This is a genomic window from Marinimicrobium sp. ARAG 43.8 (assembly GCF_050113635.1).
In the GTDB taxonomy this organism is placed as follows: Bacteria; Pseudomonadota; Gammaproteobacteria; order Pseudomonadales; family Cellvibrionaceae; genus Marinimicrobium.
In genome coordinates this window covers 1116698-1205655 of the sequence record NZ_JBNJLT010000001.1, presented here as the reverse complement: position 1 = coordinate 1205655, position 88958 = coordinate 1116698, and the positions used below count along the sequence as shown (strand labels likewise).

At 56.3% G+C, this 88958-nt stretch carries 92 protein-coding genes, 1 tRNA gene and 2 pseudogenes (1 of these 95 cut by a window edge); 65 read left to right on the top strand and 30 right to left on the bottom strand.

The annotated features are described in order from the left end of the window. From ACQCLF_RS05170 to ACQCLF_RS05135, 8 genes and pseudogenes are all read left to right on the top strand, one after another. A partial coding sequence (locus ACQCLF_RS05170) for a transposase (protein WP_426985213.1) occupies positions 1 to 894 on the top strand: 894 nt, incomplete at its 5' end. A 165-nt stretch (positions 895 to 1059) separates the two neighbouring features. Then, positions 1060 to 1635, top strand: coding sequence for a potassium channel family protein (locus ACQCLF_RS05165; RefSeq protein ID WP_426985212.1), 576 nt, complete (start codon positions 1060 to 1062; stop codon positions 1633 to 1635). 85 nt (positions 1636 to 1720) lie between these two features. Then, complete coding sequence (locus ACQCLF_RS05160) at positions 1721 to 2116, top strand: hypothetical protein (protein WP_426985211.1); 396 nt, start codon at positions 1721 to 1723, stop codon at positions 2114 to 2116. A 607-nt stretch (positions 2117 to 2723) separates the two neighbouring features. Further along, positions 2724 to 3367 (top strand): annotated as a pseudogene (locus ACQCLF_RS05155) (DUF5701 family protein). A gap of 143 nt (positions 3368 to 3510) precedes the next feature. Beyond that, positions 3511 to 3813, top strand: a complete 303-nt coding sequence (locus ACQCLF_RS05150) for an antibiotic biosynthesis monooxygenase (RefSeq protein WP_143925500.1) — start codon at positions 3511 to 3513, stop codon at positions 3811 to 3813. Between the two features lie 417 nt (positions 3814 to 4230). Then, positions 4231 to 4536, top strand: a complete 306-nt coding sequence (locus tag ACQCLF_RS05145) for a helix-turn-helix domain-containing protein (protein ID WP_426985210.1) — start codon at positions 4231 to 4233, stop codon at positions 4534 to 4536. A gap of 112 nt (positions 4537 to 4648) precedes the next feature. Then, entirely contained in the window at positions 4649 to 4927 is a 279-nt protein-coding gene (locus tag ACQCLF_RS05140) for a type II toxin-antitoxin system RelE/ParE family toxin (protein WP_426985209.1), read from the top strand. Beyond that, positions 4927 to 5220 carry a HigA family addiction module antitoxin gene (locus ACQCLF_RS05135; protein ID WP_426985208.1) on the top strand — a complete coding sequence of 98 codons (294 nt, stop codon included), beginning with the start codon at positions 4927 to 4929 and terminating at the stop codon, positions 5218 to 5220. The genes ACQCLF_RS05140 and ACQCLF_RS05135 overlap by 1 nt, the downstream gene beginning before the upstream one ends. A 66-nt stretch (positions 5221 to 5286) precedes the next feature. Here ACQCLF_RS05135 and ACQCLF_RS05130 read toward each other — a convergent pair whose 3' ends face one another. Beyond that, positions 5287 to 5559 carry a Txe/YoeB family addiction module toxin gene (locus ACQCLF_RS05130; protein WP_426985207.1) on the bottom strand — a complete coding sequence of 91 codons (273 nt, stop codon included), beginning with the start codon at positions 5557 to 5559 and terminating at the stop codon, positions 5287 to 5289. Next, complete coding sequence (locus tag ACQCLF_RS05125; protein WP_426985206.1) at positions 5540 to 5812, bottom strand: type II toxin-antitoxin system Phd/YefM family antitoxin; 273 nt, start codon at positions 5810 to 5812, stop codon at positions 5540 to 5542. The genes ACQCLF_RS05130 and ACQCLF_RS05125 overlap by 20 nt, the downstream gene beginning before the upstream one ends. Before the next feature lie 205 nt (positions 5813 to 6017). On the opposite strand from ACQCLF_RS05125, the gene ACQCLF_RS05120 reads away from it, so the two are divergent. The 8 genes from ACQCLF_RS05120 to ACQCLF_RS05085 all read left to right on the top strand — a co-directional run bounded on the left by ACQCLF_RS05120 (position 6018) and on the right by ACQCLF_RS05085 (position 9111). Beyond that, on the top strand, positions 6018 to 6260 hold the full coding sequence (locus tag ACQCLF_RS05120) for a type II toxin-antitoxin system Phd/YefM family antitoxin (RefSeq protein ID WP_426985205.1): 243 nt from the start codon (positions 6018 to 6020) through the stop codon (positions 6258 to 6260). Continuing rightward, on the top strand, positions 6257 to 6520 hold the full coding sequence (locus tag ACQCLF_RS05115) for a Txe/YoeB family addiction module toxin (RefSeq protein WP_426985204.1): 264 nt from the start codon (positions 6257 to 6259) through the stop codon (positions 6518 to 6520). The genes ACQCLF_RS05120 and ACQCLF_RS05115 overlap by 4 nt, the downstream gene beginning before the upstream one ends. Positions 6521 to 6674: 154 nt before the next feature. Beyond that, entirely contained in the window at positions 6675 to 6956 is a 282-nt protein-coding gene (locus tag ACQCLF_RS05110; protein ID WP_426985203.1) for a type II toxin-antitoxin system RelE/ParE family toxin, read from the top strand. A 15-nt stretch (positions 6957 to 6971) separates the two neighbouring features. Then, the gene (locus tag ACQCLF_RS05105; RefSeq protein ID WP_426985202.1) at positions 6972 to 7286 is read left to right on the top strand and encodes a HigA family addiction module antitoxin; all 315 of its coding nucleotides are present in this window, start codon (positions 6972 to 6974) and stop codon (positions 7284 to 7286) included. Between the two features lie 188 nt (positions 7287 to 7474). After that, positions 7475 to 7771 carry a BrnT family toxin gene (locus ACQCLF_RS05100; RefSeq protein WP_426985201.1) on the top strand — a complete coding sequence of 99 codons (297 nt, stop codon included), beginning with the start codon at positions 7475 to 7477 and terminating at the stop codon, positions 7769 to 7771. Then, positions 7710 to 7970 (top strand): BrnA antitoxin family protein, encoded by a 261-nt coding sequence (locus ACQCLF_RS05095; protein ID WP_426985236.1) that lies wholly within the window; start codon positions 7710 to 7712, stop codon positions 7968 to 7970. Before ACQCLF_RS05100 ends, ACQCLF_RS05095 begins: the two co-directional genes overlap by 62 nt. Next, positions 7957 to 8649, top strand: a complete 693-nt coding sequence (locus tag ACQCLF_RS05090; RefSeq protein ID WP_426985200.1) for an N-acetyltransferase family protein — start codon at positions 7957 to 7959, stop codon at positions 8647 to 8649. The genes ACQCLF_RS05095 and ACQCLF_RS05090 overlap by 14 nt, the downstream gene beginning before the upstream one ends. Before the next feature lie 63 nt (positions 8650 to 8712). Beyond that, on the top strand, positions 8713 to 9111 hold the full coding sequence (locus ACQCLF_RS05085; RefSeq protein ID WP_426985199.1) for a hypothetical protein: 399 nt from the start codon (positions 8713 to 8715) through the stop codon (positions 9109 to 9111). Positions 9112 to 9204: 93 nt separating this feature from the next. On the opposite strand, the gene ACQCLF_RS05080 is transcribed toward ACQCLF_RS05085, so the two are convergent. Next, the gene (locus ACQCLF_RS05080; RefSeq protein ID WP_426985198.1) at positions 9205 to 9342 is read right to left on the bottom strand and encodes a hypothetical protein; all 138 of its coding nucleotides are present in this window, start codon (positions 9340 to 9342) and stop codon (positions 9205 to 9207) included. Positions 9343 to 9435: 93 nt separating this feature from the next. Between ACQCLF_RS05080 and ACQCLF_RS05075 the strand changes: the two genes are divergently transcribed. Both ACQCLF_RS05075 and ACQCLF_RS05070 read left to right on the top strand, forming a co-directional pair. After that, the gene (locus tag ACQCLF_RS05075; RefSeq protein WP_426985197.1) at positions 9436 to 9822 is read left to right on the top strand and encodes a tautomerase family protein; all 387 of its coding nucleotides are present in this window, start codon (positions 9436 to 9438) and stop codon (positions 9820 to 9822) included. Between the two features lie 68 nt (positions 9823 to 9890). Then, positions 9891 to 10283: a hypothetical protein gene (locus ACQCLF_RS05070; protein WP_426985196.1), complete on the top strand. Its 393-nt coding sequence runs from the start codon at positions 9891 to 9893 to the stop codon at positions 10281 to 10283. Between the two features lie 9 nt (positions 10284 to 10292). On the opposite strand, the gene ACQCLF_RS05065 is transcribed toward ACQCLF_RS05070, so the two are convergent. Further along, the gene (locus tag ACQCLF_RS05065) at positions 10293 to 10913 is read right to left on the bottom strand and encodes a TetR/AcrR family transcriptional regulator (protein ID WP_426985195.1); all 621 of its coding nucleotides are present in this window, start codon (positions 10911 to 10913) and stop codon (positions 10293 to 10295) included. 216 nt (positions 10914 to 11129) lie between these two features. Between ACQCLF_RS05065 and ACQCLF_RS05060 the strand changes: the two genes are divergently transcribed. The 5 genes from ACQCLF_RS05060 (at position 11130) to ACQCLF_RS05040 (ending at position 15949) form a co-directional block, all read left to right on the top strand. Then, positions 11130 to 12662: an MFS transporter gene (locus tag ACQCLF_RS05060; RefSeq protein ID WP_426985194.1), complete on the top strand. Its 1533-nt coding sequence runs from the start codon at positions 11130 to 11132 to the stop codon at positions 12660 to 12662. A 4-nt stretch (positions 12663 to 12666) separates the two neighbouring features. Next, entirely contained in the window at positions 12667 to 13746 is a 1080-nt protein-coding gene (locus ACQCLF_RS05055) for an HlyD family secretion protein (RefSeq protein WP_426985193.1), read from the top strand. A gap of 86 nt (positions 13747 to 13832) precedes the next feature. Continuing rightward, positions 13833 to 14252 carry a MarR family winged helix-turn-helix transcriptional regulator gene (locus tag ACQCLF_RS05050; protein ID WP_426985192.1) on the top strand — a complete coding sequence of 140 codons (420 nt, stop codon included), beginning with the start codon at positions 13833 to 13835 and terminating at the stop codon, positions 14250 to 14252. Between the two features lie 88 nt (positions 14253 to 14340). After that, positions 14341 to 14889, top strand: coding sequence for a YdeI/OmpD-associated family protein (locus tag ACQCLF_RS05045; protein WP_426985191.1), 549 nt, complete (start codon positions 14341 to 14343; stop codon positions 14887 to 14889). Between the two features lie 25 nt (positions 14890 to 14914). Continuing rightward, on the top strand, positions 14915 to 15949 hold the full coding sequence (locus ACQCLF_RS05040; protein WP_426985190.1) for a Kelch repeat-containing protein: 1035 nt from the start codon (positions 14915 to 14917) through the stop codon (positions 15947 to 15949). A gap of 60 nt (positions 15950 to 16009) precedes the next feature. On the opposite strand, the gene ACQCLF_RS05035 is transcribed toward ACQCLF_RS05040, so the two are convergent. The 3 genes from ACQCLF_RS05035 to thpD form a co-directional block, all read right to left on the bottom strand. Further along, the gene (locus tag ACQCLF_RS05035) at positions 16010 to 16552 is read right to left on the bottom strand and encodes a cytochrome b/b6 domain-containing protein (protein WP_426985189.1); all 543 of its coding nucleotides are present in this window, start codon (positions 16550 to 16552) and stop codon (positions 16010 to 16012) included. Then, the gene (locus ACQCLF_RS05030) at positions 16552 to 16818 is read right to left on the bottom strand and encodes a PepSY domain-containing protein (protein WP_426985188.1); all 267 of its coding nucleotides are present in this window, start codon (positions 16816 to 16818) and stop codon (positions 16552 to 16554) included. Before ACQCLF_RS05030 ends, ACQCLF_RS05035 begins: the two co-directional genes overlap by 1 nt. 163 nt (positions 16819 to 16981) lie before the next feature. Next, entirely contained in the window at positions 16982 to 17908 is a 927-nt protein-coding gene (gene thpD / locus ACQCLF_RS05025; protein WP_426985187.1) for an ectoine hydroxylase, read from the bottom strand. A gap of 134 nt (positions 17909 to 18042) precedes the next feature. Here thpD and ACQCLF_RS05020 point away from each other — a divergent pair, with 134 nt between their 5' ends. Beyond that, positions 18043 to 18780, top strand: a complete 738-nt coding sequence (locus ACQCLF_RS05020; protein WP_426985186.1) for a Crp/Fnr family transcriptional regulator — start codon at positions 18043 to 18045, stop codon at positions 18778 to 18780. Between the two features lie 16 nt (positions 18781 to 18796). On the opposite strand, the gene ACQCLF_RS05015 is transcribed toward ACQCLF_RS05020, so the two are convergent. Together ACQCLF_RS05015 and ACQCLF_RS05010 are read right to left on the bottom strand one after the other, a co-directional pair. Continuing rightward, the gene (locus ACQCLF_RS05015; protein WP_426985185.1) at positions 18797 to 19399 is read right to left on the bottom strand and encodes a YqaA family protein; all 603 of its coding nucleotides are present in this window, start codon (positions 19397 to 19399) and stop codon (positions 18797 to 18799) included. Between the two features lie 14 nt (positions 19400 to 19413). Continuing rightward, positions 19414 to 20223 (bottom strand): DUF1206 domain-containing protein, encoded by an 810-nt coding sequence (locus ACQCLF_RS05010; protein WP_426985184.1) that lies wholly within the window; start codon positions 20221 to 20223, stop codon positions 19414 to 19416. A gap of 121 nt (positions 20224 to 20344) precedes the next feature. On the opposite strand from ACQCLF_RS05010, the gene ACQCLF_RS05005 reads away from it, so the two are divergent. Further along, positions 20345 to 20641 (top strand): Dabb family protein, encoded by a 297-nt coding sequence (locus ACQCLF_RS05005; protein WP_426985183.1) that lies wholly within the window; start codon positions 20345 to 20347, stop codon positions 20639 to 20641. A 39-nt stretch (positions 20642 to 20680) separates the two neighbouring features. Here ACQCLF_RS05005 and ACQCLF_RS05000 read toward each other — a convergent pair whose 3' ends face one another. Further along, the gene (locus ACQCLF_RS05000; protein ID WP_426985182.1) at positions 20681 to 21697 is read right to left on the bottom strand and encodes a substrate-binding domain-containing protein; all 1017 of its coding nucleotides are present in this window, start codon (positions 21695 to 21697) and stop codon (positions 20681 to 20683) included. A 277-nt stretch (positions 21698 to 21974) separates the two neighbouring features. Between ACQCLF_RS05000 and galE the strand changes: the two genes are divergently transcribed. The 6 genes from galE to ACQCLF_RS04970 all read left to right on the top strand — a co-directional run bounded on the left by galE (position 21975) and on the right by ACQCLF_RS04970 (position 28114). After that, positions 21975 to 22997, top strand: a complete 1023-nt coding sequence (galE, locus tag ACQCLF_RS04995) for a UDP-glucose 4-epimerase GalE (RefSeq protein ID WP_426985181.1) — start codon at positions 21975 to 21977, stop codon at positions 22995 to 22997. 162 nt (positions 22998 to 23159) lie between these two features. Continuing rightward, positions 23160 to 24218: a UDP-glucose--hexose-1-phosphate uridylyltransferase gene (locus ACQCLF_RS04990; protein ID WP_426985180.1), complete on the top strand. Its 1059-nt coding sequence runs from the start codon at positions 23160 to 23162 to the stop codon at positions 24216 to 24218. Next, a complete protein-coding gene (galK, locus tag ACQCLF_RS04985) occupies positions 24218 to 25369 on the top strand; it encodes a galactokinase (protein ID WP_426985179.1) in 1152 nt (383 codons plus the stop codon). Before ACQCLF_RS04990 ends, galK begins: the two co-directional genes overlap by 1 nt. 60 nt (positions 25370 to 25429) lie before the next feature. Then, the gene (locus ACQCLF_RS04980; RefSeq protein ID WP_426985178.1) at positions 25430 to 26992 is read left to right on the top strand and encodes a sodium/sugar symporter; all 1563 of its coding nucleotides are present in this window, start codon (positions 25430 to 25432) and stop codon (positions 26990 to 26992) included. A gap of 118 nt (positions 26993 to 27110) precedes the next feature. Continuing rightward, positions 27111 to 27443: a DMT family transporter gene (locus tag ACQCLF_RS04975; RefSeq protein ID WP_426985177.1), complete on the top strand. Its 333-nt coding sequence runs from the start codon at positions 27111 to 27113 to the stop codon at positions 27441 to 27443. 14 nt (positions 27444 to 27457) lie between these two features. Beyond that, entirely contained in the window at positions 27458 to 28114 is a 657-nt protein-coding gene (locus ACQCLF_RS04970) for a LysE family translocator (protein WP_426985176.1), read from the top strand. 53 nt (positions 28115 to 28167) lie between these two features. On the opposite strand, the gene ACQCLF_RS04965 is transcribed toward ACQCLF_RS04970, so the two are convergent. Continuing rightward, positions 28168 to 29418 (bottom strand): MFS transporter, encoded by a 1251-nt coding sequence (locus ACQCLF_RS04965; protein ID WP_426985175.1) that lies wholly within the window; start codon positions 29416 to 29418, stop codon positions 28168 to 28170. Positions 29419 to 29595: 177 nt separating this feature from the next. On the opposite strand from ACQCLF_RS04965, the gene ACQCLF_RS04960 reads away from it, so the two are divergent. The 8 genes from ACQCLF_RS04960 (at position 29596) to ACQCLF_RS04925 (ending at position 39601) form a co-directional block, all read left to right on the top strand. After that, a complete protein-coding gene (locus ACQCLF_RS04960; RefSeq protein WP_426985174.1) occupies positions 29596 to 31722 on the top strand; it encodes a BCCT family transporter in 2127 nt (708 codons plus the stop codon). A gap of 14 nt (positions 31723 to 31736) precedes the next feature. Beyond that, the gene (locus tag ACQCLF_RS04955) at positions 31737 to 33023 is read left to right on the top strand and encodes a hypothetical protein (RefSeq protein ID WP_426985173.1); all 1287 of its coding nucleotides are present in this window, start codon (positions 31737 to 31739) and stop codon (positions 33021 to 33023) included. A 5-nt stretch (positions 33024 to 33028) separates the two neighbouring features. After that, positions 33029 to 34117 (top strand): ABC transporter substrate-binding protein, encoded by a 1089-nt coding sequence (locus ACQCLF_RS04950; protein WP_426985172.1) that lies wholly within the window; start codon positions 33029 to 33031, stop codon positions 34115 to 34117. A gap of 90 nt (positions 34118 to 34207) precedes the next feature. Continuing rightward, a complete protein-coding gene (locus tag ACQCLF_RS04945; RefSeq protein WP_426985171.1) occupies positions 34208 to 34855 on the top strand; it encodes an RpiB/LacA/LacB family sugar-phosphate isomerase in 648 nt (215 codons plus the stop codon). A gap of 128 nt (positions 34856 to 34983) precedes the next feature. Then, a complete protein-coding gene (locus ACQCLF_RS04940; protein ID WP_426985170.1) occupies positions 34984 to 36132 on the top strand; it encodes a sulfotransferase in 1149 nt (382 codons plus the stop codon). Beyond that, entirely contained in the window at positions 36129 to 37319 is a 1191-nt protein-coding gene (locus tag ACQCLF_RS04935; protein WP_426985169.1) for a glycosyltransferase, read from the top strand. The genes ACQCLF_RS04940 and ACQCLF_RS04935 overlap by 4 nt, the downstream gene beginning before the upstream one ends. Positions 37320 to 37377: 58 nt before the next feature. Continuing rightward, on the top strand, positions 37378 to 38094 hold the full coding sequence (locus ACQCLF_RS04930) for a polysaccharide deacetylase family protein (protein WP_426985168.1): 717 nt from the start codon (positions 37378 to 37380) through the stop codon (positions 38092 to 38094). Positions 38095 to 38197: 103 nt separating this feature from the next. Then, the gene (locus ACQCLF_RS04925; protein ID WP_426985167.1) at positions 38198 to 39601 is read left to right on the top strand and encodes a substrate-binding domain-containing protein; all 1404 of its coding nucleotides are present in this window, start codon (positions 38198 to 38200) and stop codon (positions 39599 to 39601) included. Here ACQCLF_RS04925 and ACQCLF_RS04920 read toward each other — a convergent pair. Continuing rightward, the gene (locus ACQCLF_RS04920; RefSeq protein WP_426985166.1) at positions 39594 to 40679 is read right to left on the bottom strand and encodes a GGDEF domain-containing protein; all 1086 of its coding nucleotides are present in this window, start codon (positions 40677 to 40679) and stop codon (positions 39594 to 39596) included. The genes ACQCLF_RS04925 and ACQCLF_RS04920 overlap by 8 nt on opposite strands. Positions 40680 to 40965: 286 nt before the next feature. Here ACQCLF_RS04920 and ACQCLF_RS04915 point away from each other — a divergent pair, with 286 nt between their 5' ends. Continuing rightward, a complete protein-coding gene (locus ACQCLF_RS04915; protein ID WP_426985165.1) occupies positions 40966 to 41913 on the top strand; it encodes a sugar phosphate isomerase/epimerase family protein in 948 nt (315 codons plus the stop codon). Between the two features lie 254 nt (positions 41914 to 42167). After that, positions 42168 to 42722 carry a peroxiredoxin gene (locus ACQCLF_RS04910; protein ID WP_426985164.1) on the top strand — a complete coding sequence of 185 codons (555 nt, stop codon included), beginning with the start codon at positions 42168 to 42170 and terminating at the stop codon, positions 42720 to 42722. Here the strand turns inward: ACQCLF_RS04910 and ACQCLF_RS04905 are convergent. Together ACQCLF_RS04905 and ACQCLF_RS04900 are read right to left on the bottom strand one after the other, a co-directional pair. Continuing rightward, positions 42712 to 43365, bottom strand: a complete 654-nt coding sequence (locus tag ACQCLF_RS04905) for a hypothetical protein (protein WP_426985163.1) — start codon at positions 43363 to 43365, stop codon at positions 42712 to 42714. The genes ACQCLF_RS04910 and ACQCLF_RS04905 overlap by 11 nt on opposite strands. Positions 43366 to 43537: 172 nt before the next feature. Continuing rightward, positions 43538 to 44881: an MATE family efflux transporter gene (locus ACQCLF_RS04900; protein WP_426985162.1), complete on the bottom strand. Its 1344-nt coding sequence runs from the start codon at positions 44879 to 44881 to the stop codon at positions 43538 to 43540. Positions 44882 to 45247: 366 nt separating this feature from the next. Between ACQCLF_RS04900 and coxB the strand changes: the two genes are divergently transcribed. From coxB to ACQCLF_RS04880, 4 genes are read left to right on the top strand one after another with little or no spacing between them, the layout of a single operon-like run. Beyond that, complete coding sequence (gene coxB, locus ACQCLF_RS04895) at positions 45248 to 46393, top strand: cytochrome c oxidase subunit II (RefSeq protein ID WP_426985161.1); 1146 nt, start codon at positions 45248 to 45250, stop codon at positions 46391 to 46393. A gap of 12 nt (positions 46394 to 46405) precedes the next feature. Continuing rightward, positions 46406 to 47956: a cytochrome c oxidase subunit I gene (ctaD, locus tag ACQCLF_RS04890; RefSeq protein WP_426985160.1), complete on the top strand. Its 1551-nt coding sequence runs from the start codon at positions 46406 to 46408 to the stop codon at positions 47954 to 47956. 28 nt (positions 47957 to 47984) lie between these two features. Continuing rightward, on the top strand, positions 47985 to 48560 hold the full coding sequence (locus tag ACQCLF_RS04885; protein ID WP_426985159.1) for a cytochrome c oxidase assembly protein: 576 nt from the start codon (positions 47985 to 47987) through the stop codon (positions 48558 to 48560). Between the two features lie 22 nt (positions 48561 to 48582). Beyond that, entirely contained in the window at positions 48583 to 49503 is a 921-nt protein-coding gene (locus ACQCLF_RS04880) for a cytochrome c oxidase subunit 3 (RefSeq protein WP_426985158.1), read from the top strand. Positions 49504 to 49528: 25 nt separating this feature from the next. Here ACQCLF_RS04880 and ACQCLF_RS04875 read toward each other — a convergent pair whose 3' ends face one another. Beyond that, positions 49529 to 49753 carry a DUF2909 domain-containing protein gene (locus ACQCLF_RS04875; RefSeq protein ID WP_426985157.1) on the bottom strand — a complete coding sequence of 75 codons (225 nt, stop codon included), beginning with the start codon at positions 49751 to 49753 and terminating at the stop codon, positions 49529 to 49531. A gap of 15 nt (positions 49754 to 49768) precedes the next feature. On the opposite strand from ACQCLF_RS04875, the gene ACQCLF_RS04870 reads away from it, so the two are divergent. The 7 genes from ACQCLF_RS04870 (at position 49769) to ACQCLF_RS04840 (ending at position 55795) form a co-directional block, all read left to right on the top strand. Continuing rightward, entirely contained in the window at positions 49769 to 50581 is an 813-nt protein-coding gene (locus tag ACQCLF_RS04870) for an SURF1 family protein (protein WP_426985156.1), read from the top strand. After that, positions 50574 to 51209: a hypothetical protein gene (locus ACQCLF_RS04865; protein WP_426985155.1), complete on the top strand. Its 636-nt coding sequence runs from the start codon at positions 50574 to 50576 to the stop codon at positions 51207 to 51209. The genes ACQCLF_RS04870 and ACQCLF_RS04865 overlap by 8 nt, the downstream gene beginning before the upstream one ends. Positions 51210 to 51256: 47 nt before the next feature. Continuing rightward, entirely contained in the window at positions 51257 to 52294 is a 1038-nt protein-coding gene (locus tag ACQCLF_RS04860) for a COX15/CtaA family protein (protein WP_426985154.1), read from the top strand. Positions 52295 to 52345: 51 nt separating this feature from the next. After that, the gene (cyoE, locus tag ACQCLF_RS04855; protein WP_426985153.1) at positions 52346 to 53275 is read left to right on the top strand and encodes a heme o synthase; all 930 of its coding nucleotides are present in this window, start codon (positions 52346 to 52348) and stop codon (positions 53273 to 53275) included. Positions 53276 to 53330: 55 nt separating this feature from the next. Then, entirely contained in the window at positions 53331 to 54026 is a 696-nt protein-coding gene (locus ACQCLF_RS04850; RefSeq protein ID WP_426985152.1) for an SCO family protein, read from the top strand. A 124-nt stretch (positions 54027 to 54150) separates the two neighbouring features. Then, entirely contained in the window at positions 54151 to 54951 is an 801-nt protein-coding gene (locus ACQCLF_RS04845) for an IclR family transcriptional regulator (RefSeq protein WP_426985151.1), read from the top strand. 70 nt (positions 54952 to 55021) lie between these two features. Beyond that, positions 55022 to 55795: a GDSL-type esterase/lipase family protein gene (locus tag ACQCLF_RS04840; RefSeq protein WP_426985150.1), complete on the top strand. Its 774-nt coding sequence runs from the start codon at positions 55022 to 55024 to the stop codon at positions 55793 to 55795. Between the two features lie 42 nt (positions 55796 to 55837). On the opposite strand, the gene ACQCLF_RS04835 is transcribed toward ACQCLF_RS04840, so the two are convergent. The 5 genes from ACQCLF_RS04835 to ACQCLF_RS04815 all read right to left on the bottom strand — a co-directional run bounded on the left by ACQCLF_RS04835 (position 55838) and on the right by ACQCLF_RS04815 (position 59132). Next, positions 55838 to 56650: a UDP-2,3-diacylglucosamine diphosphatase gene (locus ACQCLF_RS04835; protein ID WP_426985149.1), complete on the bottom strand. Its 813-nt coding sequence runs from the start codon at positions 56648 to 56650 to the stop codon at positions 55838 to 55840. A 105-nt stretch (positions 56651 to 56755) separates the two neighbouring features. Next, a complete protein-coding gene (locus ACQCLF_RS04830) occupies positions 56756 to 56971 on the bottom strand; it encodes a hypothetical protein (protein ID WP_426985148.1) in 216 nt (71 codons plus the stop codon). A gap of 128 nt (positions 56972 to 57099) precedes the next feature. Then, on the bottom strand, positions 57100 to 57885 hold the full coding sequence (locus ACQCLF_RS04825) for an iron chelate uptake ABC transporter family permease subunit (protein WP_426985147.1): 786 nt from the start codon (positions 57883 to 57885) through the stop codon (positions 57100 to 57102). Continuing rightward, positions 57878 to 58633, bottom strand: coding sequence for an ATP-binding cassette domain-containing protein (locus ACQCLF_RS04820; RefSeq protein ID WP_426985146.1), 756 nt, complete (start codon positions 58631 to 58633; stop codon positions 57878 to 57880). The genes ACQCLF_RS04825 and ACQCLF_RS04820 overlap by 8 nt, the downstream gene beginning before the upstream one ends. Next, positions 58626 to 59132, bottom strand: a complete 507-nt coding sequence (locus ACQCLF_RS04815; protein WP_426985145.1) for a Fur family transcriptional regulator — start codon at positions 59130 to 59132, stop codon at positions 58626 to 58628. Before ACQCLF_RS04815 ends, ACQCLF_RS04820 begins: the two co-directional genes overlap by 8 nt. 113 nt (positions 59133 to 59245) lie before the next feature. Here ACQCLF_RS04815 and ACQCLF_RS04810 point away from each other — a divergent pair, with 113 nt between their 5' ends. Further along, positions 59246 to 60181: a zinc ABC transporter substrate-binding protein gene (locus ACQCLF_RS04810; protein ID WP_426985144.1), complete on the top strand. Its 936-nt coding sequence runs from the start codon at positions 59246 to 59248 to the stop codon at positions 60179 to 60181. Between the two features lie 121 nt (positions 60182 to 60302). Here ACQCLF_RS04810 and ACQCLF_RS04805 read toward each other — a convergent pair whose 3' ends face one another. Further along, positions 60303 to 62588 carry a family 16 glycosylhydrolase gene (locus ACQCLF_RS04805; protein WP_426985143.1) on the bottom strand — a complete coding sequence of 762 codons (2286 nt, stop codon included), beginning with the start codon at positions 62586 to 62588 and terminating at the stop codon, positions 60303 to 60305. 335 nt (positions 62589 to 62923) lie between these two features. Further along, a complete protein-coding gene (locus ACQCLF_RS04800; RefSeq protein WP_426985142.1) occupies positions 62924 to 63217 on the bottom strand; it encodes a hypothetical protein in 294 nt (97 codons plus the stop codon). 320 nt (positions 63218 to 63537) lie between these two features. Here ACQCLF_RS04800 and polA point away from each other — a divergent pair, with 320 nt between their 5' ends. Then, entirely contained in the window at positions 63538 to 66270 is a 2733-nt protein-coding gene (gene polA, locus ACQCLF_RS04795) for a DNA polymerase I (RefSeq protein WP_426985141.1), read from the top strand. Positions 66271 to 66635: 365 nt separating this feature from the next. On the opposite strand, the gene yihA is transcribed toward polA, so the two are convergent. Next, positions 66636 to 67277, bottom strand: coding sequence for a ribosome biogenesis GTP-binding protein YihA/YsxC (gene yihA / locus ACQCLF_RS04790; protein WP_426985140.1), 642 nt, complete (start codon positions 67275 to 67277; stop codon positions 66636 to 66638). 178 nt (positions 67278 to 67455) lie between these two features. On the opposite strand from yihA, the gene ACQCLF_RS04785 reads away from it, so the two are divergent. The 5 genes and pseudogenes from ACQCLF_RS04785 (at position 67456) to ACQCLF_RS04765 (ending at position 72836) form a co-directional block, all read left to right on the top strand. Beyond that, positions 67456 to 68136, top strand: coding sequence for a c-type cytochrome (locus tag ACQCLF_RS04785; RefSeq protein ID WP_426985139.1), 681 nt, complete (start codon positions 67456 to 67458; stop codon positions 68134 to 68136). A 128-nt stretch (positions 68137 to 68264) separates the two neighbouring features. After that, positions 68265 to 68903, top strand: a complete 639-nt coding sequence (locus tag ACQCLF_RS04780; protein ID WP_426985138.1) for a thiol:disulfide interchange protein DsbA/DsbL — start codon at positions 68265 to 68267, stop codon at positions 68901 to 68903. A gap of 177 nt (positions 68904 to 69080) precedes the next feature. Then, positions 69081 to 70682, top strand: coding sequence for a GGDEF domain-containing protein (locus ACQCLF_RS04775; RefSeq protein ID WP_426985137.1), 1602 nt, complete (start codon positions 69081 to 69083; stop codon positions 70680 to 70682). Between the two features lie 105 nt (positions 70683 to 70787). Continuing rightward, positions 70788 to 71790: pseudogene (locus ACQCLF_RS04770) on the top strand (GTP-binding protein). Between the two features lie 38 nt (positions 71791 to 71828). Further along, positions 71829 to 72836 (top strand): CobW family GTP-binding protein, encoded by a 1008-nt coding sequence (locus tag ACQCLF_RS04765; RefSeq protein ID WP_426985136.1) that lies wholly within the window; start codon positions 71829 to 71831, stop codon positions 72834 to 72836. Here ACQCLF_RS04765 and ACQCLF_RS04760 read toward each other — a convergent pair. The 3 genes from ACQCLF_RS04760 to ACQCLF_RS04750 all read right to left on the bottom strand — a co-directional run bounded on the left by ACQCLF_RS04760 (position 72833) and on the right by ACQCLF_RS04750 (position 78004). Continuing rightward, entirely contained in the window at positions 72833 to 74140 is a 1308-nt protein-coding gene (locus ACQCLF_RS04760) for an endo alpha-1,4 polygalactosaminidase (protein WP_426985135.1), read from the bottom strand. The two genes, ACQCLF_RS04765 and ACQCLF_RS04760, sit on opposite strands and share 4 nt — an antisense overlap. 63 nt (positions 74141 to 74203) lie before the next feature. Continuing rightward, complete coding sequence (locus ACQCLF_RS04755; RefSeq protein WP_426985134.1) at positions 74204 to 77071, bottom strand: TonB-dependent receptor; 2868 nt, start codon at positions 77069 to 77071, stop codon at positions 74204 to 74206. A gap of 384 nt (positions 77072 to 77455) precedes the next feature. Next, entirely contained in the window at positions 77456 to 78004 is a 549-nt protein-coding gene (locus ACQCLF_RS04750; protein WP_426985133.1) for a DUF3299 domain-containing protein, read from the bottom strand. Between the two features lie 129 nt (positions 78005 to 78133). On the opposite strand from ACQCLF_RS04750, the gene ACQCLF_RS04745 reads away from it, so the two are divergent. From ACQCLF_RS04745 to ACQCLF_RS04735, 3 genes are all read left to right on the top strand, one after another. Beyond that, positions 78134 to 78862: an ABC transporter ATP-binding protein gene (locus ACQCLF_RS04745; protein WP_426985132.1), complete on the top strand. Its 729-nt coding sequence runs from the start codon at positions 78134 to 78136 to the stop codon at positions 78860 to 78862. Then, positions 78859 to 80163 carry an ABC transporter permease gene (locus tag ACQCLF_RS04740; RefSeq protein ID WP_426985131.1) on the top strand — a complete coding sequence of 435 codons (1305 nt, stop codon included), beginning with the start codon at positions 78859 to 78861 and terminating at the stop codon, positions 80161 to 80163. The genes ACQCLF_RS04745 and ACQCLF_RS04740 overlap by 4 nt, the downstream gene beginning before the upstream one ends. Positions 80164 to 80340: 177 nt before the next feature. Continuing rightward, complete coding sequence (locus ACQCLF_RS04735; protein ID WP_426985130.1) at positions 80341 to 82755, top strand: acyl-CoA dehydrogenase; 2415 nt, start codon at positions 80341 to 80343, stop codon at positions 82753 to 82755. Between the two features lie 42 nt (positions 82756 to 82797). Here the strand turns inward: ACQCLF_RS04735 and ACQCLF_RS04730 are convergent. The 4 genes from ACQCLF_RS04730 to tviB form a co-directional block, all read right to left on the bottom strand. Then, positions 82798 to 82874: transfer RNA gene (locus tag ACQCLF_RS04730), tRNA-Arg, on the bottom strand. A 96-nt stretch (positions 82875 to 82970) separates the two neighbouring features. Further along, positions 82971 to 83888 carry an XrtA system polysaccharide deacetylase gene (locus tag ACQCLF_RS04725; RefSeq protein ID WP_426985129.1) on the bottom strand — a complete coding sequence of 306 codons (918 nt, stop codon included), beginning with the start codon at positions 83886 to 83888 and terminating at the stop codon, positions 82971 to 82973. Positions 83889 to 83907: 19 nt separating this feature from the next. Further along, positions 83908 to 84915 (bottom strand): NAD-dependent epimerase, encoded by a 1008-nt coding sequence (locus tag ACQCLF_RS04720; protein ID WP_426985128.1) that lies wholly within the window; start codon positions 84913 to 84915, stop codon positions 83908 to 83910. Positions 84916 to 84941: 26 nt separating this feature from the next. Next, positions 84942 to 86216 carry a Vi polysaccharide biosynthesis UDP-N-acetylglucosamine C-6 dehydrogenase TviB gene (tviB, locus tag ACQCLF_RS04715; RefSeq protein WP_426985127.1) on the bottom strand — a complete coding sequence of 425 codons (1275 nt, stop codon included), beginning with the start codon at positions 86214 to 86216 and terminating at the stop codon, positions 84942 to 84944. 229 nt (positions 86217 to 86445) lie between these two features. Here tviB and ACQCLF_RS04710 point away from each other — a divergent pair, with 229 nt between their 5' ends. The 3 genes in view from ACQCLF_RS04710 to ACQCLF_RS04700 are tightly spaced (at most 49 nt apart) and all read left to right on the top strand, a layout consistent with a single transcriptional unit that may run on beyond the window. Continuing rightward, positions 86446 to 87858 carry a TIGR03013 family XrtA/PEP-CTERM system glycosyltransferase gene (locus ACQCLF_RS04710; protein ID WP_426985126.1) on the top strand — a complete coding sequence of 471 codons (1413 nt, stop codon included), beginning with the start codon at positions 86446 to 86448 and terminating at the stop codon, positions 87856 to 87858. A 49-nt stretch (positions 87859 to 87907) separates the two neighbouring features. Then, positions 87908 to 88534 carry an XrtA/PEP-CTERM system exopolysaccharide export protein gene (locus ACQCLF_RS04705; protein WP_426985125.1) on the top strand — a complete coding sequence of 209 codons (627 nt, stop codon included), beginning with the start codon at positions 87908 to 87910 and terminating at the stop codon, positions 88532 to 88534. A 2-nt stretch (positions 88535 to 88536) separates the two neighbouring features. Then, a protein-coding gene (locus tag ACQCLF_RS04700; RefSeq protein WP_426985124.1) for an XrtA system polysaccharide chain length determinant crosses the window boundary here: on the top strand, positions 88537 to 88958 show its 5' end (the start). 1093 nt of this gene lie beyond the right edge of the window; 422 of the gene's 1515 nt are visible here — the first part of the coding sequence; its start codon is at positions 88537 to 88539; the stop codon falls past the right edge of the window.

The window sequence follows — 88958 nt, the reverse complement described above, 5'->3', positions numbered from 1 at the left end:
GGGCAAGGTAAGCGACCCAAAGAGGTTAAAAGCAACATCACCGACAACGAGTCGGCGAAAATGACCACCAGCAAAGGCACCATCCAGGGATACAACGGCGTCGCAACGGTCGATAAGAAACACCAGATCATTGTGGATGCCCAAGCCTTCGGCGAAGGCCAGGAGCACCATACGTTAAAGCCAGTGCTGACCCGTATCGAGAAGCGTTACCGGAAAGTCGGTATTCACCCCGGCATACTGAAGTCCGGCGTGATTGTGACCGCCGATACGGGTTTTTCCAACGGTGCCAATGACGCGTACCTAAAAGACGAAGGTATCAATGCCTACATTCCAGACAACCAATTTCGCTCCAGAGATAAAACCTTCGGTCGTCAGAAGGAAAAATATGGCAAGCGTCATCAGGACACCGTAAAAGGCACCAAGCCGATCATCCCTGCTTCGGAATTTCGGTTCAACCTTAGAAAGAAAAGCTGCCAGTGCCCAGCCGGCAATGACCTGTGGTTAAAACATGAGTATCGCCAAGGGCCTGGCCGCATCCAACTGTATTTTGAAGGAAAGCTCACAGACTGTCGTCGCTGCCCGCTTAAAAACGAGTGCATGCGTAACCCCGCTTCTGCCGACACTCGAACAGGCAACGGTCGGCAAGTCTCAAAAACCTTCTCGATACACGCCAATGCAACGGATTGGATGAAGCGTCGCGTGGACAGCAAACAAGGCAAAGCGATTTACGGACACCGCATGTCAGTAGTCGAGCCAGTGTTTGGCAATATCGGCACCAATAAAGGCCTTAATCGATTTTCCTTGCGGGGAAAACGCAAAGTGCAAGGTCAATGGCAGCTATACTGTTTGGTGCATAACATCGAGAAGTTAGCCAATTATGGTGCTGTGGCCTGATCCACAGGCTTATCCACACTCGGATGGGCTCAACTGTCCATAATGGGTGATTATGTTAAGCGGATCTGGTTAAATGTTAGCCAGACATAAATTGATAAGGGGCTAGGATGGAGCGATTTCCGGAAATCGTTTTTCTACAGCCTCGTTAGCCAAATAGGATCATTGATGCCACAACCCGTAATGGAATTAAAAATAGCGCCAGTGAGAAGCGCTCTCCGAGACCTTCGCAGCAACATGCGTTGGATTATCGCCATCGCTGCTGTTTGGGTGCTTTATACACTTGCCAGTTCTGCTGTAATCCGTATATGGGAGGATTGGGGGTATTGGCAATCGTGTTATTTCACCTTGATCAATATGACGACTGTTGGATTCGGTGACATCACCCCTTTAACGCAAGAAGGTAAGGTATTGGCAGGGGTGAACTCCGTTGTTGGCTTGATGCTTTTTGGTTTATTCGTAGCGTCGATTACGATGGCGCTTCAGCCATCTTCGTTCGACGGCACAGCAGAGTTGAAAGATGTTGCAGTGCCTGGAAATAAGAACGTCGAAGATGAAGGTTCAAATGAAGAGAAAGTAGGTCGCTTTCTTGAGGCCGTAAACGGACTCGTCTCGCTGGGTGAAGAGGTGGGTGAAGTTCGCCACCGGGACCATCCGAAGATAGTTGACATTCTTGTTGATGTGGAAGGTGATATTGGTAGAAGCAAGTACATACATCTACACGTCAGGGTCAGAAAAGGCTAACAAAACCATGAAATTCGCTCCCTGCGGTCGCCGGACGCTCGTTCCTCGCGCCGTTTATGGCGAGCGTTAGTTGTTTGGAGAGTTAATGGATTCATTGGAGCAGAATCACGAAGAATGGGAGCGAATTCGCGCCAGGGCTGACTCCCTCGCGAACGCAGTGTTTTTGATAGCCGGTGGTGCCCTGTCAGTTTCAATCAGTGTCATGGTTTCCGCTAAGAAATCTGGCGTCGTGCCGGAAGCTGCCTCCAGCATTGCTACGACGGGTTGGTATTGTCTGCTGGCTGCAATCATTCTGTTCGTGACGCTGAAGATCCATATGATTGGTCAGGCTTTTCTGCTGCATGTGAAAACTGAAGTAGCTGATAAGAACAACCCACTACTCAATGGGCTCGGTTGGCTTTGGGGTATTGGTGGGTTCGCAACGTTTGTATACGGCTTGGTGCAACTGGTTCGGGCTGCTTCCATTGTCATCAGCAACTAACCATTCATTCAAGTTCGTTCCCGGCCTGGCGGCCGTCCACCGGACGCCCTAGTCGGGCGCCGCTTAATATTGGCGTTATGCATAGGGAGCCTATGAACCCGGATCAGAAAGAGCGTTACATTCGGTGGCAGAATTACCGCATCACACAGTTGTCATTCTCGATCAACTTGTTCCTTGGGTTTGCGGTTGCGTCATTAGCTTATGCCATCAACCTAAAGCTGGGGGGGAGGTGCCGATCAGGCGGTGCCTCTAGATTGTGTAATTATTTTGTGGTCGGTTTCGGCGGCGCTCGGCTGTGCTGCAACTGTGTCGCGGCTCCTTGATTACCGCTATACCGCGAAGAAGATCAAGGACGGAGGTGATTTCAATACTTTCATGGCAAAATGGAGCGGCCCGGTTACGTGGGGCTGTTTTTGGCTACAAATATTAGCTTATACAGTTGGTGCGTACTTGTTCATCCAAGGGGTTGTAAATGCATAACAAGTTGCAGCAGTTCGCGCCTACGGCGCCGGACGCTCGTTCCTCGCGCCGTTTATGGCGAGCGTTAGGCAGCAAAAATAGTCCAGTGCCAGAACATTAAGATTCGACGCAAGATGAAGGAGCTTCAATGTTGAGTGATCCAGTCACAGAATTTGATAGACAAGTAGATGTGTTGTTTGAGCGGGTAAGAGAAAATGTATTTAGATATGATCTTTCCAAGTTGCAGCAACAGACCGCTGAGCTGCGGTCAAAAATTATCGAACTGGATGCTGCTCAAGATGCGAGAGAAGGGAATATCCCTGTAGTTATCGTTTTCAAAATGCAGGTTGCTCCCTACAATAAACTATTGTCTCAGCTACATCATAAGGGTCGCGAAGGTTATATTGAAATGACGCCAAAGAATCCTGAGGATTTTCTGGATATTCACTCGCATGCTGTCCCTGAAGCTGACATTTATGTGCTATGGGATGTCGATACAGGGAAATCAATGCTCAATATCAGTCCTAGTGATAGTGTCGATATGATGGCAAGGGCCGAACGCCTTTGACGATGTATGAGGGAGTACAGTGCGTATTGGCAATCCCTGAGATTTTGACTGACAAGCAACGATTCAATGCAATCCAAATGCCCGGTTCACGTATCGACGGAGATCAACGAGTGCCCTCCATCTGGATCAGCAAGGGAGCGCCACGCCTAGGTTGGTGCTGGTTTGGTAATATTCATACTTGGTTGGCCACGGCATCATGCAAGTCAAGGGTACAAGGTCTTTAAGCTCGGGCAAAAATTGATGCCTAACAATTTGCTGCACGCGGATAAATTACTCGCTGCGCTCGCAATTTACCGGTGAGCAAGGCGTTAGACTTGCAAGAGAATATCGCGTATCGTGATTTCGTCTTAACAACAGGAGACATCCCATGGTCAAAGTAGCCTTGTTCGTTCGCCTTGAAGCGAAACCCGGAAAAGAGAAAGAGGTTGAGAGTTTCCTTGTAAGTGGCCTTCCCATCGTCAATGAGGAGCCTGCCACCACTGCGTGGTTTGGCATTCGCCTTGGACCAAGCACTTTCGGAATCTTTGATGCTTTCCCGGATGAAGCGGGTCGGCAGGCCCATCTCTCCGGCAAGGTCGCAGCCGCGTTGATGGAAAAGGCAGGTGAGTTGTTCTCCGAGCCCCCGTCCATCGAAAATGTTGATGTACTTGCGGCAAAGCTACCTGGCTAGCAAGCCTAACAATTCGTTCAAGCCGACTCGCTACGCTCGCCGCTGCACAGGGGCGTTAGCCTGACCTAGCGCCCCTTGACGACCATACGTCATTGACGTATATTGGGCTCATGTACACCGTTATAGAAACCCCCACCTTTACGGAAGATGCGCGAGAGCTGTGGTCTGAGGAAGACCGGGGCGAATTTTGCGCTTGGTTGGCTGTAAACCCCGAGGCCGGAGACGTCATTCCTGGCAGCGGTGGTTGTCGGAAGGTACGTTGGCGTAGGCAAGGCACGGGGAAAAGTGGCGGTGTACGCGTTATTTACTTCACTCGCCTAGAAAGCGGTGAGTTGTGGTTATTGGTGATTTACGCAAAGAGTGTTCGCGGTAATATTCCTGCTCATTTGCTGAAATCCATCCGAGAGGTAGTTGAAAATGGCTAAGCAAAATACAATGTCCGGGGAAGAGCTAGGCGAGAAGCTGCTGCGGTCTGTGAACGAAATGAAAGCGGGCAAAGCGGCACGAACCACGGAGGTTTCACCAAATGAGGTGGCGGCGGCTCGCATTAAAACCGGGCTTTCCCAATCACAGTTCGCGCAGGCCCTACACATATCTCCTCGCACTCTTCAGGAGTGGGAGCAAGGCCGTCGGAAACCGTCGGGCGCTGCCCAAGCTCTCATCCAAATTGCTTTTAGGCACCCTGAGGTAATTACAGAGTCCTTAATGAAGGAAGCAGGCTAACAAGCAAATTATATACGCGCGTTTCACGCGCCGGACGCCCTCCTGCGTCGGGCGCCGTATATTTGGACGTTATGCGGCTTGACACTGTTGCGCAACGCGATACGATCATCCCATGATCAAGTCATTCAAACACAAAGGATTAAGGCGCTTCTACGAGACAGGTAGCGCTCGGGGCATCCAGGCCAAGCATGAAAAGCGGCTTCGAATGCAACTGGCAGCATTGGATACTGCCAAGGAAATCAATGACTTAGATGTTCCTGGCTATAAGCTTCACCCTCTTAAAGGTGATAGAAAGGGTATCTGGGCAATTACCGTTAATGGGAACTGGAGACTGACGTTTGAATTCTCCGACGGTAATGCCTATGTACTCGATTATGAGGATTACCACTGATGAAGATGTATAACCCCCCTCATCCTGGCGAGTTCATTCTGGCTACCTATATGGAGCCTTTTGGTCTTAGCTGCCGTTATTTGGCAGGGCGTCTGGATGTGTCGCCGTCTACGTTAAACCGTCTGCTTAAGCAGCAGAGCGGTATTAGCCCGGAGATGGCGCTGCGTCTTTCCAAGGCATTGGGCCGGACGCCTGAAAGCTGGCTGGCGATGCAAGACATATATGATCTCTGGGTTGCAGGCAAAAGCGTTAAGCTCGACAAGGTGCAAAAAATTGAACTCGACGCCGCATAACCAAGCCATTAAATACGCTCCCTGCGGTCGCCGGACCTCGTTTCACTCGGCCGCTTATTGCGGCCGTTACGGCTTTTGATTGTAATGGCCGCCGATGGCAAAAACATAGACATATTGATCGTCAAACTTGTAAATCACACGGTCCTTTTGGGATATCCGCCGGGACCAATAACCTGAAAGGCTATGTTTTAGTTGCTCGGGCTTCCCAAGTCCTGCTGCCGGATCGGCGCGGAGCATTTCTTTCAGCAGCTTGCAGAGAGCTTTATGCAGCTTTTTGTCCTTTTCACGAAGCTGCTCATAAGTAGCCCAAGTGCTGCCTTCAAAGACGAGTGATCTCATTGATTTCCTCTTCCTTGGGGGTATATCCGGTGCCCTGAGTATGGGTAACGGCAGACTCTGCCAATTGACGCATCAGACTGCTATTCTGAAGCACATACAGAGTTTCTTGCTCCCGCTCCCAGTCGTCGGCGCTCATCACCACGAACGCCTCGCCTGAGCGCCGAGTCACTTTCAGCGGGGTATGATTGCTAACTGCTTGTTCTACAAAGGCTTTTAGGTTGTCTCTGAACCGGTTTACACTAACAGAGTCCATATGGCTTACCTCGTACGTACGGAAACACCGTACATTTTAGCGGGCAAGCCATAACAAATCAATAATGTTCGCCACAGCAAGCTGTGGCCGGACAGCCCCTCCGTCGCTGGCGCTCCTCCAGGGCTGCCACATATTGAGGGCGTTATAGCCTACCAGTTGACAGGGCGTACGTATAGACGTACGCTTTGTGCATCGGAGGTGACCTATGACTACACTTAACGCTACAGAAGCCCGTACCAAGCTCTATGCCTTGATTGACGAGGCGTCTACCAGCCATCAACCTATTGTTATTACAGGGAAAAGGGGGAATGCAGTCCTTCTGGCGGAAGAGGATTGGAACGCCATAAGCGAAACGCTCAACTTGCTGGCTGTGCCCGGTATGCGTGAGTCCATACGTGAAGGTATGGCCAGCGGGCTCGACGAATGCGATCAGGAGCTTGATTGGTGACTTGGAAGCTTTACTATACCAAGCAAGCTCAAAAAGATGCTCGAAAACTCGCTTCATCAGGGCTTAAGAGTAAGGCTCAAGAATTGTTGCAAGTCATCGAGCAAAACCCCTACCAGAAGCCGCCGCCCTATGAAAAGCTAATGGGTGACTTGGCGGGAGCATACTCCCGAAGAATAAATATCCAACATCGATTGGTGTACCAAGTACTAGAAGAAGACAAAGTGGTCAAAATTCTACGGCTATGGACTCACTATGAGTAAAAGCTATAACAAATCAAAGCACTCGGACTTGGGAAAGCTGTCGCTTTTTTTGTTACAAAAAAGTCGCCAGCTTCACCAAGCCGGTGTTTGAGGCGTTACGCAGGTATCGGCCAACCCTCTTGACATGTGTCACGTGACAAGATACATTTAGGCAATGATTAAGACTTTCGCCGATAAGCGCACCCAAGAGCTTTACTCTAAAGGGAAAACCAAAAAGTTCCCGCCAGGCGTGGCTCAAAGAGCCGCCCGGAAGCTCGAATATGTGCATTTGGCGGAGAGTTTGGATGATCTGAAGGTGCCTCCTGGCAATAGGCTCCATGTGCTTTCGGGCGACAGGCAGGGACAGCACGCTATTTCGATCAATACGCAGTGGCGTATCTGCTTTTGTTTTGAGGATGGTGACGCATACGACGTTGAAGTCTGCGACTACCATTGAGGTGAGGTAACAACTATGGCGATTTCCAATACTACCGGCATTCAGCGTAAACCAACTCATCCTGGCGAAATGCTTAGGGAAGACTTTATCCCGGATTACGGTCTGAGTGTCGCGAGGCTTGCTGAATTGGTTGGAGTCTCTCGCCAGTCAGTGAATGAATTGCTGCGAGAACGCCGCTCGGTCAGCCCAGAGATGGCGTTGCGGCTGGGTCGCCTGTTTGGCAACTCCCCTGAGTTTTGGCTGAATGCGCAGAGAGCGGTCGATTTGTGGGAGGCATCTCAGTCAGCCAAAGATGATGTTGCCAGAATTAAGCCACTAGATGCAGCGTAACCAAGCCATCAAATATGCTCCCTGCGGTCGCCGGACGCTCGTTCCTCGCGCCGTTTATGGCGGACGTTGAGGCCGTAGAAAAACTCCAAAAATAAGGCCTTTTTAAGTAAGGTGTCTACTTTTTGTGGGGAACACCAGTGTCTAGCCCGGAGCCTTGACAATAATTATAATGTAACTACAATGTACGTATGATCCATTATTCCTTTGACTGGGATCCTCGTAAGGATGCCGCTAATCGCAAGAAACATGACGTCGCGTTCAAGGAGGCCAAAACTGCCTTTACAGATGAGTTCGCACGTCTTATAGCTGACCCAGATCATTCTGAAGGCGAGGACCGGTTCATTCTCCTCGGCACGAGCATCCATTCTCGCTTGTTGGTGGTGTGCCACTGCGTTAGAGATGGTGAGGTGATCCGAATTATCTCTGCCCGTAAGGCGAATAGGCGAGAACGAAAAACTTATGAAGGGTACAGACATGCGCGATAACTATGACTTCTCCGAGTCCGTTAAGAATCCATACGCAAAGAAGCTCAAGAAGCAGGTTACGATCCGGCTGGATGAAGATACCGTCGCGTACTTCAAGAACCTTGCCGAGAAAAAAGACCTTCCGTATCAGAGCCTTATCAACCTCTACCTACGTGATTGCGCTCAGTCACACAAGGATCTGAAAATTGAGTGGCAGTGAGCTGTTAACAAACGGCTTCTGTCGGACAGGCCAAAAAGCGGCCTCCACTTTTGCCTGCCGCAGAGCCGGTCGTTATCAGTTACTGGGCGCTCCACCTGCAATCCGGGGATATTCTGCAGGGCAAAGGAGGTATCAGGAAGCTTCGCTGGATCGTGGCATTAGAGCAAATCGCATGTTGAGAAAAGCTGAACCAAGAGACGCTGAAGCGATTGGAAAGGTTAGAGTGGCTGCATGGAGAGCTGCGTATCAGCATTTTATGCCGAAGGAGTTTCTCAAAGCATTAGATCCCGCTAATAATTTGGCAGAGCTGAAAGAGCGTCTTTCTAATCAAAGCTCTGATTTCACTCTCTCTGTAGCGGAAGATCTTAGACAGGTTGTAGCTTTTTCCATAGTTGGTAAGCCACGCTATGAGGCGGCTGGAAAAACCATAGAGTTGTGGGCTTTGAATGTTCTCCCTGAGTACTGGAGGATGGGTATCGGTTCCAGGCTTGTGGAGCGAGCAATCACTTATGCTTTGGACGCTGGATTCGAAAGTATCGAATTATGGTGTATTAAGGGCAATACTCCAGCCCAGGAAGCGTATAAAAAGTTAGGCTTTACCGAGTCGGGCCAAGAAAGGTCTTCGTCCCAACTTACAGGCAATACGTTGCATGAGCTGCACTATATCAAAGTGCTCTAACAAACCAAGGCAGCAGACATATTTTTCTTCGCTGCGTTAGATTCGAAAAATTAGGAGAGTACCTTGCCAATTGAACCGTCTGAATTTGCCCACAATGAAGCCTGGCTGCTTTTCCGATTAAACGAAGCACCGGTTTTGACTGAGGCCGATGGCGATTTCAACGCTATGGCTATCATGGAGGTGGCAACGGGGATGATTTTTGGCATGGAGCTTGTTCAGGTAACCCTGCCTGGTTTGCCGGAATTCCTATCACGAAAATTACTGGCCGACGCTGAGGGTCAAGCTGGATCAAGACCGCGAAAACTGTTCGTAGCGTTCGAGGATGAAGCTGCCGAATTGATCAAGGTTGCCAAGGTCATGGGGATTGAAGTTGAGCGAGTCCCAGCCAAAGATCTATCCGACATCACACAGGAAGCAAGGGAAGGTTTCGCGGCCCATGTTTCACGCGGTAGGGTCCAATAAATCTAACCAAGTGTTCCAGTTCGTTCCGGGCCTGGCGGTCCTCCACCGAATGCTCTTTTCGCTGCGTTACAAGAATACGGCTGAACAACGGCGTTATGGCTTTTGATCGTAATGACCCCCAATGGCAAAGATATAGACATAGCGATCGTTAAACTGGTAAATCACACGGTCCTTTTGGCGAAGCTGCTCATAAGTAGCCCAGGTAATGCCTTCAAAGACGAGTGATCTCATTGATTTCCTCTTCCTTGGGGGTATATCCAGCGCCTTGGGTATGGGTATTCGTAATTAAGCCATTAAATTCGATGCAAGTACTAAGGAGATAGCATGATTGTCGTTTATGGTATCAAGGATCACTTAAACCCCATAAAAGCCAAGTTATCGGACGTCATTCATGGCTGCATGCAGTCTGTTCTGGGGATGCCGGAAGATAAGCGTGCGCATAGGTTTGTCGCTCTGGAGCGAGAGGATTTCTATTACCCCGGTGGAAGAAGCGATGCCTATACCGTCATTGAGATCAATATGATGTCCGGCCGAAAGCCGGAAACGCAAAAGTCTCTTATCAAGTCACTGTTCCGAGAGCTCGAAGCTCAGGTCTCCCTGGCGCCAGTTGACATCGAAATTACGATCAAAGAGCAACAGCCCTACCAGTGGGGATTTCGAGGGATGACAGGTGACGAAGCCAATGACCTCAAATATAAAGTCAATGTGTAGCCAAGCCCAGGGCTACGACAGAACGCTACGCACTTCCAGGACGCTGCCCTTCTCTCCAGAAGAAATTTATGAAGCATTTGCCTCGCCTGAGTTGCTGTCCGCATGGTGACATCACTGCAATGAAAACAATACTTTCAGTCACTGTTGGCTTGTTGGCCTGTGTATACATTATCTACACCACAGTGATGGAATGGATGATGCTGGGAACCATTACTGTGTATGGCAAAGGGATTCCCGATCTTAAATTTTCTGAGGATGATATTGTGTTGGGCGCCGTCATCAAAATAGGCTTTGCCATGGTTTGTGCTTTTGGCGCAACCGGTTTTGCGCTCTTTGATCACTCATCTGCCAGGCTTCAGTCCCTGGGTATCAAGGCGCTTGGAGCAGCGGGCTTGTGCCTTTTGATGGTTCTGGCATTAACGTTTACTGCTCATAGTGGCGGGTTCAAATTCTTATCCTAATAGGGAAGTTTAGCCATTTGCCGCAAAGGCGCGCAGAAAAATAACAACACAGGTTTCCGCCCATTGCTCCACCTGTGCACGGCTGGGCCGGGCTTCGGGATGCAGCAGGTAGTGTTGTTGCAGCTCGGAGCGCACCAGGTTTGCAAAGGCGGTGGCGGCGGTTTCCGCCGACAAACCGCCAAAATCCAGTTCGCCCGCCTCGGCGGCCTTGGACATCAGTTCGGTGGCGTGGCGGATCATGGCAAGCGGACCGGCCTGATAGAAACGGTGCGCCAGCTCCGGAAACTTCGTCGCCTCGGCCACCAACACCCGGTACTGCGCCAGTGCGATGGGCGACAACACGATGTCCAGATAGGTTTCTGCCACCTGTTGCAACAGCGCTTCCACATTCTGGGGATGAAATTCAATGCGTTGCATACCGGCCAGAAAAGACTCGCACTCCGCTTCCACCACCGCGATGAACAGCTTTTCCTTGGTCGGGTAATGGGCGTATACGGTGGATTTGGAAACGCCCGCCTGCTGCTGAATCATGTCGGTGGTCGCGGCGCTGAAGCCGTGTTTCAGGAACACGGTCCGGGCCGCCTGCAAAATGGTCTGGGCTTTTTGATTGGATGGCGCGGCGGGGCTCATGGCAGTCTCCAGCAAAACGATAGCCGAAAGTGTACCGAATGTCTCGCTGCAGGTCATCGTCGGATGCCTCTCTTTTACCTCTTGTCCTGACCGCTCTTCCTGATTCCACTCCTGCCATCCCTTGCGCTTATTCAAACGATTCCCTATTATATCGAACCGATAGGTACAGTTCGATTTGTCCCGCCTTCCGTTCCTTTTTGCGCCGGAGTTACGAGCATGACCAGCGCCCCGACCGCCGCGCCGCCCCAACCCGTTTTCGGCCTCCGGCTTGCGCTGGGGCTCACTGGCGTGTTTATCGCGGCGATTATGGCCGGCCTGAACAGTCGAGTGGCCTCGTTGGCACTGATGGATATTCGTGGCGCCCATGGCTTCGGGGTGGACCCAGCATCCTGGCTGGATACGGTCTATCTGGTGGGCGAGGTCGCGGTGCAGCCTTTCGCGGCCTGGTTCGCCATTACGTTTTCGTTGCGGCGCTACCAGATGGCGTTGATCAGCGCCGCCACCGTGCTCGCGCTGCTGCTGCCGTTTGCCCAATCGCTGCCGACCATGCTGGCCTTACGAAGCCTACAGGGTATTGTCGTCGGAGGGTTGATACCTACCTTGATGATGGCGGCGCTGCGCTTTCTGCCCTTTAAAATTCGTCTGCACGGCCTGGCGCTCTACGCCATGACTGCCACCCTGGCACCGAATCTGGCGGTGTGGCTGGCCGGTGTCTGGACCGATCAGCTGTTCGACTGGCGTTGGCTCTACTGGCAAATCGTACCGCTGGGCTTGCTCAGTCTGGTGCTTTGCGCCTGGGGGCTGCCTCAGGACCCGCCGCGCCACGAGCGCTTTGGACAGGGGAACTGGGTCGGGCACGTTCTGTTGGTGATGGGCCTGGCGCTGCTCGCGGTAGGAATGAGCCAAGGGGTACGGTTGAACTGGTTTCACTCGCCGCTGATTACCGGCGCAATGGTGGGCGGTCTGATCGCCACCGCTATTGGCTTGGTCAGTGAATGGCATCACCCCAGCCCCTTCATGCGGCTGCAATTACTGGCTCGCCGCAATTTGGCGCTGGGTTTTACGCTGTTTATCGGGCTGCTGGTTCTGTTCCTGTCCGGTGCTTTGCTGCCGATCCACTTTCTTGCCGAAGTCCAGGGTTACCGGCCCCTGCAATCCGGGGTGCTCAGCCTGATTATCGGGCTGCCACAACTGGTACTCGGCTCGTTGGTGGCCTTGATGCTTTACCGGCCCTGGGTGGACGCCCGGAAGGTGCTGGCCATGGGGCTTGCGCTGCTGGCGCTGTCCTGCTGGCTCGGTGCCCAGGTGACAGGGGAGTGGATGTGGCGGCAATTTGTCACGGTGCAGGCATTGCAGGCGCTCGGACAGCCGATGGCCGTGGTTTCCTTGCTGTTTCTGTCGACCAGCGTGGTGCAGCCCGCCGAAGGGCCTTTTATCTCCGGCATGATCAATATGCTGCGTGCTTTTGGCGCGGCAATGGGCAGCGCTCTGATCACCCAGATGATGCTGGAGCGCGGCCGTTTTCACAGCGAAATGTTGCTGGACAATCTGGGCCGCGCTGCGGGTGCGCTCGGGCTGCGCGATGACCAGGTAGTGGCGCTGTCCGACACGGTCGCCACCCAGGCCACCACGCTGGCGACGGCCGATGCGTACCGTGTGCTCGGGGTACTCGCGTTGGTGCTGATTCCCCTGGCGCTTTGTTTTAACCGCGTGGCACCGCCACGGCTTCCCTCACGTTCAACGGAATAATCTCATGGCTTCTTCCCGATGGTTTCGCATTCTTGCTGTGCTGGTCGTCCTGCTTCTTGCGGCAATCGGCTTTCATTGGCTCAACCGTCCCGAAAGTGCTGCCGACGTGCAGTCCACGGCGGACGCCTATGTGCAGGCGGACCTGACCCGGGTGTCATCCCAGATCGCCGGTCGTGCCGCCCGGGTGCTGGTGGAGGAAAACCAAACCGTGCGCGCCGGTGATCCGCTGGTGGACATCGACGATCGCGATGCACGTATTCAGGTGGAGGAGGCGCGCGCCGCGCTCGCCCAGGCCACCGCCGAAGTAACCGGGCTGCAAGCACGGCTGGAGCGTCAGGAAAGCACGATCGAGCAGGCGCGGGCCAGGCTGGCCGCCGATCGCGCCGCCGTGAATCTTGCCCGGCAGGAACAAGCGCGCTACCACAACCTGGTGGATACCGGCGCGGGTACTCTCCAGGCCCAGCAACGGGCGGACGCTGAACTGTCCGCCAGGCAGGCCGATCAGATGGGAGATCGTGCCGCGTACAAGGCCGCCGAGCAGGAGCGGGCCGTGCTGCGTGCGGACATCGAAAAAGCCCGGGCCGCCGAGAAGACCGCCCGGGCAAAGCTGGAGGCGGCGAGGCTGTCGCTCTCCTACACTCATATCGAGGCACCGGTGGATGGCACAGTGGCGCAGAAAGTGATTCGCCCCGGCGCCTACGTCAACGTTGGCGAAACGTTGCTTACCCTTGTACCGCTGGATGATCTCTACATCACCGCCCACTTTCGTGAAACCCAGATTGCGCACATGCAGACCGGCCAGTCGGTGCGCTTCACCGTGGACGCATTGCCCGGCGTTACGCTAAGCGGCAGAGTCGCCAGCCTCGGCCCTGCCAGTGGCGTGAGCTTTTCACCCATTCCGCCGCATAACGCCACAGGCAACTTCACCAAGATCGTCCAGCGCCTGCCCGTGCGCATCGCCGTAGATCCCAATCAGCCCGGTGTGGATCGGCTGAAAGTGGGCATGTCGGTGGTGCCGGAGATCAATACGCGCAGCGGTTCAGGGGCTTACGACGTTGTAACTAACCATGCAGAGGTAGAGTAGAGGGTAGATATGTTGCGATATGGTTGACTACTCAATCATATATCTATAAATTTGAGCTCTCAACCATCACTCAAGAGAAGCTCGCTATGTCCCTATCTTCCCAGGGGGAGTTGCTGATTAAGCTCCTTACGCTGAATACTCGGATTCAGAAGCGGCTTGCTGGGCCACTATCATGCCACGGCATTAGTGTCACCGAGTACCTGGTTCTGCGCAGGTTGTATCACGCTCCTGGCAGGAAATTGCGACGGGTCGATCTGGCACAGCTGGTAGGGCTCAGCCCATCAGGCGTCACCCGGTTGTTAAACCCCATGCAAAAAGTCGGGCTTATCAGCAAAGAGAAGGTTGAGCGGGACGCCAGAATCAGCCTTGTTACATTAACTGACGCGGGAGAAAATATTTTCAAGGATGCCAATATTTCGTTTGACCAGGTGGCACAGTCACTCACCGAGTCAATAGGTGACAAAGACCAAAAGAATCTGCTAAAAGCTGTAGAGTTATTACTCTGATCATTACCATCCCAGAAACCGGGCAGTGCGAACCTTTAGGTAGACGCTGGCTATGTATCTGAGAGGGTAAGAAGTGGATAATTCAGCGATGACCTATGCCTTTCAAGCATCAATACTCCGACCTGAGCAGTCGGATGGCGATAATGCCTGGGCCTTTGTGGTTTTGCCCAAAGAGGCTAGCGCGACGCTGCCACGGCGCGGTCGAACCACCGTTGTTGGCACGATGAACGGCGAGGCTTTTCAGGCGTTATTGGAGCCGGATGGCCAGAAAAGCCACTGGCTGCGCATTAACGACGCGTTGTTAAAAGCGTCGGGGGCCGCTGTCGGCGACAGGGTTCAGTTTGAGATTGCGCCGGCGACGCAGGAACCTGAGCCGGATGTTCCGGCAGACCTGCTCGCCGCATTGGAGGCATCACCGGATGCCCGGGTAACCTGGGAAGACACAACCACGGTGGCCCGTGTTGACTGGATTCATTGGGTTGTTTCGGCCAAGCAGGCAAAAACGCGAACAAAGCGTATTCACGACGCGTGTGACATGCTCGCCTCGGGTAAGCGAAGGGTCTGTTGCTTTGACCCTTCGGGTTACTATAGTAAAGCTTTCAGCGCTCCCAAGGCGGTAGGCACCGCTAATGAGTGAATAATGCCAAAGGTATTTTATGGGTATGTTTCGTTGTGTTTATAATCGCCGAATAAGTCACCTTCTTTCTTGCGTCGTGCTCGTTTTACTGGCGGGTTGCAGCGCTCAAACCAGCAGTCCCCAGAAAAAACATGGCGCCGTTGCTCCCGCGCCGTGGCACCAAATCAAAGCCGATACGCGGCCGAGTGAGCGTCACGAAAATGCCTTTGTGGCCGTGGGCGAGCGCCTGTATTTAATCGGTGGTCGGGGTGAGCGGCCGCTGGATGTTTACGATCCGGCCACCGGGAACTGGAGCCAGGGAGCTCAGCCACCGTTTGAAGTGCATCATATGCAAGCGGTTGCCTACGACGACAAGTTGTATGTGCTCGGCGCGTTGACAGGTGGTTTTCCGGAAGAGCCTCCGCTGGCCCATATTCTGATTTACGATCCTGCCGCTGACGCCTGGACGGAAGGACCTGAAATTCCAGAGCATCGACGTCGCGGCACCAGCGGCGTGGTCGTGCATGAAGGTCTGATTTACCTGGTCGGCGGGAATACGCGAGGCCATATGAGTGGTTTTGTGCCCTGGCTGGATGTCTTTGATCCGCAAACCGGACGCTGGACGGAACTGCCCGATGCGCCCCACGCGAGGGATCATTTTCAGGCGGCGGTGATTGACGGGAAAATTTACGCCGCCGGTGGGCGAACCTCCTCCCACGATACGGGTGAAGTCATGTCGCTGACGGTGGGACCTGTGGATGTTTATGACATCGCCTCCCAACGCTGGCAGACACTGGATGCGCCGTTACCGACGCAGCGGGCCGGAACGGCGGCTGTGGCGTTTAACGGGATGTTGGTGGTGCTCGGGGGTGAGAGTACCCGCCAGGTTGAAGCGCATCGTGAAGTGGAAGCGTATGATCCCGCGACGAAACAGTGGCACCGCTGGCCGTTCTTGCCAGTGGGGCGTCACGGTACCCAGGCCACCGTGTTCAACGGCAAACTGCATATTGCCGCAGGCAGTGAACATCGTGGTGGCGGGCCCGAGTTGAACGATCACTGGGTGATGGGGATGAAGCAATAACGGTCCTAAAGAAAGGATAAGGAAAGCATGGAGGAAAGCACGGAGGAAAGAGAGTCGCTGTTACTCTCTTTCCTGTTGCCCCCTTTCCCGACGCTTTCCGGTGACCATCGACCACGGAAGATTCTCCTTTAGCCGAACACTTTCAAACAGCGCCGCCAACAAGTGCAGAACAACCAGTGTCAGCAGAGTGTTGGCAATAAGGCCGTGAAGTTCCTCCAGCCAATCCACGCCCCAGAAGCGATCAATTTCTTCCATCATGTACCCGGTGGTCGCCAATCCCACAAAGCACAACATCATCAGAATCATCACCAAGGCTCCGAGGGCGGAATGCCCCATGCGATGCTGATCGCGGCCTTTCAGAAGCGCCGCAAGGTGGGCTTTCAGGCGGGAGGGGGTGGGGAAAAAGTCTGACCAGCGGGCTGGGCGGGGCCCAATGAAACCCCAGACCACGCGCAATACAATCAGGGCAGCGGCGGTGTAACCCAACCATTGATGCCAGTCGTCGCCTTTTTCATTAAGCCAGTAATTGGCGACAAAAATACCCGCTATCGACCAGTGAAACACCCGGATCAGCGGGTCCCACAATGTTACGGAGTGTCGCATTAATCATCGATCTCGGTTTTGACCGCATTACCGCTGACGGGGTCGTAGTAGATCTCTACTTTCTGACCTTCTTTGTTCCAGCCATAGATCTCATAGCAGTTTCCATCGGTGACTTTGAAAACATTAATCTTGTATCCCTCGTCTTTCAGGTTGTCCTGAAAGGCCTCTTTGTCTTGCCATTCGGATTGATCGGCGTCTGTACATTGAGGGCCGGCCAGGGCCAGCGGAGCGGCCAGGGTAAATGCAACTGCAGCAAAGATACGCATCGTTGTCATCCTCTTAATGGTGTAAGGGTGTATCACCAATTTAACGGATATACGGTGCAGGTTCAACGAGCGGGTGGGGCGGGAGGAAGCGCATCCTTGCTCTTCCATTACGAAGCGGAGAGCCCGGTCAGTTAAGAGTCCGGTCAGTGAATTGGCCTGTGGGTTAAATGGCGATGCGGCGTTGCTGGGATGCCTGGCTCAACCCGACCTGGCTGCCTCTGGAGGCGAGATATTCGGGGCGAGGCACTGTTCCTGAATAGGGTTGCTTTAACGTGTTTCCCAGACTGTTAAACACAAAAAAGGCGTTGGCCCGTGACCAGGGTGACAAGTTCTGGGGCGAGGCGTGCAACGTGTTGCAGTCGAATAACAATAGCGAACCAGCACCGCCTTTGGGGGCAGAAATGCCTCCGCGCTCGGCCAGCATTTTTATCGCATTTTGATCGGGTACGCCGATGGACTGGCTTTTCAATGAGGTTTTCCAGTTGTTATCCGGTGTCCGGCCCTGGCAGGGCACAAAATGCTTATGCGATCCGGGGATTAACATTAACGGACCATTGAACTCATTGTTATCAGTCAGCATCACCGACGCACTGACGGCGCGCATGGAAGGCATGCCATCTTCAGAGTGCCAGGTTTCGAAATCGGAGTGCCAGTTAAAGCCACCGCCCACAAAGCCGGGTTTGGCATTGATGCGTGACTGATGAATGTAAACATCGCTGCCTAACAACTGGCGCACCATATCGACAATCAATTGACTGGTGGTGAGTCTTGCAAAAGGTTGGGATAATTCGTGGATACCAAAAATAGAACGAATGCTGCCATCATTCTGATCGGTAACGGTTCGTTCAGACCCTACAATACTTCGGTCTTTTCCCATTTCCACCAGATCATCCATCAAATCCGTCATCAATGGATGTTGGGAAAACAGGTTTTCAAACCATAAAAAACCATCCCGTTTGAAACGTTCCAGATGGTGTTGTGCGAGCGGCCCAGGGGCCGCATCCTTGCCTGCATCGTAGACGATGGGATCCTTTCGATCGAACATCGGCATTTGCTGTTCTAGCCGTGTCGGGTAAAGATCAGGTAACATATCGAATCCTTGTTGGTTGATGCATGTTGGCAACGAGGTTCACACACAAACAGCGACCCTTCGATAACATAAGTTATACGTAGTGATTAATTCGCTAATAGTACGCTAATAATGTCGAAAGAGATGACCCGACTATGATGAAAAGCTGCATCCTGAAGCACTTCAATAGCTATGCCGAATTGACCCGCGAAGATGAAGAGTTATTGGTGTCTCTGGAAAAAAGTCCGACACAGGTCGCAGCGGAAACGGAACTGTTTCACGAAGGTGATGATGCACAGGCCTTCTACACCGTATTGAAAGGGTGGCTGTTTTCGTATCGTAATCTGGAGGATGGAACGCGTCAGGTACTGGATATTTATGTGCCTGGTGATGTGATAGGTTTGCGCGAATTTGCATTTTCCGGTCGACTGACGGGTGTAACGGCGCAGACGGAAGTGGAAATTTGCGAGTTTCCCAAGCAGCGCATTACGGAAGTATTTAGTCAGTCGGTGCTGTTGTCCAGTTTGTTTTTTGCCATTGCTGCTCGTGAGCAAGCTGTACTTCTGGAGCGTTTGGTCAATCTGGGGCGCCGTTCCGCCTCTCAGAAAATGGCGCACTTTATTCTCGAAATGTTCGCCCGCTTGAAACGCACCAATCACTATACGGAAAGCCGGTTTGCCATGCCGTTGCCGCAACACATCCTGAGTGATGCGTTGGGCTTGAGCACGGTTCACGTCAGTCGCACGTTCAAGGAGTTGAAGCAGGAGGATCTGGTTTATCGGGAAGGCGCAACAATTGTGGTGCCCGACTTGGAACGGCTGAAAGAGTTTGCTGGCTTCAGCCCTCATTATCTGACCGAAACCGTGCCCCATATTCCGCCGTTTAAAGAATAACCGTCAGAAGACGGCTTTACATAACCAGCCTGGCGGCATACTGCATCAGCAGTGAAAGGCCAACGATAACAGCAGCCATGACCAGGCTGGTTATGATCGCATGCCGTTGCCACAGGGTTTGGGCTCTCTCTCCAAACTGATAAACCAGCCAGGCGAGTCCGTAATACCGGAGTCCGCGGGCAATAACGGCGGCGAGTACAAACAGCAGGAACGGATATCCGGAAAGACCGGCCGTAATCATGGCGACCTGAAACGGAATCGGGAGAATGCCGAGCGCCAGGATGGCGATAAAACCGTATTGATCGAAAAAGCCCTGAAAGGATTCGTAGGCGTTTTGCATGCCCATGGTATCGATAAACCACGTACCCAACGACTGGTACAATGCCATGCCCACGCCGTAGCCCACCATTGATGCCAGCAGACAGCCGGCCGTTGTCACTGTGGCAATGGTCCATAACCGTTTGCGGTTAATGGCCATTAAAGGAATCAGAATGACTTCAATTGGGACGGGAATAATGATGGTTTCCAAAAACGAGAGCACACCGAGAAACCACATCATGTGCCTGGAGCCGTTCAAACGATCGAACCACCGCTTGGCGCGCCTTGATCGAAAAGCCATGGGTAAATGCCTTGTTATCGGGAAGGATGGACCTGTCGGTATAAGGACTCGAGCAAGCTGTAAACGCCGAACGCCATCAGACCAACGGCGACAATGCCCAGAAGCCAAGGTCCAAAGGGCTGTTCTCGCAAGGTGTTGAGGGCTTCAGCGGTACCGCCGGCCTGGCTCGAATCGATATGGTAAGCGGCCGTCATGAACAAGCCGCCCACCACGACAAACACAACGCCCCTGACGACCAGTCCGATCCGGCACACCGGGAAAGCCCAGCAGCGAATGGTGGAGGGCATATCAAAATAGTCTTCAAACTGAACCGTCCAGCCTTTAAATGCGTGTGCCCCGCCAATCACTACAAATACCAGTCCGACAATAGCGGCCAGCCAACGACCGTATGGCTGGGACATCAACCAACTGGCGGCATCCTGTGAGCCGCCGTTACTGTCTCCGCTCTGGCCGAAGGCCATGATTAAAGAGATGGCAAACCCCGCCAACAGCAAATGGGAAACAGCACTCGCAAGCAGCCCGCTTCGGATTGCCAGGCCTTTGGGGGTTTTGCCGTGTCGGTCAGCGTCAGTCAGTGCCTGGAAGCTTCGCCAGATGGCATAGGCAATCAGCCCCGCTGTGATAATGGCCAGCAAGACATCGCCAAGCGGTGCAGACAGTACACTGCGCAGCGCGCCACGGCTGCCGGTAGTATCGCCGCCCTGGCCAAGCACGGCCAGAGTGGCGAGCCCGCCCACCAATAAATAGACGAGAGCACGCGCCGCGTAGCCCGCTCTCGCCAGGAGAACCAGGGCGGTGTTGTGGTCGAGTTTGGGGTGGGTCATGGTATCCTCATTCTTGAAGGCTGAGTTCTGATGATGACAGAAAGACTCAGTGTGCTTAATACGGTGAGTGTACCAGTTGGGACTATGGGTACGCTGACCTTACAGTGTTTTTGGAGCAATAATGATTCGACACATCCTGCTGGTGCAATTCAAAGCTTCGGCGAAGACGACAGACATCGACAAAGTGCGAGCCTTGTTCGAGGCTATGCCTGGCAAGATCGACGGTGTCGTCTCGGTGGAGTGGGGCGAGAACGACAGTCCCGAAGGGCTGAACAAAAGCTACACACACGCGGTATTGATGACGTTCTCTGATCACGACGCGCGTGAGCGTTACTTGCCGCACCCGGAACACGATGCACTCAAAGCGGTGTTTGTTCCGTTAGTGGAGGACATTGTCGTTCTGGATTATTCCGTTTGATCGCAGAACATGACGGGCAGCGCTTAAACGGTAACCGCGTTACGCGGCGTTGGGGTCCATGCTGATGACCGATTCACGTTTGACGATAGTCGGTGCGTACTTGAAGGTGATGTCCGCTTCGGGTTTTTCACCGGCCGCATAGCGCAGTGCCAGTTCGGCTGCCCGCATGGCCATCACTTCGATGGGATAGCGCAAGGTCGTGAGTTTCGGGCGACAGTATTTCGCCAGCAGCACATCATCGTATCCAATGACCGAGACGGCGTTGGGTACGTCGATGTTGTGATCCTGCAACACCGTCATGGCCCCGGAGGCCATAGCGTCGTTGTAGGCCAGAATAGCGCTGAAATCCTTTCCCTTGGCGAGCAGGTTCTGCGTCGCCATCTCGCCGCCTTCCTGGTCCGGCGTGCTGAATTCAATATGTGAGTCGGGCAGAGAGATGCCGGAATCGTTCAGTTCATCGCGGATGCCGTGAATCCGGTCTCTGGGGTCTTCAATCTGGTATTTACTGCTGATAACGGCCACTTTGCGGTGGCCCTGTCCGACGATATAACGCGCCATGGTTCGACCGCCAATCACATTGTCCAGCCACACGCAGCGGTTGCCGATTTCCGGGATGTAGCGGTTGATCAGTACAAAGCCGGGCACCTGTCGGGCGAACTCAATCAGCAGTTCATCATCCAGGGCCTTGCTGTGCACCACCATGGCTTCGCAGCGGTGTTCCAGCAGGGTTTCTATCGCCTTGAGTTCCGTGGCTCGTTCAATGGAGCCCGAACTCATCAAAATCTGGACATTCTTGGCCCGGGTCACCCGCTCGATGCCGTGGGCGAGCGTGGCGAAAAACGGGTCTTGCAGTTCGGCGAGCACCACGCCGAGCGAGGCGCTGCGTCGCGTGACCAGCGCTCTGGCGTTGGCGTTGGGGCGATACCCCATTTCTTCCATGATTTTTTTAATGCGCTCGCGGGTCGCATCGCCCACCTTGGGACCGTCGTTGATTACGCGGGAGACGGTCGCCAGTGATACCCCGGCGGCTTTCGCGATGTCTTTGATCGTTGCCATTCACCAAACCTGCTTGCTGGACAGTCGTTGCCCTCGTTGTTTTCTGACTCGGTTTGCCCGGATCGCGAGGGCGAGCGTCAAGATAGCAGATTCACTTTTGGATAGCAGCCGCTATTTAACGAGCCCGGCGGCTCAACAGGGCGACAAGGGCTGAGGGCGGGCCGGTATTCAGCGGGTGGGCGGGACTATTGTCGTACGAATTTGCCGCACAGCATCTTTACCGTCAGAGGGAAAACGTATACCCTATGCGGAAAACATAACGGAGTGCGAGGTCACTATGCGCGTATTGGTTACCGGTGGCGCCGGTTATATCGGGCTGCACGCCAGCCTGGAGCTGCTCGGAGCGGGTCACGAGGTTGTGATCCTCGACAATCTGGTTAACAGCAAACGGGAGGCCTTGGGGCGGCTGGAAACGCTGGCCGGCCAAAGCGTGTCGTTTTACGAAGGCGATGTGCGGGATCGGGCGTTGCTGGACCGGGTCTTTACCGACCATAAGGTGGATGCCGTGATGCATTTTGCGGGCCTGAAAGCGGTGGGAGAGTCCACCCAGCGCCCGCTGGAATACTACGATGTGAACGTCAATGGCTCCTGGACATTGGTCTCGGCCATGGTGCATCACCAGGTGCACTGCATCGTGTTCAGCTCCTCGGCGACGGTTTACGGTAACCCGCATGAAGTTCCGATTCGCGAAGACTTCCCGCTCTCGGCCACCAACCCCTATGGGCGAACCAAGCTCGTGGTGGAGGAAATGCTGCGCGATGTGGCCGCCGCTTACCCCGAACTGAGTGTGGTGCTGCTGCGCTACTTCAACCCGGGTGGCGCTCACAAAAGCGGCTTGATCGGGGAAGATCCCAACGGAATACCGAATAATTTGATCCCGTTCATCGCCCAGGTCGCAGTCGGCAAGCGCGACCAACTAGCCGTGTTTGGCGACGACTACGACACGCCGGATGGTACCGGCGTGCGCGACTACATCCACGTTTTGGACCTGGCCGAGGGGCATGTGGTGGCGCTGGAACGGCTGCATCACGAGCGTGGCGTACACGTCTACAACCTGGGCACGGGCCGCGGTTACAGCGTCCTGCAGGTGCTTAAGGCGTTCGAGGCCGTAGTTGGACGCCCGTTGAAGTACCGCGTGGTGGATCGGCGTCCCGGCGACATCGGAGAGTGCTGGGCGGATCCCGCCAAGGCGACGGAATCCCTGGGCTGGAGCGCCAAACGTGGCATCGGGGAAATGGTCGAGGATGTCTGGCGCTGGCAATCACAGAACCCGGATGGGTTCTCGGGGCTGAGCGATTGAACAGTAGCATCAACGGCCGGTTTTGGGGAGCAAGGCACGCCGAAAATGTAAACGTTTCACCTGCTTGCTTTCACTTTGCGGCGCTTGACGCTGGCCTCTTTGGCGCTGAAAGCGCGACGAGGCGAATAGAACCGGCTGTAGGACGACAACAAGGTTAAGACTATGAGTAATGTATTTGATCCTGCCGAGCACCCGCACCGGCGCCAGAACCCCATGACCGGTGACTGGGTGCTGGTATCGCCGCACCGGTCCAAACGGCCCTGGCAGGGGCAGGCGGAAGCCGCGGAGGATGTGCAGCGGCCCGCCTACGACCCGGACTGTTACCTGTGCCCGGGCAATACGCGGGTCAACGGCGAGCATAACCCGGAATACCGCTCGACGTACGTTTTTAATAACGACTTTGCGGCGCTCAAGCCGGACACGCCAGAAGCCGCCGATGACGACCCGCTGTTCACCATGAGTACCGAGCAGGGGTGCAGTCGCGTGATCTGCTTTTCGCCGGACCATAGCAAGACTTTGCCCGAACTGTCCGATGCGGAACTGCAAGCAGTGGTCGCCTGCTGGCAGGCGCAAACCGCCGAGCTGGGCCACACCTACCCCTGGGTACAGGTGTTTGAAAACAAAGGGGCGATGATGGGCTGCTCCAACCCTCACCCGCACGGTCAGATCTGGGCGCAACGTCATGTGCCGACGTTGGCGGCGCGCAAGCAGGAACGTTTCTCTGCCTATACCAAAACCCACGGCACGGCGTTGTTGCAGGACTATATGGCTCGTGAACAGCAAGCCGGGCAACGAGTGGTGTGCGAAAACGCCGATTGGATGGTGGTAGTGCCTTACTGGGCGGCGTGGCCGTTTGAAACCTTGTTGCTGCCGAAGTTTGCGGTCCAACGATTGCCCGACTTGAACGCGTCACAAGCGGCGAGCCTCGCCGACATTGTGCGTCGCATTACCACCGCGTACGACAACCTTTTCAATATTGCTTTCCCGTATTCCATGGGCTGGCACGGCGCTCCTTTTGATGGTGAGGACCATCCGGAATGGACACTGCATGCGCAGTTCTATCCGCCTCTGTTACGTTCTGCCACCGTCCGAAAGTTCATGGTGGGCTACGAAATGCTGGCCGAAGCTCAGCGCGATCTCACACCGGAACAGGCCGCCGAGCGCCTGCAATCACTGCCCGCTGAACACTACAAGGCAGCGCGATCCAAAAAGGGAGAATAATGATGTCCATCGGTCACACTCCGATCGGTTTTTTTGAAGCCCACTTCAAACGAACACCCACGACCATAGTTCAGGCGCCGGGCCGCGTGAACCTGATTGGCGAGCACACGGATTACAACCAGGGGTTTGTCTTTCCAACAGCGATTAACTTCGCCACCACCGTGGCGGCTGCCCCGCGGGAGGACCGCCTTATCAATGTGGTGGCCGTGGACTATGGCAATGCGGTCAGTCAGTTTTCGCTGGATGACATCGCGTTTGATCACCAGCAGGGATGGAGCAATTATGTGCGCGGTATCGTCAGCGTTTTGCAAACGCGCTATGAGTTTGGAGGCGCCGACTTGTTGGTGACGGGGAATGTGCCACAAGGCGCCGGGTTAAGTTCGTCGGCCTCGCTGGAAATTGCCCTGTTGAAAGCGTTTGCCGATCTGTACCAACTGGAACTCGATGGCGTTCAGGCCGCGCTGCTGGGACAGAAAGCGGAGAATGATTTTGTCGGGTGTTCCTGCGGCATTATGGATCAACTGATTTCCGCCATGGGACAACACGGCCATGCCATGTTGTTGGACTGTCAGTCACTGGCGTTCCAGTCAACGCCAATTCCTGTCGGCTACCAACTGGTTATTGTCAACTCCAACGTGCAGCGGGCTTTAGTCGACGGTGAGTACAACCTGCGCCGCCAGCAGTGTGAAGAAGCGGCGCAAATAATGGGCGTCGAATCGCTGCGGCAAGCCAGCCTGCCATTACTGCACGAGTATCGCGAAAGCCTGTCGGAAACTGTTTTTCGCCGCGCCCGTCACGTAATGACTGAAAACCAGCGCACACTCGATATGTACTCCGCGTTATCCGCCAGCGATTACCGCCGTATTCGTGGCCTGATGGAACAGTCCCATGCCTCCATGCGGGATGATTTTGAAATTACGGTGCCCGCTATTGATTATCTCGTCGAGGTGATGCAATCGGTCCTGGGCGATGCCGGCGGCGCCCGAATGACCGGGGGCGGTTTTGGTGGTTGTGTGGTGGCGTTGGCGCCTGAGCATCTTGTGCCAGAGATGCTTAGTGTGGTGGCCGAGCGCTACTACGTCAAAACCGGCATTCAGGAAACCGCCTATGTATGTACGGCGGAGCAAGGCGCGTTTGCTCCGGATCGTTAACCGTTACTGCCGAGGCAGACGGGACGATTCCTATCGATAAATGATAACAAGGTTGCTTTCATGACTCTTCATCCGCTTGATATGGCGCTGGTTGCCATTTATGCCGTAGGCATTGTGAGTATTGCCTGGTGGGTATCCCGCGAGAAAAAAGGCCACAAAAAAGACGCGGGCGATTATTTTCTGGCGGGGCAAAGCCTGCCGTGGTGGGCCATTGGTGCCTCGTTGATCGCGGCTAACATTTCCGCTGAACAGATTATTGGCATGTCGGGTTCCGGCTATGTCGTGGGGCTGGCCATTGCCTCCTATGAGTGGATGGCCGCGTTGACGTTAATTGTCGTCGGAAAATATTTTCTGCCCATCTTCCTCGAACGGAAAATCTACACCATGCCCCAGTTTCTGGAGCAACGGTATGACCATCGGGTGCGCTCGGTCATGGCGATTTTCTGGTTGGGGGTGTACGTGTTCGTCAACCTCACCGCCGTACTGTGGTTGGGTGCATTGGCGATTCATACCATTACGGGGCTGGGCTTGTTTTACGGAATGGCGCTGCTCGCGGGGTTCTCCATCGCGTATTCGCTGTATGGCGGCCTGAAGGCGGTAGCCATGACCGACATTATTCAGGTCGTGCTGTTGGTGATAGGCGGGCTCTTTCTCACCTATACGGTGTTGAACACCGTCAGTGGGGGAACGGGTGCGTTTAACGGATTTGTGACACTGATGGACCGGCTGCCGGAAAAGTTCGATATGATCCTGGAGGCCGGTCACAGCCATTACGATGATCTGCCGGGGCTGTCTGTTCTGATCGGTGGCCTCTGGGTGATCAATCTTTCCTACTGGGGTTTTAATCAATACATTATCCAGCGCGCACTGGCGGCTAAAAGCCTGCCCGAAGCGCAAAAAGGCATTGTATTCGCCGCCTTTCTGAAATTGTTAATGCCTCTGATTATTGTGGTGCCGGGGATCGCCGCTGTGTTATTGGCGCCGGATTTGGATATCGCCGATGGTGCCTATCCCACCATGCTGAACATGATGCCGGTGGGCATTAAGGGCCTGATTTTCGCCGCGCTGGTAGCGGCCATCGTGTCATCGGTGGCCTCCATGACCAACAGCGTCTCCACGATCTTTACCATGGATTTGTATGCCCACCGCCGTCCCAACCAGTCTCAGCGTCATTATGTCATTGTCGGGCGCCTGGTCAGCGTCGTGGCTTTAATGGTGGCCATGGCTACCGCACAACCGCTACTGGGTCAGTTTGATCAGGCATTCCAGTACGTGCAGGAATTCACGGGTTTCTTCACCCCCGGTATTGTCACGCTGTTTGTGCTCGGAATGTTCTGGAAGCGCGCGACGGCCGGCGGCGCCCTTGCGACAGCGATAGGCTCCGCGGCTTTCAGTGTGGCACTCAAGCTCTTTTGGCCGACGCTGCCGTTTATGGACCGGGTGGGGGTGGTTTTTCTGTTGTGCATGCTGGTGGCCGTGACCTTCTCGTTTTTGGGCGCCATCCCGTCTCGGGAAAAAGTGGTCGATCTGGAAGGTATCAGCTTCAAAACCACAGCGGGTTTTAACCTGTCCACATTGGCGGTGGTAGTGATCCTGGTCGCGTTTTATGCCGCGTGGTGGTAAGGCAAAGAGAATTTTCGCGCACAAAACAGACGGGCTTTCAAGGCTGGCCCTTTCGAGGTGAACGGGGTAGGCTCCCGGGTTCTGTTGGAGGGCGAGTAAGGCTGAGTGAGGGTGAATCATGAAATTCTGGTTGTTTCTGTCAGTGGCAATTGTTGCGGAAGTGGTGGCGACGTCCGCGCTTAAAATGAGCGATGGCTTTACCCGAGCGCTTCCGTCCGCCGTCGTGGTGCTGGGGTATACCGTGGCGTTTTATTTCCTCTCACTGTCCTTGAAGAGTATTCCCCTGGGCATTGCCTACGCCATCTGGGCGGGGGTGGGCATTGTGTTGGTGGCGCTGGCTTCCTGGGTTATTTATGGTCAGAAGCTGGATGCGCCCGCAGTACTGGGAATGGCAATGATTATCGGCGGTGTGATGGTGATCAATATCTTCTCCAGCTCGACGGGGCACTGAGGGCTTGATAGACGATGGTGCTGACCGATCTTTTCTGGCTGACCGTAACGCTGGCATCATTGGCGGCTATTCCGAGTAGCAGCGTGGCTCTGGTGGTAGGGTGCGCGTCGGTCTCCGGTTTTTCGCGCGGCGCTGCGGCGGCGTTGGGCGTGGTGCTGGGCGATGTGGTGTTTGTGCTGGCGGCGGTGTCGGGCGTGGCGGCGCTGGCTGAGACCTGGGGACCGTGGCTTTACGCACTGCGCTATCTGGCGGCCGCCTATTTAGGCTGGTTGGCCCTGGGATTGTGGCGTACAGCCCGAACGCCTAAGCCTCTGGCGACCGCGTCGGTCAAAGCGGGGCTCTTTGCCTGTTTTGCTTCTGGCTTGCTGTTGACGCTGGCGGATGTGAAGGCCATTGTTTTTTACGCCGCGCTGTTTCCGTCGCTGGTAGCGGTGGAGCAGCTCGGCGTGATGGATATCGTTACGGTGGCGGGCATCACTGTCATCGCCGTGGGTGGTGTCAAGCTGATTTACGCCGCGCTGGGCGCCCGGATCGCGGAGCGCTTTCAATCATCCGGTGCACTGGCGCGCCCTTTCTCTGATAATGGTCAACCCCATTGGCGGTTTCGCCTGCAAAAAGGACTTGCGATGGCGCTGGGGCTGGCAGCGCTCTATCTGATCTGGCCGCGTTAATGGGGAAATGCGAACCCCAAGAGCGAAGGGTCGGCGGCTTAAGTACCTGGGGATTAGGCGTCCGGGTCGAAATCGGGGTTGCGCGGATCCATATCCGCCAGCCCCAGAGTCGCTTCGGGCGTAGTGGTAATGAAGGCCTCCTGCTCCTGAACCGGAATCGGGCTGCGCGTGCGACCCGGCCCAAGAGTCATGTAGAAAATCAATCCCCCCAGCGCGACACTGCCGGTAATGAATAATCCCCTTGGCCCCAGTGCCTCCATCACGAGCGAGCTTGCCACCGGGCCAATACAACTGCCCACCCCGTAACTGAGCAGCAGGGCGGTGCTGGCCGTGGTAATTTCACGGCTGTCCATTAAATCGTTGGTGATGGCGACCGCGATGGGGTATAGCGCCGCGCCGATGCCCACGTAGATGCCTGCAAACAGAATCAGCAGCCAAGGACTGAACGCTCCGAGTAACGCGGCGCACACACCGGAACCGGTAGCAATGATGGCCGCGTTCAGCAACACCCGGTAGCGGTCAAACCGATCACAGAGGCGTCCGACCGGCCACGCCAGCAGCATGGCGGCGACGATAGCCGAGGCCATGAAATTCGATACCTGAGCCAGTGTCAGCCCGATTTGGTTGGCGAATACTGGCCCCATGGTATAAAAAGCGCTGATCAGAACGCCCGAGAGCAATGCGCCCAAAAGCCCCGCCGGGGAGCGTTTAAACAGGTGGCGCAGGGACATGCGCTCACCGCTTTCCATGGTGGGCGATGTCTGTCGCGTCAATGACAGGGGAATAAGTGCCAGGACGACCAGAATCGCGGCGAGCGAGAACGGCAGAAAGCTGGCGGGATCCGCCACTCGGATTAATAACTGGCCCGCCGCCGTCGACAGAAAAAAGACGACTTGATAAACGGCAAACAAACTGGCACGGTTTTGATTGGTGGCCCGGCTGCTAAACCAGCTCTCCACCACGATCATAAGACCAGCCATCGCAAAACCGGCTACGGCACGCAACGCGGCCCACAGCACCGCGTGAACCGCCATGGCGTGCAGCAATATCACCACGGACAACAAGGCGGCAAAAACCGCGAACGCCCGGATATGACCGACGCGTTCGATAACGTTGCTGGCGTAGAGAGAGCCCGCGACAAAGCCAAAGGAGTAGAACACTAATACCCAGCCGATGAGAGAGGCGGGGAACGCGTCCAGGCTCAAGCGCAGCCCCAACAGGCTGGTTAAAAAGGCATTGCCGCAAACCAGCAGGACGATACTGGTGATCAGGGATGACAGGCTCAGCGCGGTTCTGGATGACATTGCTACTCCGTGGTTCTTCCATGGGTGCAGGCTGACAGCCTGTTACCATAGCAAGGAGTAACCGTTGGAACAATCGGAGCGCATTGGCTGAGTCGTCTATACTGACGACACGGTCGTATTCTTCGCACATCCATCACACTGGGGGGCGCATTGATCAGTCCCTCTAAGGAATGATTCATGTCTGAAATGAACACTCAGAACAAAAAAGGGGTGAACTCAACCGTTCTGTTGCCTGTTTTCCTGCCAGCGGTCGCGGTGATACTACTGCTGGTGATTGGCACCATCAGTAAGCCGGAATTAGCCGCCGAGGCGTTTAAACATTCACTGGCCTATATTAACAGCACGTTCGGCTGGTTCTACATGCTGTCGGTCGCGTTCTTTTTGGTGTTCATCGTCAGCATGGCGCTCACCAAATGGGGGCATATCAAGCTGGGTCCGGATCACGCCGACCCTCAATACAGTTTTCCCGCCTGGTTCGCCATGCTGTTTTCTGCTGGCTACGGGATTGCGTTGCTGTTTTTCGGCGTGGCCGAGCCGGTGCTGCATTTTGCCTCGCCGCCTGAGGGGGCGGCGGAAACGGTGGGCTCGGCCAAGCAGGCTATGCAAATTGCGTTTTTCCACTGGGGCTTCCACATTTGGGCCATTTACGGTCTGGTCGGTCTGGTGCTGGCCTACTTCGCGTTTCGTCACGGACTGCCGTTGTCGATTCGCTCTGCGCTGTACCCCCTGATCGGTAATCGCATCTATGGCCCCATCGGGCATGCGGTGGATGTGTTCGCCATTCTCGGCACCATGTTTGGTATTGCCACCACTCTCGGTCTGTCTGTCTCGCAAATCAATGCGGGCATCAATTACTTATGGCCTTCCATTCCCGTCAATACCACGGTGCAGATTATCGCCATTGCGATCATTACCGCGCTGGCGATATTTTCTGTCGTCGCGGGGATGGACAAAGGCGTAAAACGCCTCTCTATTCTTAACATGGTGTTAGCCATTTCCCTGATGCTGTTTGTGTTTGTGGCGGGGCCCACCATTCACATTCTGGAAACGTTTTTGCAGAACACCGGCAGCTACCTGAATAACATTGTGGAGCGCACCTTCAACCTGCAGGCGTACTCCCGTTCGGACTGGATCGGCAACTGGACGCTGTTTATTTTTGGCTGGACCATCGCCTGGGCACCGTTCGTGGGGCTGTTTATTGCCAAGATCAGTCGGGGCCGCACAATTCGTCAATTTGTGGCTGGGGTGATGCTGGTGCCTTCTATTTTCACCTTCCTGTGGTTCTCCGTGTTTGGGGATACCGCCCTGCACCTGATTATGAATGAGGGCTACACCACACTGATCGGGGAAGTACAAGCGGACGAAGCCATTGCGTTGTTCAAGCTGTTCGAGGCGTTGCCGCTGACATCGATCGTGTCCTTCATTACGGTTTTGCTGATTATTACGTTCTTCGTCACCTCGTCTGACTCGGGTTCATTGGTGATTGACTCCCTCGCTTCCGGTGGTGCGTTGCATACGCCGGTGTGGCAGCGCGTCTTTTGGGCCACCTCGGAAGGCGTTGTTGCCTCCACGTTATTGCTCGCCGGTGGGCTTAAAGCGCTCCAGGCGATGACCATTGCCAGTGCGCTGCCGTTTGCCATCATTATGATTATCGCGGCTATTGGTATGTGGCGTGCGCTGGTCATTGAAGGACACCACCAGAGCAGTCTTAAAACCGATGTGCAGCAGCGTTTGACGGGCACTTCGGGACGTAGCTTGTGGCGACGGCGGCTGGCGGGGCTGGTCAGCTTTCCGCAAAAGGACGAAGTGTGGGACTTTATGGTGTCCACAGTGAGCAAAGCGATGCATCGTGTGGAACGCGAATTGAACAAACAGGGTTGGGAAGCCGCTGTGCACCTCGATGAAGAGCACGACCGCTTGTGGCTGGAAGTGATCAAGGAAGATCAGGTGGATTTCATCTACGAGATTCGCCTGATTGATCACGCCCTGCCGGATTACGCTTATCCGGAAATGCCACGCGGCGAATCGTCGGACGCTTTTTATTATCGGGCCGAGGTATTCTTGCGGCGCGGCGGACAATCCTACGACATTTACGGCTTTGATCAGCAGGACATCATTACCGATATTCTGGATCAGTTCGAGAAGCACTTGCACTTCCTCGATATTTCTCCCGGGGTTTTGCCTTGGCGGATGGAAGCGCACGACGATATGCTGTCGACGCCGCCCGAGCCTCCCCAGGAGGAACCCGGTGTGAATGACGGTGGCGAAAATGGCGATAGCAAAAAAGACCCGTCGACCGATTAATAAGGAGGTGCGCCGTGCGTAGTGTAAACGGTGATTGGCGGATGTATGGGCTGGCGGCGTTGCTATTGGCAATGCCGCTGCAGGCCGTCGCAGATGAGTCGGTGGAAGCGTTGCGCGCGGAGCTCGAACGACTCAAGGCCCGAATTGAACAATTGGAACGCGAGCGGGCGAACCCGGTGAGAGAGGTGGATCTGGGTTCTGCCGTTTCAGGCACAGAACGGGTGCCGCAGGACAGTGAGGCGACGGAACCGGTTGAGCCCGACGTTCATGTTGGCGGCGCGTTGCGATTCAACATGGTACACCGCGACTTCTCTGAGACCTCCAAGGGCAAGCGTGGAGAAAGCGGCCTGGATGTCTTCCGCCTGAATGTGGACGGCGAGATCGATAACATCCTGGTATCGGCGGAGTACCGTTTTTATTCCTATATGCACACCCTGCACCACGGCTGGATTGGCTATCAGTTCAACGATGACAGCCAGCTGCAGTTTGGTGTGCACCGCGTGCCTTTCGGCCTTCAGCCCTATCCGGCTCACAATGCCTGGTTCGGTGTGCCGTATTACGTCGGGCTGGGGGATGATTATGACATGGGCATCAAGTATCAGCGCGAGGACGGTCCCTGGCAATGGCAGGTTGCTTTCTATAAAAATGAAGAACTCAATGATGCTACCAGCCCGGAGCGATACTCGTTTGACCTGGTGCGCAACGGCGATCAACAAAACGAAGAAATTAATCAGTGGAATGGCCGGGGTGCCTATACGTTTGGCCTGGGCACGGCGTGCGAAACCGAAGTGGGCGGCTCGCTCCAGGCGGGTGAAGTCTACAATGCCACCACGGATCGGCGCGGCGACCATTGGGCGGCGGCCGCCCACCTGGACAGCCGCTGCGGGCGCTGGCATTTTCAGGTGTCCGGCATCCGTTACGACTACAACCCGATCAACCCCGAAGGGGTCTCCTCCGACAGCGTGCAAGTGGGCGCCTTTGCCGGCACCTACGACATCGCCAGCAACGCCGATATTCTCGTGACGAACGTGGCGTATAACCTCCCGTCCCCCTGGAAGCGCATTGACAGCATCATCTGTTACAACGATTACTCCCAGCTGTTCAAAGACGAAACGGGCGCGCGGGATTCTCGCATTAACACCTTGGGTTGCGCGTTTGGCATGGGGCCGCTGTTCACCTATGTGGATTACATTTTCGCGAACAATATGGCGTATTTTGGTGACGGCTCTTTGGCAGGAACAGGAGCTGGTGACGATGACTGGCACAGCCGCTTTAACGTCAATATCGGTTTCTATTGGTGAATACTATGAATGTGATGCGTTTCCCGCTGGTGCTCGCGCTTGCCTGGCTTACCGCCGGTGGAGTACAGGCCCAGCAAGAACTGAATGTGGTGTCCTGGGACGGCGCTTACGTCAAAAGCCAGATCCTTGGTTTTATTCGTCCCTATGAAGCGCAGACCGATGTGCGGGTCAATGTGTTGCAGTACACCGGCGGCATTGATGAAATCCGCCGACAGGTACGCGCCTGGAACGTTCAGTGGGATGTGGTGGACCTGGAATTGTTCGATGCCATTCGCGCCTGTAATGAAGGGTTGCTCGAACGGATCGATCCGGACAGCCTGCCCGACGCGCCCGATGGCACCGCCGCCAGAGAGGACTTTATCAACCAGAGCCTTATGCCCTGTGGTGTCGGCAATGTGGTCGGGTCGACAGTGGTCAGTTATCGCACGGACCAATTCGAAAGCGCCCCTACGCAGCTGGAGGATTTTTTTGATCTGAAGAAATTTCCGGGCCGTCGGGGTATGCGGCGCAGCCCCCAAGGAAATCTGGAATGGGCGTTGATTGCCGATGGTGTTCCTCACGATAACGTATATGAGGTCCTTTCTACGGAAGCGGGCGTTGACCGTGCGTTCCGGGTATTAACCCGGATCAAACCATACATCGAATGGTGGCGCACGGGTGAAGACGCGGTGCGATTGCTGGAGACCAAGGCCGTTACCTTGTCGTCTGTGTACAGTGGTCGTGTGGATGATGCCGTGCAGCGCGGTGAGCCACTGGCGATTCTCTGGGATCATCAGGTGTGGTTTTACGACGTTTGGGCGGTGCCTAAAAACGGTCGGCGCACCGAACAGGCGAAGGATTTTGTGCGTTATGCGACGTCCACCGAAAGTCTGGCGGCGCAGGCAAAGTACATCCCTTACGGACCGGTACGGCAGTCCTCCCATGCGCTGTTGGCGCCCGCATTGCGGGAGCGTCTGCCGACGTCGGAGAACAACCGGCGCACCGCTGTTGAATTGAATGCCCAGTGGTGGTCCGAAAACCTTGAGCGCATTGCCCCGCGATTTGAGCGCTGGGCCGAACGTCCGGTGATGGTGCCTCGAGAACTCCCCCGCTAGCATTTCGGGTACGCGGTTTCTGGAGCTGTGCAGGAAATGATATGATACTTGTTCAGAACAAAAAGATACTACTGAATGTAAATTGGGAGAATGAGTGAAATGAAAATTGCGTTAATGAACGAATTCAGCCAGGCGGGTAAGAACCCGGTGATTTTGGAACAGTTGAACAGCGTGGCCAGCGAGCAGGGTCATCACGTGTTTAATGTGGGAATGGACGGCGACAATGACCACCGCCTGACCTATATTCACCTCGGTATTATGGCGGGGCTCTTGCTGAACGCCAAAGCGGTGGATTTTGTCATCAGTGGTTGCGGCACCGGGCAGGGGGCTTTGATCTCGTTAAATGCTCATCCCGGCGTGGTGTGCGGCTACTGCATTGATCCCTCGGATGCCTATTTGTTTGCGCAGATCAACAACGGCAATGCGCTGGCGCTGCCGTTTGCGAAAGGCTTCGGCTGGGGCGCCGAACTCAATTGCCGTTACATTTTCGAGAAAGCGTTCAGCGGCGAAAGAGGTCAGGGCTACCCGCCCGAGCGCAAAGAGAGCCAGGTGCAAAATGCGGGCATCCTCGATCAAGTCAAGTCGGCCATGTGCAAGGATTACCTGGAAGGATTGAAGGCGCTGGATCAGGAACTGGTAAAAACCGCTGTGTCCGGTGAGCGTTTTCAGGCGTGTTTCTTTGAACACAGCCAGAACACGGCGCTGACCGAGTACGTACGCGGTGTGTTGGATGCCTGAATAACGCGCGCCTGATCGGGCCTGCGTTCGACTGGCCCGGCGAAAACCCGCCCTTATCAGGCGGGTTTTTTTATGCGTGTTCATCCGGTGTCATCCCACTGTCATATAAATCAGGTTGCATAGGCGCCATGCGTACTTTGGTTGCCTGGTTTGTTTTACTCGTTCACCTCACGCCCGCCATATTGGCCTCCGGGGGGCGTTCTCTGCTCTGGCGGTTGCCGCTGCTGGTGCTCCTTGGGCTCGTGAGCGGCCTGCTGTTTCTCGCCCATGCGGTGGGGTTTGCGCTGGATGATGTGCTTTTCCGCCGCTATCGTCGCATTCCGGTGAAAGCGCCTGTGTTCATTGTTGGTGTTCCCCGCAGCGGCACCACGCACTTGCAACGACAGCTGGCGCAGGACCCGGCGTTTACGTCGCTGACACTCTGGGAATGCCTGCTCGCCCCCTCAATTACCGAGCGCTATGTATGGGCGACGCTGGGGCGCTGTTTGGCACCCTTGACCCGCAGGCTGACCCGCTGGCGCTGGCGGGGAATGGACGCGGTACACCATCTGGGCTGGCGAGAGCCGGAAGAGGACTTTCTGTTGCTGCTGTATCGCGGTGGCTGTTTTTTACCGGCCCTGTTGCGCCCGGATGCAGACCGTTATTGGGAGCTGGCCTTTCTGGACGACGCGGTCGAACCAGAGCGACGTCAGGTGTTAATGCAATTCTACCGGCGTTGCGTGCAACGCCATCTGTACTATCACGGTACCCACCGTCGACTGCTCAGCAAAAATCCTTCCTGGACCGGCTGGGTCACAACACTCAGCGATACGTTCCCCGACGCGCGCTTTATTGCGTGCGTACGCCGCCCGGGTGAAGCGGTGCCTTCTCAGTTGAGCGCTTTGCGCCCCGCCTTGCACAGCCTCGGCCGTCAGCGCTTCGAGGGTGCCCTGCAAGAGCGCTTGTTGATGGTGCTGCACAGTTATTATCGGCAGGTGGCGGTATGGAGGCACACTCAGCAGCAGCCGGGAAGTCGCGTGCGCGTGTTGCCCTTGCCGCAACTGGCCCGGCTTGGAGAAAGTGGCTGGAAGCGGTTGTACGCCTTCTGTGAGCAGCCGTTGCCGAGCGTAACAAATAACGGGCCGCGCGAACGTCGGGACGCCGTGCCTGGCCACCGGTATCGTCTGGAGGACTTTAATCTAACGCCAGCGTGGGTCGAACGTTTTTTCGCGGATGTCTGGTCCGAGTGCAAAGCACCGGAAGCAAGATTCGAACGGGCCGGGAGCTGTAGACCATGAACGCGGTTGGATGCGAGACAGTGGAACGCGAGGGCCTGGGCCACAAAACGCTGCGCCTGGCCATCGTTTCGGATGCGGCACCAGGGCGTAACGGGGTGGGAGCCTACTATCAGGATTTACTTGAACAGCTGGCACCCCGGGTCGCCGCCTCGGCGCTGCTGTGCCCGCAAGTCGATGCCCGCGGTCGTTGGCGCACGGGCCTGGCATTGCCGCTGCCCGGCGACCGCACGCAAAAACTGTGTCTGCCGAATCCCTTGTCGTTGGGCAGGGAGTTGAAGCGATTGCAGCCGCAGGTGGTGATCGCGGCGACGCCAGGGCCCTATGGCCTGGTCGGCGTGAACTGGGCACACCGGCATAACGTGCCAGTACTCGCAGGCTTTCATACCTCGTTTGAACAATTGAGCGAATTATACTGGCAAGGTCGCTGGCACGGTCGGGTGATTCAGCAGGCGTTCGAGCGTTCCCACCGCTATGTTTTTGCCCGTTCGCGCTCAGTGCTGGGCAATGCTGACCCGATGTTGTCGATGGCCCGGCGCATGGGAGCCGTCAACACCTGTCTTATCGCCACACCGATTGCGGCTGAGTTTACCGCCACCGCACCGCCTTCTTATGATGGGGCCGTGCGCCGGGTGTTGTTCGCGGGCCGGTTGGCCGCCGAGAAAAATCTGGAGGCGGTGTTACAAGCCGCCCGGGCGCACCCGGATCTGATGTTTTCCATCGCGGGTGATGGCCCGCTGCGAGAGTCAATGCAACGTGCTGCCGAGGCGTTGCCGAATCTTCAGTTATTGGGGTGGCAATCGCGCTCGGCGTTGCGCGAGCAAATGGATGCGCATGATGTACTGCTGCTGCCATCGCACGTCGAATCCTTTGGCACCATTGCCCTGGAGGCGATGGCGCGCGCTCGGGTCGTGATGGTGTCGTCCGGTTGCGGCATTGTGGAATGGCCCGCACTGCGCTCCGGTCTGGTGGTGATTCCGCCGTGTGGGAGCGCGGCTGAAGCGCTGGTGAGTCTGAAAACGGCGTCCCCGGAATGGCGCCGGGCCTTGGCTCGCAAGGCTCGGGAAGAAGCCCAGGCGTTGAATGAAGGCTGCCTGATTCACTGGCTGGCGCTGTTGCAGGGCACGGTGGATCAGGCGGCGGACTTGCCAGCGGTGCCTCAGGAAATCGCGCGACCCGTTCTGGACTGAGGGACGAACGCAAGCGAGGCGGACAAATCCCACCCAAAATACAGGAGAAAACGCGACCGTGCGGGCGCTGGTTTCGATTCACGATGTGATGCCTCATACCCTGGGGCAGGTGACAGCCCTGCTGGCCCTGATGTCTCCCCCGGTACGGGCCCGCGTGGTTCTGCTGGTCGTGCCCGGTCGGGATTGGACGCCAATGGGGATTGCCCAGCTGGCCTGTTGGGAAGCGGAGGGGCTGGAGTTGGCTGGGCACGGTTGGAGCCATCAGTCCGGACCGATACGGGGGCTTTACCACCAGCTTCACAGTTGGTGTCTGTCACGGCAGGCGGCGGAACATCTGAGCCAGTCCCGCGAGTCTTTGCGGGCACTCTTGGCAAAAAATCACCGCTGGTTCTCTCAGAACGGGCTCTCTGCTCCGTCACTCTATGTACCGCCGGCCTGGGCGCTGGGGCGACTGACCGCAGCGGATTTGCGCGAATCCCCGTTTGACTATATCGAAACCACCTCGGGTTACCGACACCTGTCCTCCGGCAAGCGGTGTGCCGTCCCGCTGGTGGGTTACGAAGCCGATAACGCCTGGAGAGCGGCGGGCCTGTCGTTGTGGAACCGTTTTAATCGAGCGGTGGCGTCCGCCACCGGGCGCCCGGTACGGCTGGCGCTGCACCCGGACGATGCGGAGTTGCGGCTGGCCGATGAGTTGCGCCTGACATTGGAGAGCCTGGAAGCCTCGGTGGACTACCGCACGTTGTTTTCGGCGTCGGATTTCACGGCGCCGTAACAATTCCTGCCTAAGCTGACCAGCCAGCGTTGTCAGTGGAGAAATCAATATGGTGCGGTATCGCAAATGGCGGACACGGTGTGTCGCGGCGGCGTGGCTCGTTATGATGCTGGGTACGGCGCTGAATGCCGTGGCCGAACCGTCACCGGCATTGCCGCCGCTGGCGGCCGGGGAACAGGGGCAGTTGTTTGCCTTGCAGGGCTCGAACACAGTGGGTGCGCGGCTCGCACCGGAACTGGCTCGCGATTATCTGATGGCCAAAGGGGTGCAACGAGTGAGTATCCGGGCCCGGGGTATCGCCAACGAATACCGAGTGGAAGGGCGTTACGCTGGTACTCTGGTGTTCATTGATGTCGCCGCGCATGGCACGGGCACGGGAATGCGCGGTCTGGCCTCGGGCGTGGCTGACATTGCGATGGCATCCCGGCCTATAACGGTGGCAGAAACACAGCTGTTCGAGCACCCCGAGGCGATGCGCACCTTTGAAGCCGAGCATGTGGTGGCGATCGACGGTCTGGCCGTGATCGTGCACCCGGATAATCCGGTGTCGTCACTGACCGTCGATCAAATCGCGGGATTATTTTCCGGGCGGTTCCAAAACTGGTCCGCGGTCGGGGGACCGGAGCGGCGCGTCTCCCTGTACGCGCGCGATGACCGCTCCGGCACCTGGGACAGCTTTCGCAGTATGGTATTGGGGGATGACAATGAACTGGTGGGCGGTACGCCCCGGTTTGAATCCAACGATCGACTGTCAGACGCGGTGGCCGCTGATCGTGGTGCGATTGGTTTTGTCGGGCTGGCCTCGGTACGCAAGACCAAAGCGCTCAGTGTCTCCCACGCCAATGTGCGTCCTCTGAGCCCTTCCCCATTGTATGTGGCAACGGAAGACTATGCGTTGGCACGACGGCTTTATTTTTACACCCACCCGGCACAAACCTCACCGCTGGTGGCGGAGTTTATTCACTTTGCTCAAGGTGAACTCGGTCAGCGCCGGGTGGCGGACGTTGGGTTTGTGGCACAAACGCCCGTGGAATTTCGCCCGGAATTGCCAGCGGGCGCACCGGCTGATTATCAAGCTTTGGCAGCGCATTCCGAACGTTTGTCAATCAACTTCCGGTTTGATCGCGGCAGCTCCCGGCTGGACAACAAGGCACTGTGGGATGTGCAGCGTCTCACACAGTTTATGGAAACGCCGGAGAACCGGAACCGCCAGCTTCAGCTGATCGGGTTTGGGGATGCCCACCAGTCTGAGCAGCGTGCCCAGGTGCTCTCGCGGATGCGTGCGCTACGGGTCAAGGCCGCATTGCGCGACGGAGGTGTGGAAGCTGCGTCGGTGGTGGGGTTTGGCGGGCTCTTGCCGGTAGCGGAAGGCGAGGGTGCCGGGCGCCTCAAAAATCAACGGGTGGAAGTCTGGCTGTTTGACAGTGAGGCGGCCTCGACCGTCAACGGCATTAAAACCGAGCGCTGGCAGACTGACCGTCCTCCGAGAGCGGTGGATGTCAGGTAACCTGGTCCCGGCCACCAAGCTTGGATCGGTAGAGCGCCTGATCAGCCGCTTCGACAGCCGCTTCGAGCTTCTCGACGTTATGGCACACCGCAACGCCAAAGCTGGCGGTGATCTGGTGCGCTTCGCCGCGCACGACGAACGGTGTTGAAGCAAGGTGTCGCCGCACTTTTTCCGCGACAGTAAGCGCATCGGCCAGGTCGGTATCCGGTAAAAACATCAGGAACTCTTCGCCGCCCGTACGACAGGCAATGTCCTGGCGACGCAGTGTCTGGCGAAACCGCTGGGCTGCCTGCCGAAGCACGTGGTCACCGGTCTGGTGGCCGAATTGGTCATTGAGTTGCTTGAAGTGGTCCAGATCGCACATCACCACCCCGAGGGGCAGAAAGTCGTCAGGTTTTTGCGCCAGGTTATGAGCAAATTCGGCATCGATAAACCGGCGATTGGGCAGCAGCGTGAGAGGATCGGTGTTGGCCTGCTGCTCCCGGGTGGCCTGCAACTCACTCATTTCATCGTGACTGCGTTGCCGGTAGTACTCATTCATCCACGAGGCGACCACGACCACCAGCAGTGAAATGTAAAATCGCCCGATTTCCTCTTCGCGATATTCTGCGCGAATGTGTTCGGACGCGAACAACAACATGGCCAGGCCCGCCATGATCAATCCGTTACCGATGAGCGCGTTGCGGGTGCCCAGCATGCCAAACAACACAGCGGGAAAGGGAAACACCCAGTACAGAGCGGTGTTGGCGTAGCCGCCGTGATAAACCAGCGTCAACACAAAGAGACCCACCCAGACTGTTTCGATCAGGCAGGCGCGTTCAATATTTCGGGACCAATGGTAATACACCATCGTTGCCAGGAAGGCGCCGGCAATGCCGAACAATAATGCGGTGAGCAGAAGGTCGGGTGATCCGGCGAGGACGGATCGCAAGCCCGCCCCGACCATTACGGCACCGGAACCATAACTGACGAAGGACAGGATATAAGTACGCCGGTCGACGTCGATTTTTTTGGCCTGAGTGTTAATGGCTTTTTTGTCTTTTTGTATAGCCCGGGGCTTATGTTCCAGAACTGTCATCGTCTCAAGGGCACAGGGCGTCCCATCATCTCTTGGTATTAAAACGTGTATTTCAGCGCCGCGAGCGGTGTTGGGGACCCATCTCCGGTAGCTGAGGAGAGTCCCTTAGGAAACTTTGGCAGAGAGTGGCGTATTTATCAATTGAAAACCGGCACTTTCCTGTGGAGGACGCTCAACCCGCAGTGTGAAAAATCACGGTTGTCTCGGGAAGGCAGCGCGTATCAAAGGCGACTAAACCGGTTACATCTGCTAGCATCCGTGCTTTTTCCCTATCGGAGAAGACGCCATGGCTGCATCACGACGAACCTTCCTCAAGCAAAGCGCGCTCGCGATGGTCGCGGGTGCTGTCCCGTTTGGTGCGCCACTGGCGGCCTCCAGACGAGCAGCACGGTTTGCCCTCTCGCTCAGCCCTGGAATGATTGGAGTGTCAGTCTCGCAACGGCAGGCCATTGACCTGGCAGTGGAGTTCGGTTTTTCGGCCGTCACCTGTGCACCGGGCGAACTGGTAGACGCCCCAGAGGCAGTGGCATCCACTAAAGAACGCATGGCACACACCGGCCTGCAATGGGATGCTGCAGGGTTGCCGGTGGAGTTTCGACAGGACCGTGCCACGTTTGAGTCGGGGCTGAAAGCGCTGAAAGCGCAGGCCGCCGTGATGGAACAACTGGGTGCCACGCGAATGGGTACCTGGATCATGCCGACCCATGACAGTCGCACGTACCGGGAGAATTTTGCGTTGCATACTGAGCGGCTGCGTCAGTGTGCAGAAGTGGCTGGCGAGCACGGCGTGCGCCTCGGGCTCGAATACGTGGGCCCGAAAACTCTGATGAGCCGGGACAAGTTTGCCTTTATTCGCACGTTGGCCGAAGCCCGGGAACTGATTACTGCCATTGATCGTCCGAATGTTGGATTGGTGTTGGACAGCTTCCACTGGTTTTGTGCGTCAGACACGGTAGAAGATCTGTTGGCGCTTTCGCCGGACGATATCGTGACGGTGGATCTGAATGACGCCCGGGACGATCTTTCCAGAGACGAACAAATTGATAATCGCCGCCATTTGCCCCTGGAAACGGGTGTGATTGATATGAAAACGTTTTTGACGGCGTTGCAAGACCTCGGCTATCGGGGTCCGGTGCGGGCGGAACCGTTTAGTCAGGCGCTGAATGAGCTTCCCGACCGGCAGGCGGCGCAAAAAACAGCAGAAGCGATGCAACGGGCATTATCGCTGGTGTAAAAGCCATTAGCGGGGCAGACTAAACGGAAAGCCATTATTTGGGGCGGTGCCTTTCACCAGGAAAGGTGTCCGCCCTTTTTTGGTGCGGGCACTGGCTTCTTCGGTCAGGATCTCGCTTGAATAGAGGTGGCGGGGCTCGTGTCGGGCGCGCTACACTCTGGGCGAGTGCCCGTTAGTGGCACAGGTTTTGCGAGGCTAGGTATTCGGACAGGTTGTATTTGGCAGACCTATTTTGAATAACAGGACAACAGCCCATGGTAAAAAACTTGTACATGCTTCCCGAGGGATTGCCCGAACCTGTGGAGGATGGTGCCTGTGATCATCTGCAGGGGCTGGCTCTGCCTTCAGTAACCCGGCCCGCCACCAGTGGTGGCAGCGTCGACCTGAGTGAACTGCCCGGAACCGCCGTGGTGTTCTTCTATCCCATGACCGGTAAACCCGAGCAGCCTCCGATGCGTGGCTGGAACAAAATCCCTGGCGCTCGGGGGTGTACCACGCAATGCTGTGGTTTCCGCGATCGCTATCCTGAATTCCAGGCCCTGGGGGTGTCGGTGTACGGGGTGAGTGCGCAACCGCTGGCGGACCAGAAAGAGGCTGTCGAGCGCTTGCGTTTGCCATACCCGCTGCTGAACGATACCGACCTCAAGCTGGCCGAGGCCCTAGAGCTGCCGCTGTTTGATTATGACGGCCACCGCTACATCAAGCGCATTACGCTGCTGGTAGAGGGCGGAGTCATTCGTCAGGTGTACTACCCGGTGTTCCCGCCACACCTCAACCCCACGGATGTATTGGCGCAACTCAGGAGTTGAGTCGCAGGCCGATGCCGAGGTCGGCCTCAAAGCACGGCCAGCGTCGCCGCTCCTCGGACCATCGGCGGTGGCGATGTTGTGCGGCGTAGTGCTTGAAGCTGGCCTCCTCAAAGGCGTGTTCGCTCAGTAATAACTCGGCGGAAAACAGCACCGCCTGATCCAGCTCGTTGGCGAAAGGTTCTCCAATCAGCTCATGGGCGATCACATTGGCTCGGGTGGTATCCAGTGGGGCCAGAGGGATGCCGCAATAACTGATAAAGCGGTCGTTGACTTCCTCCAGCAAGCGGTGGGAGAGGTAGGCCTCGTCCAGCAGTGCGGCCCATTGAGTGCGGCCGGCGACCAGATCCGGAGGGCAGAGAATGTAATCACACGCGACCAGCAGCAGTGGTTTTATACGTGGGTACAGGCCCGCCTCCTGCGTCAGGTTGTAGATGGCTTCGATTAGCTCCGGCACATTCTCGATATAGCGCACCACAAAACTTTGTAGCGCGTCCGCCGCTTGCTCGCGGGGCAGCTCAATGGCACCGTGCAGACGGTGGGCTCGACGCTGCAGAATTCGGTGTAACTGTCCTGTTTCTGTATCTGTCTCCCTGGCTTGCCGAATCAGCGCTCGTATGTTGCCAATGGATTGGACACACAGCATGTTGCATAGGCCTCCACGTCCGGCCGTTGGGTGTGGTCGGCGCTTTCTTCCTTTAAAGTTAATTCAAAAGTGAGTAAATACAAGCCACTTTTAAGAGTGTTTTTTTATAACGGAGGCGGTGGGAACCCGGGAACGGGACTTACATCGTAGGCATCGTAGGAATGGAACTTAATCAGGCGGGCCGAGTGCGATACCCGTAGCGATATCCAAAGACAGCACCAAGCAGCAGGCCCCGCAGCGCATTGAATATGAGAAAGCAAAGCCATAGACCGTGGTTCCCGAATGCGGAAAGCGGCCACCACAACACAAGAAACAGAGCGGCGGAAATCAGCACCGTGTATTGCATGGCGGCTGTCTGTCCGCTGCCCAGAAACACGCCGTCGAGCTGGTAGCCCCAAACGCCGACCAGTGGAATCAGGCAGACCCACACAAAATGCGCCCTCACCAGGGCTTCCACAGTGGGCAGGTCAGTAAACAACCCTGGCCACCAGGGCGCACCGAGTATGAACAGTGCGCTGATCAGAGCCGCGCAGAGCAACGCCCAGAGCCCGGTACGGCGCACCGCCGCGCGGAAGGCCAGCGGTGCGTTGGCCCCAGTAGCGCGCCCCACCAGGGCTTCGGCCGCATGAGCGAAACCGTCCAGTGCGTAGGACGTCAGTAACAGAAACTGCATCAAAATAGCGTTCGCGGCGAGGATCTGGTCCCCCATTTGCGCGCCCTGGGCGGCGAAAAACACAAATATCGCCAGCAGGCATAATGTGCGCACAAACAAATGGCGGTTAACGACGAACAGTTCCCGGTACTGTCCCAGGCGCTTCAGTGCCGGAATATCCCATTGGCCCGGTGTGCGACTCAGTACCCGCAGCGCCAGCCAGAGGCCGAGAACAAGCCCCCCGTACTCCGCTACGACGCTGGCCCAGGCGGCACCGTCGCTATTCAAGCCGAATCCGAGAATAAAGACGGCATCGAGCGCAATGTTCAGACCGTTGACCGTAAAGAGAATCGCCAGGGGACGCCGCGTATCCTGGCGGCCGATAAACCAGCCTACCAATGCGTAATTCATCAGGCTTGCCGGCGCGCCTAACAATCGTATCTGGGCATAACTCAACGCCAGCGCCAGCACTTCCGCGCTCGGATTCATCCAGCCCAGAATCACAGGAAGCAGCAGTGGGCCCGCCAGGGTCACCAGGCACGCCATGGCCACGCCGATCAGCAGGCTTTGCGCCAATACTTCTCGCACACGGTGGTCATCACCGGCACCGAGTGCGCGAGCGGTGACGCTGGTGGTGCCCATGCGCAGGAACCCGAACGACCATAGCAGGAGACTGACCACGCTGGCGCCGAGGGTGACGGCGCCGAGATACACTGCGTTGGGGAGATGGCCGAGAATAGCGGTATCCACGGCGCCGAGCAGGGGAATGCTGAGGTTGCTCAACATCATCGGCCAGGCCAGTTGCCAGATCTGGCGGTGGCTGGGCACCGCGTCTTTGGTGGAAGCGTTGGGCTGGTCGGACACCGCCGTTCCCCGGTGTGAATTCAGAAAGGAGGCGGAGTGTACAGCGCCCTGTGGGGAGAATACAGCCCTGCGACGTTTAAAGCCGGACACTGAGCGGTGCCGCGCTGTCGGCTAACCTAAGCGCATAAAGGCATTGACTTTTTATTCCAGTTATGGCCTCCTTGTGAATGGTGGTTGCGACATTTCGCCGCAGTGCACACTGGCCGTATCCCGCCGTCTTGAGCCCGTTGGTTTTCAGCCGACATTTTTCCTTCCGATGCTGTAACAGCACTGGCAGGATGAGTGTGTTCAGGTTGGCGGGTGCGGTCCCGAAGAAGTAGTAGTTTCACAATAATCTATAAGTTAGCTACACGGAGAATTTGGGCGATGTTTAAACGAGCGCATAGGCGTTTTGCCTGGCTGCTTGCCCCTGCCGTGCTGATGCCCAGTTACCGGGCGGTGGCAGAAGAGGTTGAGCGTTGGAAGTTTAATATGACCGAGGGGGTCACTCCGGTCAGTCGCGAAATTCACGGCCTGCACATGGAAATGTTCTGGTGGTGTGTAGCCATCGGCGTGGTCGTGTTTGGGGTCATGTTCTACAGCATGATCGTGCACCGCAAATCCCGCGGTGTTAAACCCGCCAACTTCCATGAAAGCACCGGCCTGGAAATTGTCTGGACCGCCATTCCCCTGGTCATTTTGATTATTATGGCCATTCCTGCGACCAGCAGTTTGATCAAACTTTACGATCATTCGGAAGCCGAGGTGGACGTTCTGGTGACCGGCTACCAGTGGCGCTGGAAGTACGATTATGTTGAAGAGGATTTCAGCTTCTTCAGTAACCTCAGTACCTCGCGTGACGAAATCGACGGCTTCGCCCCGAAAAATGCCAACTACCTTTTGGAAGTGGATGAGCCGCTGGTGCTGCCGGTGGGACAAAAGGTACGGTTTTTGGTGACCGCTGCCGATGTGATTCATTCGTGGTGGGTGCCGGCGCTGGGTGTCAAGCGCGATGCCATTCCCGGTTTTATCAACGAATCCTGGGCTTACATTGAAGAGCCCGGTATTTATCGCGGCCAGTGTGCCGAGCTGTGTGGCAAGGACCATGGGTTCATGCCTATCGTGGTGGAAGCAAAGCCGAAAGCCGAGTATCGCCAGTGGCTGGCTGATAAAAAAGCGGAAGCGGAAGAGCTGGCAAAACTGACCGAACAAACGTTCAGCTTTGATGAACTGTACGCACGCGGCGAAGACATTTACGGTCGCTGGTGTGCTGCCTGTCACCAGGCTGACGGCTCCGGTGTGCCGGGCACTTTCCCGGCCCTGGTGGGTGACGGTGTCGTGACCGGGCCGATTGATGACCATATTGATGTGGTGGTGAACGGCGTGCCGGGCACAGCCATGCAGGCCTTTGGCGAGCAGCTCAGTGAAGTGGATCTCGCCGCCGTTGTGACCTACGAGCGCAATGCGTGGGGAAACAACATGGGTGATGAAGCCCAGCCCATTGATATCTATAACCACAAACAGGGCAACTAAGGAGGTAGCGCAATGGCACACGGCCCCGCTAAAGGTATTTCCCGCTGGTTGTTTACCACCAACCATAAAGACATCGGCACCATGTACTTGTGGTTCAGCTTCTGCATGTTCTTCCTCGGTGGCGTATTTGCGCTTGTGGTACGTGCGGAACTGTTTCAGCCCGGTTTGCAGATTGTCGAACCCAACTTCTTCAACCAGATGACCACCATGCACGGCCTGATCATGGTCTTTGGTGCGGTCATGCCGGCGTTTGTTGGCCTGGCAAACTGGATGATCCCGATGATGGTGGGCGCGCCCGACATGGCTCTGCCGCGAATGAACAACTGGAGCTTCTGGATTCTGCCCTTCGCGTTCCTGATGCTGGTGTCTACCCTCTTTATGGAAGGCGGTGCCCCGAACTTCGGCTGGACCTTCTACGCGCCCCTGTCTACCACTTACGCGCCGCCGTCGGTGACCTTTTTTATCTTCGCCATCCACATCATGGGTGCGAGCTCCATTATGGGGGCGATCAACATCATCGCCACTATTTTGAACATGCGCGCTCCCGGCATGACGCTGATGAAAATGCCGCTGTTCGTCTGGACCTGGTTGATCACCGCCTATCTGCTGATCGCGGTGATGCCGGTGCTGGCAGGTGTGGTGACCATGATGTTGATGGATATTCACTTTGGCACCAGCTTCTTTGACGCCGCTGGCGGTGGTGATCCGGTGTTGTTCCAGCATGTGTTCTGGTTCTTCGGGCATCCCGAGGTGTACATCATGATCTTGCCGGCATTCGGTATTGTCAGTGCGATCATTCCCACCTTCGCTCGCAAACCCCTGTTTGGCTACTCCTCCATGGTGTACGCCACCGCCTCAATCGCTTTTCTGAGTTTTATCGTGTGGGCGCACCACATGTTCACCGTGGGCATGCCCATTGCCGGTGAGCTGTTCTTCATGTACGCCACTATGCTGATTGCGGTGCCGACCGGGGTGAAAGTGTTCAACTGGGTGGCCACGATGTTCCGCGGTGCCATGACATTTGAAACGCCGATGCTGTTTTCCGTGGCGTTTGTCATTCTGTTCACCATTGGTGGTTTTTCCGGCCTGATGCTGGCTATTGCGCCGGCGGACTTCCAGTACCACGACACCTATTTCGTGGTGGCGCACTTCCACTATGTGTTGGTGCCCGGCGCCATCTTCTCCATTACTGCGGCTGTTTATTATTGGCTGCCGAAATGGTGTGGCCACATGTATAACGAAACATTGGGAAAAACGCATTTCTGGTTGGCGTTCATTGGTCTGAACCTGACGTTCTTTCCCATGCACTTTTCCGGTCTGGCTGGCATGCCCCGCCGTATTCCGGATTACCACATGATGTTTGCCGACTGGAACATGATTTCATCCGTCGGTGCCTTTTTGTTCGGCGGTGCGCAAGTGCTGTTCCTGTACATCGTGATCACCACGATCATCAGAGGCAAGCCGGCCACGGCGGAAGTCTGGGACAATCCGGAAGGTCTGGAGTGGACGGTGCCTTCACCGGCGCCATACCACACGTTCAGCACACCCCCGGAAGTGAAATAAACCGGTTCGCCAGAGAGAGGTTGCCGCGATGAGAAAGCTGCTGCCTGATAACCCGATAGCCGCGCTTACCCTCAAATTGGGGGTGACCGCGGTGGGCATGTTTGTCTTCGCCATTTGGATAATGCCACCGCTGTACGATGCGTTCTGCGAAGTCACGGGCTTGAATGGCAAAACCGGTGACCGCTACACAGCGACGGACTCGGGGGTGGATGAGAGCCGGGAGATTAAGGTGCAGTTTGTAGCGACCAACAATGAGGGAATGCCCTGGGAGTTTCAGCCTGCTACGCGCACGGTGACTGTACATCCCGGTGAGCAGACCCACATCAATTATCATGCTCGCAACCCGACAGAACGCGATATGGTTGGGCAGGCCATTCCGAGCCTGGTGCCGTTCAAGGCCAGTAATTATTTCCACAAAACGGAATGTTTCTGCTTCGAACAGCAGCCACTGACGGCGGGCGGTTCGGCTGAGCTGCCGATGTTTTTTATTATCGACCGGGATATCCCCCGGAATATTCATACCATTACTTTGTCGTACACCTTGTTTGATGTGACTGACCGATTCAATGACGGTCAGCACGATCTGGCGAATGTGGAACAATAAAAATGAGTGCGGAGTAAACGTTATGGCAACGAGCGAAGGAACTTACTATGTGCCGGAGCAGAGCAAACTGCCGCTCTGGGCCAGCTTCGGACTGTTTCTAACCGTCTTTGGTGCGGCCAACTGGCTTAACGACAGCAGCTCAGGACCCTACCTGTTCATGGCGGGTGGCTTGATATTTGCCGTTGTGCTGTGGAACTGGTTTGGCGCCGTTATCAATGAGAACATGGCGGGCCTGAATAATGCCCAGCTTAAACGGTCCTATGTCTGGGGCATGGGCTGGTTTATTTTCAGTGAAGTGATGTTCTTCGCCGCCTTTTTCGGCGCGTTATTTTATATTCGCAACCTGGCATTGCCCTGGCTGAGCGGCACAGCCGGAGAAACTTCCACGAACGAATTCCTGTGGCAAGGGTTTGAAGCGAGCTGGCCGCTGATGGTGACGCCGGATATGGCCGTTAATGGGGATAACGCCACCGTGCGCGGTCCCGATGAAAGCATGAGCTTTTCCCACGCGGGCTCGCTGTGGAGCTGGTTGCCGTTCTGGAATACGGTCTTGCTGCTCAGCTCCAGTGTCACCGTGCATTTTGCGCATTCGGCGATCAAGAACAACAAGCGTCGTGCATTCAACACCTGGCTGGGCGTGACCATTTTGCTGGCCATTGCGTTTATCGCTTTGCAGATTGAAGAGTATTACGTGGCGTACACGGAAATGGGCCTGACGCTGCAATCCGGGATTTATGGCACTACCTTCTTTATGCTGACGGGTTTCCACGGTATGCATGTGTTTCTGGGCATGTTTATGCTGAGCGTTATGTGGTTCCGTTCCGTACTGAAAGGGCACTTTAAACCGGACGACAATTTCGGGTTTGAAGCCGCCAGCTGGTATTGGCACTTCGTGGATGTGGTTTGGGTAGGGTTGTTTTTCGCGGTGTATATTTTCGGCTAACGCTAAACAGACCGATGGCGACGCTTCACAGCGTGTGATCCCAGGGGGCAGTACTGGAAAGGATGCCACTGTAAAAACCGTAGAAAACGCAAAGCATCATCAAGGCGGCCAGGGTGATGCGAATGCCCAGTGCATACAGCGTTCGTTTGGATTCGGGCACGCCGATGTCTTTGAGCAGAAAGCGCAGACCGCTGCCAAGACTGATGAGTACACCGACAAACAGTAGCAGGATAATGATTTTCAGCCACATACAGGCCTCCGTTTTGTGAAAGCATCTCAGAATGGTTCAGGCTCACAGTGTAGCACCGCCTCGGGCGAAAAACGGTCCCAGCGCGCCTTTCGATGGAAGATTACGCTGCTTTGCCTGCTGACATTACCGATGCTTATCGGGCTGGGGGTATGGCAGCTGGAGCGCGCCAAAGAAAAGCAACACCGACAGGCCCGAATGGACAGTGTGGCGGCGCAACCTCCCGCCGAGTTACCCGGCACCGAGTGGCAAGCCCTGGAGGTCAATCGGAGGGTGTTGCTTGAAGGTCACTATTGGCCGGATCGTAACTGGCTGCTGGATAACCGGCAAAGGCAGGGGCGGGTTGGCTACGAAGTCGTGACACCGTTTGAACTTACCGACGGCACGGTCGTATTGGTGAATCGCGGCTGGATCGCTGCCGCTCGACATCGGGACGAGTACCCGAATCCGCCAGTGCCTTCGGGCGAGGTGACGCTGTTCGCCCAGTGGCTTGCCCCCAGCGATCATCCGCTGCTGAGTGGCAGACCGGCGTCCCGTGGCTGGCCCGCTGTGGCGTTGACCCTGGATCCTCACGCGATGGGAGAGCGATTAGGGGAATCGGTGCCGAATTTTTATGCGCGACTGGATGATGGCAGCCCGGGTGTATTGATTACCGGCTGGCAGGATCTGGAAGTCAGCGCAGCCCGACATTTCGGGTATGCGGTTCAGTGGTTCACTATGGCGTTGGCGGTCGTGTTTTGGGGATTGTGGGCCAACCGCTGGTTATGGCGACCCCGTTCGACAACAACACACTCCGCAGACCGTGGTAGCGAGAGTAACGACAATGACTGACAGTGCAAACACGCAAGACGAGCGACGCATGAAACGCCGGGGACGCCTGCTGGCCTCTGCCCTGATGGCGGTTGTCGCCCTGCCCATGTTGATTGCCTATGTGTTTTATCACACCGGCGTTGGCATCCCTGATGAACAGGTGAATGAAGGTTTTCTTTTGGATCCACCGCAGGCACTGGCGCAGTGGCAACCGGAAACGTTGTCCGGGAAAAACTGGGCGGTCGATCCCAAAGCGGCGAAACACTGGCGATTTATTATTCCGGTGGATGCCGACTGTTCCGGCGCTTGTGGGGACAACCTCTATTTGACGCGGCAGGTGCATGTGCGGTTGGCGGAAAAAGCCAGTCGGGTAGAGCGAATTATTTTGTTGCTGGATGGCGAGTGGAGTGACGAGGCGCTCGAAGAGCTGACCGCCAAGCATCCGGGCACTCGCTTGTTGCGGGCCGACCGTGAACGCGTGGTCCAATCCTTGAACGCAACCAACAGGGCGGGTGATCCCTTGGCATCCGGGCGTTACTTTCTGATGGACCAGGAAGGGTATGTCATGATGGCGTACTCCCCCGAACACACAGGCAATCAACTGCTCAAGGACATCAAGCGCTTATTGCGCTATTCCTACGACGACTGATGGATTAACCATCACTGAATCCAAAACTAAAATAAGGAGACTGATTCGTGCCACCTTCTGTTTCCCAGAAAAAACACGGTTACCGGTGGGCCTTATTCGGTGTCCTGCTTTGTTCGCTGGTGGTGGTTCTGGGGGCGTTCACCCGGTTGGTGGACGCCGGGCTGGGTTGTCCTGACTGGCCCGGTTGCTATGGTCATTTAACCTGGCCTTCTTCGGCAGAATCTGTAGCGCGAGCGGAAGCCCTGTTTCCCGAAACGCCTGTGGAACACGATAAAACGTGGCCGGAAATGGTGCATCGTTATTTCGCCGGCACGCTCGGGCTTGTGTTGCTGGGTTTAGCGATAGCGGTGTGGCGCAACGCATCGCGTGCACCGGCGATGCGCTATCCCAAATGGCACGCCACGGCGCTGGTGGGTCTGGTGATTGTGCAGGCCGCGTTTGGCATGTGGACGGTGACGCTCAAGCTTTGGCCTCAGGTGGTGACGGCACATTTGCTGGGCGGGTTTGCAACGCTGAGCGTATTGTGGCTTTTGGCGTTGCGTTTGCAAAACCAGCCCTGGAGTCTGGCAGCGAACAGCTATCGTCGATTGCGAGCCTTGCGCCCGCTCATTTGGATGACGCTGGTAGCGGTAGTGCTGCAGATTGCGCTGGGCGGCTGGACCAGCGCCAATTACGCGGCGTTGGCCTGCACGGACTTTCCCACCTGCCATGGCGAATGGTGGCCGGACATGGATTACTACCGGGCGTTCAATCTGGCGCAAAGCGTGGGTCCCAACTACTTGGGTGGTTTGCTGGAAGGGGATGCGCGTACGGCCATTCACATGACGCACCGCATTGGCGCGCTGGTGGTCAGCGTGATGCTATGTGTTCTGATGGTTCGTGCCTGGCGTGTTTCGTTGCGCCGTTGTCGGCGCTTGATCGGCCTGATCGGATTGCTGCTGGTGGTCCAGATTTCTCTGGGTATTTCCAATGTACTGGCTTCTCTGCCATTGTCAGTAGCGGTTGCTCATAACGCGGTCGGTGCGTTACTGTTGCTCAGTCTGGTGACGCTGCTATATCGGAGTTACTCGGCCATCCGAATTTAATCATTTCAGCACGCTATAAATACAACACGCTATACATACGATAGGTGCCTCATGGCTAAAGCCGTTGATCGTCCGCACACTTCCTCCGGTATCCACTGGCGGGATTATTACGAGCTGTGTAAACCCAATGTTGTGCTGCTCATGATCCTGACTTCGGTGATCGGTATGCTGTTGGCCGTGCCGGGCATGGTGCCACTGGATGTATTGCTGATTGGCAACCTGGGCATTGCGCTGTGTGCGGGCTCGGCGGCGACAGTCAATCACTTGGTGGACCGGCACGTAGATCAGAAAATGGCCCGTACTTTTAATCGACCCGTGGCGAAAGGCCGGGTTGAACCGGTGCAGGCCGGTATTTTTGCGCTGATTATTGGCAGTCTGGGCATGGCGCTGCTGGTCGTGTTCATCAATACCCTGACCGCCGTCCTGACGCTGGTGTCGCTGCTGGGTTACGCCGTGGTCTACACCCTGTTTCTCAAGCGCGCCACGCCCCAGAATATTGTGATCGGCGGCATCGCTGGCGCCGCGCCACCGCTACTGGGCTGGACGGCGGTGACCGGACAGATTGACGGTCACGCTCTGCTGCTGGTGCTGATTATTTTTGCCTGGACGCCGCCGCATTTCTGGGCACTGGCGGTACATCGTAAAGACGAGTACGCCAAAGCGGATATTCCCATGCTTCCGGTGACGCACGGCGAGCGCTACACCAAACTGCACATCCTGCTCTACACCGTTATTCTGGTACTGGTGACCATGTTGCCTTTTATCACCGGCATGTTGAATTGGCTCTACCTGCTCGGGGCGCTGGTGCTGGGGGCCGGTTTCCTGTATTGGTCGTTGGCGTTGATGTTCAGTCGCAAACCCTCGGTGGGGATGGACACGTTCAAATACTCCATTGTTTATTTGATGGCACTGTTTGTGGTGATGCTATTGGACCATTATCTGCTGCCGGTGCCGGCCGATTATCTCGCCCAACGTTCGTAATTGTGCGCGGAACTCGGGGCTGGCCGAGTGCTTACATGATATCCGGAGGTAATCGGTGACTGACGATTCCAATGACCACGGTAAAAACGATAATGCGGGCGACCGCCAAGAGGTCCAGCGGCGCGGTGTGCGCCGCACGGTTGCCGTGCTGGTGGTGGCGGTACTCGTAGTCATGGGGCTTCAGGTTTACAAAGTGACCCGTGATCCCCCACTGGATCGCGAAGCCCTGCGGGAAGCCGGCACCATGGTATTCGAGCAGCCGCGCCGTATCAGTGCTTTTGAGCTGGTGGATCATCGGGGCCAGCCTTTTACTCAGAACAACCTGCAAGAACACTGGACCCTGGCTTTTTTCGGGTTTACCCATTGCCCGGATATCTGCCCTATGGCGATGGCGGATCTGTCGCGCATGATGGAACAGCTTCCCCCGGCGCTGGCAAAACAAACTCAAGTGTTGTTAGTGACGCTCGACCCGGCGAGGGATACACCGGAGGTGCTGGCTGAATATGTCCCCTATTTTCACGACGATTTCATCGGCGTTACCGGGGAGTTCCTGACCATCAAACGCTTTGCCAACCAGGTTAATGTGGCGTTCGCGAAAGTGACCCAGGGCAATGATTACACCGTTGATCACAGTGGTCATGTCGTGTTGTTTAATCCCCGCGGTGATTATCATGCTTTTTTCAGGCCGCCGCTTGATCCCGTCAAGCTGGGTGAGCACTACCAGACGATTGTGAACGCCTTTACCTTCTGACCCCCCCCTCCTTTTTTCAATAATAAATTTTATTTTACAGGCAAATTATGGGTGTGTTATATAGAAGGCCACCATAATAAATCACGGCGCGGGCCTTGAGATGAGGTTGTCGCGGGAGAGAATAATGAGTGACCAACCTTTTATAACCGCTGTCCGTCGGAAGGGCGAAGAAGAACGAAAATATCGCGCGCCAGCTCTGGAGAAGGGGCTGGATGTGTTGGAGTTGCTTGCACGCAGCGGTGATCCCCTGACAACGTCGCAAATCGCGGCAAGTCTGGGGCGATCAGTCAGTGAACTGTTTCGGATGATTCTGGCGCTGGAGTATCGGGGTTACATCGTCCCGGTGGAGGGAACGGGTGAGGGATATACGCTCAGCAATCAGTTGTTCACTTTAGGTATCTCCCGGGCACCGACCAAAACCCTGATTGACGTGGCGATGCCAGTGATGAATGCGCTGGCTCACGATATTGGTCAATCCTGTCATCTGTCGATTCTCTCCGGGGAGCAGGTGGTAGTCGTTGGTCGCATAGAGAGCCCGGGTGATCTGGGCTTTTCGGTGCGAGTGGGGTACCGACGCCCTGTCGAGTGCTCAGCATCAGGGCTGGCGATATTCAGTTTTCAGAGTGAAAAAAACCCGTTGAGCCTGCAGGCGCGCTGCGGTTTTAAAGCGTCGGAATGGAAGGATTTCACGCAGCGGGCCCGGGAGGCTCGTGCGCTGGGCTACGTCAGAGCCCCCAGTGAGTTTACGGACGGCATTACAGACCTGTCGGTTCCTGTACAGGGCGCGCGTGGTGCGATTGCCGCTCTGACCGTGCCGTTTGTGCGATCCCGACCGGATAATGGTTGCAGCGTGGAAGAAGCCGCTGGACGGTTGTGCGAGGCGGCCGCTGAGCTTGCGAAACATCTGGAACCGTATAATCTTTAGGGAAAGATCGGAACTGCCCCGTTGAGAGCGGCGTTTCTGCTGTAATAATAACCATTGAGGAGTTGGTGTTATGAACCGTTGTCTAGTCGTTGCTTTTTCAGTCCTCATGGGTGCGCTGGCTGCTTGCAGCGCCACACACACGCCGAAGGACGCCGCCGACAGCGTGCCGCCCGCCCTCACCCCGGCGCCGCTGGAAGAGGAGTGGGCCATCGACTGGTGGATGCCTCGCCACGAAGAAAAACTGGCCTTGCGCTCGACCCGGCCTGAACTGGTGTTTATGGGAGATTCCATCACCCAGGGCTGGGAAGGAAAAGGTGCCGAGGCTTTCGGCCAGACGTTTGGCCAGTGGCGCACCCTGAACCTGGGCTTCAGTGGTGATCGCACTGAAAATGTAATCTGGCGATTGCAGCACAACGAGGTCACCGGTATTGATCCCAAACTGGTGGTACTGATGATCGGCACCAACAATACGGGGCACCGCATGGACCCGCCGGACGATATTGCCGCCGGTGTAACCAACATCATCGGAGAGCTGCAAACCCGTTTGCCGAATACCAATATTTTGTTGCTGGCGATTTTCCCTCGCGGCGAGACGGCGGACGATCCCAAACGTGTGAATAACCGTGCGGTGAATCAGAGAATTCGTTCGCTAGCGGAGCGTCCCGGCGTATTTTACGCCAACCTCAATACGGTGTTTATCGATGGTCAGGGCCGCTTGAACAGCGCGATCATGCCCGATCTACTGCACCCGAACGCTGAGGGGTATCAGCGGTTGGCGGATGCCCTTAAACCGTTGGTGGACGCATTGATGACCAAGGGCACGCTACCGTCAAAAACCCGCTAGCGAAATGCCCGTTGTTTGGCCGGACTTCTGGGGATTCCGGTTTCAGGCGGCTTGCGCTGTATTATTCGCAGGCAAGGGGCGTGTCCAATGCGTTTGCCACTGCACGGGATCGTTGTAGTGCAACAAGTGGATCTCGCCCTGGGCGTCTTCCAGCAAAGCGGTGCAGCTTTCGATCCAGTCGCCGGTGTTGGCGTAATGAGTGCCGTTTTGCTCGACCAGCGCGGCGGCGTGAATGTGTCCGCAGATAACGCCATCAAAGCCGCGTCGCTTCGCTGCTTCCATGGCTTCTGTCTGATAGGTCTCAATGGCGGCCCGAGCGCCTTTGATATTGCTCTTGATCAGTCCGGCCAATGAAAAATAAGGGCGTCCAAACCAGCCTCGGAATCGGTTTGACCACCGGTTGATGAACAACAGCAAGTTGTAGGCGAGGTCGCCACAAAAACGGGTAATCCAGCTCAGGTTGATGTAGGCGTCCATGGCATCGCCGTGCATGATCAGCCAGCGGCGGCCATCAGCGCTGATGTATTCGTGTTCCTGAGCAATTTCAATGGGTCCGAACAGGTCGCCATCGAAGCGACGCATCGGCTCGTCGTGGTTGCCGGGCACGTAGATCACCCGTGTGCCATTGTTGGCCAGCTCGTAGAGCTTGAGCATGACCTGGTAGTGTTCGGCGGGCCAGCAAAACCGCTTTTTCATGGCCCAGAAGTCAATAACATCACCCACCAGATACAGCGTGTCGCACTCAATGTCATCCAAAAAGCGCAGCAGGTAGTGGGCTTTGCAATCCCGGTTGCCCAGGTGGAGGTCCGAAATCCAGACGGTGCGAGCGGCAATAGAGGGGCGAGAGTCGGTCATGGAAACAGTCCCGTTTGACGATGACGGGCTCAGTCTGCCGCGCCCGCGTGACGAAAGCGCGACAGTGCCATGACAATTGAGTGACAGCGGCAGCGTTAAGAATCGTCAGTGGGGATCGCTACCCTGAGTCAGCCATTCCAGAACGGCGTACCGACTTTCGAGCATGTCCCGATAGACTCTCAACACCTGTGGATTGGGGTGGGTCTGGCGTTCGAGCCGGGTCAGCCGACCGGTGAGAAACGCAATGTCCTGGTGGACTTTGGCGGCGATGGTGTCGCTGCGAACGGATTCGCTACCGATGACAACGTTTGGGTTGGCCATAAGCAGTTTCCTTTTGCCTCACGCACGGCGGCGTGGTGGGTTAAATAACCGTCGGGACTACTCACCAAGTATTGCACAAATTTTAAGCAAGGAAAGTGATTGAAGACATTTTTCTTTCAGGCACGGTATCAGGGCGCCGCGCGCCGCAACAGAGACAGAGTAAAGCAGGCTGTAGCGCACAGCACGATGGACGGTCCGGCCGGGCTATCCCAATAAAAAGACGCCGCCAGCCCGCCGAGTACCGAGAGACCACCCAGCAAACTGGCCACGAATGCCATGGCTTCGGGAGAGTGGGTCAACCGTCGGCTGGCGGCCGCCGGAATAATCAGTAACGCGGTAATCAGCAGCACGCCTACCACCTTCATGGCGATGGCAATGACCAGTGCCATCAACAGCATCAACGCGGTGCGCACGAGCGTGACGGGCACGCCTTCCACTCGCGCAAGGTCTTCGTGAACGGTGATGGCGAGTAAAGGGCGCCACAACACCACCAGAAGGGCGGACACCAGAACCGAAATGATCCAGATGGTAATGACATCCGTTCGGCTGGCGGCCAGTATGTCGCCGAACAGGTAGCCGAGCAGGTCGATGCGGCTGTGGGTAAACAGGCTCACCAGTATCAGGCCCAGAGCCAGGGTGGAGTGAGAGAGAATCCCCAGCAACGTATCCGTGGCCAGTAACCGGTTGTTTTGCAGTGCCACCAGAATCAGCGCCAGCAGCAGACAGCCGATAGCGACGGCCAGGTTGAGGTGGATATCCAGCAACAAACCGAAGGTCACACCCATCAGGGCTGAGTGAGCCAATGTGTCACCAAAGTAGGCCATGCGGCGCCACACCACCAGGGCGCCAAGCGGTCCGCTCACCAGGGTTACGCCAAGGCCGGCTAACAGCGCATACAGCAAAAAATCAGGCATGAGGGGGCGAATCCTGTTCAACGATATTACCGTGATCGTCGTGGCGGTGATCGTGGTGGTGTGTGTAGGGGGCCACAAGGGATTGGCTGCGTTCTCCAAACAGCGCGTGGTAGGCCGGATCGTTGGTAACCTGATCGGGGTGGCCGTGGCAGCAGACATGCTGGTTCAGACAGATTACGGTGTCTGTGGTGGCCATCACCAGATGTAAGTCATGGGACACCAGCAGCACGCCGCACTGGCGTTCCCGGCGGATATCATTGATCAGCCGGTACAGGGCCTCTTGCCCGGTAACATCCACGCCCTGTACCGGTTCGTCCAGTACCAGCAGGTCCGGGTCGCGCATAAGTGCCCGCGCCAACAGCACGCGCTGGGTTTCGCCACCGGACAGGTTGCTCATGGTGGCTTCGGCCAGGGGCTGGGTGCCGGTCATTTCCAGCACTTGCTCCAACGGCAGTCGCGGCTTTCCACCCAGGGTGAGGAAACGGCGCACGCAGAGCGGCAGACTGGGATCAATGGCCAGTTTCTGGGGCATATAGCCAATGCGCAGCCCCGGTCGACGCTCAATCCGGCCCTCACTGGGCTGAATCAGTCCCAAAGCGCAGCGCACCAGCGTGGTTTTGCCAGCCCCATTGGGGCCGATCAGCGTCACGATTTTACCGGCTTCAAGTGTCATGTCGGCACGGTGCAACAGAGTTCTTCCGCCCCGGCGTACACCCACATGCCGGGCCTGCAGCAGCGGTTCATTCATGGCCCTGGCTCCCGCCGTCCGGGCTCCTGCAATCTGGACACAGCCCGGTAACTTCCAACGAGTGACTCTCTAACAGAAAACCGGCCTCACGGGCGTTCTCGCCAATGGTCCGGGAAATGGCGTCATCGTCCATTTCCACCGCCACGCCGCAGTGGCGGCAGAGAAGGAAATGGCTGGCGTGCCGATGTTCCGGGCTGGGGCAACCGACATACGCGTTCAAGGTGTTAATGCGGTGTATCAGCCCCTGCTCGAGCAGAAAATCCAGGGCGCGATAAACCGTTGGCGGGGCGACGCGGCGAGTCGAGGCCTCGGCGAGCTGGTCCATCAACTGGTAAGCGCCCAGCGGCCGGTGACTCTGCCAAACCAGCTCCAGCACCTGCTCTCGCAAGGGGGTGAGACGGGCTCCGCGCTCGGAGCACAAGCCGCGCGCCGAGGCGAGCGCCGAGCGGACGCAATGGCCGTGATTGTGTGGGCGGAAAGCAAGTGGCGTGTCGGTCATAGGAGTCACGTGTTCGGAATAGCGATGAAAGTGTTATACTATAACTTTTACGATCCCGTTTAGCGAGAATCCTTTCATTGACGGGTGTCAGAATCATTGACGAGTTTTTCTTCATGAGTGCAAGCCCTTCCTGGCGTCACACCGTTTCCGGCATTTTGCTCGTTATGCTGTGCCTCTCTCCAATTTCCCTGATCTCCCCGGTCGCCCGGGCCGAGGTTGTCGTACTGACCAGCATCAAGCCTCTTGCGTTGATCGCGGAGGCCGTCGTGGGGGAGCAGGGCCGTGTTTCCCATTTGCTGCCCGCCAACGCGTCACCGCACGATTATCCGCTGCGGGTCTCCGATATGCAGCGCCTGTCCGGTGCCAGCCTGGTGCTGTGGGTGGGCCCGGACCTGGAAACCTTCTTGCGTCGCCCTCTGGCGAACGTGCCGGCTGAACGGACAATGGCCGTGGGCGAATTATCCGGCTTGAACTGGCCCAGTGAAGACGAAGCGTCCATTCACACCGTCGGTGAGCACGATCACGCCCATCATCACCACGAAGGTCGCGACCCCCACCTCTGGCTCAATCCGGCCAACGCCGGGGTAATAGCCCGGGCGCTGGCGGAACGTCTTGCGGTCGTGGCGCCAGAGCACGCTGAGCAATACCGGCGCCAGGCGATGGAATGGCAATCCCGCTGGCACGAGTTGGACAGCGAGTTGAACAAACGCCTGTCTCGGGTACGTTCCCGGAAGTTTGCAGTGTATCACGAAGGTTACCGCCATTTTGTGGCGCACTATGGTTTGAGTCAGGTCGCGGCCGTCACCCTGTCGCCGGAGCGACGTCCCGGTGCCCGTCATTTGTACGAATTGCGCGAGACATTGCGCGATGCCCGCTGCCTGTTTACGGAACCCTACTACGATATGAGCGCGGCTCGCGATCTGGCCGATGAGATGGGGTTGTCATTGGGGGAAATGGATTTGCTGGGTGCTTCTGAGGCAATCACGTCCTACCAAGAGTTGTTGACGGGTTTGACCGATGCCGTGGTCGAGTGCCTGTCCCCTTGGTAAGTGCTGCCTGCACGAATTCACCGAGTATCCTCCGCAAGGCATTAACACTTTCTTTCGTAACGAAAAAAGCCGTAGCGTGTTAGCGCTACGGCTTTTTTAACCCATCAGTGGGCGGATTTTATCAGGGCAGCTCCCAGCGGATATTGGTTACCCGAAAAACGACGTCCTGTTGACCAAATACTGGCCAAATAGAAAAGGGTGTATCAACACTCCCTATATTAAAACCAGGTTGGGCAGCAATGCTGGCGATAGGTACGGTGATGTCATGCCAATCATTGTCGGCTGGCAAAGAGACTGGAATTTCAGCACCCACGCAGGGATGGCCACAGTCTGCTTTGACGAGAAAACCATCAGTATTGCCATTATTACTGATCACTTTTAAATCAAACACCAGGTTGCCTCCGGAAAATGCTGAGAGATCCTTTGGCGTGTTGCTTTGAATATAAAAGGTTCCAAGACCTACTGGTGTGAAAGTTAACTCAATAACACTTCCATCCATATCGACATCAGAAACCACATCGATACTGATATCTTGGCCACCATCTTCCCAAACACCTAGCCCTGGGTCACCCCATGCAGGTGATAAATCACCATCGAAAATAGCCATATCATCAGTGATGGGCTCAGGTGGCACCTCCGGCTTGATATCGCAGTCCCCAAATTCCTCGCTGTCCTGACACACAATCCGGACATTGGCAATTTGCACATGAGCGTCACCGTCCACCGGCTCGATCACAAAGGGATTCTTGATGCTGCTGAAATCCACCGGGGTGGCGTAGCCTTCGTTAATGTTGGGCTGCAAGGTGTACAACCGCACGGCGACTTCCGCCCATTCGCCCGTGGGCGGAATTTCGATTTCGTGATAGCTGTTGTTCGGGTAGCCGCTATCCAGTTTCACGAGCAGTTTGGTTTCCGGGTCGATGTCCAGTACCCGCAAATCAAACTTGATTTCACCGAGATTGGCGGCCCGACCGTTGCCGCTGATGTCGCCACCGAAGTCGAGGGCCTCATCCGACAAGGCATCGCCGACGATAATAAAGGCGTTACTAACACCGCTAAAATCGAGATCCCAAACGGTGGCAGTGTTACCGCCAGGACCATCAGTAACGGTCGGTTCAGTCGCTGAGACGCTGGAACCTTCCGGAGGACACCATGGATCTCCTCCACACGCATACTGGCCTAGGGTCAGACCGGTGGTGACCTCGGAGCCGTCCACAACAGATTCAAACGGCTGCAAACCATCCCGATACAACCAACGCACATCCCAATCGGCCGGCGGTGCCTGATGCCCGACGATATCGGTAGCTTCTACGCCCGGGTTGGCGGAAGGCGTTTCACAACCTTTTCCGGTTTCCGGGTTGGCAGAACATTCATACACCTTTACGAAATCCACTGCCATGGTGACGTCATCGGTCACGTCAAAGGTTGGAAGGGGCACGTAGTCGCCATTGCCCAGCGCCACGTTCAAAATCATGTGGAAGGGTTGGTCAAAGGGTGCAAAGGGGTTGTCGCTTCCGGCGCCAGCCACCTGATAACCCACTTCCTGGCCGCCCCAGTAATAGCTAAACCAGTTGCCGCTGTTGCGGGCGAAAAGAACATCATCCACATACCAGCGGATCTCACCTTCTTCCCACTCAATGGCGTAGGTGTGGAACTCTTCCCAGATGTTCTCGGGAGGATTGTAAGAGGCACCGGTGTTCTGGTTCCACGGCCAGGAGTACCCGTAATGCAGAGTGCCATGCATTTCATTGGCTTCGCCAGTGGGTTGTGGGCCGCTGACGCCGGGTTGGAACGCCTCAAAAATATCGATTTCGCCGCTGTGGGGCCAGCCGCCGTAGGCGTTATCGGTGGGCAGCATCCAGATAGCAGGCCAGACTCCCTCGCCGATAGCGGGCATCTTGGCGCGAATTTCCATGCGGCCATATTGCCAGTCGCCCTGGTCTCGGGTGCGCAGTCGGGCTGAGGTGTAATCCTTACAAACAGAGGTGTCGCTCGGATCGTAGTTGGGGTCTTCCTGATTGGTGGCCGGACCGCAGAAGGGCTCGGCTTCTCGTTGTGCCACTATGTTGAGGAATCCGTCAGCGACAAAGCTATTGTCGGAGCTGTCGGTATAGCACTGGGCTTCATTATTGCCGCCGCCCCAGCAGTTCACTTCATGTTCCCATTTGCTGGAATCGATGGCATCGCCTTCGAAATCATCTTCCCAGACCAGCGTCCATTCCGCTGCCACACTGGAAGAACTTGAACTGCTGGGTTCACTGGACGATGAGCTGGTGGGTTCACTAGAGCTGCTGGGTTCACTGCTGGCACTGGATGAGGCGTTGTCGTTAGAGCTGCTGCCCCCACAGGCCGTCAGTGTGAGCGCGAGTGCGCTCAATACCCAGGCTTTTGTCATTTTATTATTCATATTGACCTCTTGTTATCGTTTGGTTTTGCTCCGTCCCGCTGCGTCATAAACCCGTCGCGGCGAGTGCGTCGGGCCGCTCGCGGTCGAGAAACGTCAGTAAAACGGATGCAGGGAGCAGTATCGTGGTGTGTTACGCGGGTGTCGTCTCACTATGATACAAAGCGCAATGTGATAAGAGCCACTTTTCAAAAACCAAACTGACACCTGGTTGGCGCCCATAAAAAAAGCCCCGCCGGGCGGGTGCCAGGCGGGGAAGACAAGCGAGGAGAGTAAGTCGTTGCTAAGAGTTTGGCAGCCCCAAACTCAAGGGCGGCTGAAGTCAGCGCCAGCCCGGTTTAGAAATCGGCTTGAAGCTGCTGGCTGAGTTTGGCGTTTAACCGCTCATTCAGCTGTGCATCAAGTTTCTCATTCAATTCTTGAGATTGCCGTTCCAGATCCTGGGTGCTCAATGTCTCGTGAGCGCGCTCAGTATTTTCTGGAAGGTTCCAGCGCATAGCGACACCAGCCTCGGCGGCCGCGAGGGCCATGTTCGGTTGTGCGCCAATAGTGGCACCGTCTGCCGCAGCATTGGCGGCCAGTACAAGAGATGCGATGAACAGACCAAGTTTCTTCATGGTGTTGCCCTCCATGGGGTTTCCCCGTTGGTTGCTGTCAGCCTTGGTATCGGACAGCGTATGTCGAAGTAAGAATAGAGGATCACTCTATTTGTTACGTATGGTAACACAATCGTTACTATAGTCCAGTGGTATTTCACATTGATGATAAAAAAATGAGATTTTTGTTAAGTAATTCGCAAGGTTACGCCGAAAACCACAGGTTTTGGTTCATAAATGGTCGGGTAACACATAAGTAACAAATTTCTGGTTATAACGGGTGGCTGAAGCGGGAGCGGTTTTTGGGGTATGCTTGACCTCCCATTTTGATCAATGACCCCGACCCCAAGGTTGCTATGACCCAAAAAGCCCCTCTGGTATTGGTGGACGGCTCGTCCTACCTGTACCGTGCCTACCACGCCCTGCCACCGCTGAACACGTCCAAGGGCGAGCCCACCGGAGCCGTCAAGGGTGTCATCAGTATGCTGCGCCGCCTGCTTAAGGATTTTCCCGAGAGTCCCGTGGCCGTTGTTTTTGATGCCAAAGGAAAAACCTTCCGTGACGAGTTGTACGCCGAGTACAAATCGCAGCGTCCGCCGATGCCGGATGATATGCGGCCTCAGGTACAGCCTATTAAGGACATTGTGCAGGCGATGGGTTTGCCGTTGTTGGTCGTGGAGGGGGTAGAAGCCGATGATGTGATTGGCACTCTGGCTCGACAGTGTTCCGAGCAACAGCGCGACATGGTGGTGTCCACGGGCGACAAGGATATGGCTCAACTGGTGAACGCCCACATCTCCCTGGTCAACACTATGACCGGCTCGCACCTCGATGAAGATGGCGTGCGCGAAAAGTACGGCTTCGAGCCGCCGCTGATGATCGATTTCCTGGCGTTAATGGGAGACAAGTCCGACAACATTCCCGGTGTGCCGGGAGTGGGTGAAAAAACCGCCCGAGCCTTAATCGAGGGGCTGGGAGGGTTGGATGCCATTTACGGTGAGTTGGAAGCGGTGCGCGATCTCGGTTTCCGCGGGGCGAAAAAAATGCCCGAAAAGCTGGAAGAGCACCGGGATCAAGCGTACCTGTCACGGCAACTGGCCACCATCAAGACCGATGTTGAACTTGAATTGGCACCAGCGGACATTCATCGCGGTGAGCCGGACCGGGCGGCCCTCAAAACGTTGTTTGCGGAACTGGAATTCAAAACCTGGGTGGCTGAGCTGGATGACGCCCCGGATGAGGTGGGTGAAACGGAATCCGCCAGTGCGGCCGTTACGGTGGACGTGGATTACGAAGTGCTTACAAAACAGGCCGATTTTGACCGCTGGTTGAAAGCACTGGAAAGCGCCGAGCTGTTTGCGTTTGATACAGAGACTACCAGCCTCCAGGCAATGGAGGCCCGCCTTGTGGGGGTGTCATTTGCCATCGAACCGGGCAAGGCGGCCTACGTACCTCTGGCCCACGATTACATGGGAGTCCCCGATCAGCTTGACCGCGAGCAGGTTCTGGCCGCGTTGAAGCCATTGCTGGAAGATGCCAAACGCTCGAAGGTCGGGCAGAACCTGAAATACGACCGCAATGTGCTGCGCAACCACGGCATTGATCTCCAGGGCATTGCCTTTGACACCATGCTGGAGTCATACATTCTCAATTCCACCGCCGGTCGCCATGATATGGACAGTCTGGCGCTGCGTTACCTGGACCACCGGTGCACCTCCTTCGAGGATATTGCCGGAAAGGGCAGCAAGCAACTCACGTTCAACCAGATCGAGATCGAGAGCGCGGCACCCTATGCGGCGGAAGATGCGGATATTACGTTGCGGCTGCACCAGAAACTGTGGCCGGAGCTGTCGGCCATCACATCGTTAAAGCGAGTGTTTACTGACCTGGAAATGCCGTTGCTTCCTGTGCTGGCGAATATCGAGCGCAACGGGACGCTGGTGGATGCCAAGCGCCTTGGAGAACACAGCCGGGAGCTGGGCGAGCGACTGGCGGAGCTGGAGCAAAAAGCGCACGACATCGCCGGGCGGGCGTTCAATCTCGGCTCCACGAAACAACTGGGAGAAATTCTGTTCGACGAGCAGCAACTGCCCGTTCTCAAGAAAACACCCAAAGGCAAACCCTCCACGGCGGAAGAGGTTTTGCAGGAGCTGGCCCTGGACTACCCGTTACCCAAGGTTCTGATGGAGTATCGTGGGCTGAGCAAGCTCAAGAGTACCTACACCGATAAGCTGCCGCAGATGATTAATCCGGAAACCGGTCGGATTCACACCTCCTATCATCAGGCCGTTACCGCCACGGGCCGACTCTCGTCCTCTGACCCGAACCTGCAGAACATTCCCATTCGTACAGAGCAGGGGCGCCGCATTCGCCAGGCGTTTATTGCGCCTGAAGGGTACAAAGTGCTGGCGGCGGATTACTCGCAAATCGAGCTGCGCATTATGGCGCACTTGTCGGAAGACAAAGGGTTGCTGAATGCCTTTGAGCAGGAGTTGGATGTGCACCGCGCTACAGCGGCGGAGGTCTTCGGGGTGGATCTGGACGGAGTGACTCCAGAAATGCGGCGTCGCGCCAAGGCGATCAACTTCGGCCTGATTTACGGAATGTCCGCCTTTGGGCTGGCCAAGCAGTTGCATATCGGCCGCCAGGAGGCACAGCAATACATCGATCTTTATTTCGAGCGCTACCCCGGTGTGCAGCGTTACATGGATAGCACGCGGGCTCTCGCCCACGAGCAGGGGTACGTGGAAACCCTGATGGGGCGGAGATTGTACCTGCCGGAAATCAACGCCCGTAATGGCAGTCTCCGCCAGGCCGCCGAGCGCACTGCCATTAATGCGCCGATGCAAGGCACGGCGGCGGACATTATCAAAACCGCCATGATCGACGTGGACAGCTGGTTGCTCGCGAAGAAGCTCGATGCCCGCATCATGATGCAGGTGCACGATGAGTTGGTGCTGGAAGTCAAGAAGGAACAGTTGGATGAGGTGCGCGACGGCATTGTGGCGCGTATGACCCGGGCGGCGGCGCTTAAAGTGCCGCTGCTAGTGGATGCAGGGGTGGGTGAGAACTGGGATGAGGCTCATTAATGCCTGGGCGGAGCGAGAGGGGAGATTATTATTGAACTTTTCTGTAGCACGCCACTCAGAGTACACATGAACAGTGTGTTTCATGTGCAACTCCCCTAACGTGGCTTTATGCCCTTGGCTATTGACTGACTCAGCTATCCCGGCCTCAGGCCGGGTTTTTTTTGCCTGCGTTTGTGACGCCCTTGGCACTTTACAAAACCTAACACCGATAAATCAGATTAATGGGGAACTAAGCCGCGGCGCCCTCGTCTTAAGCCACAAGACGTATCATTCAGTCTTTCCTCCGCTTAGCTGGCGTCACCCCAAGGGCGCCAGTCATTGCCCCCGGTGACCTCCCCTGGTCGCCGGTTTTTTTTGTCCCTTGTTCAGGTGGTAGCGTCCACCGGCTCTTGAGTGTCGGGCAGGGTCAGCCACTCGATGAGCTTGGCCTTGAGATCGTCCACACCGGTGCTTTTCAGCGAGGAAAAGCATTGTGCCGTCACCAGGTCGTTCACGCCGGCTTGCTGCATTTGCCGACGTACGGCCAGCAAGGTGTTGTTGGCAGGACCTTTCTTCAGCTTGTCCGCTTTGGTCAGCAGGATATGCACAGGCATAGCGATCTCGACAGCCCAATTGATCATCATGGTGTCGAATTCCTGCATCGGGTGGCGGATATCCATTAGTAGAATCAGGCCCTGGAGGCATTCCCGCTTTTGCAGGTATTCGGAGAGGTTGCGTTGCCACTCCTCTTTCATGGCACGGGCCACCTTGGCGTAGCCGTAACCGGGCAGATCCACCAGATGTTGCTGCTCTCCCACCCGGAAAAAGTTGATCAACTGAGTACGCCCAGGTGTCTTACTGGTACGGGCCAGCTTGGAGTTGCCCGTGAGCGTGTTGATGGCGCTGGATTTGCCGGCGTTGGAGCGGCCTGCAAAAGCGACTTCCACGCCGGATTCCGGCGGGCACTCGCGAATACTGGGGGCGCTCTGTTCGAAAACGGCGCCCCGAAAGTTGATTTCGGTGGTCATAAAACCTGCAAAAGCCTGTGTTATCCCATATAATGCGCGGTGCCTCATAACGGCACCAGACCGCCAGTCATTGGGTTTGGGCGACCGGCGGGGCAGCTGATTGTAGCCCGTGGGCGGTTAAAAGTCGCCCAAACACTGCGGAGCGGGCGTCACAATAAACGAATTTACAGGTTAGCCAATGAAAGATTCAGTGAAGCATTTGCTCCTAGCTTTGAGCATACTGGTTTGGATTCCGGTGGCCAGCGCTGCTGGCGATCCCCAGGCAGGAGCCGAAAAAGTGGCTGTCTGCGCCGCTTGTCACGGTCAGGACGGCAACAGCCCGGCCCCCACTTTCCCAAAGCTGGCCGGTTTGGGTGAGGCGTATCTCTACAAGCAGCTTCAGGATATTCAGGCGTGGAGTAACGCATCGGGCGCTGATAAAGAGACCACTGGACGAGCGGTGCCGCAAATGACCGGTATGCTGAGCGGCTTGAACGATCAAGACTTGCAGGATATCGCGGCCTTTTATGCCAGCCAGACCATTCAGTTGACCGGCGCCCAGGAAATGCAGGTGCGAGTAAACTCGGGTGAGCAAGTAGACGGTCTCGCGCTGGGTGAGCGGATCTACCGCGCCGGTAATCCCGAGTCCGGCGTGCCGGCTTGCATGGGATGCCATCTGCCTAATGGCCATGGTAATCCGCCCGCGGGCTTTCCCCGGTTGAGTGGCCAGTACCCGGAGTATATCGAAACCCAGTTACGTGCCTTCCGAGCAGGTGAACGCACTAACGATGGTGACTCGATGATGATGCGCATGGCGGCCAAGCACCTGAGCGACTATGAAATCGAAGCGGTTGCCAACTACATTGGTGGCCTGAACTAGTATCAGCAAATCCGGAGAGTGATAGCCGGAACTAAACCGGAGGAATATCGCTCTCAGGGTACGGCGGCGGGCCTGGTCCGCTTCTGACGGTCCGATAATCACAATCCGATCACCATAAGGGGAAAACCATGCGAATAATGTTAGGGGCTCTGGCCCTGCTGATGTCGCTGGGTGCGGTGGCTCAGTCCTCCGGAAGTGACACCAGCTACAGCGAAGGCGAACACTATGAAGTGCTGGCCGATCCGGTGCCCTCGAGCGCCCCGGGCAAAATCGAAGTGGTGGAGGTGTTCGCTTACACCTGTGGCCATTGCTACAACTTCGAGCCGCTGATCCGCGCCTGGAAGAAAGAGCAGCAAGATGATGTCGCGTTTGTGCAGGCACCCGCCATGTGGAACGCCACCATGGAAAATTACGCGCGCGGCTTCTACACTGCCAAAGCGCTGGGTATATTGGAGGACGTGCATTCGGCCGTGTTCACCGCTGTGCATCAGGAAGGCAAGCGCTTCAACAGTGCTGAACAATGGGCCGACTTCCTGGCGACTTATGGTGTCGATCGGGAAAAGGTTTTGAAGACCTTTAATTCCTTCGGGGTCACTAGCCAGGTGCGACAGGCCGACGCCAGGGTGCGTGGCTACAAGATCAGCGGTACGCCGGAAATGGTCGTCAATGGCCAGTATCGAGTCAGCTCCCGTATGACGGGCAGCCACAGCGAAATGCTGCGAGTCGTGGACTATCTGGTGGAGCAGATTCGCGACGGAGAGCTGTGATGGCTGACTGACTGAATCGCCAGTCACATAAAAAACGCCCGCAATTCGCGGGCGTTTTTTATTAGTGGGGCGGCGTGAGGCAGCGGTTTTTTTACGCCTGTCAGCGTCGGATCAGCGATGAAAGTATGGCTATAATACCTACAACGAGAACACTGATGCGGCTGTTGGGACAGCATTATGGTCACTGGACCTGAAGAATACGAAACCTGGCGAGATAAATACCTCAATGCCCTGGACCGGCAGGAAGCGCTGGAACGGCAGGCCGATGAGCAGTATCAACTGATGCGCCGACTGTTGATGCACCTGAGTCTGGTAGCGGATGGCCGGGATCCTGGCGTCGACGCTATTCTGGATGATTTGCGTCCCTTGTTGCGAGGTGAAACAGGGTTACGGGATGAAACCGGGGGCGATGGCCTGTCTTCCATCGCGGAACGCCTCGACAAGAGTGTTCGCGGTTTTGAAGACGCTCGTGATCACCTCGACAATGACATCCTGTCCGCCCTGACGATTCTTGTCTCCCAATTGCGCGGGACCAGCCCGTCGCGAGAACTTAAGCACGACCTGAACCAATACTTAAGTAAGTTGCCAATGCTCAGCCAGAAGCTTTCCCTGTTTCCGGCGTTACTGCAGCAGCTCGCTGAGCTTCAGCAAAGGGTGCTTGAGCAAACCAAAGTGCCTCGCAAAGGGTTTCTGGGGCTTCGGCGCACGGCGGGCAGCGATGATGCGTCTGGTGTGGATAGTGGGGCGCTTGAGGCTGATATTCGTCAGGCACTGGAGCAAGTGCTCTCCGCCGTCCATTCGGAGCACACGGAGGAAGATCGGGTAGCCACGTTGCGTCAGCAGTTGAATGACGGACTATCCATCCATGAAGTACCGGGCGTTCTGGTCTCGCTACGCGATCTTTTAATGCGCTCCTGGATGTCCTTTAACCAGGTGTTTGGCCGTTACTTGAATAACGTTAATACGGAGCTGGAAGAGATTGCTGAGCTGTTGCGGGGAGCGGCTGATCGCGGTGCGCAATGGCAGGGCGCCAGTCAGTCTTTGACCCGTCAAGTGAACGAGCAGTGTAGCGCTTTAGAAGATTGCATGCACAATGCCGCCGACCTTGATCAGTTGAAACACCAGGTGAGCGCGCATCTGGGCCAGATTCGTGAGGGTATACAGCATTTTCGTCGACAGGGCGGGGAAGAGTCCCCCTCCTCCAGTGAGTTGGCGCAGCTGGCACAACGTATTCGGCAGATGGAAGAAGAGGCAGAGCAAAGTCGTGCCAGTCTGCAACGTCACCGTCACAAAGCGCTCCACGACCCGTTGACTCAGCTGCCGAATCGGGAAGCCTATGAAGAGCGGCTGCTCCTTGAAATCAGCCGGTGGAAGCGGTCGGGGCGCCCCTTAACGCTGGCGATCTGCGATGTGGATTATTTCAAACGAATTAACGACCAGTTTGGTCATCAGGCCGGGGACCGGGTGCTCAAACTCATCAGTCGAGCGATTGGCCGGCGCTTGCGCGAGGTGGATTTCCTGGGGCGCTACGGAGGGGAAGAGTTTGTGATGCTGCTGCCGGAGACCCGGGTGGAGGACGCGTTTCGCCTGCTTGATGAATTGCGAGGCGCCCTCGCCGAGACGGCTTTCAACTATCATAAAGAGCCTATGACCCTGACACTCTCCATGGGGCTGACTGAGTTTCGGGAGGGTGACACTGCGCACACGGCGTTTACCCGTGCCGACCAGGCGTTATATGCGGCCAAGGCAGCGGGCCGTAATCGTTGTCAAATTGGGTAGAGTGGCGCGTGACGTAAGGGATTGTGTGTGCAGGGGAGTTGCTACTTGACCGTTTTGTTATGTTATAACGTATAATAAAAGTTTCAGTCATTACCCGAGGTGCCCATGGACCGTCTTCCCGTTACTGTGCTTTCCGGCTTTCTTGGTGCCGGTAAAACCACCTTGCTTAACCACATCTTGAACAACCGCGAAGGCCGTCGGGTGGCGGTCATCGTCAACGACATGAGCGAGGTCAATATCGATGCGGCGCTGGTCAATCAGCAGGTCAGTCTGAATCGCGCCGAGGAAAAGCTCGTGGAAATGAGCAATGGCTGCATTTTATGAAGCACGCAGCCTCCAGGAGACCGGCGAACACCTGGGGGAAGAAGACGAGCGCACGGTGGCAGACTTGCTGGTGGATCAAGTGGAGTTTTGTGACCTGCTGTTGATCAGTAAAACCGATCTGATCACTCAGGCTGAACTCGATGAATTGACCGCAGTACTGCGTCGCCTCAACACCCGCGCGGAAATTGTCTCGATGGTGAAAGGGGCCGTGCCACTGAACGCTGTGCTGGGCACGGGGCGGTTCGATTTTGCCGACGCCCAGAAGGCGCCGGGCTGGTTGCAGGAAATGCGCGGAGAGCACGTGCCGGAAACGGACGAATACGGCATCAGCAGTTTTACCTATCGGGCGCGTCGGCCGTTTCACCCTCAGAAAATCTATGATTTTTTCCGCGATCAACCCGAGGGTGGCAAACTGCTTCGTTCGAAAGGCTTCTTCTGGCTGGCCAGTCGCCCCCAATATGCCGGGCAGTGGAGTCAGGCAGGGGGCATTGCGCAACACGGGGCCGCAGGCTTATTCTGGAAAGCCGTGCCGGAGACGCACTGGCCCGAGGACCCCGAGCAGGTGGCCGCGATTCGCGAACAATGGGAGGAACCGTTCGGGGATATGCGGCAGGAGCTCGTGTTTATCGGCCAGAACCTTGATCGCTCACGATTCGTCTCCCTGCTCGATGACTGCCTGTTGACCGACGAGGAACTGTTGGCCGGGCAACACTATTGGAAACAATTGCCCGATCCATTTCCCAGTTGGGGCATCATCGGCGCAGACGATGAAACCCGCAAATGAAACCCGTGAATGAAACCCACAATTGATGCGAGGCATTTTTGACGTTATCCAGCGCACCCGTTCCCACCAACATTATTACCGGCTTTCTCGGCGTGGGGAAAACCACGGCCATTCGTCATTTATTGCAGCACCGCCCGCCTGGTGAAAACTGGGCGGTGCTGGTTAATGAATTCGGGGAGATCGGCATTGATGGTGCGCTGCTGCGCGATGGGGGCGCCCGTGTCAGGGAAGTGCCCGGTGGCTGTATATGCTGCGCCGCCGGCCTGCCGATGACGGTGGCGCTCAATCAGTTGCTCGGGCGTGCCTCCGAGCGACCCGATCGGCTCTTGATTGAGCCCACAGGCCTGGGCCATCCCGCGCAAATTATTGAGACATTAACCGGGCCTTTCTACGAAGCGGTGCTGGATGTACGCGCGACTATTACGCTGGTGGACCCGCGAAAACTGTCTGATAAACGCTACCTGGACGACGCTCATTTTCTGGACCAGATGGCCGTCGCGGATGTGCTGGTTGCCAACAAAGAAGAGCTTTGCGATGTGTCGGATTGGCAGCAGTGGGAGCAATGGCTGGCCGCGAGCAATCCCGCCAAAACGCTTGCCGCGCGGGTCTCTCAAGGCGCCTTGTCGATTGACTGGCTGGATCAGCCGCGCCTCGAACGGCCACTGCACGAACCCCATTTGCACCGCAGCGACGCACGATTGGCACCGCCCGTGTCGGGTGTACTGGCGCTGGCCGAGGGAGAGCCGATGCGCTGCCGGCAAAACCGAGGCCAGGGTCACTACAGTGTGGGGTGGGTGTTCACGCCGGACTGGGAATTTGATTACGAGCGACTGTTTGCCTGGATTAACGGGCTGGCCGTTGAGCGTATCAAGGCGGTGATGATTACCGAGCAGGGCATTTTTGGTTTCAATGGGGAAGGAGGTGTTATCAGCGTGAGTGAGCTGGATGAAGTGCCCGATAGCCGGTTGGAATTGATTGATAAAGCCGCGCCGGAATCGGCGCGGCTGGAAAGGGAATTGCTGGCGTTGCGCGTTAATGGAGCTTAGTAATCTTCACAGCCAATGCGCCAGCTATCCAGGGCCAGGTTCTTCTTGAGCCAATAGAGATTCTGGCTGTTCGCCTGGGGGCAAAAGTTGGCGGCGCTGTCCTGATACTCCACACCGAAAACGGCTTTTCCAGCGTTGATAAACACCTGATAACCCGCGCACTCGTTGTACTGGAAGCATTGTTCATTCAGCGCCCAGTCAAAGTCATCAACCAGATCCGCCAATTGATCGACATCGTTTTTCAGCCCGACGGACAAGCCTCTGGCGTGCGCTTCCTGAGCTATCCAGCGGTTGTAGGCAATCTGATCGGCGCCGGTCAGTGAGAGCTGGGTTTCCGAGCCGTTGGTGTAAGCGTCCATATTGTCCGGTTCCACCCCGTCGCATCCTTTGGTGACTGCCAAATCGAGGCGGCTGGTCATGATCGGCGTCAACAAATCGATCCGGCGAATATCGAGCCAGCGCTCATCCCACTCGGCCATGTTGCCGGCAAACGGTGGCGCATTCCCGTCGTAGGCATCGTCGTCAATAAACGGGAAGTGGGTTTGCCAGTCATCGCGCCATCCTTCATACGTGCCGGCACTGAAATAACAGATCACCACACGCCCCTGGTTCTTGAGCGATTGAATTTGCGCGGCACTGGTGTTGAACAGATCAACATCGTACATGTCGACATCCAGGCTGGTGTCCAGGTTGCCGTTGATCTGCCACTGCCAGGTCAAATTATCGTAAGGCGACGGTTTCCACCAATCGCCCTCTGAGACCTCTTCGGAGGATTCCAGCTCAATGGTAAGCCAGTCAATATTGCTCACATCCACGGCATTGTTCGAGCGGTAGCGCACTTTGATCACGTTGTTGCCATTAATGTAGCGCGCCGGGTTGCTGCCCATGGAAATGCTTTGCGCATGCCATACCCAGCCTTGCGCGCCCGCGTTATCGCCAATCGTTACCCACTGGCCATCCTCAAAGTCCCGCAGCTGGATAAGCCAGCGCTGGGATGCTTTGGCTTCACCGAGCGTGTTGATGTTAACGGTGAGATCCTGCCAATAAGTGCCGGTGGCAGGCTGGGGGGCGGTAAAGGAAAACGTGCCGCTGAACCGGGTGGCATCGGGTGAGGCCTCAAGGTAGGTATACCAGTCGTCCTCTTGTCCAGACTGTTCTAAGCTATTCAGAACCTGATACCCCTGATTACTGATTTGCCCTTGCGGCACGGTAATCGTGTCAACGTAGAGTGTGTCAGCCTGCGTGGAAGCACCGCCGCCAAGGAACGATAGCAGTACAGCGGTGGAAAACATCATGCGTCTCATTGTCTAGCTCCTTTCTATCTGTACATTATTCTATCTGTACGTTATTTGCTGTCTGTACATGGCTTAAAAGCGGTAACGGAAACCCAGGTTGATCTTGCGGCCCCACTCGGAATACGAACCGGGAATGTCGGTGCGGCCTTGATAGGCATGCCAGTTATCGTTCAACAGGTTGTTGAATTCCAGGTAAGCGGACAGGGCGTCGTTGAAGTAATAGTTGGCGGAAGCCGACATCCACGTCATGGCATCGGCGGTGGATTTATAGGTGGTTTCCCCGGTGGCGTTCAGTGGGCTCCAGTGGCTGGTGATATAGCTTTCGGTATGATCGGCGGACAGTTGCAGGCTCAGCTTTTCATAATCGTACAGCAGCGTCAGTGAATAAGAGGTGTCGGGTACACCCGCGAGTACCCCTTCTTTCGATCCGCTGATATAGGACTCGGTATCAATGTAAGTGTAGTTCGCTGTTACCCCGAAGCCATTATCAAAAAAGTGTTGCAGGCCCACTTCATAGCCGAGCACTTTGGCGCGGTCGAGGTTCTGGGGCTCGAACACATTAAAGGGCTGATCAATGTATTCCCCGGTGGCAAAATCCTCGCGCGGATAAACGGGCAATGATTCGGGGCTGTTCGGATAACGTTCCCGCCAGTCCTGAATAAATCCGCTGATGTTTTTCTTGAACACGGCGGCGGTAATAGCGGAGCCTTCTTGGAAATACCACTCCAGAGAGACATCTGCCTGTTCGGCTTCCACCGGCGACAGGGAAGGGTTACCGACATGGTTAATGGTCCACTCGCCCCACGAGGCGGCCTCGTCGTTAACCTGGGTGGAGAGCTGGTTGAGTGAGGCGCGCGCCATGACTTCGGCGTAGGACAGCCGCAGCAGAAGGTTGTCGGTCAACTCATACGACAGGTTGAACGAGGGGAGCAGTTTGTCATAATCGTTGGTTTCTTCCACCGGGACGGGGTCTTTGTGAATGACCACATAATCCCATTCCGACAGGGCATCCACTCGCTCGATTTCCCACAGCCAGCCTTCGGAGCTGACGTCGGTCTGTACATAGCGCAGGCCGATATTGCCGCTCCACCGGGAGCCGCTGAAGTTGGTTTGCAAGTAGGCGGAGGTGGTTTCTTCGGTCACGGCAAACGATTCATTGGGGTTGAACAGCGGCGTGTCCTGATAGGAGTAACCTTCAGGATAGGGTTCGCCGGTCGCCGGGTTGATGATGTCAGGGTTGTTGTCGGCGGCGTGCAGTGCCTCCTGGTAGGCATCGATATCAAAACCGACGAACTGACGCGGGAAGTCGCCGTTGATATCGGATAGGAAGTCATCGACAGGGAAAGGCTTGACGACATTGACGCCTGTTTGCCCAAAAGTAAACGGCGCCGCATTGTAGATGCCGCGAGCGTGCTGGTTGTCGAACTTCTCACGTTCCTTGGTGCGCTTGTTGTAGACCAAACCAAAATCGAACGAGCTGATCTCTGTGGCAGTGAACGGAATGGCAAGCGTGCCAGCATCCATTTCCCAGCGACCACTCAGCGATGCGCCATTGACTTCATCATCGATATTGACGCCGTTCGATTGTGAGTAGTGCGGGCCGAACTGGTCGTCGCGCACTAGGTCTCCGACTGAATCGACACCGGTGCTCTCATCGAAATCGAATACGATGTTGGGCAGTCCATTGTCCGTCAGGCTGAACGTGGCGGTGTTGGGTACGCCGCCGACACCGTGTGCGACCACAAATTTGTCCCGGCCTCCGGCATCGCGTGTTGCTTTGGACAAATAGATGTCGCCGACCAGGCTGAAATTATCCGTCACGTCAAACGCACCGTTCAGGCCCAGTTGGTAGGTGTCCACCACGCGATGGTCGGTAATCGTTACCAGTTCGGGAATCAGATTGGTCATTGTCATGCCGGTGACAATGGTGCCCTCGGGGTTCATTTCCGTGGGAGCGCCTTCAAATGTGGCATCCGTCCAACTGCCGGAGCGGCCGATCAGGTAGTAGGACTGGGTGTAGCCTGACGAGGGCGAGTCCAGGCGGGTAAACAGACCATCGAGAACAATGTCTACCCGGTCATTGGGCTGGAACTGAAAAGCGCCGGAGATCGCCGTCCGTTTGCGGTCCTCCAGGTGCGCGGTGGTGGCAAAGGTACTGGGGATTTTCAGCATGTAGGAGGAATCCATCCAGTCCACATAGCCTTTGTCCCCGTCGTGGTCCCAGTCCCAGTTCTCGCCGTAGTTGAGATCGGTCATTTCATCCGTGCGAGTCGGCGTGTCGCTGTACAGGGCAGACACCAGGATACCCATGGTCTCGTTGGCGAAGGTGTTGCTGGCGACCGCCGTCAGCTTGTAGCCGGTGTCATCGACTTTATCGCCGTAGTTGGCTTCCACCGACAGGGCGCCCTGCGCACCGGGGTTATCGAAAGGCCGCGCTGTCACCAGATTGATGGCGCCGCCGATACTGCCTTCCAGGGTGGCGGCGGTGACGGACTTGTGAACCCAGGCCTCAGAGATCACTTCGGAGGGCAGCACGTCAAACGCGAATTCCCGGCCCTCGGCGTCGGTGGCCATTAAGCGGTTATTCATGGTGACGATGCTGAACTCGGGGCCCAGGCCCCGGATGCTGACCCCCTGACCTTCGCCGCCGCGAGTGCGGTCGACGGTCACGCCGGTGATGTGGGCCAGTGAGTCGGCCACGTTATCATCGGGAAACAGGCCCAGCTCCTCGGAAGAGATGCCGTCCACCACGGAATCGGCGTTGCGTTTGCCGTTCAGCGCATTTTTCAGGCTTTCCTGCTTGGCGGTGACCAGAATCACTTCCAGGTCATCGACGGTGCTTTCTTGAGGTTGGGGCTGGGCTTGCGCTTGAGCCATCACGGTGCAGCTTGCGGCTAATGCCACCGTGCTGAGTGTCTGGTTCCATGTCGTTACTTTCATAAAGTTTCACCCTATTGTTGTTGGTCATTCTTAATCGGTGAACCCCGTAGGTGCTTAATTCTGCCAGAACTAACTGCAAACAGGCTTGAATCGTGCGCTGGTCTTGATAAGAGAGCATGCCAAAGTCTGTTTTAGAACCGAAAGATTGTTGGGTTAAGTTATTTTTAAGAGGTTCTATATCAATAAAAGCACATAATGAAACAAAAGAAAACACAATATCCGAAGAAATTTGAGTTTTACAGGGATTTTTGGGTGTTTTTAGAAATAAAATGAAACTTTATGGGTGTTGATATTTCAGTCTGGGAGGGGAGACTGTGTTTCCGCCACGCGGCAAGGACAGTCAGGGCGTGGCGGTAAGGGTGAGGCACGAAGGGCGGTTGGTGGCTATTCGGTGTACTCGACGATCTCCTTGGCATCCATGGCGTACATCGCCAGCGCGGTATCGTTTTCAATTTTCTCCAGACGGAGGGTGCCGGATACCCAAAACGGGGTATACAGTGCCTCCAACTGAAACCCTTCTGGGAAGCGCACGAAAATGATCTGGTTCGGTGGTGGCGGGGGGACGTGGATGCAGGCGCCGTAGTAAGGCACCAGGAAGAACTCCCGGATATTCATGTCATCATCGAACTCCAGTGGCACCACAAATCCAGGCAGTCGAATATCCGTGTTGTCGAACTCTTCGCGGGTACGGGTGGAAACCAGGGCATCCTCCCAGGTGCGCTCCCCTTCACTGTCATTCATCGCGCGGGAAATGGCGGCATCGATATCGCCGGCCAGATCCCGGTCCTGAGGGCGCAACCCGGTCGCGGGCTGATCGGCAGTCATGCCGTCGCCGCCGTGGTCCACCATCGGCATGTTCTCCAGCAAGCGAAGGTCTTCCTCCGGCATCAGGTCGGTCCACTCAATGGTTTTCGGGGAATCTGCTGACGCCATGGCGGTCCATAGACAACCAATCAGGTACAGTAACCCTTTGAGCCCGTATGAGGGCGCCCTATTTGACCGCTGGATTTGCTTCATAGTAACGGGGCAGCTCCCACTTTAACGTACACAACAGTGAATGAGATGATGACCTCCGACCACTCAATGGCCGCTCAGACGCCCGCGATTGCCTTGCGGGATGTGACCTTTTCCTGGAAGACCCGTTCCCATAAAACGGAAGACACCAACGTGCTCGATATTCCTTTGTGGACGGTGGGTCGGGGCGAGCGGGTCTTTTTGTATGGCCCTTCCGGATCGGGTAAAACCAGCCTGCTGAATCTGCTGGCGGGAATTACTCTGCCCCGGACCGGTGAGGTTTCTCTGCTGGGGCATTCTACCACGGCCATGTCGGCCCGTCGGCGCGACCGCTTTCGTGCCCGGCATATCGGCGTCGTGTTCCAGCAGTTTAATCTGATTCCCTATTTGAGTGTGCTCGATAACGTGTGTCTGGCGGCGCATTTTGCGCGGCAAACGGCGGATGCGGCTGACCGGGCGACGCACTTATTGCGCGCCCTCAACTTACCGGCGAGCCTTGATCGACGTCCAGCGCGGACATTGAGCGTGGGGCAACAGCAACGGGTGGCGGTGGCGCGAGCGTTGATGAGCCAGCCAGAGATGGTATTGGCGGACGAACCCAGCTCGGCGCTGGATTCGGATCACCGCGAGGCGTTTATGGCATTGCTTCTGGAGCAAGTGGCCGAGCTGAAGACCACTCTGGTATTTGTCAGCCATGACCGAAGCCTGGCCAGTGCCTTTGACCAGCGGTTGGACCTGCGGGAATTATCCCGTGCGTCCGCCGTGGAGGGGGTATGACAATGTTGATGACACTCACCCGCCTCAGTCTCTGGAATCGTCGCACCACGGTGCTGCTGGCCCTGCTCTCCCTGAGCCTGGGTATCGCCTTGTTGCTGGGCATTGATCACCTGCGCCATCAGGCCAAAGACAGCTTTCGGCAAACCCTCTCGGGAACAGATCTGATTGTGGGGCCTCGCGGTGGTCAGACGAACCTGTTGCTGTATTCGGTGTTTCAGATGGGGCAGCCGACGAGCAGCCTGAGTCCGCAAGCGTATACGGCGCTGGCCAACCACCCGATGGTGGATTGGGCCGTTCCCATTTCACTGGGTGACTCCGTGCGCGGCTTTCCGGTTTTTGCGACTCACTGGTCGTATTTCGAGCACTATCACTACGGTCAGCAGCAATCCCTGGCGTTTTCGGCTGGTCGGCCTTTTGCGGCCACCAGCGATGATGAAGTGGTGTTGGGCGCCCGTGTGGCGCGAGAACTGGGACTGAGCCTGGGGGATACAATGGTCGTGGCGCACGGCAGTGCGGGTGTGAGTTTTACGCATCACGACGATCACCCCGTTACCGTGGTGGGGGTGCTTGAGCCTACCGGCACGCCGGTGGATCGACGCGTGCATATGACGCTGGTGGCCATGGAAAGCTTGCACAGTGGCGAAGGTCATTCTCAGGCTGGGCACGACCACGACCACGACCACGACCACGACCACGACCACGACCACGACCACGAGTCGAGCGCGGCAGGTCTTGATGCAGAGCCGGTCTCCGGCAATATTAATGCCGTGTTGTTGGGGCTGAAGGCGCGCCCGATGGTTTTCGCCTTGCAGCGAGAACTCAATGAGAGTCGCGCCGAGCCGATGACCGCGCTGTTGCCTGGGGTGGCACTGACGGAGCTGTGGCAGCTGTTGGCCGTGGCGGAAAACCTGCTTTACCTCATTAGTTTCCTGGTGTTGCTGGCGACGCTGGCAGGTATGGTGACTATGCTGCTCGCCTCGATGAAAGAGCGCCAGCCCGAGCTGGCAGTGCTGCGCGCCATCGGCGCTGGGGCAGGTACGCTGTTTTTCCTGATCGAGCTGGAAGTGCTTTTGATTACTCTGTTGAGTCTGGTGATCGGCACGGTGTCGCTCACGGTCGGCCTGGCCGTGGCGCAGCCCTGGCTGGCGTCGGAGTTCGGATTGTTTATCGCGATCAATCCCCTCAGCCTTCAGACTGCGTATCTAATGGGTGGCATCGTGGTGCTCGCTTTGCTGATGGGGCTGGTGCCGGCGCTTGCCGCCTACCGCAGAGGATTGGCCAAGGGGCTGAATGAACGCTGAACATTGAAGGCCGGGACGGGGTCGAAGGAAGGACTCGAAAACCTACAGGGGGCGGTGGATTTGCGCTATTGTTAAGGGAGCGCTTCCTGACGCTGTCATAGCGTTCAAGATCGCCTGAGTCGGGGTTGCCGGGCGGCGTGATGTCGCTGAAAGCTGTTGTTGAAAAAGGAGAATGTCATGTTTTTGCTATCGCTGATTGTGTGGTTGATTGTGCTCGGTGTCTTGCTGTATCGGCGTTTGCCGCTGCCGCTGGGATCGGCGGTCATGGCGGTCGCCTGGTTTTTGCTTGGTTTTATCTCTCCGGCGTTCTGGTCATTGTGGCTGGTGATACCGCTGGCGGCGATTCTTCTGATTCTTAATGTGCCCATGTTGCGTCGCCCCGTGCTGTCGGCGCCTGTGTACCGCCTGTTGGGGAAGGCCATGCCCAGCATGAGTTCCACCGAGCGTGAAGCGCTGGAAGCGGGGACCACCTGGTGGGAAAAAGACCTTTTCAGCGGTCGGCCCGACTGGCACCAGTTTGCACAGATTGGACTGCCGCAATTAAGTGATGAAGAACAGCGGTTCCTCGACGAAGAAGTGGAGGAACTGTGTGGCATGCTGGATGAATACGACATCCATCATAAGCGCAAGGACCTGCCTCCAGAGGCGTGGCAGTTTTTGAAAGACAAAGGCTTTCTCGGCCTGATTATTCCCAAGGAGTTTGGCGGGCGGGATTTCCGCCCCTACGCGCAAAGCCGAATCATGAGCAAAATTGCCAGCCGCTCCGGTACAGCGGCGGTGACCGCCATGGTGCCCAACTCTCTCGGTCCGGGTGAGCTGTTGATGAAATACGGCACCGAGGAGCAAAAACAGCGCTGGCTGCCAGGGCTTGCAAAAGGCACCGAGATTCCCTGTTTTGGTCTTACCGGCCCGGAAGCGGGCTCTGATGCGGGCTCTATCCCCGACACAGGTATCGTCTGCAAAGGCGAGTTCGAAGGCCAGGAGGTGATCGGTCTCAAACTCACCTTTAGTAAGCGCTGGATCACACTGGCGCCCGTGGCGACCGTGGTGGGGTTGGCGTTCAAACTGCACGACCCGGACGGTCTGCTGGGTGACAAAAACAAAAGCGATTACGGTATCACCTGTGCGCTGCTGCCCGCGAATCACCCCGGCATTGAAATCGGCAAGCGCCACAACCCCGGCTCCCCGTTTATGAATGGCCCGATCAAAGGGGAGGATGTGTTCATTCCAGTGGACTGGATTATTGGCGGGGCGCCCATGGCGGGCAAAGGCTGGCGGATGTTGATCGAGTGCCTGGGCGCTGGTCGGGGTGTCTCTCTGCCCGCCCTGGCCACCGCGAGCGGCGAAATGCTTTACCGCACAGTGGGTGCTTATGCGCGTATTCGCCGCCAATTTAATATGGAAGTGGGCAAGTTTGAAGGGGTTCAGGAAGCCACGGCGGACATCGCCCGCTGTGCCTACACCATGGAAGCGTTTCGCCAGATGGTGACCAAAGGGCTTGAAACCGGTGCGCCGTCGGTCATGACGGCGATGGCCAAATACCACGCCACGGAAATGATGCGTCGGGTGGTCAACCACGGAATGGATGTGGTCGGCGGCCGGGCCATCCAGCACGGCCCGCGCAACTTCCTGGCTCTGCCGTATCAGAGTGTCCCCATTGCCATCACGGTGGAAGGCGCCAATATTCTCACCCGTTCCCTGATGATTTTCGGGCAGGGTGCCATGCGGTGCCACCCCTATCTGTTTGAGGAATTGCAGGCGATCCAGGACGATGATTCGAAGCGCGGACTCAAAGCCTTCGATAAACTGTTTATTCGCCATTTAGGGCACTTGCTGTGTAATGTGATGCGCGCCAAGCTCTTTGGGGTCACTCGTGCCGCGTTCAGCGGCGTGCCTGAGAACGCCGATAGTTTCAGTCGACGCTGGTACCAGCGCATCAACTTGCTCAGTGCCGGATTGGCGGTGACCTCTGATTTGGCGCTGGGGATTCTGGGCGGTGATCTCAAACGTCGCGAACTATTGTCCGCCCGCCTGGGGGATGTGCACAGCCAACTGTTTATCGCTTGTTCAATCCTGAAATTCCACTCCGCCCACCCGCGGACCGACGAGGAAGATGCGCACGCCGATTACGCTCTGCGCCACGCGCTGTATACCGCTCAAGAAGCGCTGTACGATTTCTACCGCAATTTCCCGGCAGGCGCTCTGGCCTGCCTGGTCAAATGGATGGTGTTTCCGTGGGGCCGTATTGTGCAGAAGCCTGACGACAAGGCAACTCGTACGCTGGGGGCGTTGATCATGGAGGATAACCCGGTGCGCAAGGCGTTCCGCCCTTACGTGTATGAAAATGACAATGCCGAAGACGCCATTGGTCGGGTGGAAACCACCTACCAAATGCTGCTGTCTCTGGAGCCGGTGTGGAGCACCTTCGTGCGTGCGCAAGCCAAAGGGGAGCTGTCGGGAGAAACGCTGGCAGAACGCCTGCAGGATGCCGCGGCAAAAGGCATGATTCGCGAAGCGGATATTCCCCGCCTCAAGGAATACGACGCACGTCGCTACGACTGCCTCCTCACTGACGCTTTCGAGTCGCTGTAAGTCGCTAGAAAGAAGCCCGCAACTTGCGGGCTTTTTCATAAATGGCGCACCCGGCAGGATTTGAACCTGCGACCAACGGCTTCGGAAACCGCTACTCTATCCGACTGAGCTACGGGTGCGTGTCAATGTCTCTCAAAACGAGAGGGCGGAATTCTACAGAGTCTGGCCGCATTCGTCTATGCTGTTGGCTGGCCGATCAGCACCTAAGGTGGCACCTAAGAGTGTCTGGTGTTGGTCCCCGCGCCCGGTTCGCGCAGATCCAGCGTTTGCTCAATGTGTACCGACCCCAGGCTTTGGCTCATCGTGCCAAAGGAGAAGTCGCGAAGCATGCGCTCAAGGCGGGGCAAACAGCGACGCAGGTTGGTGTAGTGCCGGAAACGGGAGAACCAGCGGGCCTGGTGGATACGGGGCTGATCAGGGTCGATCTCCCAGGGGTGTAAATAGAAAATCTGTGGTTTTCGTCCTTCGTCGCTCGCCTTGTGAAACAGCCAGCGGGAGAGTGCATACGGATACTGGCGAAAGTAACCGCCTCCGGCGGCGGGAACGGCCTGACCGAATACCGTGGCCGTGGTCAGGGGGAATTCGGTGAGTGTCGCCCCGCTGGGGGTGATAATTTTATAGGGCTCCCGGGGGCTGTCCGGAATGCCGTAGTTGTCGTGGCGTGTGGGGAAAATACTCGAGTCCCAGATAAAGCCGAGCTCCGCGAGTATATCCAGTGCCCACAGCGACTGGCGGGTAATGGAGTAGCTGGCGGCGCGGTAACCCTGGATAGGCTGGCCGACCAGATCTTCCAGAATGGCTTTGGAGCGATGCGTCTCCTCCCGAAAGACCTCCGGCGTCTGTCGGTAGATGAAACGGTGGCTGTAGCCATGAGAGGCAACTTCATGCCCGGCGTGATGAATGCGTTTTACAAGCTCGGGGTGGCGCTCCGCGACCCACCCTAAAATAAAGCAGGTGACTTTGATCCCGTGGTCATCAAAGAGCGCCAGCAGGCGGTCGGTATTGGCCTCTACGCGCGAGGGCCACTGTTCCCATTCCTCGGGTCGAACCACATCGAAAAACGCCGCGACCTGGTAGTAGTCTTCGACATCCACGGTCATCGCATGGGTGATGGGGGCTTTTTGTTTCACCATTAGAGTGGGGCCACCTCTATTAAACCTGGTAATAATCCCGGTACCAGCGCACAAAATTTTCAATGCCGGTTTCCACAGGCGTAGACGGCTTGTAATGCACGTCTTCCATTAACGCATCAACATCGGCATACGTATCCGGCACGTCGCCGGGTTGCAGGGGCAGCAAGTTTTTCTCGGCCTTCTTGCCCAGACAGTTCTCCAGAACTTCAATGTAACGCAGTAACTCCACCGGGCGGTTGCTGCCGATGTTGTACAGGCGGTAAGGAGCCTTGGATGTGGCCGGGTCGGGGGCGTCGCCGCTCCACTCGGGGTTGGCTGGTGCGACGTGGTCCAGGGTTCGAATCACCCCTTCGACAATATCGTCGATATACGTAAAGTCCCGACGGTGATGGCCATAATTGAACACGTCGATGGGCTCGCCAGCGAGGATTTTGCGGGTAAAGATAAACAATGCCATATCGGGACGACCCCAGGGACCGTACACCGTAAAAAACCGCAAACCCGTGGTGGGTATGTCGAACAAATGGCTGTAGGTGTGCGCCATCAGTTCGTTGGACTTCTTGCTGGTGGCATACAGGCTGACGGGGTGGTCAACGTTGTTGTGCACCGAAAACGGCATGGCGGTATTGGCGCCGTAGACAGAGCTGCTGGACGCGTAAACCAGATGTTCGGTGCCGAAGTGCCGGCAGGCCTCAAGGATATTCAGGAAGCCGGTAATGTTACTGTCAATATACGCCTGAGGGTTGATGAGCGAGTAGCGCACGCCTGCCTGAGCTGCGAGATTGACGACGCGGTCTGGTTTATGGTCACGGAAGGCCCGGTCAACAGCCGCCTTGTCCGCGATGTTGGCGCGCACATCGGTGAACCCTGAATGCGCGGAGACCCGGGCCAGGCGAGCTTCCTTGATGCGCACATCGTAGTAGTCATTCAGGTTGTCGATGCCGACCACTTCGTCGCCGCGCTCCAGGAGCCGCAATGCCAGGTGGTTGCCAATAAAGCCAGCGGTGCCGGTGACCAATACTTTCATAGTGAAACCTTGAAGTTCATTCGTTCCTAGAGACGGGCGTCGACCCGGTCTTTGGGCAACAGGTGTTTGACGTCGAACAGAACGTGGTTGTCCCGACCGAGCTGGCGAATGGCGTCGACGCCCATCTCACGGAACTCGCGGTGACCCACGCACAGGATGATGGCGTCATAATGCCTTGCCTTGGGCTCGGATACCAGTGTCAGCCCGTATTCGTGCTGCGCTTCTTTCGGGTCCACCCAGGGGTCGTAAACGTCCACATTCGCGTGGTATTCGCGGAACTCGCTGATGATATCGACCACTCGGGTATTGCGCAGGTCCGGGCAGTTCTCTTTGAAAGCCAGCCCCATGATCAAGACGTTGGCGTCCACCAGGTGCAGTTTTCGCTGGGTCATGGTTTTGACGACCGAGGCGGCAATGAAATGGCCCATGCCATCGTTGATGCGGCGCCCGGAGAGGATGACCTCCGGGTTGTAACCCACCTGCTGAGCCTTATGCGTGAGGTAATACGGGTCCACGCTGATGCAGTGACCGCCCACCAGACCGGGGCGGAAGGGTAAAAAGTTCCATTTGGTGCCCGCCGCTTCAAGTACTTCCAGCGTGTCGATGCCCAGGCGGCTGAAAATCAACGCCAGTTCATTGACCAGCGCGATATTAATATCGCGCTGGGTGTTCTCGATTACCTTGGCCGCTTCCGCCACCTTAATGCTGCTCGCTTTGTGAGTGCCGACGGTCACCACACGTTGATAAAGTCGATCAACGTAGTCGGCCACCTCCGGGGTGGAGCCAGACGTCACTTTAACAATCGTGCTGACACGGTGCTCTTTGTCGCCGGGGTTAATGCGTTCCGGGCTGTAGCCCGCGAAAAAATCCCGGTTGAAGACCAGGCCAGAGCCCTGTTCGATGATTGGTACGCAAACCTCTTCCGTGCAGCCGGGATACACCGTGGACTCGAAAATCACAATGCTGTGGCGTCCGATCACCCGGCCCAGTAATTCGGAGGCACTGTGCAAAGGTTTCAAGTCGGGCTGTTTGCTGTCGGTAATCGGGGTCGGGACGGTAACGATATAAACATCGCATTGCCGAATGTTTTTCTCGTCGCTGGTAAAGCGCAATCGTTCTGACGCCGCCAATTCCTCAGCACTGACTTCTCGGGTGTGATCGCGGCCTGACTGCAGCTCGGTAATGCGGGCGGGGTTGATGTCGAAGCCAATAGTGTCGACCTTTTTTCCAAATTCCGTCGCCAGCGGCAAGCCGACATAACCTAAACCAATAACGCAAACAGATGGATCAGTGGGGAACATAAAAGTGTCCTTGAACAGTGCTCGAGATGCCGGGAAAAAGCGTCGCCCTGCGCGTTCTAAGGTACCATATTTTCTGAGCATTTAATGAAAAGCAAACGCGCTTTAAAGTGTCGGAAATCTTGTCACTTTTTTGAATAAAAAGCGTGGGGAGAAGGTCGAGAAAGCCACGATAAACCCCTATAATGCGAGGCCCACAGCCACTTTCATTCCCGCTCAGAAGGACAGGGTTTTGTCTTACATCCGGATCAATAAACATTACGTTCATCTTCCCTACTTGTTTTTGGGGTTGGTGGAGCTGGTGTTGCTGGTTGCAGCGGTCTGGTTGATGGATCGTTGGCTGGCCACCATGGGGGAGTTGTCCGTGGGGTTTTTATCCGGACCGGAGCTGTGGTGGCCGTTATTGTTGTTTGCGGTGGTGCTGAGTTGCTGCACCTTGTCGATGGGGGTTTACACGGCGTTGGTGCGGGAAGGTTATTCCAGCATGGTGCTGCGCACGCTGGTCAGCTTCTTTTTGCTGGGCAGCGCGGCGCTGTTTGTGATAGATCTGATGGCGGGTGCTTTTACCCAGGCGCTGATTTTCTGGAGTATTCTTTTGTCCACCGCCATGGTGTTGGTGTCCCGGGCGGTATTCTTGCTGCTGGTGGACACTGACGAGCTTCGCCGCCGAGTGGTGATTTTCGGCGCGGGGGTGCGGGCGCAACGGCTATTGTCCCAACTGGCACCTGAACAGAATGTGGTAGGCGTAAAAGTGATTGGCTGTGTGCCCAGTGGCAACGAACCTGTGGCAGTGGATGAAAACCTGGTGCTGCCGGTTCCCCAGGATTGGGTTCAGTTCGCTCGTTCTCACCAGGTTTCCGAAATCGTGATCGCCCCGGACGAGCGTCGGCAGCGCGATGGGGGGCTGTTTCCGTTGGCAGCGTTTGTCGATTGCAAGCTCCATGGCACTCCCAGTAGCGACACGCTGGGTTTTTGTGAGCGGGAGTTGGGCAAGATTGATGTTGAAGCGCTGAAACCGGGGTGGATGCTGTTTTCAGACGGGTTTAAGTACTCCCGCAGCCGGTCGGTGGCCAAGCGGCTGTTTGATCTCGGCCTGGCATCGCTGTTCATTCTGATCCTTTGGCCCTTCATGTTGCTCACCGCGATTGCGGTTTTGCTGGAGAGTGGGCGGCCGGTGCTCTATCATCAGGAAAGAGTGGGGCTTAATGGCCGGTGCTTCCGTATTTATAAATTTCGCAGTATGCGTCAGGATGCGGAAAAGGGTGGCAAAGCTGTATGGGCCCAGAAAAACGATAGCCGTATCACCCGGGTTGGTGCCTTCATTCGGAACACCCGCCTGGATGAGCTGCCACAGCTTTATAACGTGATCCGGGGAGATATGAGTTTTGTGGGGCCGCGTCCGGAGCGACCGGAGTTTGTGAAAGATCTTTCAGACCAGATTCCCTTTTACGATATGCGGCATAAGGTCAAACCGGGCTTGATGGGGTGGGCGCAGCTTAAATACCCCTACGGCGCGTCGGTAGAGGATGCGCGAGGCAAGTTGCAATATGATCTCTACTACACCAAGAACCACAGTTTCCTGATGGACATGCTTATTATGATTCAAACTGTGGAAATTGTTTTGCTGGGGAAAGGCGTTCACTGACACCTCCAGCGTGATGTGACCAAAAGTCCCAATTTAAAGGAGACGCAGCGTGAACACAGCACTGGCATTTTTCCGGACCAGCTTCGGACTGATGGTCCTGTCATTACTACTCCTGTCTGGCTGCTCCACCAAGCCAGTTGAGCCGCCCCCCACAGGATCGGGAACTTTACAGGAGTATCGCATTGGCGTGGGCGATGCGCTGCGCATCAATGTCTGGCGCAATGCTGAGCTTTCCAGCGATGTTCCGGTGCGGCCCGATGGCATGATTTCCCTGCCGTTGGTGGGGGATGTGATGGCGGCGGGCCGAACCACCGAAGAGCTTTCCGCCGCGCTTACTACCGCGTTGAATGAATACGTTCGAAACCCTCAGGTGACGGTGATTGTCACAAACCCCTCAAGCTCTGATTTCCAGCGGCGGGTCCGCATCACCGGTGCTGTGCAAAGTCCACAGTCGATTGCCTACCGCGAGGGGATGACCGTTCTGGATCTGGTACTGCTGGCTGGTGGGCCGAATGAGTTTGCCTCGGCGAACAAGGCCAAGCTATATCGTCGCATTAATGGTGATGTCAAAGTCTACCCGATACACCTGGACGATTTAATCAACCGGGGGCGGGTGGAAACGAATTATTCACTGCAGCCTTCGGACATCGTGACGGTGCCTGAGAGGGCATTCTGATTATGAACAAGTCTCTGATTCTGGACTGGCTTAAATCCCTCAAGCTCGAGGCCGTGCGCTTCAGAGTCTGGGTAGTCCTGCTATTTATTACGGTGGCTTTTGGCCCTTTGTTGGTAGGCTATTTCTGGCCTAATACCTATACCACCCAGGCCCTGTTGTACGCGGACGAGACGAACATCATTGAGCCGTTGCTCAAAGGCCGCGCGTCAGTGACATCGATTGACCGTGCCAAGCAGGCGCAGGAAACATTGTACACTCGGCGTGTGCTGGAAAAAGCCGCTGAAGAGGCTGGTCTGCTCGATGCTGGCTCCTCCGAGGAACAGCGTGCAGCGGTGGTTCGTCGCTTGCGGGGTGGGGTGTCGGTAAGAACGGAAAGCGCCAACAACTTTCGTGTGCTCTACAGCGCAGAGAGCCCGGACAAAGC

Excerpts from the sequence above, each read along its gene's own strand:
- ACQCLF_RS05165 (WP_426985212.1), top strand. The coding sequence starts at position 1,060 with ATGCCACAACCCGTAATGGAATTAAAAATAGCGCCAGTGAGAAGCGCT.
- ACQCLF_RS05160 (WP_426985211.1), top strand. The coding sequence starts at position 1,721 with ATGGATTCATTGGAGCAGAATCACGAAGAATGGGAGCGAATTCGCGCC.
- ACQCLF_RS05150 (WP_143925500.1), top strand. The coding sequence starts at position 3,511 with ATGGTCAAAGTAGCCTTGTTCGTTCGCCTTGAAGCGAAACCCGGAAAA.
- ACQCLF_RS05145 (WP_426985210.1), top strand. The coding sequence starts at position 4,231 with ATGGCTAAGCAAAATACAATGTCCGGGGAAGAGCTAGGCGAGAAGCTG.
- ACQCLF_RS05140 (WP_426985209.1), top strand. The coding sequence starts at position 4,649 with ATGATCAAGTCATTCAAACACAAAGGATTAAGGCGCTTCTACGAGACA.
- ACQCLF_RS05135 (WP_426985208.1), top strand. The coding sequence starts at position 4,927 with ATGAAGATGTATAACCCCCCTCATCCTGGCGAGTTCATTCTGGCTACC.
- ACQCLF_RS05130 (WP_426985207.1), bottom strand. The coding sequence starts at position 5,559 with ATGAGATCACTCGTCTTTGAAGGCAGCACTTGGGCTACTTATGAGCAG.
- ACQCLF_RS05125 (WP_426985206.1), bottom strand. The coding sequence starts at position 5,812 with ATGGACTCTGTTAGTGTAAACCGGTTCAGAGACAACCTAAAAGCCTTT.
- ACQCLF_RS05120 (WP_426985205.1), top strand. The coding sequence starts at position 6,018 with ATGACTACACTTAACGCTACAGAAGCCCGTACCAAGCTCTATGCCTTG.
- ACQCLF_RS05110 (WP_426985203.1), top strand. The coding sequence starts at position 6,675 with ATGATTAAGACTTTCGCCGATAAGCGCACCCAAGAGCTTTACTCTAAA.
- ACQCLF_RS05105 (WP_426985202.1), top strand. The coding sequence starts at position 6,972 with ATGGCGATTTCCAATACTACCGGCATTCAGCGTAAACCAACTCATCCT.
- ACQCLF_RS05100 (WP_426985201.1), top strand. The coding sequence starts at position 7,475 with ATGATCCATTATTCCTTTGACTGGGATCCTCGTAAGGATGCCGCTAAT.
- ACQCLF_RS05080 (WP_426985198.1), bottom strand. The coding sequence starts at position 9,342 with ATGAGATCACTCGTCTTTGAAGGCATTACCTGGGCTACTTATGAGCAG.
- ACQCLF_RS05075 (WP_426985197.1), top strand. The coding sequence starts at position 9,436 with ATGATTGTCGTTTATGGTATCAAGGATCACTTAAACCCCATAAAAGCC.
- ACQCLF_RS05070 (WP_426985196.1), top strand. The coding sequence starts at position 9,891 with ATGAAGCATTTGCCTCGCCTGAGTTGCTGTCCGCATGGTGACATCACT.
- ACQCLF_RS05065 (WP_426985195.1), bottom strand. The coding sequence starts at position 10,913 with ATGAGCCCCGCCGCGCCATCCAATCAAAAAGCCCAGACCATTTTGCAG.
- ACQCLF_RS05060 (WP_426985194.1), top strand. The coding sequence starts at position 11,130 with ATGACCAGCGCCCCGACCGCCGCGCCGCCCCAACCCGTTTTCGGCCTC.
- ACQCLF_RS05055 (WP_426985193.1), top strand. The coding sequence starts at position 12,667 with ATGGCTTCTTCCCGATGGTTTCGCATTCTTGCTGTGCTGGTCGTCCTG.
- ACQCLF_RS05050 (WP_426985192.1), top strand. The coding sequence starts at position 13,833 with ATGTCCCTATCTTCCCAGGGGGAGTTGCTGATTAAGCTCCTTACGCTG.
- ACQCLF_RS05045 (WP_426985191.1), top strand. The coding sequence starts at position 14,341 with ATGACCTATGCCTTTCAAGCATCAATACTCCGACCTGAGCAGTCGGAT.
- ACQCLF_RS05040 (WP_426985190.1), top strand. The coding sequence starts at position 14,915 with ATGTTTCGTTGTGTTTATAATCGCCGAATAAGTCACCTTCTTTCTTGC.
- ACQCLF_RS05035 (WP_426985189.1), bottom strand. The coding sequence starts at position 16,552 with ATGCGACACTCCGTAACATTGTGGGACCCGCTGATCCGGGTGTTTCAC.
- ACQCLF_RS05030 (WP_426985188.1), bottom strand. The coding sequence starts at position 16,818 with ATGCGTATCTTTGCTGCAGTTGCATTTACCCTGGCCGCTCCGCTGGCC.
- thpD (WP_426985187.1), bottom strand. The coding sequence starts at position 17,908 with ATGTTACCTGATCTTTACCCGACACGGCTAGAACAGCAAATGCCGATG.
- ACQCLF_RS05020 (WP_426985186.1), top strand. The coding sequence starts at position 18,043 with ATGATGAAAAGCTGCATCCTGAAGCACTTCAATAGCTATGCCGAATTG.
- ACQCLF_RS05015 (WP_426985185.1), bottom strand. The coding sequence starts at position 19,399 with ATGGCTTTTCGATCAAGGCGCGCCAAGCGGTGGTTCGATCGTTTGAAC.
- ACQCLF_RS05010 (WP_426985184.1), bottom strand. The coding sequence starts at position 20,223 with ATGACCCACCCCAAACTCGACCACAACACCGCCCTGGTTCTCCTGGCG.
- ACQCLF_RS05005 (WP_426985183.1), top strand. The coding sequence starts at position 20,345 with ATGATTCGACACATCCTGCTGGTGCAATTCAAAGCTTCGGCGAAGACG.
- ACQCLF_RS05000 (WP_426985182.1), bottom strand. The coding sequence starts at position 21,697 with ATGGCAACGATCAAAGACATCGCGAAAGCCGCCGGGGTATCACTGGCG.
- galE (WP_426985181.1), top strand. The coding sequence starts at position 21,975 with ATGCGCGTATTGGTTACCGGTGGCGCCGGTTATATCGGGCTGCACGCC.
- ACQCLF_RS04990 (WP_426985180.1), top strand. The coding sequence starts at position 23,160 with ATGAGTAATGTATTTGATCCTGCCGAGCACCCGCACCGGCGCCAGAAC.
- galK (WP_426985179.1), top strand. The coding sequence starts at position 24,218 with ATGATGTCCATCGGTCACACTCCGATCGGTTTTTTTGAAGCCCACTTC.
- ACQCLF_RS04980 (WP_426985178.1), top strand. The coding sequence starts at position 25,430 with ATGACTCTTCATCCGCTTGATATGGCGCTGGTTGCCATTTATGCCGTA.
- ACQCLF_RS04975 (WP_426985177.1), top strand. The coding sequence starts at position 27,111 with ATGAAATTCTGGTTGTTTCTGTCAGTGGCAATTGTTGCGGAAGTGGTG.
- ACQCLF_RS04970 (WP_426985176.1), top strand. The coding sequence starts at position 27,458 with ATGGTGCTGACCGATCTTTTCTGGCTGACCGTAACGCTGGCATCATTG.
- ACQCLF_RS04965 (WP_426985175.1), bottom strand. The coding sequence starts at position 29,418 with ATGTCATCCAGAACCGCGCTGAGCCTGTCATCCCTGATCACCAGTATC.
- ACQCLF_RS04960 (WP_426985174.1), top strand. The coding sequence starts at position 29,596 with ATGTCTGAAATGAACACTCAGAACAAAAAAGGGGTGAACTCAACCGTT.
- ACQCLF_RS04950 (WP_426985172.1), top strand. The coding sequence starts at position 33,029 with ATGAATGTGATGCGTTTCCCGCTGGTGCTCGCGCTTGCCTGGCTTACC.
- ACQCLF_RS04945 (WP_426985171.1), top strand. The coding sequence starts at position 34,208 with ATGAGTGAAATGAAAATTGCGTTAATGAACGAATTCAGCCAGGCGGGT.
- ACQCLF_RS04940 (WP_426985170.1), top strand. The coding sequence starts at position 34,984 with ATGCGTACTTTGGTTGCCTGGTTTGTTTTACTCGTTCACCTCACGCCC.
- ACQCLF_RS04935 (WP_426985169.1), top strand. The coding sequence starts at position 36,129 with ATGAACGCGGTTGGATGCGAGACAGTGGAACGCGAGGGCCTGGGCCAC.
- ACQCLF_RS04925 (WP_426985167.1), top strand. The coding sequence starts at position 38,198 with ATGATGCTGGGTACGGCGCTGAATGCCGTGGCCGAACCGTCACCGGCA.
- ACQCLF_RS04920 (WP_426985166.1), bottom strand. The coding sequence starts at position 40,679 with ATGACAGTTCTGGAACATAAGCCCCGGGCTATACAAAAAGACAAAAAA.
- ACQCLF_RS04915 (WP_426985165.1), top strand. The coding sequence starts at position 40,966 with ATGGCTGCATCACGACGAACCTTCCTCAAGCAAAGCGCGCTCGCGATG.
- ACQCLF_RS04910 (WP_426985164.1), top strand. The coding sequence starts at position 42,168 with ATGGTAAAAAACTTGTACATGCTTCCCGAGGGATTGCCCGAACCTGTG.
- ACQCLF_RS04905 (WP_426985163.1), bottom strand. The coding sequence starts at position 43,365 with ATGCTGTGTGTCCAATCCATTGGCAACATACGAGCGCTGATTCGGCAA.
- coxB (WP_426985161.1), top strand. The coding sequence starts at position 45,248 with ATGTTTAAACGAGCGCATAGGCGTTTTGCCTGGCTGCTTGCCCCTGCC.
- ctaD (WP_426985160.1), top strand. The coding sequence starts at position 46,406 with ATGGCACACGGCCCCGCTAAAGGTATTTCCCGCTGGTTGTTTACCACC.
- ACQCLF_RS04885 (WP_426985159.1), top strand. The coding sequence starts at position 47,985 with ATGAGAAAGCTGCTGCCTGATAACCCGATAGCCGCGCTTACCCTCAAA.
- ACQCLF_RS04880 (WP_426985158.1), top strand. The coding sequence starts at position 48,583 with ATGGCAACGAGCGAAGGAACTTACTATGTGCCGGAGCAGAGCAAACTG.
- ACQCLF_RS04875 (WP_426985157.1), bottom strand. The coding sequence starts at position 49,753 with ATGTGGCTGAAAATCATTATCCTGCTACTGTTTGTCGGTGTACTCATC.
- ACQCLF_RS04865 (WP_426985155.1), top strand. The coding sequence starts at position 50,574 with ATGACTGACAGTGCAAACACGCAAGACGAGCGACGCATGAAACGCCGG.
- cyoE (WP_426985153.1), top strand. The coding sequence starts at position 52,346 with ATGGCTAAAGCCGTTGATCGTCCGCACACTTCCTCCGGTATCCACTGG.
- ACQCLF_RS04845 (WP_426985151.1), top strand. The coding sequence starts at position 54,151 with ATGAGTGACCAACCTTTTATAACCGCTGTCCGTCGGAAGGGCGAAGAA.
- ACQCLF_RS04840 (WP_426985150.1), top strand. The coding sequence starts at position 55,022 with ATGAACCGTTGTCTAGTCGTTGCTTTTTCAGTCCTCATGGGTGCGCTG.
- ACQCLF_RS04835 (WP_426985149.1), bottom strand. The coding sequence starts at position 56,650 with ATGACCGACTCTCGCCCCTCTATTGCCGCTCGCACCGTCTGGATTTCG.
- ACQCLF_RS04830 (WP_426985148.1), bottom strand. The coding sequence starts at position 56,971 with ATGGCCAACCCAAACGTTGTCATCGGTAGCGAATCCGTTCGCAGCGAC.
- ACQCLF_RS04825 (WP_426985147.1), bottom strand. The coding sequence starts at position 57,885 with ATGCCTGATTTTTTGCTGTATGCGCTGTTAGCCGGCCTTGGCGTAACC.
- ACQCLF_RS04820 (WP_426985146.1), bottom strand. The coding sequence starts at position 58,633 with ATGAATGAACCGCTGCTGCAGGCCCGGCATGTGGGTGTACGCCGGGGC.
- ACQCLF_RS04815 (WP_426985145.1), bottom strand. The coding sequence starts at position 59,132 with ATGACCGACACGCCACTTGCTTTCCGCCCACACAATCACGGCCATTGC.
- ACQCLF_RS04810 (WP_426985144.1), top strand. The coding sequence starts at position 59,246 with ATGAGTGCAAGCCCTTCCTGGCGTCACACCGTTTCCGGCATTTTGCTC.
- ACQCLF_RS04805 (WP_426985143.1), bottom strand. The coding sequence starts at position 62,588 with ATGAATAATAAAATGACAAAAGCCTGGGTATTGAGCGCACTCGCGCTC.
- ACQCLF_RS04800 (WP_426985142.1), bottom strand. The coding sequence starts at position 63,217 with ATGGAGGGCAACACCATGAAGAAACTTGGTCTGTTCATCGCATCTCTT.
- polA (WP_426985141.1), top strand. The coding sequence starts at position 63,538 with ATGACCCAAAAAGCCCCTCTGGTATTGGTGGACGGCTCGTCCTACCTG.
- yihA (WP_426985140.1), bottom strand. The coding sequence starts at position 67,277 with ATGACCACCGAAATCAACTTTCGGGGCGCCGTTTTCGAACAGAGCGCC.
- ACQCLF_RS04785 (WP_426985139.1), top strand. The coding sequence starts at position 67,456 with ATGAAAGATTCAGTGAAGCATTTGCTCCTAGCTTTGAGCATACTGGTT.
- ACQCLF_RS04780 (WP_426985138.1), top strand. The coding sequence starts at position 68,265 with ATGCGAATAATGTTAGGGGCTCTGGCCCTGCTGATGTCGCTGGGTGCG.
- ACQCLF_RS04775 (WP_426985137.1), top strand. The coding sequence starts at position 69,081 with ATGGTCACTGGACCTGAAGAATACGAAACCTGGCGAGATAAATACCTC.
- ACQCLF_RS04760 (WP_426985135.1), bottom strand. The coding sequence starts at position 74,140 with ATGAGACGCATGATGTTTTCCACCGCTGTACTGCTATCGTTCCTTGGC.
- ACQCLF_RS04755 (WP_426985134.1), bottom strand. The coding sequence starts at position 77,071 with ATGAAAGTAACGACATGGAACCAGACACTCAGCACGGTGGCATTAGCC.
- ACQCLF_RS04750 (WP_426985133.1), bottom strand. The coding sequence starts at position 78,004 with ATGGCGTCAGCAGATTCCCCGAAAACCATTGAGTGGACCGACCTGATG.
- ACQCLF_RS04745 (WP_426985132.1), top strand. The coding sequence starts at position 78,134 with ATGATGACCTCCGACCACTCAATGGCCGCTCAGACGCCCGCGATTGCC.
- ACQCLF_RS04740 (WP_426985131.1), top strand. The coding sequence starts at position 78,859 with ATGACAATGTTGATGACACTCACCCGCCTCAGTCTCTGGAATCGTCGC.
- ACQCLF_RS04735 (WP_426985130.1), top strand. The coding sequence starts at position 80,341 with ATGTTTTTGCTATCGCTGATTGTGTGGTTGATTGTGCTCGGTGTCTTG.
- ACQCLF_RS04725 (WP_426985129.1), bottom strand. The coding sequence starts at position 83,888 with ATGGTGAAACAAAAAGCCCCCATCACCCATGCGATGACCGTGGATGTC.
- ACQCLF_RS04720 (WP_426985128.1), bottom strand. The coding sequence starts at position 84,915 with ATGAAAGTATTGGTCACCGGCACCGCTGGCTTTATTGGCAACCACCTG.
- tviB (WP_426985127.1), bottom strand. The coding sequence starts at position 86,216 with ATGTTCCCCACTGATCCATCTGTTTGCGTTATTGGTTTAGGTTATGTC.